This is a genomic window from Pseudomonas sp. MCal1 (assembly GCF_026341415.1).
Classification (GTDB): Bacteria; Pseudomonadota; Gammaproteobacteria; order Pseudomonadales; family Pseudomonadaceae; genus Aquipseudomonas.
Genome location: NZ_JAKUMP010000014.1, coordinates 1 through 113,082 on the forward strand (window position 1 = coordinate 1; position 113,082 = coordinate 113,082).

A 113,082-nucleotide genomic window follows, 5' to 3' on the forward strand; every position below is an offset into this window, starting at 1 on the left:
GGGGCAGAGCGAATACCAGCCGAAAGCAAGTTGAGGGTTTCCCCTAAACCATAGAATCTCCCACAGGGACGGTGTTTCAGCAGTGGTACTCGGTTTCCTGTGGGAGCGGGCTTGCCCGCGAAGGCGATATCACTGGCGCTGCAAAAACGCCTGATGCAGCTCCGCCAGCGTCTCGAAGTGATAAGCCGGCGCTTCGGCACTCAGCTCCTCATGGCTGCCAAAACCGTAACCCACGGCCGCCGCATCCAACCCGTTACTGCGAGCACCGATCAGGTCGTGCTTGCGGTCACCGATCATCAATGTATTGACCGGATCCAGCCCTTCCTCGGCCATCAGGTGGGCAATCAGTTCGACCTTGTTGGTGCGGGTGCCGTCCAGTTCGCTGCCGTAGATCACCTTGAAGTGTTTGGCGAAATCGAAGTGCCGGGCGATTTCCCGGGCGAACACCCACGGCTTCGACGTCGCTATATAAAGCTGCCGGCCCTGGCCGCTCAGGGTTTCCAGCAACGGCGTGACGCCGTCGAACACCCGGTTCTCGTACAGACCGGTAACCTTGAAACGCTCGCGATAGAAATTCACCGCCTCCCACGCCTTTGCTTCATCAAAACCATAGAACTGCATGAATGCCTGCAACAGCGGCGGGCCGATGAAGTGTTCCAGTTTGGTCAGGTCGGGCTCGTCGATGCCGAGTTTGCTCAAGGCGAACTGGATAGAACGGGTGATGCCCTCACGCGGGTCGGTGAGAGTGCCATCGAGGTCGAACAGTACGGTCTGGTAATGCATGAAAAATCCCGGGCAATAGAGAGAAAAGTCAGAGCTGGTCGTAGCCTTCAGCCAGATGCAGGTCCTTGAGCTTCACGTAGTTCGCCGCACTGTAAGTGAAAAAGGCGTTTTCCTTGTCGGTCAACTGGCGAACCTGCTTCACCGGACTCCCCACGTACAGAAAACCGCTTTCCAGACGCTTGCCCGGTGGCACCAGGCTGCCGGCGCCGATGATCACTTCGTCCTCGACCACCGCGCCGTCCATGACGATGCTGCCCATACCGATCAGCACGCGGCTGCCGACGGTACAGCCATGCAGCATGACCTTGTGGGCGATGGTCACGTCATCACCGATCAGCAGCGGGAAGCCGTCCGGGTTGAACGGGCCGGCGTGGGTGATGTGCAACACGCAGCCATCCTGCACGCTGGTACGCGCGCCGATGCGGATACGATGCATGTCGCCGCGGATCACGGTCAGCGGCCACACGGAGCTGTCTTCGCCGATTTCGACGTCGCCGATCACCACCGCCGAGCCGTCGACAAAAGCGCCTTGGCTCAGGCGTGGGGTGTGATTCTGGTACTTGCGAAGGGACACTATTAGTTCTCTCTCTGTCGCCGATAGCTGCGGTGGGTGTCGATTGTAATTAAGATGGGCGCATGTTTCTTCCAGCCAAGGTGCCAACCGTGAGCGTGAACAACCCTCTTCTGCAGTCCTACGACCTGCCGCCGTTCTCCGCGATCCGTGCCGAACACGTGCAGCCGGCCATCGAAACCATCCTGGCCGACAACCGCGCCGCCATCGCCGAAATCCTCAAGACCCAGGGCCAGAACCCGACCTGGGCCGGGCTGGTGCTGGCGATGGACGAACTCAATGATCGCCTGGGCGCTGCCTGGAGTCCGGTCAGCCACCTCAATGCCGTGTGCAACAGCGCCGAACTGCGTGAAGCCTACGAGTCGTGCCTGCCGGCATTGAGCGCCTATTCCACCGAGATGGGCCAGAACCGCGAACTGTTCCAGGCCTATGAAGCCTTGGCCAACAGCCCGGAAGCCGCCGGTTTCGACGTGGCACAAAAAACCATTCTGGAACACGCCCTGCGCGATTTCCGTCTGTCGGGCATCGACCTGCCGGAAGCCGAACAGAAGCGTTACGCCGAAGTGCAGAGCAAGCTGTCCGAGCTGGGCAGCCGCTTCTCCAACCAGTTGCTCGACGCCACCCAGGCCTGGACCAAGCACCTGACCGACGAAGCCGCCCTCGCCGGCCTGACCGATTCGGCCAAGGCGCAAATGGCTGCTGCCGCACAGGCCAAAGGCCTCGATGGCTGGCTGATCACCCTGGAATTCCCGAGCTACTACGCGGTGATGACTTACGCCCAGGACCGTGCGCTGCGTGAAGAAGTCTACGCCGCCTACTGCACCCGTGCGTCGGATCAAGGCCCGAACGCCGGCCAGAACGACAACGGCCCGGTGATGGGCGAAATCCTCGACCTGCGTCAGGAACTGGCCAAACTGCTCGGTTTCTCCAGCTTCTCCGAGCTGAGCCTGGCGACCAAAATGGCCGAGTCCAGCGATCAGGTGCTGAGCTTCCTGCGCGACCTGGCCAAGCGCAGCAAACCGTTTGCCGCCCAGGATCTGCAACAGCTCAAGGCTTACGCCGCCGAGCAGGGCTGCGCCGATCTGCAAAGCTGGGACAGCGGTTTCTACGGTGAAAAACTCCGTGAACAACGCTACAGCGTCGCCCAGGAAACCCTGCGCGCCTACTTCCCGATCGACAAGGTACTGGGCGGTCTGTTCGCTATCGTTCAGCGCCTGTACGGCATCGAAATCGCCGAACTGAAAGGCTTCGACACCTGGCACCCGGACGTGCGCCTGTTCGAGATCAAGGAAAACGGTCAGCACGTTGGTCGCTTCTTCTTCGACCTCTACGCCCGCGCCAACAAGCGCGGCGGTGCCTGGATGGACGGCGCGCGCGACCGTCGCCGCACCATCGACGGCGTGCTGCAAAGCCCGGTGGCCAACCTGGTGTGCAACTTCACCCCGGCCGACAGCGGCAAGCCTGCGCTGCTGACCCACGATGAAGTGACCACCCTGTTCCACGAATTCGGCCACGGCTTGCATCACCTGTTGACCCGCGTCGAGCATGCCGGCGTGTCCGGTATCAATGGCGTGGCGTGGGACGCGGTCGAGCTGCCGAGCCAGTTCATGGAAAACTGGTGCTGGGAGCCGGAAGGCCTCGCGCTGATTTCCGGCCACTACGAAACCGGCGAGCCGCTGCCGCAGGATCTGCTGGAGAAAATGCTCGCGGCGAAGAACTTCCAGTCAGGCCTGATGATGGTGCGTCAGCTGGAGTTTTCGCTGTTCGACTTCGAACTGCACGCCACCCACGGTGACGGCCGCAGCGTCGCCCAAGTGCTGGAAGGCGTGCGCAACGAAGTCTCGGTGATGCGTCCTCCGGCCTACAACCGCTTCCCGAACAGCTTCGCGCACATCTTCGCCGGCGGTTACGCGGCGGGTTACTACAGCTACAAGTGGGCGGAAGTGCTATCGGCGGATGCCTTCTCGAAGTTCGAAGAAGACGGCGTGCTCAATGCGGACACCGGTCGCGCCTTCCGCGAAGCGATCCTGGCCCGTGGCGGCTCGCAGGAGCCGATGGTGCTGTTCGTCGACTTCCGTGGCCGTGAGCCGTCGATTGACGCACTCTTGCGCCACAGCGGCCTGAGTGAGGACGCGGCAGCATGAGTGAGGCACCTGTGAAGACCAAAAAACGCTTTATCGCCGGGGCGGTCTGCCCGGCGTGCAGCGAGCCGGACAAGCTGATGATGTGGAGCGAGGACGACGTCCCGCACCGCGAATGCGTGGCGTGCGGCTACAGCGATACGCTCAATGCCCAAGGGCTTTCGGTACCGAAAGAGCTGGGCACGCGGGTCAACACCAGCGCGCTCAAGCCTGCACCGGACAAGACGGTTCAGGCGGTGCAGTTCTTCCCGAATCCGAAGCTGAAGAAAAAGCCCGACGAGCAGCACTGATCCACAACCACCTTCTGCCAGATCACGGCGGAAGGTGGTATTGGCTTAACACCGGTCCCCCGCACTTGCTTCGTAGGCTGGCCCTTTGCGCCACGCCTCGAAGGAAGCTGCCATGCCCGACACCAATCCCCTCCTGCAACACTGGATCCTGCCACCCTGGCCAGCGATTCGCGCCGAGCACCTGCTGCCGGCCGTCAACCGAATCATTGCCGACAATCGACAAATCATCGCCCAGGTTATCGCCAGTCAGGCCGAACACCCCGGCTGGGACGATCTGGTAGTGAGTATCGATGAGGCCGATGCCCGCCTCGATGAAGTCCGCTCGATTCTCGAAACGTTGTCGATAGTCAGGTCCGACGATGCGGTCTGGCTTGTAGAAAGCGCCAAGGCATATCTGGCGATCAATCAGTACCATGCTGAAAATGCCCTCAATCGCCCGTTGTACGAGACCTATCAGCGTCTGGCGCAAAGTTCGATCGCCGGGAGTTTCGATGAATCGCGCACTATCGCTCTGGCGGGGATCGTGCGCCGATTCAAGCAGTCGGGCATTGAGCTTGCGGCTCAACAGCAACAGGAACTGGCGCGGTTGAACCTCGAGATCGGCGGGTTGGAGTTCGCGTTTCTGGAAAATCTCGAACGCTGGGCCGAGGCGTGGAGCAAACGTGTCGACGATATTGCGCTGCTCGCGGGCCTCTCGCAGGCGATGAAGGATCGTCTGGCTCTCACCGCACGCCAGGCCGGCCATGACGGCTGGCTGATCCGACTGGACCAGAACACTTGCCAGCACATCCTCAAGTACGCCGAGAACCGCGCGTTGCGACAGGAATGCTACGTTGCCTACATGACCCGTGCCTCTGATCGGGGCCCGCTGGCCGGGCGCTTCGATAACGGCCCGGTGCTCGCGGGGCTGCTCGCCTTGCGCCAGCAGAAAGCCCGTTTGCTCGGCCATGAAAACGCCGCGCAATTGAGCCTGGCAAATAACAGCGCCGGGACCACGGCGTGGGTCAGTGATTTTCTCCAGCGTCAGGCGATGCATCTGGTACCGATCCTCGCGCAGGATGCAGAACAACTGGCAGCCTTTGCGCAGCAACGCGGGATCGACCGGGTCCAGCCGTGGGATGAAGATTTCCTCGCCGAACAATGGCGCCAGCAGCAGTTTCCCGGCGCACTGGAAAACCTGCGTGATTACTTTCCGCTCGAGGGCACCCTGCGCAGGCTTTTTCTGTTCTGCGAGCGGATGTTCGGGATCCGCATCGTCGAACAGTCCGGCGGCGGGCGCTGGCATGCCAATGTGCGTCTGCTGGAAGTCAGCGAGCATGAGCAAGTGGTCGGCTACATCTACCTCGATCCGTTTCATCGCGAAAACGCAGTGGACTTCCCCGGCACCTCCACATTGCGCAATCGTCGGATCAACGCCGAAGGCCGTCCGGCGCTACCGATTGCCCTGCTCTACAGCAATTTCACACCGGCCACTGCCTCCCATCCATGCCGGCTCGAAATCGACGATCTGCAGGTGCTGTTTCATGAGTTTGGCCACTGCCTCCAGCACGTGCTGACGCGCTCGCCCCATCACAGCCTGTCCGGCATCCTGCAACTGGGCCATGAAGCGGCGGAGTTTTCCGGGAAACTGTTCGAGCAATGGTGTCTATCGCGGGAGTTTGTGCTGTGGCTCGGCGCGCACTTTCAGACCGGCGAGCGCTTGAGCGCCGCGCGGGTTGACGCGGCGCTGTCAGCCAGTCAGGCCCATTCCAGCCGGCAACAGGCCTTGTTGCTGATGGGGGCGATGATCGATTTCGAGCTGCACCTGACCCACGGCGACGGCCGCTCGACCGAGGAGGTGTGCACTGAAGCGCAACGCCGCCTCGGCCATCTGCAACTGCCGGACGATCACCGGTTCGCCAATGGATTCGATTACATGGTGACCCAGTACGACGCTTCGGTTTACGCCTACATCTGGTCGGACGTACTGGCCAAGGAAGCGTTCAAGCGTTTCAGCCGCGACTGGGTGTTCAACGCGCAAACCGGTCGAGAGTTTCGTACAACGTTCTTTTCGCCGGGTGCGGGGCGCCCGTTACTGGACGCGGTGGAAGCGTTCATCGGCCGGCCAGTTACCGGCCTCGTTGACGGAGAAGCCGGGCGAGTTACTTCAGATTGACCGTCTGAAACCAGCTCTTCATCGAGCACGTGGCAAACGCGCTGGTGCTGCAATCACCATTGGCCAGCGCAGTGCGCAATTTGTCGACATCGGCCTGCATCACGTAGCGCACGCCGTCCTTGAAGTGGCCGCTTTCGCCAAAACCGCCCTGGGTCATTTCGTTCAGGGCGTCTTCCTTGCTCCAGCCCTGCACGACGATCCGGTACATCGCCGCCATCAGGCCGGTGCGATCGGAGCCGTGCTTGCAGTGCATCAACACCGGGCCGTCGGCTTCGGCGGACTGGATTGCACGCAGAGTCTTGAGCACATCACTGTCGTCCACGTGATTGGTGCGATAGGGCAATTGCACCTGATGGATACCGGGAGCCTTGAGCCAGTTGGAATCCGCTTCCGGCAGGAAGTTGATGACCGTGGCCACCTTCAGCTTGTTCAGCAACGGTACCGCGCCGTCGTCGGGAAGCGCACTGCGGTACAGCGTGGGCGACATCTGGAACAGGTTGTATTGCACCTCTACCGGCTGCGCCCATTCGACGGGACGAGAAGCCGGGGTTTGCGCAGCCTGAGCAGGAATCCAGCTGAACAGCGCAAGGAGCGACAAACAAAATGCGGAGGAATAACGCGTCAGGAACATGCTTTGCGGCGACCGTGTGGGTTTCGTCAGAGAGGGCCTCAGCTTGCGAGCCACGCAGTCAAATCCCTGTGAGGCGCTTGTAAAAGAATCGTGAAGACACCGGGTTCCCTGGTCGAAATGCGCTCTTTTTTGGCTTGATCGGTTCATCTCGTTGCTTAGCCTGCTACCATTTGTCACATGATGTTGCAGACGCGTCCCCTCTTTCCCTGTCATTCCGGCCACGTCGCAGCCAGAAAATTCTTGAGTCGTTCGCAGAAACGGCTGACAACCATCAATGCCTGATGAGGTGCATCCCCCATGTCTGATGAAGATCGAGACAACCCGCGGCGTGACTTTTTGCGCAAATCCCTGACCCTGATTCCGGTCGTCACCCTCGCCGGCAGCGGTCTGGGCAGCACGGTGCTGCAAGCCGCGCCTGAAAGCGCGCCTGCCCCGGCAAAAGCGGCCGCCGTTGAAGCCAGCCCTTATCAGCCGAGCTACTTCACTGCCGAAGAGTGGGCGTTCATCAATGCCGCTGTCGCGCAATTGATCCCCAACGATGCGCAGGGTCCGGGTGCACTCGAAGCCGGCGTGCCGGAATACATCGACCGTCAGATGAACACGCCGTACGCCGCCGGTGCCCTTTGGTACATGCAGGGCCCGTTCAATGCCGACGCTGCGCCGGAGATGGGCTGGCAGAGCAAACTGGTGCCGAAAGAGATCTATCGCCTTGGCATCGCCGCCACGGATCAGTGGGCAAAATCCATCAACGGTAAAACATTTGCCGAGCAAGACAGCGCTACCCGAGACGATATGCTCAAGCAGCTTGAAGCTGGAAAACCGCAATTCGACGCTGTTCCGGCGAAGATTTTCTTCAGTCTTTTGCTGCAAAACACCAAGGAAGGGTTCTTCTGCGACCCGATCCACGGCGGCAATAAAGGCATGGTCGGCTGGACCATGATCGGCTTCCCCGGCGCCCGCGCCGATTTCATGGATTGGGTGGAACGCAACGAGCAGTACCCCTTCCCGGCAGTTTCGATTCGCGGCGAGAGGGCGTGAGCATGGCAACGGTAATGAAGAAGGTCGACGCAGTGATCGTCGGTTTCGGCTGGACAGGCGCGATCATGGCCAAGGAGCTGACCGAGGCAGGCCTCAACGTGCTGGCGCTGGAACGCGGGCCGATGCAGGACACCTACCCGGACGGCAACTATCCCCAGGTGATCGACGAACTCACCTACAGCGTGCGCAAAAAACTCTTTCAGGACATCTCCAAGGAAACCGTCACCATCCGCCACAGCGTCAACGACATCGCCCTGCCGAACCGCCAGTTGGGCGCGTTCCTGCCGGGCAATGGCGTGGGCGGCGCCGGGCTGCACTGGTCGGGCGTGCACTTTCGCGTCGACCCGATCGAGCTGCGCATGCGCAGCCACTACGAAGAGCGCTACGGCAAAAGCTTCATCCCCAAGGACATGACCATCCAGGACTTCGGTGTCAGCTATGAAGAGCTGGAGCCGTTCTTCGACTTCGCCGAAAAAGTCTTCGGCACCTCCGGCCAGGCCTGGACCGTCAAAGGCCAGTTGGTCGGTCAAGGCAAGGGCGGCAACCCGTACGCCCCGGATCGTTCGAACCCGTTTCCGCTGGAAGCGCAGAAGAACACGGTTTCCGCACAGCTGTTCGGCAAAGCGGCTACGGAGGTGGGTTACAAACCCTACAACCTGCCTTCCGCCAATACGTCGGGTCCGTACACCAATCCTTACGGCGCACAAATGGGTCCGTGCAACTTCTGCGGTTTCTGCAGCGGTTACGTCTGCTACATGTATTCCAAAGCGTCGCCGAACGTGAATATTCTGCCGGCGCTGAAGCCGCTGCCGAACTTCGAACTGCGGCCCAACGCCCACGTTCTGCGGGTCAACCTCGACAGCACGAAAACCAAAGCCACCGGCGTCACCTACATCGACGGCCAGGGCCGCGAGATCGAGCAACCGGCCGATCTGGTAATCCTCGGCGCGTTCCAGTTGCACAACGTGCGCCTGATGCTGCTCTCCGGCATCGGCAAACCGTACGACCCGGTCAGCGGTGAAGGCGTAGTCGGGCGCAACTTCGCTTACCAGAACATGGCCACCATCAAGGCGTTCTTCGACAAGGACACCCACACCAACAACTTCATCGGTGCCGGCGGCAACGGTGTGGCGGTGGATGACTTCAACGCCGACAACTTCGATCACGGACCACATGGTTTCGTCGGTGGTTCGCCGATGTGGGTCAACCAGGCCGGCAGCCGACCGATCGCCGGCACCTCCAACCCGCCGGGCACGCCGGCCTGGGGCAGCGCGTGGAAACGCGCGACCGCCGATTACTACACCCACCAGGTGTCGATGGACGCCCACGGTGCGCATCAATCCTACCGTGGCAACTACCTCGATCTGGATCCGGTGTACCGCGATGCCTACGGCATGCCGCTGCTGCGGATGACGTTCGACTGGCAGGAAAACGACATCAAGATGAACCGCTTCATGGTCGAGAAAATGGGCAAGATCGCCGAGGCCATGGGCCCGAAGGCCATCGCCGTGATTGGCAAGAAGGTCGGCGACCACTTCAACACTGCGTCGTACCAGACCACCCACCTCAACGGTGGCGCGATCATGGGCACCGATCCGAAGACCAGCGCGCTCAATCGCTATCTGCAGAGCTGGGACGTGCACAACGTGTTCGTTCCGGGCGCCTCGGCGTTCCCGCAAGGCCTGGGTTACAACCCGACTGGCCTGGTCGCCGCGCTGACCTACTGGTCGGCGAAAGCGATTCGCGAGCAATACCTGAAAAACCCCGGCCCGCTGGTTCAGGCTTAAGGAGCGATGACCATGAAAACTCTCGTTATCGCGACCCTGGCCCTGCTCGGCAGCACGGCCGCTCATGGCGCCGAAGTTGATCAATCCCTGATCAAACAAGGCGAATACCTCGCCCGTGCCGGCGACTGTGTGGCTTGCCACACGGCCAAGGACGGCAAGCCGTTCGCCGGTGGCCTGCCGATGGAAACCCCGATCGGCACAATCTACTCGACCAACATCACCCCGGACAAAACCGGCGTCGGTGGCTACAGCTTCGAGGAATTCGACCAGGCCGTGCGGCATGGCGTGGCCAAAAACGGCAGTACCTTGTACCCGGCGATGCCGTACCCGTCCTACGCCCGCGTCAGCGAAACCGATATGCAGGCGCTCTACGCCTACTTCATGCACGGCGTTGCCCCAGTGGCACAGGAAAACAAAGCCAGCGATATTCCGTGGCCACTGAGCATGCGCTGGCCGCTGACGGGCTGGCGCTGGCTGTTCGCGCCGAAAGTCGAGGATTACAAAGCCGCGTCGGACGATGCCGTGGTCAGCCGTGGGGCGTATCTGGTGGAAGGCCTCGGACATTGCGGCGCCTGCCATACGCCACGAGCCCTGACCATGCAGGAAAAATCCCTGAGCGCGGCCGAAGGCAACAGTTTTCTGTCAGGCAGTGCGCCGTTGGAAGGCTGGATCGCCAAGAGCCTGCGCGGCGACCACAAGGACGGTCTCGGCAGCTGGAGCGAAGAGCAACTGGTGCAGTTCCTCAAGACCGGTCGCAGCGACCGCAGCGCGGTGTTCGGCGGCATGAGCGACGTGGTCACCCACAGCATGCAGTACATGACCGACGCCGACCTGACCGCGATTGCCCGTTACCTGAAATCGCTGCCGGCCAATGACCCTGCCGACCAGCCGCACCAGTACGACGAGAAAGCTGCCAAGGCCTTGTGGAACGGGGATGACAGCCAACGTGGCGCGTCGGTGTACATCGATAACTGCGCGGCATGCCACCGTACTGACGGCCACGGCTACACCCGGGTGTTCCCGGCGCTGGCGGGCAACCCGGTGCTGCAATCGGATGACCCGACGTCGCTGATCCACATCGTGCTCAAGGGCGGTACCCTGCCTGCAACGCACACGGCGCCGTCCACCTTCACCATGCCTGGCTTCGCCTGGCGCCTGTCGGATCAGGAAGTGGCGGATGTGGTGAGCTTTATTCGTGGAAGTTGGGGTAACAAGGCTTCGGCCGTTACAGCCAAAGATGTTGCAAAGTTACGCACGGACGACATGACCACCACATCAACCGGCGATCTTGGACAAGTCACCAGTCATAACTAAATAAAACAACCCCTGCATGAATAAACATGCAGGGGTTATATATTCAACCGCTGTTACGGATTGGTAATGCTGACGTAGGCTTTAGCCAGGGCAATCAGTTTGGCTCGATCCTGCTCACCCACTTCTCCATCCCGATCCACATCGTGATTCAAACGGTCAAGACTGAAGGTACGCCCGCCGTCGCTGGACGTAGCGGTAACAAAAATCGGGTCCACCAGCATTTCAGTCTGCTGGCGAGCCTCGGCATCCCAGCCCAGTTCCTTGCGCGCCAGTTGCATGGAAACCAGTGTATTGGGCTCCGAAGGACCGGGTTGCATCATTTGCAGAAAAATTCCACGAGAATTAAAAAACGACATTATCAAATCCCTTTGTCTTTCATTTGATCAAGTGTTGTAAAGCGAAGTGGATGCTAGGGATATCAACAACAAACCACCAGCCAACTTGTGTTTCTTTAATTTGCACTCGAATAAAATTCGTTATTTAAATAGGTAAGTAACTAACCCTGTCAATTATCAATCGACGCCGAACGGTAGTGGATCATCCGGCCTTCGACGGATACTGTATGCATATACAGATCAAGGAAACCCGTCATGACCACCCCCTTGCCCCCGCGCGGTCGCGGCACCGCCACCAACCCGCACAACCGCTTTGCGCCGAGTCGTTCGGTGGCCGAGGATGACGGCTGGTATCAGGAAGTACCCGTGACCCAGGGCACCGAAGTCAGTTTTGAAACCGCGAAGACCATCATCACCCGCAACACCTCGCCAGACCTGCCCTTCGACCGTTCGATCAATCCCTATCGCGGCTGCGAGCATGGCTGTATTTATTGCTACGCACGGCCCAGCCACGCCTATTGGGACATGTCGCCGGGGCTGGATTTCGAAACGAAGCTGATCGCCAAGACCAACGCCGCCCAGGTGCTGGAAGAACAGCTGGGGAAAAAAGGCTACCAATGCGCGCCGATCAACCTTGGTTCCAACACCGATCCCTATCAGCCGATCGAACGTGAACACCGGATCACCCGCCAGACCCTCGAAGTACTGCTGCGCTACCGGCATCCGGTGACCATCGTCACCAAGGGTTCGCTGATCCTGCGCGATCTCGACCTGCTCACCGAACTGGCGCAACAGCGGTTGGTGGCAGTGATGATCAGCCTCACGACCCTGGACGATGAACTCAAACGCATCCTCGAACCCCGCGCCGCCGCGCCCAAGGCCCGGCTGCGGGCGATCCGGGTCATGCGCGAGGCAGGGATTGCGGTGGGTGTGCTGTGTTCCCCGATGATTCCGATGATCAACGACAGCGAAATCGAAAGCCTGCTGACCGAAGCCCATGCCGCCGGCGCCCAGAGCGCCGCCTACATGATGTTGCGGCTGCCGCTGGAAGTGGCGCCGCTGTTCGAGGAGTGGCTTGAGGCTCACTACCCGCAGCGCGCTGCCCATGTACTGAGCCTGATTCGCCAGAGCCGTGGCGGCGAGCTGTACAACAGCCGTTTCGGTGCCAGGATGCGCGGTGAAGGGCCGTTTGCCGACCTGCTCGCCCAGCGTTTCGCCAAAGCATTGAAACGCCTTGGGCTCAATCATCGCGAAGGCTTCAACCTCGATTGCACGGCCTTCTGTCCGCCGGGGCGCCAGATGGCGCTGATTTAGAAATTATTGGCCCTCTGATTGAGAGGACGGAAGGCCAGGCCCGGTTTACGTCAGTCACGTTTTTTGTGACCTGGAACACACGTTCTAGAGCGCTTCATTCAGTTTGAGTTAAGTTTCGGCGGTTACCTTGTTCATCGAGTGACTGATGGGTCGGGATGGCCCGGATGTTCTGAACAGCCACTGGCTTCACACCGGAATACACGGGAACGACTCCCCGAATCCGCCAATGAGGATGAATCATGAGTGACAAGGATAATCAGCCGTTGGCTGCGTCGGCGCCAGCCGCCTCCGTGGCGGAATCCGCCGATGCAGCGTTGAAGCATATCGTTGACGGCTTTTTGCATTTTCATCATGAGGTCTTTCCGCAGCAGGAAGAACTCTTCAAGAAACTCGCCACGGCCCAGTCGCCAAGGGCGATGTTCATCACCTGCGCCGACTCGCGCATCGTGCCCGAACTGATTACCCAGAGTTCGCCCGGCGATCTGTTCGTGACCCGTAACGTCGGCAACGTCGTGCCACCCTACGGCCAGATGAACGGCGGCGTTTCCACCGCCATCGAATACGCGGTACTGGCCCTTGGCGTGCAGCACATCATCATTTGCGGCCATTCCGATTGCGGCGCCATGCGCGCAGTGCTCAATCCGGGCAGCCTGGAAAAAATGCCGACGGTCAAAGCCTGGCTGCGCCACGCCGAAGTGGCGAAAACCATGGTGCATGACAACTGCAACTGCACCGACGAAAAAGAAAGCATGCCGATCCTCACCGAGGAGAACGTCATCGCCCAACTGCAGCACTTGCGTACCCATCCTTCGGTAGCCTCGCGAATGGCGAACGGTCATCTGTTCATCCATGGCTGGGTCTACAACATCGAAACCAGCGAAATCAAGGCTTACGACGCGGATCAGGGTTGCTTCCTGCCGCTCGACGGCAGCCATCCGATCCCGGTGGCGACGCCCAAAGCGCGCTTCTGAATCCTCCTAAAAATCTGTGTGGTTTGACGCCGGCCGCTGTTTCAGCGGCCCCGGCATCGCCACGCCTGAAGAAAACTTCGGGAGTATCGCCATGCGTGCGGCTCAATTGAAAGCTGTGTTGCCACGGGAGCTGCTCGCTTCAGTGGTTGTGTTTCTGGTCGCCCTGCCACTGTGCATGGGCATTGCCATTGCGTCAGGGCTGCCGCCGGCCAAAGGCCTGATCACCGGGATCATCGGCGGTCTGGTGGTGGGCTGGCTGGCGGGTTCGCCGTTGCAGGTCAGCGGGCCGGCGGCGGGTCTGGCGGTGCTGGTGTTCGAGCTGGTGCGCCAGCACGGCATCGAAATGCTCGGGCCAATCCTGCTGCTCGCCGGTTTCCTGCAACTGGTAGCGGGACGCCTGAAACTCGGTTGCTGGTTCCGGGTCACGGCGCCAGCGGTGGTATACGGCATGCTTGCCGGGATTGGCGTACTGATCGTGCTCTCGCAGGTGCATGTGATGCTCGACGCTTCGCCCAAACCCTCCGGCCTCGACAACCTCACGGCCTTCCCCGGCGCGGTGGCGCAGGCCTTGCCGTCCGTTGGCTGGCAGGCCGGGTTGCTCGGGCTGTCGACCATCGCCGTGATGTGGCTGTGGGAGAAATTCCGCCCGCATTCGCTGCGTTTCATTCCGGGTGCATTGCTCGGTGTCGGCCTGGCGACAGGTGCCAGTCTGCTGCTGGCGTTGCAGGTCAAACGTGTTGAAGTGCCGGCGAATCTGGCCGAAGCCATCGACTGGCTGAAACCGGCGGATCTGCTCAGTCTGGCTGACCCGACGCTGCTGATCGCCGCGTTCGCCGTGGCCTTCATTGCCAGCGCCGAAACCCTGCTGTCCGCCGCCGCAGTGGATCGCATGCACAGCGGCCCGCGTTCGGATTTCGATCGTGAACTGTCGGCGCAAGGCGTCGGCAATATGCTCTGTGGTCTGGTCGGCGCACTGCCGATGACCGGGGTGATCGTACGCAGTTCGGCCAACGTCCAGGCCGGTGCCACCACGCGTTACTCGACGATTTTTCATGGCCTGTGGCTGCTGGCCTTCGTGCTGTTGCTGTCGAGCCTGTTGCAGAGCATTCCGGTGGCGAGTCTGGCGGGCGTCCTGGTCTACACCGGCTTCAAACTGGTGGATCTCAAGGCGTTCCGTGGTCTGGGCCGCTATGGCCGGATGCCGATGTTTACCTACGCCGCCACGGCGCTGGCGATCATCTTCACTGACCTGTTGACCGGCGTGCTGATCGGTTTCGGCCTGACCCTGGTGAAACTGGCGTTCAAGGCCTCGCGCCTGAAAATCAGCCTGATCGATCTGCCGCAGGAAGGTGAAATGGAGTTGCGTCTGGTGGGCGCGGCAACGTTCCTCAAAGTGCCGGCACTGACTCAGGTGCTGGGCAGCATTCCGCCGGGCACGACGGTGCATGTGCCGCTCAACAATCTGAGCTACATCGACCATTCGTGTCTGGAACTGCTCGAAGAGTGGGGCCGGGCGAATGCGGCCAAGGGGGCGAAACTGTTGATCGAGTCGCGCGGGTTGAAACGCAGGCTTGAGGGACGGATCCGCACCACCACCGGGATCGGTGCGGCGGGCTGAAAACATTTGGGGGAACAGAGCAATCTGTTCCCCCAATCGTTTGCGCAGAGATCAAGCCGCAGGCTGATCCAGCTCCAGGCCCACGCCCAGACGGCGGCTCATGCACGGCCAGCGTTTCCACGCCGCGCCGGTGTCCGGGCTGCTGAGTTTCTCGCGGTAGGCTTCCACCGACTCCAGCGCAAAGCTGTCGTCGTCGAGCATGCTGTCCACTGCGTGATGCACCACTTCGTCGAGTTGGTTGGCAAACTCCTCACCGATCAACTGGTGAGCAATCAGATTGGCGACCGTCATGTCCAATGGGATCAGTGGCTGGCCGAAATGCTTGATGTACAGGTCGTTGACCTCTTCGACAAAGCGGTGCGCCAGATAGGCCTCGTCCAGCAGACTGTCCAGGCCCACGGGCGGCTGGATGAAGTACTGTTCGGCGATTTTCAGCACCGGTTTGATCTGCGACTCGATTCCCGCTTCCCTGGCGACTTCATTGGCTGCATCCAGCAGGTCTGGCACTTCGTCGATGTAGGCGGCGACAAAACGCGTCAGCACGCCGTTGGCGTCGGTTTCCGGCAACTGGATGGCCGGGTGCAGGTGTTGCAGTTGGGCTTCCAGCTGACGGGTCAGCTTTCCGGTTTCAATCTCGTGTTGTCGGGCTATATGTATTTGCTCGCGCAATGCGGCGGTGTTCATGAAAACTCCAGGAAACAAGGCAATGAAATAGGGAAGACATAACTTAGCTGGCTTACGAAAAATGCTAAGACGCATTTGTCATAATTATTTCATCCTTGATACACCGGCGTTATATCGGTTTGCCACCACTCGTCTGCATCCTTCTCCATCCGTGCCCTTGAACGCAAGTGCCAGCTGTTTCATTCGATTTACGTCCACACATTGCATTTTTCAGCGGCTGTCTATACTCGCCAATGAATGGAGTTAGCTGATGACGCCCGACTGCCCACGCAGCAAGGCCCGGCGATTCAAGTTCGTAGTCTGATGCAGCCGCTCCCTTGCCTCTGGTGAAAGCCGGCGGGATAACAAGAACGATAAGGGGAACCCGCAATGATGCGACATCCACACGTCTGGATGGGCCTCCTGTTGTGGTCGATTTTCAGCCCGGCGCAAGCTGCCTGGACTGTGAATATGGCGCCTGGAGCGACTGAAATCAGTCACGCAGTATTCGACCTGCACATGACCATTTTCTGGATCTGTGTGGTAATCGGGATCATCGTCTTCGGCGCCATGTTCTGGTCGATGATGGTGCACCGCCGTTCTACCGGGCAGGTCGCCGCAAAATTCCACGAAAGCACCACCGTCGAAATTCTCTGGACCGTCGTCCCGCTGCTGATCCTGGTGGCGATGGCCGTTCCGGCGACCGCGACCCTGATCAAGATGTACGACACCAGTGAGCCGGATATCGATATCCAGATCACCGGCTATCAGTGGAAGTGGCACTACAAATACCTGGGCCAGGACGTCGAGTTCTTCAGCAACCTGGCCACGCCCGCCGAACAGATCCACAACAAGGAAGCCAAGGGCGAGCATTACCTGCTCGAGGTCGACAAGCCGCTGGTGCTGCCGACTGGCGCCAAGGTGCGCTTCCTCGTGACCTCCGCTGACGTGATCCACTCCTGGTGGGTGCCGGCCTTCGCGGTCAAGCGCGATGCGATTCCCGGGTTCGTCAACGAAGCCTGGACCCGCATCGACAAGCCCGGCATTTACCGAGGCCAGTGCGCCGAGCTGTGCGGCAAGGATCACGGCTTCATGCCGATCGTGGTCGACGTCAAAGACAAGGCCGATTACGACAAATGGCTCGCCGAACGCAAGGCCGAAGCGATGCAGCTCAAGGAGCTGACCAGCAAGGAATGGACCCTCGACGAGCTCAAGGAACGTGGCGACAAGATCTACCACACCACCTGCGTCGCCTGTCACCAGGCTGAAGGCCAGGGCCTGCCTCCGATGTTCCCTGCGCTCAAGGGCTCGAAAATCGCCACCGGTCCGAAAGAGGCGCACCTGAGCATTGTCTTCCACGGCAAGCCCGGCACCGCCATGGCGGCGTTCGGCAAGCAACTCTCGGAAGTCGATATCGCAGCGGTCGTGACCTACGAACGTAACGCCTGGGGCAACAACAAGGGCGACATGGTCACGCCAAAAGAAGTGCTGGAGCTGAAACAGGCGGAAAGCAAATGAGCCGGTCTATTGCGTACTTCGTGAACCGGTCGGAGCCCTGCGCCCCGGCCTGCCCAGTCCACTCACATGAAGGAGACCGGCCATGAGCGCTGTCATCGATGACCACGGTCATGCCGACCACGACCACGCACACGGCCCCGCCAAAGGCCTGATGCGCTGGGTGCTGACCACCAACCACAAGGACATCGGCACGCTGTACCTGTGGTTTGCGTTCTGCATGTTCCTGCTCGGCGGCTCGTTCGCCATGGTGATCCGCGCCGAGCTGTTCCAGCCCGGCCTGCAGATCGTCGAGCCGGCGTTCTTCAACCAGATGACCACCATGCATGGCCTGGTCATGGTGTTCGGTGCGGTGATGCCGGCGTTCGTCGGTCTCGCCAACTGGATGATCCCGTTGATGATCGGCGCGCCGGACATGGCCCTGCCGCGGATGAACAACTTCAGCTTCTGGCTGCTGCCGGCCGCGTTCCTGCTGCTGGTCTCGACCCTGTTCACCCCCGGTGGCGGGCCGAACTTCGGCTGGACGTTCTATGCCCCGCTTTCCACCACCTACGCGCCGGAGAGCGTGACGTTCTTCATCTTCGCCATCCACCTGATGGGGATCAGTTCGATCATGGGCGCGATCAACGTGATCGCCACCATCCTCAACCTGCGCGCCCCCGGCATGACCCTGATGAAAATGCCGCTGTTCGTCTGGACCTGGCTGATCACCGCGTTCCTGCTGATCGCGGTGATGCCGGTGCTGGCCGGGTGCGTGACGATGATGCTGATGGACATCCACTTCGGCACCAGCTTCTTCAGTGCCGCCGGTGGCGGTGATCCGGTGCTGTTCCAGCATGTGTTCTGGTTCTTCGGCCACCCCGAGGTGTACATCATGATCCTGCCGGCCTTCGGCGCCGTCAGCCAGATCATCCCGACTTTCTCGCGCAAGCCGCTGTTCGGCTACACCTCGATGGTCTACGCCACGGCGAGCATCGCGTTTCTGTCGTTCATCGTCTGGGCGCACCACATGTTCGTGGTGGGCATCCCGCTGGTGGGCGAGTTGTTCTTCATGTACGCGACGATGCTGATTGCGGTGCCGACCGGGGTGAAGGTGTTCAACTGGGCCAGCACCATGTGGCAGGGTTCGATGACCTTCGAGACACCGATGCTGTTCGCCGTGGCGTTCGTGATCCTGTTCTCCATCGGCGGTTTCTCCGGGCTGATGCTGGCCATCGCCCCGGCGGACTTCCAGTACCAGGACACCTACTTCGTGGTGGCGCACTTCCACTACGTACTGGTGCCGGGAGCGATCTTCGGGATCTTCGCCTCCGCCTATTACTGGCTGCCGAAATGGACCGGCCACATGTACGACGAAACCCTGGGCAAGCTGCACTTCTGGCTGTCCTTTGTCGGCATGAACCTGACGTTTTTCCCGATGCACTTCGTCGGCCTGGCGGGCATGCCCCGGCGGATTCCGGACTACAACCTGCAGTTCGCCGACTTCAACATGGTCTCGTCGATCGGCGCGTTCATGTTCGGCGCCACGCAGATCTTCTTCCTGTTCATCGTGATCAAAACCATCCGTGGCGGCGAACCGGCTCCGGCCAAACCGTGGGATGGCGCCGAAGGTCTGGAATGGAGCGTGCCGTCACCAGCGCCGTATCACACCTTCACCACGCCGCCGGAAGTGAAATGAATACTTTCTGCCTTGTGGAAACGCCTGTGGGAGCGGGCTTGCCCACGATGACGGCCTGCCTGAAACACCGCGTCGGCTGCATCGCTGGCAAGCCCGCTCCCACAGGGTTCTCGGCCGAGGGCAAGGATCATGGCTGACTCGATCTCGATGAAAAAGCTGGTCACCCGACTGCTCGGCGTGGTGGTGGCGATGTTCGTCTTCGGTTTTGCCCTGGTGCCGATCTACGACGTGATGTGCAAGGCCTTCGGCATCAATGGCAAGACCGCCGGGCAGTACGAAGGCGAACAGGTTGTGGATAAGTCACGGCAGGTGCGGGTGCAGTTTTTGTCGACCAACAATATCGACATGCCATGGGAGTTTTATCCCAAGCATGACGAACTCACAGCCAACCCCGGCGCGGTGAACGAGATGATCTTCATCGCCCGCAACCCCACCGACAAACCGATGAGCGCGCAAGCGGTGCCGAGCATCGCGCCGAGCAATGCAGCGGCGTATTTCCACAAGACCGAATGCTTCTGTTTTACCCAGCAGGTGCTGCAGCCCGGTCAGCAGATCGAGATGCCGGTGCGTTTCATCGTTGACCGCGACATGCCCAAGGACGTGAAGCACCTGACGCTGTCCTACACGCTGTTCGATATCACCGCCCGACATCCTCCGGTGGCTGCAAACACTGGCGGTTAAGCGTGCCCGATAAGGAGAACAATAAATGGCAACTCATGAGCACTATTACGTCCCGGCCCAGAGCAAGTGGCCGATCGTGGCCACGGTGGGGATGTTCGTCACCGTGTACGGTCTGGCGACCTGGTTCAACGATCTGAAGGCAGCGCGTCCGGAATCCCACGGCCCGCTGATCTTTTTCGTCGGTGGGCTATTGCTGGCGTACATGCTGTTCGGCTGGTTCGGCGCGGTGATCAAGGAAAGCCGAGCGGGGTTGTACAGCCCGCAGCTGGACCGCTCGTTCCGCTGGGGCATGAGCTGGTTCATCTTCTCCGAGGTGATGTTCTTCATCGCCTTCTTCGGCGCGCTGTTCTATGTGCGGCACGTCTCCGGCCCGGCACTGGGCGGCGAAGGCACCAAAGGCATCGCCCACATGCTCTGGCCGAACTTCCAGTTCACCTGGCCGCTGCTGCACACGCCGGATCCGAAACTGTTCCCGCCGCCCAAGGAAGTCATCAGCCCCTGGGGCCTGCCGCTGATCAACACCATTCTGCTGGTGAGCTCCAGCGTGACCATCACCATCGCCCACCACGCGCTGAAGAAAGGTCATCGCGGCGCGCTGAAACTGTGGCTGGCGATCACCGTGCTGCTGGGTTGCGCGTTCCTTGGCTTCCAGGCCGAGGAATATATCCACGCCTACCACGAACTGGGGCTGACGCTCGGCTCGGGCATCTACGGCGCGACGTTCTTCATGCTCACCGGTTTCCACGGCGCCCACGTGACCATCGGCACGATCATTCTGTTCGTGATGCTGATGCGCATCATGAAGGGCCACTTCGACAACGAACATCAGTTCGGCTTTGAAGCAGCGAGCTGGTATTGGCACTTCGTCGATGTGGTGTGGATCGGCTTGTTCATCTTCGTTTACGTGCTCTGAGGATCACTTACCAAGGCGCGTGCGACACCAGTTGGCCGCTGTAGAAACCCCAGGCAATCAAGCCGACGGTGACGGCGGCCAACGTCACCCGAACACTCAAGGCGATCACCAGGCGATTCGAGCTGCTGTCGTCCTTGACCAGGAAAAACAGGCCGCTGAACAGGCTGACCACCGTGGCAATCAGCATCAGGACGATGGCTGCTTTGAGCATGGGAAGAACTCCGGGGGAACAAGCGATGCACTTGAGTATAGCGATCGCACTCACTGATTTTCCGGCGCAACCATGAAGCGCTTCCGGCCGGGCGTGGTGCCGACACTGGTGGTCGGCCTGCTGCTGCCGTTGCTGGTTTCGCTGGGCTTCTGGCAACTGGGCCGGGGCGCGGAAAAAACCGCCCTGCTCGCCAGCTACGCCGAACGCCGCGCCGCCGAACCGATGGCCAGCACCGAGTTGCTGCACAGCGCCGATCCGGCCTTTCGCCGGGTGCATCTGCACGGCCAGTTCGATGCCGCCCACAGCCTGTTGCTGGATAACCGTCAGCGCAACGGCAAGGTCGGCGTCGAACTGCTGCAACCGTTCCAGGATCAACGCAGCGGCCAGTGGCTGCTGGTCAATCGCGGCTGGCTGCCGTGGCCGGACCGGCGCACGGCCCCGCAATTCAACACGCCGGCTGACGCCGTGAATGTCGATGCCTGGGTGTATGTCGCCCCCGGCGCCACCTTCCAGCTGCATGCCGATCCGGTCAGCAGCATCTGGCCGCAAACCGTCACCGCCATCGAACCCGCCAAGCTGTGGAAAACCCTCGAACGCGACGGCTTCGCCTACGAATTACGTGCCGAACCCGGCCCGGCCAGCTATCAGGCTGACTGGCCGGTGGTCGCAATGGGCCCGGAAAAACACCTTGGTTACGCCGTGCAGTGGTTCGCCATGGCCACCGCCCTGCTCGGTCTCTACCTCTATCTCGGCTGGCACAACGCAAAGGAGAAACACCATGGGAGCGGCCATGAATCCACCCAGCATGTCTGAAACGAAAGCCCCGGCCAGTCGCCGTCGCGGACGCATCCAGCTGCTGCTGATCGTGCTCGGTGTGGTCGGTCCGATGATCCTCGCCACCGGCATGTACAAGCTGCAGTTCTGGGTGCCGGAAGGTCGCAGCTATCACGGCGAACTGATCGGCAACGGCCAGACCCGCGCCGACCTCGGCATCCAGTCCGACGAAACGCGCTGGCAGATGCTGGTCACCGCGCCGAAGGATTGCGCGGTGGACTGTCAGCAACTGGTGTACCTGGCGCGCCAGATCCAGATCGGCCTGGGCCGCGAAGCCGGGCGCGCCAGCCATGCACTCGCTGCTGCGCAACCGCTGGGCGCCGACTATGAAGCCAAGCTGACCCGCGAATACCCGCAGCTGCAACGTTACCCGCTGGACGCAGCGACTTTCAGCAAGGCCACGGGCGACAAGGCCACGCCGCAACTGTGGATCATCGATCCCCACGGCAACCTCGTGCTGCGCTACGACCCGAGCGTCAAAGGCAAGGATCTGCTCAACGACCTGCGCCACCTGCTGAAACTGTCGAACATCGGATAAGGGCATCGTCATGGCCAAACCTGGATTTCGCCTCGCGCTGTTTGCCACGCTGCTGGCACTGATCGTGGTGCTGCTCGGCGCCTACACCCGCCTGACTCATGCCGGCCTCGGCTGCCCTGACTGGCCGGGCTGCTACGGCTTCATCAGCGTGCCGAAGAGCGAAGCCCAACTGGCCCATGCCGAACTGCATTACCCCGACTCACCGGTGGAGGCGCACAAGGGCTGGAACGAGATGATCCACCGCTATTTCGCCGGCACCCTCGGCATGTTGATCTCGATTCTGGCCGGGCGGGCGTGGGTCAATCGTCGTCATCCGGGACAACCGCTGAAACTGCCGCTGTTTCTGCTGGCGGTGGTGTTCGCCCAGGCGGCGTTCGGCATGTGGACGGTGACGCTCAAGCTCTGGCCGCAGGTGGTGACCGGGCATTTGCTGGGCGGTTTCGCGACCTTGAGCCTGCTGTTTCTGCTGACCTTGCGACTGTCCGGTGTGCTGCCGGCGCTGACCGTGCCCAAGCGTTTGCAATACTGGGCTACCGCCGGACTGTTATTGGTGATCGGCCAGATCGCCCTCGGTGGCTGGGTCAGTTCCAACTACGCGGCAGTGGCCTGCATCGACTTCCCGACCTGTCACGGCCAATGGCTGCCGCCGGCGGATTTCGCCAACGGCTTTCACCTGACCCAACACATCGGCCCCAATTACCTCGGCGGGCAACTCGACAGCGATGCACGCACGGCGATTCACCTGACCCACCGCATCGGCGCGTTGCTGGTGACAGTCGTGCTGCTCGGTCTGGCCTGGCAGCTGAAAGTGGTCGGCATGACGCGACTGGCCGGGCTGGTACTGATCGCCCTCGCCGCGCAGATCACCCTCGGCATCAGCAACGTGCTGTTCCATCTGCCGCTGCCGGTGGCCGTGGCGCATAACGCCGGCGGTGCAGCGTTGCTGCTGACGATGGTGCTGGTCAACTATCACGCGCGGACCAGCCTGGTTCGTGTCAAGCAGCCGATGATCGCGCGCTGGCGCCTGAGCCCGCGCAAACACTCGGCGGCGCCCATCACTATTAAAGGAGAGACGCCATGGCGATTCTGATCGGCGAACGTCCGGCGCAGGCGCTGTGGCGCGATTACCTGGAGCTGACCAAACCGAAAGTCGTGGTGCTGATGCTGATCACCTCACTGGTGGGCATGTTCCTCGCGACCCGCGCCGGGGTGCCGTGGACGGTGCTGGTGTTCGGCAACCTGGGGATCGCGTTGTGTGCCGGGGGCGCGGCGGCGGTCAATCATGTGGTGGATCGGCGCATCGATGCCGTCATGGCGCGCACCCATAAACGCCCATTGGCAGAAGGCAGGGTTTCGCCCACCGCGGCACTGACTTTTGCGCTGGTGCTGGCGTTGCTCGGTCAGGCCTTGCTACTGACCTTCACCAATCCGTTGACCGCCTGGCTGACCCTGGCCTCGCTGCTCGGTTACGCGGTGATCTACACCGGTTTCCTCAAACGCGCGACGCCGCAGAACATCGTCATCGGCGGCCTCGCCGGTGCCGCCCCGCCGCTGCTCGGCTGGACCGCTGCCACCGGCCACATCGGTGCCGAACCGTTGCTGCTGGTGCTGATCATCTTCGCCTGGACCCCGCCGCACTTCTGGGCGCTGGCCATCCACCGCAAGGAGGAATACGCCAAGGCCGACATTCCAATGTTGCCGGTCACCCACGGCGAGCACTACACCAAGGTGCACATTCTGCTGTACACCTTCGCCCTGCTGGCGGTGAGCCTGCTGCCATATGTGATCCACATGAGCGGCCTGCTGTACCTGATCTGTGCGCTCGGTCTGGGCGCGAGGTTTCTGCAATGGGCCGTGGTGCTGTACCGTGGCACTCGGCCGCACGCGGCGATCAACACCTTCAAGTACTCTATCTGGTACCTGTTTCTGCTGTTCATCGCCCTGCTCGTAGACCACTACCTACTGTTGAACCTATGACTCGAACCCAGAAAACCGTCTTCATCCTCGTCGCCGTGATCGCGCTGATCCTCGGCCTGACCGTCAACAAAGTGCTGAGCGGCAAGGGCCAGGGCGACCCGACCGCACTGATCGACGCCGGCATCATCCTGCTGCCGCAGAGCCGCAACCTGCCGGACGTGACGATGACCAATCAGGACGGCCAACCGGTCACGGTCAACGAGCTCAAAGGCAAGTGGAGCCTGTTGTTCTTCGGCTACACCTTCTGCCCGGACATCTGCCCGACCACCCTCGCCCAACTGCGCCAGATCAAGAGCGAACTGCCGAAGGATGCGGTGGATAAATTGCAGATCGTGCTGGTCAGCGTCGACCCGAACCGCGACAACCCTGCGCAGTTGAAGCAATACCTGGGCTACTTCGATCCCCAGTTCGTCGGCCTGACGCCGAAGTCGATCGACGAGCTGCAGAAGGTGGCGAATGCGGTGAGCATTCCGTTCATTCCGGCCGATACCAGCAAACCGAATTACACGGTGGATCACAGCGGGAATCTGGCGGTGATCGGGCCGGACGGTACGCAGCGCGGGTTCATTCGTGCGCCGTTGAACAATGCCAAGCTGGTGGCGCAGTTGCCGGTGATGCTGAACCGCAAGTAAAAATGAACGCACAAAAAAGGGGACGCCACTGGCGTCCCCTTTTTCGTTTTTGATCGTTCCCACGCTCTGCGTGGGAATGCAGCAAGGGACGCTCTGCGTCCCAGCGGACGCGAAGCGCCCGGGATGCATGCCCACGCAAAGCATGGGCACGATCAGATCAGAAGGCCGGCAGCACCGCGCCTTTGTACTTCTCGGTAATGAATTTCTTCACTTCCGGGCTGTGCAGCGCAGCGGCCAGTTTCTTCATGGCGTCGCTGTCCTTGTTGTCCGCGCGGGACACCAGGATGTTCACGTAAGGCGAGTCGCTGCCTTCGATGACCAGCGCATCCTTGGACGGATCAAGCTTGGCTTCCAGCGCATAGTTGGTGTTGATCAGCGCCAGATCGACCTGGGTCAGCACGCGCGGGATGGTCGCGGCTTCCAGTTCACGGATCTTCAGGTCTTTCGGGTTCTGGGCGATGTCCTTGACGGTCGACAGGATGTTGGTCGGATCCTTCAGGGTGATCACACCGGCCTTGGCCAGCAGCAACAGCGCACGGCCGCCGTTGGTGGCGTCGTTCGGGATGACCACGTTGGCGCCGCTTGGCAGCTCTTCGATTTTCTTGATCTTGCTGGAGTAGGCGCCCAGTGGTTCCAGGTGCACGCCGGTCACGGACACCAGGCTGGTGCCCTTGGCCTTGTTGAACTCATCGAGGTACGGCTGGTGCTGGAAGAAGTTGGCGTCCAGACGCTTTTCGGCCACCTGGACGTTCGGCTGAACGTAGTCGGTGAAGACCTTGACCTTCAGATCCACGCCTTCTTTGGCCAGTACCGGCTTCACGAATTCGAGGATTTCCGCGTGCGGCACCGGGGTGGCGGCAACGGTCAGGGTTTCCTCGGCATGGGCCGAGAACGCTGCGACGGCAGCCAGGGCAACGATCAGTTTTTTCATTCAGCTAACTCCTTTTTACGGCGCCCGTCTGGCGCCTGCCAGCGAATGGCCGGCTCATGTCATTACAAAACCGGTTATTTGCGCGAGAAGTGCACGACCAGTCGGTCGCCTACCATTTGCAGCACTTGCACCAGAATCAGCAGCAATACCACGGTGACAATCATCACGTCGGTCTGGAACCGCTGGTAGCCGAAACGGATCGCCAGGTCACCCAGGCCACCGGCACCGACCACACCGGCCATCGCCGTGTAGGAAACCAGTGTAATCGCCGTCACCGTAATCGCTGCGAAGATGCCCGGACGGGCCTCCGGCAGCAAGGCGTTCATGATGATCTGGCGAGTGGTCGCGCCCATCGACTGGGTCGCTTCGATGATGCCGCGATCGACTTCACGCAACGCGGTTTCCACCAGCCGCGCGAAGAACGGCGTCGCACCCACCACCAGCGGCGGAATCGCACCGGCCACGCCCAGCGAGGTGCCGGTGATCAGCACGGTGAACGGGATCATCACGATCAGCAGAATAATGAACGGCAGCGAACGCAGGATGTTCACCACCAGCGACAGCAAGGCGTACACGCCTTTGGCTTCGAGCAACTGACGTGGGCTGCACAGAAACAGCAACACGCCCAGCGGCAAGCCGAGCAGCACGGTGAACAGCAGCGAACCGCCGAGCATCATCATGGTGTCGCCGGTGGCGAGCCAGATTTCGTACCAGTCGATATTGGTGAAGAAACTCATCAGGTCTTCCATTAGCGCAACACCTCCATGTGAACGTCAGCGGCGGTGAAGCGGGCGAACGCCGCTTCCATGTCGCCACCGGTGACGGCGAGGGTCAATTGCCCGTAGGGAATGTCTTTGATGCGGTCGATGCGACCGGCCAGGATGCTGTAGTCCACACCGGTTTCCCGGGCGACGGTACCGAGCAACGGCGCGTAGGTCGCTTCGCCCTGGAAGGTCAGACGCACGATGCGGCCCGGCACATGAGCGAAGTCATCGCGTTGCTCGCTTTCGTCGATCTGTTCGTCTTCCTGCACGAAACGCTTGGTGGTCGGGTGCTTCGGATGCAGGAACACATCGGCCACCGAACCTTGCTCGACAATCACACCGGCATCCATCACGCCGACCTGATCGCACACGCGGCGGATCACATCCATCTCGTGGGTGATCAGGACGATGGTCAGCTTCAGCTCGCGGTTGATCTCGGCCAGCAGTTGCAGGACCGACGCCGTGGTCTGCGGGTCAAGAGCGCTGGTGGCTTCGTCGCACAGCAGGATCTTCGGTTTGGTCGCGAGCGCGCGTGCGATGCCGACGCGCTGCTTCTGGCCACCGGAAAGCTGCGCCGGGTATTTTTTGGCGTGATCGGACAGACCGACCCGCGCCAGCAACTCGGCCACACGCAGATCGATCTCGGCACGGGACAGTTCACCGGCCAGGGTCAGCGGCAGCGCGACGTTGTCGGCCACGGTCTTGGACGCCAGCAGGTTGAAGTGCTGGAAGATCATCCCGACCTGCTGACGGAAACGGCGCAGGCCTTTGGCGTCCAGCGCGGTGACTTCTTCGCCGTCGACGATGATCTTGCCGCCACTGGATTGCTCCAGGCGATTGATCAGACGCAGCAGGGTACTTTTTCCCGCACCGGAATGGCCAATCAGGCCGAAAACCTGACCGTTCTCGATGGAGAAGCTGGTCGGGTGCAGCGCGGTGATGTCCTTACCGGCGACGCGGTAAGTTTTATGGACGTTTTGAAACTCGATCACGTAGCGAACCTTGTGGGGCGCGTTGGAAAAGGATCAGCGGTTAGCCGGGCGCGCATTTTAGCCTGTCCGTATAGAGGTTATTAGCATTTATTCCGCATTCAACCTGTCATTTGGCAATAACGCGATCAAAGGTCATAAAAAAGGAACGCCCAAAAACCTCATCAGTCACTAGTTAAGCGACTTGAAACTCCGGGCGCCGTGTCCGGAAACCACTCAAGAGCCTCGGCAGCACCGGGGTCAAACGAGGAGTTTACGTCTGATGAGCAGCAAAAAACCTGTCCCTTCCAAAAGTGAGCTGGCCGGAACCGATACTCTGGATCGCGCCAACACCAACGCCAAACTCGACAGTCTTGAAAAATTTCGCTCCGACGCCACCGGCCAGGCCCTGCGCACCAATCAGGGCGTGAAGGTCGCAGACAACCAGAACACGCTGAAGGCCGGCGCTCGCGGGCCGTCGCTGCTGGAAGACTTCATCATGCGTGAAAAGATCACGCACTTTGACCATGAGCGGATTCCCGAGCGCATCGTCCACGCCCGCGGCACCGGCGCCCATGGTTTCTTTCAGAGCTACGAGAACCATTCGGCGCTGACCAAGGCCGGTTTCCTGCAGGATCCGGGAAAGAAAACCCCGGTGTTCGTGCGTTTTTCCACGGTGCAGGGGCCACGCGGTTCCGGCGACACCGTCCGTGACGTGCGTGGTTTTGCCGTGAAGTTCTTCACCGACGAAGGCAACTTCGATCTGGTCGGCAACAACATGCCGGTATTTTTCATTCAGGACGCGATCAAGTTTCCCGACTTCGTCCACGCGGTAAAACCCGAACCGCACAACGAAATACCCACCGGCGGCTCCGCGCACGACACCTTTTGGGATTTCGTGTCGCTGGTGCCGGAATCCGCGCACATGGTCATCTGGGCCATGTCCGACCGCGCCATCCCGAAAAGCCTGCGCAGCATGCAGGGCTTCGGTGTGCACACCTTCCGCCTGATCAACGCCGAGGGCAAATCGCGCTTCGTCAAATTCCACTGGCGCCCTACCGCCGGTACCTGTTCGCTGGTGTGGGACGAGGCGCAAAAGCTTGCGGGTAAAGACACCGACTACCACCGGCGCGATCTCTGGGAAGCCATCGAGATGGGCGATTACCCGGAATGGGAACTTGGCGTACAGATCATCGAGGAGGAAAACGAACACGACTTCGATTTCGACATCCTCGATCCGACCAAACTGATCCCCGAGGAAATCGTCCCGATCACGCCGCTGGGCAAGATGACCCTCAATCGCAACCCGGACAACTTCTTCGCCGAGACTGAACAGGTCGCGTTCTGCCCCGGCCATATCGTGCCGGGGATCGACTTCTCCAATGACCCGCTGCTGCAAGGTCGGCTGTTTTCCTACACCGATACGCAAATCAGCCGACTTGGCGGGCCGAACTTTCATGAGCTGCCGATCAATCGCCCGGTCGCGCCATTCCACAACGGCCAACGCGATGCCCAGCACCGTACGGTGATCGACAAGGGCCGCGCCTCTTACGAACCGAACTCCATCGATGGTGGCTGGCCGAAAGAAACGCCACCGGCGGCGCAGGACGGCGGGTTCGAAAGCTATCCGGAGCGGATCGACGCGCACAAGATCCGTCAGCGCAGCGAGTCGTTCAGCGATCACTTCTCCCAGGCTCGGCTGTTCTTCAACAGCATGAGCCCGCACGAGAAAGAGCACATCATCGCTGCCTACAGTTTCGAACTGGGCAAGGTTGAGCGTGAATTCATCCGGGCGCGGGAAGTGAACGAGATTCTCGCCAACATCGATCTGGAACTGGCCAAACGCGTGGCGGCCAACCTGGGTCTGCCGGCGCCAGGCAAAGGTACCGTGGACGTGCCGAAAACTTCACTGGATCGCTCGCCAGCGTTGAGTCAGGCCAACCTGTTGCCGGAAAACATCAAGACACGGAAAGTCGCGATCCTTGCGGCCAACGGTGTCGATGGTGCGGCGATTGATGCGATGAAGAAAGCGCTGGCGGCAGAGGGTGCGCACGCCAAACTGCTTGGCCCGACTTCGGCGCCAGTGAAGACCGCTGATGGCAAAACCCTGGCGGTGGATGCATCGATGGAAGGCATGCCATCAATTGCGTTCGACGCGGTATTCGTGCCGGGTGGCGCGGCGTCGGTCAAGGCGTTGAGCGGTGACGGCGTGGCGTTGCACTACCTGCTGGAGGCGTACAAACACTTGAAGGCAATCGCGCTGCATAGCGAGGCCAAACAGTTGCTGGACGTGCTGAAGCTGGAGGCGGATGCCGGATTGCTGGAGGGCAAGGATGTTGGCGCGCTGACCAAGCCATTCTTTGCGGCGATCGGGCAGCATCGGGTTTGGGACCGGGAGCCCAAGGCCAAGGCCATTCCTGCTTAAGGCTGTTGGTTGGCTGAAAGGACGCCTTCGCGAGCAAGCCCGCTACCACATTGGTTCTCACATGAACTCAATGCGGGAGCGGGCTTGCTCGCGTGGCGTTCCGACGAAGCTTTTCAGGGTTTGCGCGGGCTCAGAACCATCTGTGCCGGCACGCTGCGCAGAATCTGTTTCTCGATTTTCAGATCGAAATCCGGATCAAGCTTCTTCACGCGCTTGGTGATCAACGTCGCCAGCCACGGGTAATCATTGGTGCGCGGGGCCTGAATGCTTACCGCACAGTCGTAATTCACCACATCGGCGGCGATCGCATCCAGTTGGCGACGAAGTTTGCGGCTGTCGGTGATATTCAGCGCGACCGTAGTGCTTTGCGCAGTCGGATCGATCACCTTGGCTTTCGGCTTGGCTTCAGCGGCTTGCAGCGCCGCTTCGGCTTTCTCCAGTTCAGCCTTGCGCGCTTCAGTGATCGCGCCGTTGACGCCACCCGTCAGCGCCGGGGCCTTGGGCATCAGCACGCGGGCACGGGCCAGCGCAGTCGCCGCCGCATTCACATCGCCCTTTTGCAGGACGATCTGGCTGCGACGCAGATAGGCCTCGGCCAACTGGCGCTGGTATTGCTCAAGGGATTGATCGTTGGGTGTTTCGGCCTGCAAGGCTGCCAATTGGTCTTCGGCAGTGGCCAGTTCGCTGCTGGCCAGACTTTGCTCCAGCTGTGCGATGGCCGTGGCCCGCGCATCGGGGACTTCGGCCACCGGCGGCGTGCTTTGGCAGGCGCCCAGCAGCACTGAAAAGGCCACAAGGAGCAGATAACGGGAGGCGAACGGCTTCATTCCTGCGACTCTCTATTTGCGCAAAAAACGAGCAAGTCTACACCCCTCGACGGGGCAGAACAAAACTCAGCAGAAACAGTGCGGCCGCCGTCACAACGATGGACGGGCCGGCCGGGGTGTCCTTGAACCAGGACAGCGCCAGCCCGCCACACACGGCGAGCATGCCCAGCACGCTCGCGCCCAGTGCCATCTGCTCCGGCGAACGGGCGTGACGTTGTGCCGCAGCCGCCGGGATGATCAACAGCGATGTAATGAGCAACACACCGACGATTTTCATCGCCACCGCGATCACCACCGCAATCAACAACATCAGCGCCATGCGCAATCCGGCCACCGGCAGGCCTTCGACCCGCGCCAGTTCTTCGTGCACGGTGATCGCCAGCAGCGGGCGCCACAAGGTCACCAGCAACACCAGCACCGCCGCGCTGCCGCCGAGGATCCACGCCAGATCGGTCGGGCTGATCGCCAGCAGGTCGCCGAACAGATAGGCCATCAGGTCGATCCGCACTTCATGCATGAAGCTTAGTACGACCAGCCCGAGAGAGAGCGTGCTCGGCGCAAGAATGCCCAACAGCGTGTCGGACGCCAGTGGCTGGCGCTGCTGCAAGGTCACCAGCAGCACCGCCAGCAGCAGGCAGCCCACGGTCACCGCGACAGTCGGGCTGACATCCAGCAGAAAGCCCAGCGCCACGCCGAGCAGTGCGGCGTGGGACAGGGTGTCACCAAAATAGGCCATGCGCCGCCAGACCACGAACGAGCCCAGCGGCCCCGCGACCACCGCCAGCGCCAGACCTGCAAGCAGGGCGTAGAACAGAAAATCAGCCATGCTTGCAGCTATCTCCGTGAACGTGAGGTTGAGCCGACAGGGGCCCTTTGACCACCGACCCATGCAGGTCGTGGGCGTGATCATGATGGTGGTGATAGATCGCCAGGCTCGGCGCATTGTTGCCAAACAGCTCGACGAAGGCCGGATCGCCGCTGACCTGCTCGGGATGCCCGGAGCAGCAGACGTGACGGTTGAGACACACCACCTGATCGGTGGTGCTCATCACCAGATGCAGATCGTGGGAAACCATCAATACGCCGCAGCCGTGACGGTCGCGCAGTCGGGTGATGAGGCTGTACAGCTCGGCTTGTCCGGCGACATCGACGCCCTGAACCGGCTCGTCGAGCACCAGCAGCTCCGGCTCGCGCAACAAGGCACGGGCCAGCAATACCCGCTGCATTTCACCGCCGGAAACGCTTTGCACCGGGCTGTCGATGACGTGTTCGGCGCCGACTTCCTTGAGTGCCGCCAGCGCACGCGGGCGATCGACCCCCGGCACCAGCCGCAGGAAGCGCAGCACCGACAGCGGCAAGGTCGGATCGACGTGAAGTTTTTGCGGCATGTAACCGACGCGCAGTTTCGGCTTGCGCCAGACGCTGCCGCTGTCGGGTTTCAGCAGCCCGAGCACGGCACGCACCAGGGTGGTCTTGCCGGCGCCGTTGGGGCCGATCAGAGTGACGATCTGCCCCGGCTCGACGCTCAGGTGAATGTTGTCCAGCACGTTCTGCCCGGCAAACCGGACCGCCACCTGCTCCAGACGGATCAGCGCATCGCTCATCAAGCCCCCCGACAACCGGAGCAGAGGCCGACCACTTCGACGGTCTGGGCTTCGACGATGAAGCCGACGTCCTTGGCACTGTGAACGATGGCGTCGCTGATGCTTTTTTGTTCAAGTTCGATGGCGGCGTGGCATTCGCGGCAGATCAGGAACTGGCCCTGGTGCGAATGCTCCGGGTGAACGCAACCGACGAAGGCGTTGAGCGAGGAAATGCGGTGCACCAGGCCGTTTTCCAGCAGGAAGTCCAGCGCCCGATACACGGTTGGCGGAGCAGCGCGGCGGCCGTCCTGCTCGCTGAGCACCGCCAGAATGTCGTAGGCACCCAGCGGCTTGTGGCTCTGCCAGACCAGCTCCAGCACTCGCCGGCGCAGCGCGGTCAGGCGCAAGCCTTTCTGTGCACACAGGGCATCGGCCTCGGACAGCGCGCTGTGAACGCAGTGCGAGTGGTCGTGGGGACGGCTGGCAATCGGGGTAATAGGCATGAGCGGCGACGAGTTTGGTTAGAGACGTTATTATGTTACCCGTTCTCGCCTCATTGAGTGGTCATCGTGTCCCGACTTTTTTCTGTTTTTGTCGTATTCATCACCGGTTTTCTGCTGATCGGTCCGGCTCAGGCCGAGGTCAGAGTCCTCACCAGCATCAAGCCCCTGCAATTGATCGCCGCTGCAGTGCAGGACGGTGTATCGATTCCGGAAGTGCTGCTACCGCCGGGGGCTTCGCCGCACAACTACGCATTGCGTCCGTCCGATGTGCGCAAAGTGCAATCGGTGGACCTGCTGTACTGGATCGGCCCGGACATGGAAGGTTTCCTGCCTCGCGTGCTGAACGGTCGTACGCTGCCGAGCGTCGCGGTACAGGATCTTTCAGGCATGAAGCTGCGTCGTTTCGCTGCGGACAGCCACTCCCACGCTGAAGAAGCCGACGAACACGATCACGATCATCGCCCGGGCAGCCTCGATGCGCATTTGTGGCTATCGCCGGTGAACGCGCGGGTTATTGCCGACAAAATGGCTGCTGACCTGAGCGCCGCAGACCCGGCCAATGCCGAGCGCTACCAGAGCAACGCCAAGGCGTTCGATGAGCGTCTGGATGCACTCGACCAGCGCTTGAAGAAACGCCTGGCCGGTATTGAAGGCAAACCCTACTTCGTCTTCCACGAAGCCTTCGACTACTTCGAAGACGCCTACGGCCTGAAACACACCGGCGTATTCAGCGTCGCGGCGGAAGTGCAGCCGGGCGCCCAGCATGTGGCGGCGATGCGCGCGCGATTGCAGGAGGTCGGCAAGACCTGCGTGTTCAGTGAGCCGCCGCTGCGTCCACGCCTGGCCGAAACGCTGGTGGCGGGCCTGCCGGTGAAGCTGGCGGAGCTGGATGCGTTGGGCGGGTACACGCCAGCGACGGCTCAGGGTTACGAGCAAGTGCTGGAGAAGCTGGGGAATGACCTGGCGGGCTGTCTCGAATCGCTCTGATACAAAAAACCGCAGCCTGCAAACAGGCTGCGGTTTTTCTTTTACAGGGCGAAAGGTAGCGGCGTATTGACCGCCTGACGCTGCGCCAGCCGCTGCTCGAACTCTTTCGGATCATGGATCAGCACGTCCTGCCCGGCGAACGATTCCGCCGCGATCAACCGCGAAAGCCAGAACCGCACGCACGCCACTCGCAACATGGTCGGCCACAGCTCGGCTTCGGCAGCCGTGAACGGTCGCAGTGCCGCGTAGGCACCCAGGAACGCACGCGCACGCGGGCCGTCGATCAGACCGTCATCGTCAGAGCACCAGTCGTTCAGAGCAATCGCCACGTCATAGAGCATCGGACCGGAGCAGGCGTTGTAGAAGTCGATCAGCCCGGTCAGGTGAGTGCCTTCGAACATCGCGTTGTCGCGGAACAGATCGGCGTGGATGTTCGCTCGTGGCAGCGCGAGAATTTTCTCTTTCTGTTGAGAGATTTCATCGAGCGCGGTTTGCAGCAGTGCGCGCGGTTCATCGCTCAGGTGCGAAAGGAACTGAGTACCCTCCTCCAGCATCCAGTCCAGGCCACGATCGGTCTTGCGCTTGATCATGTTGTCGCCCTGGGTCGCCAGGTGCAGATGCGCCTGTAGGTCACCGACCTGCGCGCAATGCTGGGCGTTGGCCTGCTTGATGTGCTTGCCCGCCAGACGCGGCTGCAGCAGTGCCGGTTTGCCTTTCAGCTCGCGCAAGGCCACGCCGTCAGTGGTGCGCAGTGCATAAGGCACCGGCAGATCGGCTTCGTGCAACACGTCGAGCAGGTCGATGAAGAACGGCATTTCCTGGACCGGCCCGCGCTCGACCAGGGTCAGGACGAACTCGCCCTTTTCCATGCTGATGAAGAAGTTGGTGTTTTCGCTGCCGGCGGCGATCCCCTGGAAATCGAGCAGACGGCCGAGCCCGTAAGGGGCGAGAAAGGTTTCCAGCTCGGGCCGAGCCAGGGGGGTGAACACAGACATGGTTAAAAACTGCTCAGTTCTGGCGCCGCCATCAGACGGCGCCGATTAAAAGTCAGGAAACTTACTTCCAGGTAAAGATTTCCCACGACGGAATCAGCATATCCGGCTGGTCGGACCGGATGTAGTTCGCGTCCGTACCATCGGCGCGCACCAGGAAATAGGGTTTGCCGCCCTTCGGTGTGACCTTGATCGCATACACGAATCCACTCCGGCTGTATTCCTGAATGACCTTATCGCCTTCCGTGTGCGTGCTAATGGTAACTTCCGGCTCCGAGGATGGCGCATCATCCGCCGCCATCGCGGCCAGCGGTGAGACAGCAATCAGACTGACCAGCAGCAAGCGATTTAACGTACGCATGATAACCTTGTCCCTTTGTCGTCAATGGTCCCGCTATTCTAGCGCCGGGCCCGCCGAAAAGGTTGATTCTGCTCATGAGCCAAGCCCCCCTCGTCCTGGTGGACGGTTCGTCTTACCTGTACCGCGCCTTTCACGCGCTGCCACCGCTGACCACCTCCAAAGGCATGCCGACCGGTGCGGTCAAAGGCGTGTTGAACATGCTCAAGAGCCTGCGCAAGCAGTATCCGGACAGCCCGTTCGCCGTGGTGTTCGACGCCAAGGGTGAGACATTTCGCGATGAGATGTACGCCGAATACAAGGCCAACCGCCCAAGCATGCCGGACGACATGCGCGTGCAGATCGAGCCGCTGCACCAGAGCGTGATCGCCCTCGGTTTCCCGCTGCTGTGCGTCGAAGGCGTCGAGGCCGATGACGTGATCGGCACCCTGGCTCGCAGCAGCGCGGCTGCCGATCGCCCGGTGATCATCTCCACCGGCGACAAGGACATGGCGCAACTGGTCGACGGCCACATTACCTTGGTCAACACCATGTCCGGTAGTTCGATGGACGTGGAGGGCGTGAAGGAGAAATTCGGCGTCGCTCCCGAGCAGATCATCGATTATCTGGCCCTGATGGGCGACTCTTCCGACAATATCCCCGGCGTTCCGGGTATCGGTCCGAAGACTGCTTCCGGCCTGCTGGTGGGCGTCAACGGCGGCCTGACCGAGCTGTATGCGCAGCTCGACATCGTGCCGACCCTGCCGATTCGCGGCGCCAAGACCCTGCCGGCCAAGCTCGAAGAGCACAAGGAGATGGCGTTCCTCTCTTATCAACTGGCGACCATCAAGGTTGACGTGCCGCTGGATATCGGCCTCGACGACCTGCAAATGGGCCCGGAAGATCCGGCCAAACTGCTTGAGCTTTACACCCTGCTGGAGTTCAAGAGCTGGATCAACGATCTGCAGCGGGACGCCAAGCGTCTGGAACTGAGCGTTGCCACCGAGCCTGCGCCGGCCGGCGATCTGTTCAGCGCGCCTGTCGTAGAAGAAGCGCCCGCCGCTCCGACTGAAGCCGCGTATGAAACGATCCTCGATCAGGCGCGCTTCGACGTCTGGCTGGAAAAGCTGAAGAACGCCAAGCTGTTCGCCTTCGACACCGAAACCACCGGGATCGACGCCCAACAGGCACAACTGGTCGGTCTGTCCTTCGCGGTGCAGGCCAACGAAGCAGCCTACATCCCGCTGACCCACTCCTACATCGGCGTACCGGAGCAACTGGATCGCGACACCGTGCTGCGCGCGCTCAAGCCGATCCTGGAAGACCCGAACAAGCTCAAGGTCGGCCAGCACGCCAAGTTCGACATGAACATCCTGGCCAACTGCGCCATCGGTGGCGACCAGAACGAAGGCATCACCGTACGCGGGGTTGCCTTCGACACGATGCTTGAGTCCTACGTGCTCAACTCCACCGCCACTCGTCACGACATGGACAGCCTGGCGCAGAAGTACCTCGATCACACCACCGTGAGTTTCCAGGACATCGCCGGCAAAGGCGCCAAGCAGCTGACCTTCGACCAGATCGCCCTGGAACAGGCCGGGCCGTATGCCGCCGAAGATGCCGACGTGACCCTGCGCCTGCACCAGACGCTGTTCGAGAAGCTGAGCGCCATCCCGAGCCTGGCCAGCGTACTGACGGATATCGAGATCCCGCTGGTGCCGGTGCTCGCTCGCATCGAACGCCAGGGCGCGTTCGTCGACGCTGAACTGCTCGGCATCCAGAGCATTGAGCTGGGCAACAAGATGGTCGCGCTGGAGCGCGAAGCCTTCGAAATCGCCGGTGAAGAATTCAACCTCGGCTCGCCGAAGCAACTGGGCGTGATCCTCTACGAAAAACTCGGCCTGCCGGTGCTGAAGAAGACCGCCAAGGGCCAGCCATCCACCGCCGAAGAAGTGCTGGCGAAACTGGCCGAAGACGATCACCGCTTGCCGAAAGTGCTGATGGAACACCGTTCCATGAGCAAGTTGAAGAGTACCTACACCGATCGCCTGCCGGAGCAGATCAACCCGCGCACCGGACGTATCCACACCTCATATCATCAGGCCGTTGCGTCGACCGGTCGCCTGTCGTCGAGCGATCCGAACCTGCAGAACATCCCGGTGCGCACCGCCGAAGGCCGGCGCATCCGCCAGGCGTTCGTCGCGCCGAAAGGCTACAAACTGCTGGCGGCGGACTACTCGCAGATTGAACTGCGGATCATGGCGCACCTGTCCCGCGACGAGGGCTTGATGAACGCCTTCCGCAACAATCTGGACGTGCACACAGCAACGGCAGCGGAAGTATTCAAGGTCGAGCTGAACGAAGTGACCTCCGACCAGCGCCGTGGCGCCAAGGCGATCAACTTCGGCCTGATTTACGGCATGGGCGCGCAGAAGCTGGGCAAGGACATCGGCGTCGACACCAAGACCGCCAAGGCCTACATCGACACCTATTTCGCGCGCTACCCGGGCGTTCGCGAGTACATGGACCGCACCCGCGCGCAGGCAGCAGATCAGGGTTTCGTGGAAACGATTTTCGGTCGTCGTCTGTATCTGCCGGACATCAACTCCAACAAGCCGCAGGAACGTGCCGCCGCCGAGCGCACCGCTATCAACGCGCCGATGCAGGGCACCGCAGCGGACATTATCAAGAAAGCCATGGTGGCGGTGGATAACTGGCTGAGCGCTTCCGGGCTGGACGCCAAAGTCATCCTGCAGGTGCACGATGAACTGGTGCTGGAGGTACGCGAGGATCTGGTCGATCAGGTTCGCGAAGAAATACGCGTGCACATGAGCGAAGCGGCAAAACTGGACGTGCCGTTACTGGTGGAAGTCGGGGTTGGCAACAACTGGGACGAGGCGCACTGAGGTTTCTGAGACGGGGTTTTGCCGCGACAGAGCGTCGCGGCAAAGGCATCGAAAACCGCTTAGGCCTGATCGTTCTTGAGCTTATTCCAAAGTTCTTTGAAAAAATTCTGAACTAATCTTGCGACAAGGCACTCAGAGATACTGAATGGCTGGTGAAGCCCTTCGATGCTCCTATGTTGTGTTAAGTGTTGGCAGATATCTGAACCCCGCCCTAGCGGTTCGGAGCTTAAACCCCGGAACTTCTCCCTCCCCATATGAAGTCCGGGGCTTTTTTTGCCTCAAAACTGCCTGTGCCTTGCCTGGCGGCACCACAGACAGTTTTGAAATCCCCTTATTCTGCCTCGGTCGCCGCTTCGGCACCTTTATCCGCCAGTTCCATCCAGCCTGCCAACACAGTGTAGGCCTCTTCCAGGCCCATGCGTTTCGGGGCCGAGAAAAGCTGGATCGTCACTTGATCGCCCCAACCCTTGCGGATTTCCGACTGCACCTTGAGCAGGGTGTTCTTGGCTGCGCCATAGGTCAGCTTGTCGGCCTTGGTCAGGAGGATGTGCATCGGCATGCCGGCGGCAACAGCCCAGTCGAGCATCAGCAGGTCGAAATCGGTCATTGGATGACGGATGTCCATCATCAGAATCAAACCCTTCAAACTCTCGCGGCCACCGAGATAAGCCTCCAGGTGACGCTGCCAGTGTTGCTTGAGCGGGATCGGTACTTTTGCATAACCGTAGCCCGGGAGGTCGACCAGACGCCGTTCATCGTCTAGCTTGAAGAAGTTCAACAGCTGTGTGCGACCCGGGGTTTTCGAGGTGCGCGCCAGGCTGGCGTGAGTCAGAGTGTTCAGCGCGCTGGATTTACCGGCGTTGGAGCGACCGGCGAACGCCACTTCAAAGCCTTCGTCGTCGGGGCACTGATCGACTTTGGCGGCACTGAGCATGAACGTGGACTGTTGGCACAGGCCGAGGATGGGATTCTTGAGTTGCATGGGATTTCCGATGTGGGCGGCGCCGGGATTAGGCGCGGAACGCGGTGTCGCTTCCGTTTCAGTGGCGCCAGTATATAATGCCGCAGATTTTGTGTGTGCTTTGTCCCAGCGAAGGATGAAGTTCACGAGAGCGACAGACTTTGATTGCGCATTAGAACGCAGAACGCTCTCAACCCTGAAAAGGTCGTTTTATGACGAAATGGCTGCTGGCTGCCGGAGTCTTGATGCCGCTGTACAGCGCACAGGCTACACAGGATCCGGAAGCCGTGTACAACCGTGTATGTGGAGCCTGTCATTCCGGCCAACTACCCATGGCGCCCAAAAGAGGCGATCAGGAAGCTTGGACGCCGAGGTTGGCGAAAGGTATGGAGACGCTGGTGCAACACGTGACCCAGGGTTTCAAGGCGATGCCGCCGCGTGGTTTGTGCATGGACTGCAGTGCCGAGGATTACCAGGCCATCATCCTATGGATGAGCGAGAGTAAGCCCGGTCCATAACTCTTAACCCTTAGCCGTAGTTGGATTAGCTGATGAACAAACTGATCGTGAGTCTGCTGTTGACCGTGGGAATCTCAGGTTTCGCCCATGCTGCAGGCGATGCCGCCGCAGGCCAGGCGAAGGCTGCCGTTTGCGGGGCCTGCCATGGCCCGGATGGCAACAGCATGGCGCCAAACTTTCCAAAGCTGGCCGGACAGGGTGAACGTTACCTGACCAAGCAATTGCACGACATCAAGTCGGGCAAGCGCACCGTTCTGGAAATGACCGGCCTGCTGACCAACCTGAGCGATCAGGACCTGGCCGATATCGCTGCCTACTTCGCCAGCCAGAAAGGCAGCGTCGGTGCCGCCGATCCGAAGATCGTCGCTCGCGGCGAAGCCCTGTTCCGTGGCGGCAACCTCGAGAAAGGCCTGCCAGCCTGCACCGGTTGCCACTCGCCGAACGGCGCCGGCAACGCAGCCGCCGGCTTCCCGCACCTGGGTGGCCAACACGCTCAGTACATCGCCAAGCAGCTGACCGATTTCCGCAAAGAAGAAGCCGGCCGCAACAACGACGGCGACGCGATGACCATGCGCACCATCGCCCGCAAGCTGAGCGATGAAGACATCGCGGCAGTCTCCAGCTACATTCAGGGCCTGCATTAACACGCGCGATTCGAGCGTTGCGTGCAATGGCCAACGCCTGTCACGTTAACGCTCGATTAATCCGTCGCAGCAAGTATAAAAAGGGTGGCTTTGGCCGCCCTTTTTTGTGGCCGCTGCCGTTACACTACAGAACTCATGCCCGCCAGGACCTGTCTGAAAACAGGTCGCGCGAGGCGACCAAAATTGTCCAGGAGTAAAGCATGCGTAACCTGATCATCAGCGCCGCCCTCGTCGCTGCCAGCCTGTTCGGCGTGACCGCCCAGGCCGCCGAAGCCCCTGCTGCCCCTTACGTCGAGCTGAGCAACCCGGTGCCGGTCGCCGTGCCTGGCAAGATCGAAGTGGTCGAGCTGTTCTGGTATGGCTGCCCGCACTGCTACGCGTTCGAGCCGGTGATCAATCCATGGGTTGAGAAACTGCCGTCCGACGTCAACTTCGTGCGCATTCCTGCGATGTTCGGCGGTCCTTGGGACGCTCACGGTCAAATGTTCCTGACCCTGGAAGCCATGGGCGTCGAGCACAACGTGCACGCTGCCGTATTCAACGCGATCCAGAAAGAACACAAGAAACTGACCGACAAGAACGACATGGCCGACTTCCTCGCCACTCAAGGCGTGGACAAGGACAAGTTCCTGGCGACCTTCGATTCGTTCGCCATCAAAGGGCAGATCGTAAAAGCCCGCGAGCTGGCCAAGAAGTATGAAATCTCCGGCGTTCCAACCATGATCGTCAACGGTAAATACCGCTTCGACATCGGCTCTGCCGGCGGCGCCGAACAAGCGCTGAAACTGGCTGACCAACTGGTGGCCAAAGAGCGAGCGGCCAGCAAGGCAGCCGCCAACTAAGCGCGGCAATCGCCATGCGCCGCTGGGGAACCGGACGCGTCGTTGGCCTGCATGATCCGCAGGTCAACGAGCATCACCTGGAATCGACGGGCCTGCCCGCAGACAGCCGTCTGCGCTTGCTCAGCTTCAATATTCAGGTCGGCATCAGCACCGAGCGCTATCGGCACTACCTGACCCGCAGCTGGCAGCATCTGCTGCCGCACCCCGGGCGCTCCAGCAATCTGCAAAAGATCGGCAATCTGCTCGGCGACTTCGATCTCGTCGCCCTGCAGGAAGCCGATGGCGGCAGCCTTCGTTCAGGCTACGTCAATCAGGTCGAACACCTGGCCCAACTGGGCGCCTTCCCTTACTGGTATCAACAACTCAATCGCAACCTTGGCCGACTGGCCCAGCACAGCAATGGCGTGCTCAGTCGCCTGCGACCGTGGGCAATCGAGGACCATCCGCTGCCGGGTCCGAAAGGGCGCGGTGCAATTCTGGTGCGTTTTGGCGAGGGCCCGGAAGCGCTGGTAGTGGTGATGATGCATCTGGCACTGGGCGCGCGCGTGCGCAGCATGCAACTGGCCTACATCCGCGAGCTGATCGGCGGCTACAAGCATCAGGTGCTGATGGGCGACATGAATACCCACGCCAGCGATCTGCTGCAACACTCGCCGTTGCGCGACCTCGGCCTGTTGGCCCCGCAACTCGAAGCGACATTCCCCAGCTGGCGCCCACAGCGTTGCCTGGACCATATTCTGCTCAGCCCGACCCTGGCCCTGGAAAAGGTCGAAGTGCTGGCACAACCGATTTCCGATCACCTGCCGGTCGCGGTAGAGATTCGTCTGCCGGGTTCGCTCACGGCCGATGCATTGCCCGCGTTGAGCACTGCCCTTCGCGGAACCCCTGAATGAGCGACGAAGCCCAGCGCTGGAAAGAGAAATACCTCAAAAGCATCGAACAACAGGAAAAGCTCGAACGTCGATGGGACGCCCGGCTCGACTTGCTGCGCCGTGGTCTGGTGCGCAGCACCCTGGCGGCGGAAGGCACCGACCGCGTAGTCGATCAGTGCATGAAAGAAATGCGCGACGTGGTGCGCACCGATGACATGGACGCCGGCCTCGCCGCCCTGTTGCCACGCCTGGAAAAAGCCGTGCTCGATTCCGAGCAGCGCCGGGAAACCCGGATCGAACAGGTCAGCACCGCACTGACTGCGCTGGTTACTCAGTTGCAATCCCTCCCGCTGCCCCGCGATGTGGCCCAGCCGCTGAAGAAATTCGCCAAGCAACTGGACGGCCGGGTCAGTCAGGCAAGGGAAATGCCGCTGTTGCTCAGCGAGCTCAGCGGCTTGCAGGGCAAGGCCTTGAGCCGGCTGGAGACGCCAGCGGAACCCGGGCGCCCGGGGCTGTTGCAGCGCCTGTTCGGCAGCCGCGACAGCGAGGAAACGCATGCCGCAGTGACTCAGCCTGGCGTGGTCGCGCCTCCAGCACAGCCAGACCAAACGCCCGTCACGCATGAAATTGCGCCCTTGCAGGAAGCACCTGTCACGACCAGCGAAACGCTCGCCCCTGCGCCCGCCAGCCAAGCACCGGTCGCCGAAACCGTGGCAGAACCAGCGAAAACTCCCGCGCCGCTGCCTGAGTACCATTCTGAGCCGGAGGTGGTTGCCTTTGAGCCTTCCAGAATCCTCACCGAAGCCCCCACGGCCCCCGGCGAACCAGAACCCACCGAACCAGAACCCACTAAGCCTGAGCCGGAGCCGCAGGCCTTCACGCCTCCTCCGGTTTTCGCGCCCGCAGCGCCGAAAGCCATTAATCCGGACGAACTGATCCACCCCGGCGATACCCCGCCACCCGTGATCCTCGACAGCCTCCCCCTGCCCGAACCCATCGCTCAGGCACTGGCAGCCATCGATCCGGAGCAATCCGAGCACGACATTCTCTATGCCCTGCCCGACTCGCCGGAACCGTCCTACAGCTCGGTCGCCAAACATATCGAAGACACGCTGATCGGATTACTGGATGACCTGACCCTGCCGGAGCGCCACCGCCCGCAAGCCGAAGCCATGCGCGACCGCCTGAAAAACGGTCTGAACTGGTACGAACTGCTGCCGATCCTCGACGATCTGGCGACCTTGATGCTGGCCATTACCGACAGCGGCCAGCACGAATTCGAAGCCTACCTGCAGCAACTCAATGAACGCCTCGAAGCATTTCAGAGCAACTTGCAGGCCGCCAGCGAAGGCCACGCCGACAACAGCTCCGCGTCGCGGGCGATGGACACGCAGATCCGCGAACAGGTCGACGGCTTGCAGAACAGCGTGCAGGAAGCGGCTGATCTGGATGATCTGAAGCAAGTGCTGGAAAACCACCTCGAAGGCCTGCTCGGCACCATGGATCAGCACCAGAAGCAGCGAGACGCCCGGGAACAGGAAGTCGCCGGACGCCTGAAAAGCCTGGCCGAGCGCGTGGCGCACATGGAGCAGGAAGCGCTGGGCTATCGCGAACACCTTGAAGAGCAGCGCCAGAAAGCCCTGATCGATCCACTCACCGGCCTGCCCAACCGCGCCGCCTGGACCGAACGGCTCGAACATGAAATCGCTCAATGGCGGCAACACGGCAACACCCTTAGCCTGGCCATGCTCGACCTCGATCATTTCAAACGGATCAACGATAACTATGGCCATCTGGCCGGCGACAAGGTGTTGAAGATCATCGCGACGGTGCTGCGCAAGCGCCTGCGTGGCAGCGACTTCATCGCTCGTTTCGGCGGCGAAGAATTTGTCCTGCTGCTGCCAGCCACTACGCCGGCCGTCGGCGCCAAATTCCTGGAAACCCTGCGAGCGGCCATCGAAGCCTGCCCGTTTCACTTCAAGGGTGAGCGCGTCACGATCACGGTTTCCATGGGACTGGCGTCGTTCCGGCCAGGAGAACACAGCGATCTGGTGCTCAAAAGAGCCGATCAGGCGCTTTACCGGGCGAAAAACGCAGGGCGTAACCGGGTGGAGCTGGGCTGAGGCAATTGTTCCATATTGTTTAAATCAGCCCTTCAAGCGTCGAAGCGCAAGGCGATACGTTACACTGTTGCATTATCGTCTTGCGTGTACTGCCCTCTGCCATGAAATTTTTTACCCTCCTCGTGTCGCTGATCCTCCTGGCCGGTTGTGCCAGCGGCCCGCGTTTTGACACCAGCCATCCTTCGCTCAATCACGACAGTCGCGTGCAGTTTGTGATCGTGCACTACACGTCCGCCTCGCTCGAACACTCACTGCAATTGCTGACCCACGGCGAAGTCAGCAGCCATTACCTGATCGGCGACGACAAGAACGCCACCATCTACAAGCTGATGGACGAGAACCTCCGTGCCTGGCATGCCGGCGAAAGCGAATGGCAAGGCCGCACCTGGCTCAACTCCAGCTCGATCGGCATCGAAATCGTCAATCCGGGCTTCAAGGACACACCGACCGGTCGCCTCTGGTATCCCTACAGCGAAGCCCAGGTGCAATCGCTGATCGTTCTGCTCAAGGACATCAGCAAACGCCAGGGCATCAGCCCGCGCCACATCATTGGCCACAGCGACATCGCCCCGCTGCGCAAGCTCGACCCGGGGCCACTGTTCCCATGGAAGCGCCTGGCCGCCGAAGGGCTGGGGCTCTGGCCCAACGAACAAGCGGTGGCACGCCAACAGGCGCAGTTCGATGCCGAACTGCCGAGCATCACCTGGTTCCAGAGCCAACTGGCGCGCCTGGGCTACTCGACGCCGCAGACCGGCGAGCTTGATGTAGCGACCCGTCATGTGCTCGCGGCCTTCCAGATGCACTACCGCCCGACGCGCTTTGACGGCACGCCGGATGCACAAACGGCAGCGTTGCTGCTGGTGTTGAATCAGACAAAATAATGACGCCCGCCCGACGGTCAGGGCGAAAACGCAATCAGCAGCTATAACTCATTGGTAATTCTTCGGATATCCATGATGGTTGCTACCCGAGAGACGCTGCGTAGCTGGTTTTATCGCCCCTGGTTTCTGGCGATGATCGCGGCTGTCCTCAGTGCGAGCCTGCTGATCACCGGCGGGCTGTTCGTGGCCGTGCGCCAGGTCGAGCAAAGCGAAAGCCAGGAAATGAATGCCCAGGGCGAGCGGTTCCTGGCGCGTCTGGAGCAACTGTTCGGCCAGTTGCGCGAAAGCCTCGACGACCTCGAAGCCCAACCCTTGCGCAGCTGCGACGACGAGATGATCGCCACGTTGCAGCAAGTGACGTTCAACTATCGCTTCGTCTACGAAGCCGCCTACATGGACGCCACGCGGATCTGTTCCAACCGTCCGCGCCAGGATGGCCTGTCGGTGATCCGTCCTCCGGACATCAAAGGTCCGACCTACAGTTACTGGCTGAACACCACCACCGAACCCGATGAAAACCGCGCGGCGCTGATGCTCGGGCGCGGCAATTTTCGCGTTGCCACCTCACGCGGGCACCTGACCGACATGGTCGACCTGTCGCCCGGCAGCAGTCTGTTGGTGGTGCTGGATCACGGCACCCGGGCGATTCCGGTACTCGGCGTTCCACAGACCTGGCCACCCGCGCAACCCTGGCCGCCGAAAACCCGGGATGCGCTGCAAGTCACCCAGTCGCGCCTGATCTACCGCATGCCCACCGACAACCCGGAATATCAACTGGTGCTGATCAGCCCACGCACGGGCATGCACATTCCGCAGCTCTGGTGGTGGATGGTGCCGTTCTGTCTGGTGCTCGGTGCGGTGGTGGGCGTTCTGGTGTTCTGGATCGTACGCCAGCGCCAGTCGCTGGACGCCGAGTTGCACGGCGCGATTCGTCGGGGTGAATTGCAGGTGCTTTATCAGCCGATTTTCGATCTCGACAGCCGCAACTGCGTCGGCGCCGAAGCGCTGCTGCGCTGGCGCCGACCGGACGGCACGCTGACCAGTCCCGACCTGTTCATCCCGATGGCCGAAAACACCGGGCAGATTCGCCAGATGACCGACTTCGTCCTGCAGCGCTTGCTCGAACAGTTGGGCCAGTTGCTGCGGGCCAACCCGCAGCTGTATATCTCGGTGAACCTGGCCGCCTGCGACGTGATGGTGCCGCGCATCGGCCAGGTCATGGCGCGGCTGCTGACCCTGCACCGGGTCGCGGCGCGGCAGATTGCGTTCGAGGTGACCGAACGCGGTCTGATCGATGTGGTGGTGGCCAGGGAAAACCTGCAAGCGCTGCGTGATGTCGGCCATCAGGTGCTGATCGACGATTTCGGCACCGGCTATTGCAGCCTCGCCTATCTGCAAACCTTGCCCGTGGACTGCCTGAAGATCGACAAGGCGTTCATCGACGCCCTCGGGCATGATGCTGCCAGCAGTGGTGTTGCGCCGCACATTATCCACATGGCCCAGGCACTGGACCTGAAGGTGATCGCCGAAGGCATCGAATATGAATCCCAGGCCGAGCTGCTGAGCAGTGAAGGGGTGAAATTCGGCCAGGGCTGGCTGTTCGCCCACGCCTTGAGCGCGGTGCAGTTCATCGAATTGATCACCCGTGGCCGACGACTCGCCGGACGCCGACTCGACGACGAAGCCTAGACGGCCAGCGCCATGTAGAACTGCGTGCCCTGCCCCGGCCGCGAGTAAACGCCCATCCGTCCACCGTGCAGCTGGACGATTTCCTTGCACAGCGCCAGTCCCAGCCCGGCACCGCCCTTCTTCCTGCCGACCTGGACGAAGGGTTCGAAAATCCGCCCTTGCTGACCGTAAGCAATCCCTTCGCCGTTGTCTTCGACGCTGATGATTACCCGCTCGCCATGGCGCCGGGCCTGCAAGCGGATCAGCCCGTCACGCGCGGTGTGGCGCAACGCGTTGTCGATCAGGTTGTCGAGGACTCGATCGAGCTGCGCCTGATCCGCTTGCAGGCGTGGCAGCGGACCTTGCGCTTCGACCTGCAGGGCAACGCCCTTCTCGGCCGCTGGATCGGCGAAACGCAAACGCGCCTGTTCCAGCAAGTCTTCGATGGAACACGGCGCCAGCGTGAGCTTCTGCAACCCACTCTGATACCGCGAGAAATTCAGCAGATCGTTGATCAACTGCATCAGGCGCTGCATTTCTTCGTTGACCGTGTCGAGCAGGTCGGACTCGCGAGACTCCGGTGGAAACTTCGCCCGCTCGCGGAACAGGCCGAACGCCATGTGCATGCCCGTGACCGGTGTGCGCAATTCGTGGGACGCACGCAGCACGAACTCGCTGCGCACCCGCTCGAAGGCGCGCTGCTCGGTGACGTCATGCAACACCATCACGGCGCCGAGGATGTGCCCCTGGGTATGGCTGACCGGCGTAAGACTGTAGGTCAGCAGACGCGATTCGCCATCGACTTCGATGCTCAAATCATCCGGCGCTCGCTCCAGCGTGCCACCGCGCAACACCAGTTGCAGTTGTGCATCCAGTTCCGGACGCTGAAGCGCCGTACCCAGGCCCTCGCCGAAACGGTCGCTGTCCCAGCCCAGTTGTCGCTGGGCCACAGGGTTCAAGTGTTCCAGACGTCCCTGACGATCGATCATCAGCAAGCCGTCATCGATGCTGTCGAGTACCGCCTGCAGTCGCTGCTGGCCGGCAAGCAATTCGTCGACATTGGTCGCCTGGTGTTCGCGCAAAGCTTCGGCCATCAGCCCGAAGCGGCGGGTCAACAGGTTGATCTCCATCGCCGAAGATACCGGCAGCATCACTTCGAAATTGCCTTGGCCGATATTGTCCGCCGCTTTGGCCAGCGCCTCGATCGGCGCACCAAAACGCCGGGCAATGCCTTGGGCGGTGATGAAGCCGATGATCAGCACTGCCAGCCCAACCAGCCCAAGCAGGCCGGAAATCAGCAACGCGCGGTCGCGGGCGGCGTGCTGGACCGAATTGATGTTGTCCAGTGCGTGTTTGTGCTCGGTGATCAATCCGTTGCGTAGCGTATTGAAGCGCTCACGCAAATCGCCACCGCCACTCAGGGCAGCTGCCGGGTCGCGTGAAATGTCGAACGCCTGGAGGAAGTTCAGGTAATCGGCTTTTGCCTGGCTGAAACCGTATGGACGGTCGTCGTCTTTCTGTTCCTGGGCGATGCCCTCGTCGAGCAATTCGAAATAACGCCGTTTGGACGCCTCGAACGCCACGGGGTCGGGCTTCTCGGCAAGCATCATGATCAGCTGATCGCCGAGGGTCTGGCGCAGTTTGAGTCCGAGATCGAGGGTGACGAAGTTGTTGCGGATCAACGCCTCCTGGGTCCCGGCCATCTGCATCACGCTGACCAGCCCGAGCAACAGCCCGAGCAAGGCCACGGTGATCAGTGCGGATATGCTCAGGAACAAGCGGGTCCGCAACTTCATCGCCAGTTTCATCGGCGGATGCTCACAGGTTGTACTGCTTGCGCTTGCGATACAGTGTCGAAGCGTCAATCCCCAAGGTCTTGGCGGCCTGATCGAGGGTCCCGGCAGTCGCCAATACCGCGCCGATGTGGGCTTTCTCCAACTCATCGAGGCTCAACGCAGCGCCAACCCGTGGCGCATTGTTCGCCGGTTGTTCGGCCATGCCGAGGTGGCTGATTTCCACGCGCTCCTGCGGGCAGATGATGCTCGCTCGCTCGACCACGTTACGCAGCTCGCGAATGTTGCCCGGCCAGCGGTAGCCGAGCAGCGCTTCGCGGGCCTCGTCACTGAAGCCCCGCGCAGGACGCGCATATTCCTTCACAAAGCGTGCAAGGAACCGGTCGGCCAGGGTCAGGATGTCTTCGGCGCGTTCGCGCAACGGCGGCAAATGCAGGGTAATGACGTTCAGGCGATAGAGCAGGTCTTCACGGAAACGGCCGTCGCGCACCATGTCTTCAAGATTGAGGTTGGTGGCGGCGAGAATGCGCACATCGGCCCGGCGGGTGACCGGATCCCCCACCCGCTCGTATTCCTTGTCCTGAATGAAACGCAGCAACTTGGGTTGCAACGTCAACGGAAAATCGCCGATCTCGTCGAGAAACAGCGTGCCGCCATCAGCCTGATTGACCCGTCCCAAGGTACTTTCACTGGCCCCGGTAAACGCGCCGCGACTGTGACCGAACAGCTCGCTTTCCATCAGTTCGGCGGTCAGCGACGGGCAATTGATGGTGACGCAGGATTTCTTCTCGCGCTTGCTCCAGCCGTGAATGGCTCGGGCCAATTCACCTTTACCGGTGCCGGACTCGCCGAGAATCAGGATGTTGGCGTCAGTACTCGCCACTTGCCGCGCCGTTTCGAGTACGACTTTCATCGCCGGGCTGTGGGAATCGAGACCGTCCTTGGGTTTGCGGATCTCGCCTTCCAGGGCTTCCAGGCGCGCCGAAAGCTGACGTACCTCAAGCTGCTTGGCAGTCGCCAGGCGCAGTTGATCCGGACTGCACGGCTTGACCAGATAATCGGCGGCGCCAGCCTGGATCGCATCCACCGCAGTGTCGACGGCCGAATGGGCGGTGACGATCACTACCCGCATCCACGGCGCCTGGATGCGCATTTGCGCCAGCACATCTAAACCGTTGTCTTCGCCGAGGCGCAAATCAAGGAAGCAAAGATCGAACACCTGACGTTGCAACAGCGCGTCAGCCTGGGCCGCGCTGTTGGCGGTGGCGACTGTATAACCTTCGTCTTCGAGGCAATAACGGAAGGTTCGCAGGATGGCGGATTCATCGTCCACCAGCAGAATGCGGCCTTGGTGCTCAGTGGCTGATTCCATTTTTCCTACGCTCCATAAGTAAATGTCTTGGGTTAGTCCCGGAAAAATCGGGCAAGTTGCATGGTTGATTCTGATCGATTCCAGCCATTGCAGGGTAGCTCTCTCCTGCCATAACGGCTAATCCTCTGATTTTGTTGATTTTTTAAACATCGCACCGTTTCAAGTCGGTTTCCTGCCTACTTTTCTGACATCTGCACCCTGCACTCAATTCAAAAAGAATGATTTTTCCTACGAAATAATCGTGCATTACGCACGAGCCTGCGGGGGTCATCGTGCAGGATGCGTCGTCAGGAATTTTCACTACATCTGTAACCAACTGATTTTATTGATTTTTTTAAAACAAAAAAGCTGGCATGCAGGCTGCAATACCTCTCTCAGCCCGGGCAGAAATGCACTGCCCCAACCGAACAAGAGTGAGGAACCCAGGATGACTCGCCCACGTGCCGCCCAAATGCGTATTTCGCCACTGCACTTGCAGCAGGCCTTGTTTGGCGCACTTGCGCTGCTGATTACGCTGATCGCTTGCCAGCAATACCTGCGCTGGGAGCAGAGTCAGCATCCTGAGCCCCTGATTTACATGCAACACGCGACACAGACCCACTTCAGCGCCGTCAGCAGCAGCCAGGCAGACAACGGCGCAATGCGCATGATGGACGTCGACCAACCACAGCCGCTGGGCGACATGCCCCGTGAAGAACGCTGGGTTTTCTAATCAACGAATCTGGGCGCCCCCGCGCCAAGACCGGCAACACCCTTAAATAGAAGCAAGGAGAATCACCATGTTGAGCTGGGCAATTACTTTCCTGATCATTGCCATCATCGCTGCAGTACTGGGCTTCGGTGGTATCGCGGGCACCGCCACGGGTATCGCCAAGATTCTATTTGTCGTTTTCCTGGTGATGTTCATCGCTTCTTTCTTCTTTGGCCGTCGCGGTCGAGGCTGAACATGAAGGGTTTAAAGACGCTGGCAGCCGCCCTGCTCCTGGGCGGTAGTGCCATGGCGATGGCGGCCAATGACGGCCAGACGCGGGTCAACGAGCTGTTGAGTTCCGACCCGCAATACAGGGAAACCTGGGAAGGCGTGGTGAAGAAGGAAGAACGCCTGCCGGAATGGGTGATGAACCTGTCCGGCGCGCCGGACCAACAGATGAATGCCGTCACCGAAGATGGCGATCAATATCTGGTGGGGCCGCTCTGCGAATCGCAGGACAAATGCCTTAACCACCGCCTGATCGTCGCCTTCAGCTTCGACAAGAAAGACGCCTACGCCATGCTGGTCGATGTGCCCGAAGGATTGCCGGCCGACAAGTCGCCAACGCGACATGCCACCTACCGCTTCCTCGGCAAGCCCGACCAGGGCATGCAGGATCTGTTGATGGAAACACTGAAGAAAGATCCGAACTGGTATTGAACATGAGGGCAGCCGAGAGGCTGTCCTCTATTGCACCCGCCCGAGGAAGGCCGGTGCATGACCAGGGGGCCGGGACGTTCTGACTGTTGCAGGGTCGGAGTGACCTACGGGTACAGGGAGTGCCTGCGATGAGGGCCGGGTCAGGGTAAAAGCTGCGACGCAAGTCCGCCAACCGGAGCGGTTCGACGGACTTGCGCTGGGCTTGCAACGTGACAAAACGTTGATCCAGAGCGTTCTGCTCGTCTTTTTATCGCCCACACTGCATGCGAAAGCATTTCGCGGTGTTTCGTTGCGACCGTATATCGAGAAAGAGTCGATCAAGTAAGTCGGACATTTAGAGTCCGAACGTAGGCTTTTTCCTGAATTTTTTGTCGAAATCACTCGTTCAAAAAACAACCAACCTACGCTGTAATGGCCGGTTCACGGCACTTATGCCTGCCGAAATGTCGTATTCGAACCGGTTGGGACGCCAGTTTCATTTGAAAAAGCTCATGCCGATTCGGCATAGGGTAGGCGTTTACGGCATTAGACGGCGCAACCTTGCATCGGAATAGTTGCGCCTTTTTTCGCCTGCCGGAGAGCCGTAAACACGCGCTTCGGGGCACCTTATACGGAGGCAGATGCACAGACTTTTCCGCTGATGAGCGTTCCAGTTCCTGCATGTGCCTGAGTCAAACGCAAGTAAGGGTAAAGATAATGAAGAAGGCAAAGCTTAGCCTCGCCTGGCAGATCCTCATCGGTCTGGTATTGGGGATTGCAATCGGTGCGTTGCTCAACCATTTCAGTGCCGAGAAGGCCTGGTGGATCAGCAACGTCCTGCAACCGGCAGGCGATATCTTTATCCGTCTGATCAAGATGATCGTGATCCCGATCGTCATCTCTTCCCTGATCGTCGGCATCGCCGGCGTGGGCGACGCCAAGAAGCTCGGGCGCATCGGCCTGAAGACCATCATCTACTTCGAAATCGTCACCACCATCGCCATCGTCGTCGGCCTGCTGCTGGCCAACCTGTTCCATCCGGGTGCGGGCATCGACATGAGCACCCTGGGCACCGTGGACATCTCCAAGTACCAGGCGACCGCCGCTGAAGTGCAGCATGAACACGCGTTCATCGAGACCATCCTCAACCTGATCCCGTCGAACATCTTCGCGGCCATGGCCCGCGGCGAGATGCTGCCGATCATCTTCTTCTCCGTGCTGTTCGGCCTCGGTCTGTCGAGCCTGCAGTCGGACCTGCGCGAGCCGCTGGTGAAGATGTTCCAGGGCGTCTCGGAAAGCATGTTCAAAGTCACCCACATGATCATGAATTACGCGCCAATCGGTGTGTTCGCCCTGATCGCGGTGACCGTGGCCAACTTCGGTTTCGCCTCGCTGCTGCCGCTGGCCAAACTGGTGATCCTGGTTTACGTCGCCATCGCCTTCTTCGCCTTCGTGGTTCTGGGCCTGATCGCCAAGATGTTCGGTTTCTCGGTGATCAAGCTGATGCGCATCTTCAAGGATGAACTGGTGCTGGCTTACTCCACCGCCTCCTCGGAAACCGTGCTGCCACGCGTGATCGAGAAGATGGAAGCCTACGGCGCACCGAAAGCCATCTGCAGCTTCGTGGTACCGACCGGCTACTCGTTCAACCTCGACGGTTCGACCCTGTACCAGTCCATCGCGGCGATCTTCATTGCCCAGCTGTACGGCATCGACCTGTCGATCAGCCAGCAACTGCTGCTGGTCCTGACCCTGATGGTCACCTCCAAAGGCATCGCCGGTGTACCGGGCGTGTCCTTCGTGGTGCTGCTGGCCACCCTGGGCAGCGTCGGCATCCCGCTGGAAGGCCTGGCTTTCATCGCCGGTGTCGACCGTGTGATGGACATGGCGCGTACCGCCCTGAACGTCATCGGCAACGCCCTCGCCGTACTGGTCATCGCACGTTGGGAAGGCATGTACGACGACGCGAAAGGCCAGCGCTACTGGAACTCGCTGCCGCACTGGCGCAGCAAAGAAAAACTGCCGGCCGGTGACGTTTCGAAAAACTGATCCCCGCCGCAAGGCACCCCGACAAACCCCGGAGAAATCCGGGGTTTGTCGTTTCTGGCGACCCCGCTATCATTCGCCGCATCTTCCGGGGGATTTGACTGATGCTTAATGGCCTGTGGCTTGGCTTCTTCATCGTGGCAGCCGTTTCGGCACTGGGACAATGGCTGATCGGCGGTAACGCCGGAATCTTCGCGGCGATGGTGGAAAGCATTTTTGCCATGGCCAAGCTGTCGGTCGAAGTCATGGTGCTGCTGTTCGGCACGCTGACCCTGTGGCTGGGTTTTCTGCGCATCGCCGAGAAGGCCGGCATCGTCGAATGGCTGGCCAAGGTGCTCGGGCCACTGTTCCTGCGGCTGATGCCGGAGGTGCCGGCAGGTCACCCGGCGCTGGGCCTGATCACCCTGAACTTTGCCGCCAACGGCCTTGGCCTGGACAACGCCGCCACGCCGATCGGCCTCAAGGCCATGAAGGCGCTGCAGGAGCTCAACCCCAGCTCGACCATCGCCAGCAACGCGCAGATCCTGTTCCTGGTGCTCAACGCCTCGTCCCTGACCCTGCTGCCGGTGACGATTTTCATGTACCGCGCCCAGCAAGGCGCGCCGGACCCGACGCTGGTGTTCCTGCCGATCCTGCTGGCCACCAGTTGCTCGACCATTGTCGGCTTCCTGTCGGTGGCGTTCATGCAGCGCCTGCGTGTGTGGGACCCGGTGGTGCTGGCTTACCTGATTCCCGGTGCGCTGATTCTCGGCGGCTTCATGGCGCTGCTCGCGACAATGTCGGCCACCGCGCTGGCGGGGCTGTCATCGATTCTCGGCAACCTGACGCTGTTCGGCCTGATCATGCTGTTCCTGGTGATCGGCGCATTGCGCAAGGTGAAGGTCTACGAGGCCTTTGTCGAAGGGGCGAAGGAAGGTTTCGACGTTGCCAAGAGCCTGCTGCCGTATCTGGTGGCGATGCTGTGCGCGATCGGCGTATTGCGTGCCTCAGGTGCGCTGGATTTCGGTCTCGACGGCATTCGCCATCTGGTGGAGTGGGCAGGGTGGGACACGCGTTTCGTCGATGCGCTGCCGACTGCCATGGTCAAACCGTTCTCCGGCAGCGCCGCCCGGGCGATGCTGATCGAAACCATGAAGACCTCGGGCGTGGACAGTTTCCCGGCGCTGGTGGCGGCGACAATCCAGGGCAGCACCGAGACCACGTTCTACGTGCTGGCGGTGTACTTCGGCGCGGTGGGCATCCAGCGGGCACGGCATGCCGTGGGATGCGCGCTGCTGGCCGAGCTGGCGGGCGTGCTCGGCGCTATCGGCGTCTGCTACTGGTTCTTCGGTTAAACACAAATCTCGAATATGGAGCCTCAAGGTCTGGGTTGTTGCGCAAACTGCTGGCCTTGCTGAACGGTCCATGCCACAACCTTCGCGGTGAGGCGATCACTGGCCTGTCCAAACCCGGCCACCACCGCCGGCACCTGCACATCACTCAGCGGCTGGCGCTCTTCAAAGCGCTGGCTGGCGAGAATCTTCTGGTCATAACCGCGCACCAGCAACGCATCGACCCGCACCACGACGCTGGCCTGATTGCCCTGGTACTCGGTCTGAAACGCTTGCAGGCTGCCGCCCAGCTCCAGGTCCGCAGCAAAATTGCTGTCATCGGTACTGAGCAACGTCACCCGGCCATCACGCGCAAAGCCATCAAGCAATCGATTACGCACCAGCACCGGTGCCGGATCGCTCCAGCGCGAGGCCTTGTAGCTGCTGATCACATCCCCTTGGGGAATCACCGCGATGCTCGGCCGATTCAGCGCTTCGCTGGCCTGCAGTTTGTTCAGACGCAGCGACCAGTGCCGAGCCGCCGCCGAACCGGCCGAGGCGGGCGCCTGTGCGGCTGGCAAACGGTAGACGTCCAGCGGTTCGGACTTGGGCAGGATCGAGCACGCACTGATCAGCGTGAAGCCGGCGAGGAGGGCGAGGCGAGTCAGCTTCATGGCGTGAACTCCTTGTTCTTGTCACTGCCCAGCAGGTAACCGCTGGGGTTGGCCTCCAGGCGTTGGGAAATGGCGCGCAGCGAGTTCAGGGTTTCACGCAGTTCGCGGATCGCCGGGGCCAGACCGTTAAGGCCCTGCATGCCGCTGTCGAGGGAATTCTGATTCTTGCTGAGCAAGCCGTTGATGGTGGCGCTGCTTTGCTCCAGGGATTTCATCGCCTGTTCGGCACTGCCCAGCGCCTGCTTGCCCTGATCGTTGAGCAAACCGTTGGCGTTACGCATCAGCGCAGACGTCTGTTCAAGCATGTTGCCGGCCTGTTTGCCGACCGTCGCCAGTTGTTGCATGGCCTGGCGCAGATCGCCGCGCTGATCGTTGATCGAACCGGTGGTCTGCTCCAGATGCTCGAGGGTTTTGCTCACGCGCTCGATGTTGTCGGCGGAGAACATCTGATTGGCGTTGCTCAGCAGCGTGCTGACCCCGCTCATCAGGTCATTGCTGTCATTGAGCAGCCGCGAAATGGGCGAGGGCGATGCGACGATGGTCGGCAGGTTGCCGTCGTGGCCCTTGAGTTTCGGGCTCTCTGGCGTGCCTCCGCTGAGCTGGATGATCGAGGTGCCGGTGATCCCGGCCAGAGCCAGTTTGGCCTGAGTGTCTTCCTTGACCGGCGTGTCACCCGCCAGACGAATCCGTGCCAGCACCCGGCGCGGGTCCTTCGGGTCGAGGCGCAGGCTGACCACATCGCCGACCTTGATCCCGCTGTACTGCACCGGACTGCCCCGGGACAGGCCGCTGACCGCTTCGTTGAAGACGATTTCGTAATCCTTGAACTCGGTGTCGACGCTGGACTTGGCCAGCCACAGACCGAAGAGCAGGGCGCCCGCCACCACAATCACCGTGAACAGGCCGATCAACACATGATGGGCTCGGGTTTCCATGTCAGACCTCGTTGAGCTGTTTGGCGGCGTCCAGCGCCGAGCGGCCGCGAGGGCCGTGGAAGTATTCGTGAATCCACGCGTCGTCGGTTTCCGAGACCACATCGATGGGACCGGCCACCAGCACCTTCTTCTGCGCGAGTACCGCGACGCGGTCGGTGATGGTGTAGAGCGTGTCGAGGTCGTGGGTCACCAGAAACACGCTCAGGCCGAGCGCGTCGCGCAGGGTCAGGATCAATTGGTCGAACTGCGCCGCGCCAATCGGATCGAGGCCGGCGGTGGGTTCGTCGAGAAACAGGATGTCCGGGTCCAGCGCCAGCGCCCGGGCCAGTGCCGCACGCTTGATCATGCCGCCGGACAGCGAGGCGGGGTATTTGTCCGCCGCCGACAGCGGCAGCCCGGCCAGCGCCAGCTTCACCGCCGCCAGATGCTCGGCGTCATCGCGGCTCAGACCGGCGTGTTCAATAAGCGGCAGGGCGACGTTCTCGGTCACCGTCAACGACGAGAACAGCGCGCCTTTCTGGAACAGCACACCGAAACGCCGTTCAATCAAGGAACGCTCATGCTCCGCCAGGCTCGGCAGGTTCTGACCGAACACCTTGACCGCGCCCTCGCTCGGTTGGCGCAAGCCGACGATGCTGCGCAGCAGCACCGATTTACCGCTGCCGGAGCCGCCGACCACGGCCAGGATCTCGCCCTTGTATAAGTCGAGGTCGAGATTCTCGTGCACGCTCTGGCGGCCGAAGCGATTGCACAGGCCACGGACTTCGATCACCGCCTCGGAGGGCGCGCGGGGTAGACGACTCACCAGCCCATCTCCATGAAAAACAGCGCGGCGACCGCGTCGAGCACGATCACCACGAAAATCGATTGCACCACGCTCGAAGTGGTGTGGGCGCCGACCGATTCGGCGCTGCCGCTGACCTTGAAGCCCTCCAGACAACCGATGGCGGCAATCAGGAAGGCAAAGATCGGGGCTTTGACCAGGCCCACCAGGAAATGTTGAATCCCTATGTCGCTTTGCAGCAGCGACAGGAACATCGCCGGCGAAATATCCAGCGACACCGCGCAGACCACCGCGCCGCCGACGATCCCGCAGATCATCGCCAGAAAGGTCAGCATCGGCAGCGCCACCAGCAGCGCCAGCACCCGCGGCACCACCAGCAATTCCATGGGGTCGAGGCCGAGTGTGCGGATCGCGTCGATTTCTTCGTTGGCCTTCATCGAGCCGATCTGCGCGGTAAAGGCACTGGCGGTACGGCCGGCCATCAGGATCGCCGTAAGCAACACGCCGAATTCCCGCAGGAAGGCGAAACCCACCAGATCCACGGTGAACACGCTGGCACCGAAACTGGCCAGCACCGTCGCCCCGAGAAACGCCACCACGGCGCCCACCAGAAAGGTCAGCAACGCGACGATGGGCGCGGCGTCGAGGCCGGTCTGTTCGATATGGGCGATCATCGGCGTAATCCGCCAGCGCCTGGGCCGGAACAGACTGCGAGTGATGGTTTCGAGGATCAGGCCGACGAACCCGAGCAGTTGCAGCGTGTCTTGCCAGACCGCGTCGACAGCCCGGCCGATGCGCGTCAGCAATTGCACGCTGACGCTGATTTCCGGTTCCTTGATCGGCACGCAGAAGTCGGTCAGCGAGCGATACACGGTTTGCAGCAAGGCGCGGTCGGCGCTGGAAAGCGTGCAATCGGGGTGTTCGGCGGACTTGCCCAGCCGCTCCGAGCCGAGCAGTTCCACCAGCAGCGACGCGCCGGCGGTGTCGAGGGCGCCGAGACCGTTGAGATCGATGGGCGTGTTGGCGTCGTACTGGCCGTGGAGCGTTTCGCTCAGTTGCTTGAGGTCGGCGTAATGGGCAAGCGTCCAGTCCCCGGTAACCCGCAGGCGGGCAGGGGTGATCGAGGTGTCCAGGCGGGCACTGCCGGTCATTGGGCTGCTGGTCATAAGCTCCGGGCTTGTTCGGCTGAATACGCTGGCATACGTAATAGCACGAACCCGGTTACTTTTCTTTGGTCGGTGTGCTGTCCTTGACCTCGAAGCGCAGCACGCCGATCACCTGACCGTCTTCGGTCAACACCCGCACCTGCCATTTGCCCGCCGGGTTGCCGGGGAAATTCTGTTTGTGGGTCCAGGCCCGATAGCCTTCCTTGCGCCCGCCGTGGATATCGAGAGCGATGCGGTCGACCTCTTTACCGTTGAACTGCCACACGTGATAAATCCGCTCATCGAGCCCGCGCGGCGCGTTGATTGCGGTGTAGGCATATAGCCCGCCGCCACGGATCTGCTCGGCGCTGACTTCCTTGAGGCTGTCGCCCGGAACCCGGTCCTGCACCTGAGTGCTGATCGCCACGTCAGTCATCCACAGCGTTGCCGGTGGCACCCACGAACGCAGGACCCAGCCCACACCGCCGATCCCGATGGTGATGCTGAGGATCGCCAGCGCATTGCGCACAGTGCGGATCGGGAAGATCGACGCCAGGCTCGGGAACGACAGCACCACCGCAATCCCCAGCGCCCATTTGAAACTCTGCGAGGTAGTCAGGTGCATGATCACCGGCAGCGCCGTGAGCAGGGCGGCGAAAAGGGTCAGGGTGTGCAGCGCGAGAAACGCCCAGCGCCTTGGCGCCAGCCACTTGTAGTAGAGCGGGTCGATGATCGAAATCAGCGCCGCGATGCACAGCAGCCCGGTGAAAAACAGCTGGCCGCTGTTCCACGTGGTGGTGATGAAGAAGAACGGCAGGACGAAAAACAGGCTTTCCTGGTGGATCATCTGCGTCGCGTAACGCAGCAGCGGCTGGGGGATTTCCCGTTTGAAGATCCGCGTGAACAGCTGGGTCAGGCTGTTTTCCAGCATCAGCCAGATCCAGCTCAGCAGCATGATCGTGGTGATCCAGCTCGCCAGCCCCTGTTGCCGGTCGACCAGAATGAAACTGCCGACCCCGGAGATGAATCCGCCGAGCGCAATAACCCCGGGGTAGCGCTTCATCAGTTCGAGAATGCGCTGGATCAGGAGGGTCAATTTAGACATGTGGGCGGTTCACGACTGGATAGGAAAAAAACCTCGACAGAGTAGCGCCCGCCGGGCCGCGTGGCGAGGCTGCCGGTCAATCCGGATGCACGGACTTGCGCCGATGCAGGCGCCAGCCGAGCAGAATCAGCACCAGCACGCCCAATCCGCCCGCCAGCAGCCACAACACCTGATCGTCGCTGAGCAGCGGTTTCTCGATGCGCAGATAACCCGGTTGCAGCAGCAACTCGCGCATGGCCTTGTTCGCCGCCTCCAGCGTCACGCCTTGCAGCTCCCGCGCAGGATCGGCGAAGCGACCATCCTCGTAGTCGCCCAGGGCGCTCCAGTAATAGTCGGCCAAGGCGCTGGTGCCTTGCACGGCCCAGGCCTGATGGGCGATGGCGGCTTGTTTCAAGCGATTGAAGGTGTCGGCATCGAGGCCGTTTTTCAGCAGGTCGGCCTTGAGGTCTTCCAGCACTTGTTCGGCTTCGGCAATGTCAGCGCGATCCAGATCGGCGTTCAGGCTCATGAAACCGACACCGCCAAACACTTCGCGCTCGGCCCACGGCCCGTAGGACAAACCGTGGTTCAGGCGCAATTGGCGGTACAGCGCCCACTCCAGGTATTCCTTGAGCAGATCGAAGGTTTCGTCGTACTGATCGTCCAGCACCGGCTCCGGCACCAGCCAGTGCAGCTTGGCGCTGTTGCCGATGAAGCCGCGAGTGATCGTGCGTTCGTGAGCGGCACTGGCGCGGATGTCCGGCAACGGACGGTGTTCGCTCGGTTCGACCGCTTCCAGCGCGCCCCACGCGCGTTCCAGATAGGCCGGCAGCAACTTGTCGAGGTCACCGACGACGATCAGGGTCATGTTGTTCGGCGCGTACCAGGCCTTGCGTACTTTCTCCAGCTGCTCGCGGGTCAGGCCATCGACTTCGGCCCGCTGCGGGCATTTGAGGCCCAGTTCGACCGCCAGTTGATTGCTGGCGGTGTGGCCCAGATCCTGCCGATCGAGAAAGCGTTGCAGCCGGGTGTAATGACCGCCGTCCTCGCGCTCGACCACCCGTTTGGCGGCGTTGATCGCGTTGTCGTCGAAGCGGGTCTGGGTCAGCAGGTCCAGCAGCAGATCGAGGACCTTGCGCTGGTTTTTCGCCGGGGCTTCGATGACGAAGGTGGTGTCGGCGTTGCTGGTGAAGGCGTTCCAGTCACCGCCGAGGGCCTGCATGCGCTCTTCGAGGCCACCTTCGCCGGTGGCGTCGATGCCGCTGAACAGCAAGTGTTCGAGCAGGTGCGGCAGCTCCTTTTCATTGCAATCGAAGTCGTCGAGCCCGACACCGATCACCAAGCGGATCGCCACGTGCCCACGCTCGGTGCCGGGCTTGAGCAGCAACTGCAAACCATTGGGCAACGCATAGCCTTCGACCTGAAAACGATCCAGGGCGAAGGCGGGCAGGGAACCGAGCAACAGACAGGCGAACAACAGGCAACGCATAACGAGCTTCCATACGGCTGAATTGGAGATCCGTGTCGTCAGTCAGATCGCTTTCGCGAGCAAGCTCGCTCCCACATTTGAAATGCATTCCTTTGTGGGAGCGAGCTTGCTCGCGAAGGCGCCCTGGAGACTGAACTCTGAGTTACTGACTGACCACAACCCCAGACGTTCAAGGCGAATGCGTGATGTCTGCCATATCGTCCGCCGCCAACGCGCCGGTATCGGAAGTTTCCAGCACCACGTAGGCACTGCTGCAGAACAGCGAGTTCAGGCGTTTCATGTCGGCAATCAACTCCAGGTGCAACGAACTGGTCTCGATACTCTGCACGACCTTACGTTGCAACCGGCTGACATGGGCGTGGGCCAGACGCCGTTCCTGTGCGCGAAAACGACGTTTCTCGCGCAGCAACTGACGGGCGCTTTCCTTGTCGCCGCTGAGGAACACGGACAATCCCAGCCGCAGATTGGCGATCAATTGCTGCTGCAGACCGGCCAGTTCTTCCAGCCCGTCCTCGGAAAACGACCGGCGTTGCGAAGTCTTCTGCTGCTGCACTTTGCGCAGCATGCGTTCAATCAGGTCGCTGGCGAGTTTGAGGTTGATCGCAAGCTCAATGATCTCAGCCCAGCGCCGACTGTCCTGTTCGCCGAGATCTTCGCGGGGCATCTGCGCCAGATACAGCTTGATCGCGCTGTACAGCGCTTCGACGTCATCGGTCAGCTTGCGCATTTCCTGGGTGACGGCGGTCTGCTTGCCGCGCAACACGTCGAGGGTCGCGTCGAGCATGTTGTCGATCAGGTCGCCAATGCGCAGGGTTTCCCGGGCAGCGTTGGCCAGCGCCAGGCTCGGCGTGACCAATGCCGTCGCATCCAGATGACGCGGCTTGGCGGTACCGTTGACCTCCGGGCGCTCCGGGAGCAGCCAGGCGCACAGCCGCGCCATCGGCCCGACGCTCGGCAGCAGGATCAGGCAGCGCGCGGTGTTGTAGAGCAGATGGAAGCCGATGACCATTTCCTGCGGGCTGAAATCCAGGCTGTCGATCCAGTGCACCAGCGGGTCGAGTACCGGAATGATCAACAGCAACCCGATCAGTTTGTACAGCAGACTGCCCAGCGCCACTTGCCGGCCGGCGGCGTTCTGCATGCTGGTGCTCATGAACGCCAGCACGCCGCTGCCGATGTTGGCGCCGATCACCAGACCGATCGCCACCGGCAGACTGATCACCGCAGCGCCGGCGAGCGTGGCGGTCAGCAGCACGGCGGCGAGGCTTGAGTAGGAAATCATCGCGAACAGCGCGCCGACCAGGGCGTCGAGCAGGATATCGCCGGTCAGCGAGGCGAAAATCACCTTCACCCCTTGGGCATGGGTGATCGGCGCGGCGGCCTCGACGATCAATTGCAGCGCCAGAATGATCAGCCCCAACCCGATGGCCACGCGGCCCATCTGCCCGAGCCGCGTCTGTTTGCGCGACAGAAAGAAAATCACCCCGAGGAAAATCAGCAGCGGCGACAGCCACGACAGATCGAACGTCAGCACCCGCGCCATCAGCGCCGTACCGACGTCGGCACCCAGCATGGTCGCCAGGGCCGGGGTCAACGCCATCAGGCCCTGACCGACGAAAGACGTCACGAGCATGGCGGTGGCGTTACTGCTCTGCACCATCGCGGTGACGACAATGCCGGCGACAAAGGCCAGCCAGCGCCTGGACATGTTCTGGCCGATCACGTGGCGCAGGTTGGTGCCGTACACCCGCAGGATGCCGGTTCGAACGATGTGCGTGCCCCAGATCAACAGGGCCACGGCAGAGAGCAGATTGAGCAGGGTGAGCATGCAGACCCCCCGTAATAGCAGCGCCCCAGAGGGGCAAGTTGACGGTACCGCGCAATTTCTACGTTCTGATACTTAAGCTGTAGTTGGCTAACGGTCTGGGCGCCAGCATTGCACAGCTAAAGCGGGGATTGAAACAAAAGTGTCATGAAAACAGATTCACGCGGCCATGAAAAAAGGGCCCGAAGGCCCTTTGATCTTTCGTGCAATGTTCGGGTTACTGACCCGGAATATCCTTGCGCAGTTTCACCGGATCCTGCTGTTTCTTCTTGCGGGCAATCGCGGTACGCATCTTGATGTTGATCGCTTCGACCGCCAGCGAGAACGCCATGGCGAAGTAGACGTAGCCTTTCGGTACGTGCACGTCGAACGACTCGGCGATCAGCACGGTGCCGACCACCAGCAGGAACGACAGCGCGAGCATTTTCAGCGACGGGTGCTTGTCGATGAATTCGCTGATCTTGCCCGAGGCCGCCATCATCACCAGTACCGCAACGATAATCGCCGCGACCATCACCGGCACATGAGACACCATGCCAACCGCCGTGATGACCGAGTCCAGCGAAAACACGATGTCGATGATCGCGATCTGGATGATGGTGTAGAGGAAGTTGCCGCCCTTGCCCGAAGGCTCGTCGCCGGCTTCGTCTTCACCTTCCAGCGCGTGGTACATCTCCTGGGAGCTTTTCCACAGCAGGAACAGGCCACCGAAGAACAGGATCAGGTCGCGACCGGAAATGCCCTGGCCGAACACTTCGAACAGGTCGGCGGTGAGGCGCATGACCCAGGTGATCGACAGCAGCAGCAGGATCCGCGTGATCATGGCCAGGCCAAGACCGAAGATCCGGGTGCGCTGCTGCATGTGTTTGGGCATGCGGCTGACCAGGATCGAAATCATGATGATGTTATCGATGCCCAGGACGATCTCCAGGGCGGTCAGGGTGAAGAAGGCAACCCAGATCTCAGGGTTGGTCAGCCATTCCATGTGTATTCCTTTGAGCGAGTGTTAAACCAGGACGCCAGCAATCAGCTGGCGTCCTGGTGAGTTTGGTGCCGTTACAACGTGCTGAACAGCGGGAAAGTCCCCAACAGCAAGGCGGCGACCAGTATGCACAGGCAGACCAGCACTGCCCACTTCAGGGTGAAACGCTGGTGATCGCCGAACTCGATGCCCGCCAGTGCGACCAGCAGGTACGTTGACGGCACCAGTGGGCTCAGCAGGTGAACCGGTTGACCGACGATCGAGGCACGGGCCATTTCCACTGCGGTGATGCCGTAATGGCTGGCCGCTTCCGACAGCACCGGCAGCACACCGTAGTAGAACGCGTCGTTCGACATGAAGAACGTGAACGGCATGCTCACCAGCGCCGTGATCACCGCCAGGTAAGGGCCGAGGAAATCAGGGATCACCGCCAGCAGGCTTTTCGACATCGCGTCGACCATGCCGGTGCCCGACAGGATACCGGTGAAAATGCCCGCCGCGAAGATCAGACTGACCACCGACAGCACGCTGCCGGCGTGGGCCGCGACGCGATCTTTCTGCATTTGCAGGCAAGGGTAGTTGACGATCATGGCAATACTGAACGCCACCATGAACAGCACCGGCAGCGGCAGCAGGCCGGCGATCAGGGTGCACATCAGGGCCAGGGTCAGCAGACCGTTGAACCAGATCAGTTTCGGACGGCGGGCATCCGGGAATTGCGAGACGCTGATTTCGCTGTGATCGATTTCGTCGCCGATCAGGTGCAGCTCACCCAGACGCGCACGCTCACGTTTGCCATAGAAGTAGGCAATGATCAGGATCGCCACCACACCGGCAGCCATCGCCGGGATCATCGGCACGAAAATGTCCGACGGGTCCACATGCAGCGCACTCGCGGCACGGGCGGTCGGGCCACCCCATGGCGTCATGTTCATCACGCCGCCGGCGAGGATGATCAGGCCGGCCATGATCCGCGGGCTCATGCCGATGCGGCTGTACAGCGGCAGCATGGCGGCCACGCAGATCATGTAAGTGGTCGCGCCGTCACCATCGAGGGAAACGACGAGCGCCAGTACGGCGGTGCCGACCGAAACTTTCAGCGGGTCGCCCTTGACCAGTTTGAGGATCTTGCGCACGGCCGGGTCGAACAGGCCGGAGTCGATCATCAGGGCGAAATACAGAATCGCGAACATCAGCATCACGCCGGTCGGCGCAAGCTTGGTAATACCTTCGAGCATCATCGGGCCGATCTTCGGGGCGAAACCACCGAACAAGGCGAACAGGATCGGGATGATGATCAGAGCGATCAGCGCAGACAGGCGCTTGGTCATGATCAGGAACATGAACGTGATGACCATGGCGAAGCCAAGGAAAGTCAGCATGGGAATACTCCAGGCGTAGCGCGGCTAGGTAAGTGAGCGGATCGGGCGGGATCAGCGCAGAACGGGAAGCACGAGACGTACGGGCGGAGTTGCAGCGAGGAGGCGGGTTGCAGAGAACATCAGAATCACCATTGTTGTTGTTAATTGGGCCTGTCGTGCGAGCAATCACACGCATTGGCCAACCGGTCTGTTGCCGGTAGTGGCGGCGATCCTAATGGGGCAACCTTTCAGCCAGCTTTCGCAGCTGAAAGCTTCGATGCGAACGACCAACCGGCCGTCGGATGCGACTGGAGTCAATGAACACGGGAAGCGGAGGGCAGGTCGATGACTGAATTACACAGCGGTGCCTGCCATTGCGGACATATCCGCTATCAGTTCAGCGGAGCGTTTCACGACATCGCCGACTGTCATTGTTCGATCAGTAAAGAAACCATCTGATCAAAAAACAGACAGGTCCAGCGGCCGCATTGCGCCCATCCAGATCGCGTGTTCGGTGTGATCGAGCAAGTCATCGCCGGTGTCCGGGTGCAGGAACACCACCAACCCCTTGCGATTGAGCGCCAGCCACGGCAGCACATCGCCGATCAACTCCGGGCCGAAGGCCAACTGGCAGCTCCAGTCCGGGTGCGGGCCGACCGGACGTTCATGCACGCGGCCCATCTTCAATGGAAACAGCGTTGCCGCCTGCTCACACAGCGCTCGCGCCTGTTCGATCGTGCTGGCGTCGTAATAAACGTGGGCGTGATAACCCTTGATCGTCTGCATCGCAAACCCTCTGTATCGATTCGAACCCTTGGCGTTGGCTGTATGTCACACGCCATACAAGGGAAAACAAAAGGGATCTCAGCCATGAAAAATGCCGAAACCCCGGTGGTAAAAGTGGTGCTCTATGGTGCCATGAGTAGCCTGGGCAGCGCGTTGATGGCTGAACTGCTGCGCCGCCAGCACGAAGTCATCGCGATCCTCGACGATCTGACGGCGCTCGCGCCACGACCGGGGCTGCGCACCAAAAGCGGCGACCTGCTGGACGCCGAACGGGTCCATCAGAGCGTGGCCGGCAGCTCGGTGGTGATCTGCCTGCTCAATGCGCCGGGCCTGCCGTTGAGCAGCGATCATGTCGAGAAATCCGTGGTGCTGGGACCGGTGGAACAGGTCCTGGCGGTGGATGCGTTGATCGACGGGTTGCAGGCGGCGAACGTCTCGCGGCTGTTTGTCATTGGCGAATTCGAAGCACTGGACGATCCGGAAAACGCCGAGCCGTTGCAACGCCACGCCGCCAAGGAAATACGCGAAGCCCTGCAAAGCAGCCCGCTGCACTGGACGCTGGTCAATGCACCGCGCAGTGTCGCCGGGCTGACAATCGAGCATTTCAGTCAGGTCGGCCGCGCGCTTGAACCGGGTCTCGCCGAGCCGTTGGAGCGCCTGAACCGGGTGGCTGTGGGGATTTCCGATGAGCTGCGGTTGAATCTGAATCTGCGTCAGCACGTGGATTTTGTTGCGGCTTCCTGATCCGTTACACAGCAATCGAGGGCAACGGCAGTCCAGCCAGGGACTCGGCGCTGCTGGCCTGTTCGGCCATCAGCCAATCCACGAACGTCTGGATCAATGCTCCCCGGCGTTTGCGCTGCGGCAACACCACGTAATAACCGAGGCGCGACAGGGTGGTCTCGGCGATCGGCCGGCACAACAGCCCTTGGGTTAATAAGTTATCCACAAGGTGCCGCCAGCCGATCGCCACGCCCTGACCGCCAATCGCCGCTTGGATCAGCAAGGTGTAATTGTCGAAGCGCAGCTGGCCCGGGGCCGGCGGTGTAATGATGTTCAGCGCGCGGAACAGGCCACTCCAGTTGAACCAGTTGCTGCTGTTTTCTCCGCGCAGGTGCAGCAGCGGAAACTCCATCAATGCTTGGGCCGGCAAGGGCAGGGCGCGATCCCTGAGCAACTGCGGGCTGCACACGGGAAACACTTCTTCGCTGAACAGCCAGTGACTTTCGCCCTGTTTGAAGCGACCGTCGCCGAACAGCACGGCAACATCGATATCCGGGCGCAGCATATTGTGATTGCGTTCGCTGGTGACCAGGCTCACATCCACCTGTGGATAAGCCTCATGGAAACGGTGCAGACGTGGCATCAGCCAGTACGCGGCGAAGGCGAAATCGGTGGCGACCTGCAGCACTTCATGTTGCTGCTGCGTGCTGATTGCACTTAATCCTGCGTCGATATTCTGCAAACCGAGGGTAACCTGCTCGAACAGGATCGAGCCGACCTCGGTCAGTTCGATGCCTCGGTAGATGCGATCGAACAGCCGCGTTCCGAGCTGTTCCTCCAGGCGTTTGATTTGCTGACTGATAGCCGGTTGGGTGGTCCCAAGTTCCACCGCAGCAGCGGTAAAACTGCGATGACGGGCCGCCACCTCGAAGGCGCGCAGCAGATCCAGCGACAAATCACCGAGGGCTTCATACATAAGCTGTGCTTATCCTAGTCATTGTCCGGCGCGGGCTTTACCGGATATTGCGTGGAATCCATGCTCAATCGCAGCAATGTCGCATAAATATTCACTATGGAATGCCGCGATCACATGAAGCGCAAGAACATTCTTTTCATCATGGCCGATCAAATGGCCGCGCCAATGTTGCCGTTCTACGGCCAGTCGCCCATCAAACTGCCGAATCTCAGCCGCCTCGCCGAACAAGGCGTGGTGTTCGATGCCGCGTACTGCAACAGCCCGCTGTGCGCGCCGTCGCGTTTCACCCTGGTCAGTGGCCAGTTGCCGAGCAAGATCGGCGCCTACGACAACGCCGCCGATTTCCCCGCCGATATCCCCACCTACGCCCATTACCTGCGCCGCCTCGGTTACCGCACCGCGCTGTCGGGCAAGATGCACTTCTGCGGCCCCGATCAACTGCACGGTTACGAAGAGCGCCTGACCAGCGATATCTACCCCGCCGACTACGGCTGGGCGGTGAACTGGGACGAGCCCGACGTGCGGCCGAGCTGGTATCACAACATGTCGTCGGTGCTGCAGGCCGGGCCGTGCGTGCGCACCAATCAGCTCGACTTCGACGAAGAGGTGGTGTTCAAGGCGCAGCAATACCTGTTCGATCACATCCGCGAGGACGGCGACCAGCCGTTCTGCCTGACCGTGTCGATGACTCACCCCCACGACCCGTACACGATTCCCAAGGCGTTCTGGGATTTGTACGACGATGCGGATATCCCGCTTCCGACGACGCCGGATCAGCATTCTCTTGATCCGCACTCCCGGCGCCTGCTCAAAGTCTACGACCTGTGGGACAAGCCGCTGCCTGTGGATAAAATCCGCGACGCACGCCGTGCATACTTCGGTGCTTGCAGCTATATCGACGCCAACGTCGGCAAACTCCTGCAAACCCTTGAAGATTGTGGGCTGATGGACGACACCGTCATCGTGTTCTCCGGTGACCACGGCGACATGCTGGGAGAGAAAGGCCTCTGGTACAAAATGCACTGGTTCGAAATGGCCGCGCGCGTGCCCCTGTTGATCAGTGCACCCGGACAGTTCAAATCCGGCCGTATCAGCGCCGCGGTGTCCACCGCCGATCTGCTGCCGACTTTCGTAGAACTGGCGGGCGGCAGCCTGGAACCGAACCTGCCGCTGGACGGCCGTTCGCTGGTGCCGCACCTGCAAGGGCGGGGCGGTCACGACGAAGTGTTTGGCGAATACATGGCCGAGGGTACCGTCAGTCCACTGATGATGATTCGTCGTGGCGCTTTCAAATTTATCTACAGCGAAACCGACCCTTGCCTACTCTTCGATGTGGATAACGATCCACGCGAACAGGAAGAACTCAGCCAATCACCGCAACATCGCCAGCTGTTCGACGATTTTCTTGCCGAAGCGCGGGCCAAGTGGGACATCCCGGCGATTCACCGCGATGTACTTGCAAGCCAGCGGCGTCGGCGTTTCGTTGCCGAGGCACTGACGATCGGCAAGCTGAAGAGCTGGGATCACCAGCCGCTGGTAGACGCCAGTCAGCAGTACATGCGCAACCACATCGACCTCGATGACCTGGAGCGCAAGGCCCGTTATCCACAACCCTGCCAAAACCAATAACGTTAAGGGGAAGTCCATGGTCAAGTTATCCACAGTCGTGACGGTCAGTCTGCTGGCACTGGGCAGCGCATCCGCGTTCGCCGAGAGCTGCGACACGGTGAAAATGGCCGATCCCGGCTGGAGCGACATCGCTGCGACCAACGCCATCACCGGGTTTCTGCTGGATGGCATGGGCTACAAGGCCAAGGTCGACACCCTCGCGGTGCCGATCACCTTCGGTGGTTTGAAGGACGGTCAGGTCGACGTGTTCCTCGGCAACTGGATGCCGGCGCAGCAGGGTTTCTACGACAAGTTCGTCGCCACCGGCGACGTCACGCAACTGGCGAAGAACCTTGACGGCACCGAATTCACCCTGGCCGTGCCGGATTATGTGTGGGATGCGGGTGTGCATAACTTTGCCGACCTGAACAAATTCGCCGACAAGTTCGAGCGCAAGATCTACGGCATCGGCTCCGGCGCGCCGGCGAACATCTCGCTGCAAGAGATCATCAAGAAGAACGACTTCGACATGGGTCAGTGGAAGCTGATCGAGTCCAGCGAGCAGGCGATGCTGGCCGAAGTCTCGCGGGCGGTGAAGAAACAGAAATTCGTCACCTTCCTGGGCTGGACCCCGCATCCGATGAACGTGCAGCTGAAAATGCATTACCTCAAGGGCGGCGAGAAATACTTCGGCGACACGGGGAGCGTCTACACCCTGACCCGCAAGGGCTACGCCGAGGCGTGCCCGAATGTGGGTAAATTGCTGACCAATCTTTCGTTCACTCAGGAGATGGAGAACAGCATCATGGCTGAAGTGGTGAACAAGAAGGTCAGCAATGCCGATGCGGCGAAGGCCTGGATCAAGGCAAATCCGGGGGTGTTGGATAAGTGGCTTGATGGTGTGAAAACCGTGGACGGCAAAGATGCGTTGCCAGCCGTAAAAGCCAAATTGTAACTACGCGGCCGACCGTTCCCACGCTCTGCGTGGGAACGCCGCAATGGACGCTCGGCGTCCCGGACTGCGTACAATGCGCAAAATTTCACCCGAGAGGATCCATGGCCCTCCCCAGCCTTCGCTCACTTTTCCCCTTCCTGACCTGGCTGCCCCGGCAGACCCGCGCCAGCGTCGGGCGGGACCTGGTCGTCGGCCTCACCGGAGCGATTCTCGCGCTGCCCCAGTCGATTGCCTACGCCCTGATCGCCGGTCTCCCACCGGAATACGGGCTCTACGCCGCCATCGTTCCGGTATTGATCGCTTGTCTGTGGGGCTCGTCATGGCACCTGATCTGCGGGCCGACGGCAGCCATTTCGATTGTGCTGTTTGCCAGCGTCAGCCCACTGGCGGTGCCCGCGTCACAGGACTACATCACCCTGATCCTGCTGCTGACCTTCCTTGCCGGGATTTTCCAGTGGCTGCTCGGCCTGTTGCGCTTCGGTGCGCTGGTGAATTTCGTCTCGCACTCCGTGGTGCTGGGTTTCACCCTCGGCGCGGCGGTGGTGATCGCCATCGGTCAATTGCCGAACCTGCTGGGGCTGGATCTGCCGGCCAGGGCAACGGCGCTGGACAGCCTGATGGATCTGCTGCGCCATCTGGGGGCTGTGGATAAACCGTCGCTGCTCCTCGGTGTCGCCACGGTGGTGGTCGGTGCGTTGCTCAAACAATGGCTACCGCGCTGGCCGACGTTGTTGATGACCCTGGTGCTCGGCAGTCTGGTGGTGTGGCTGTGGCCGGCGATGTTCGGCCATGTTCAATTGGTCAGCGCGTTTGCCGGGCGCCTGCCGCCGTTCAGTGGATTGCCGCTGGATATGGATCTGATCCTGCGCCTGCTGCCCAGTGCCGTGGCGGTGGGCATGCTCGGGCTGGTCACCAGCCTGTCGATTGCCCGTTCGATATCCGCGCGCTCGCAACAGTTGCTCGATGCCAATCAGGAAGTCCGCGCGCAGGGCCTTTCGAACATTATCGGTGCGTTTTTTTCCGGCTCGTTGTCCGCCGGCTCGTTCACCCGTTCCGGGCTGAGCTATGAGGCCGGGGCCTGTTCGCCATTGGCCGGAGTGTTTTCGGCGTTGTGGGTGGCGTTGTTCGCGATTTTCGGTGCCGGGCTGATCGCGCACATTCCGATCCCGGCCATGGCCGGCAGCATTCTGCTGATCGCCTGGGGACTGGTGGATCATCGTGGCATTCGTGCGTTGTTGCGGGTCAGTCGAGCCGAGTTCGTGGTGATGAGCCTGACCTGCATCGCCACGTTGCTGCTGGAACTGCAGACGGCGATCTATGCCGGTGTGCTGGCCTCGCTGTTTTTCTACCTCAAGCGCACCTCCCAACCCCGGGTGCAGCATTGGCGCGATGGCGAAGACGATGTGCTGCGGGTCGGCGGTTCGATCTTTTTCGGCGCCAGCCACTACCTGCAAGTGCGCTTGCAACGAATGCACGGCGCACGGGTGGTGATCGAGGCGCAGCAGATCAACTTCATCGACTATTCAGGCGTGGAAATGCTCCATCAGGAAGCCCGGCGCCTGCTGCGCCAGGATCGCAGCCTGACCTTGCGTCAGGCGCGCCCCCAGGTGGTGGAGGAATTACGCAAGCTCGAAGGGCCGGAGAAGTGCCCGATCCGCTTCGAGGACTGAGGGCGCCTTACAGCGCCAACTGCCGACGCAATTGCGCCAGAACCGGCGCCGTGTCGGGACGCACGCCACGCCACAGGAAAAAGGCTTCGGCAGCCTGTTCGGCCAGCATGCCCAACCCGTCCATCACCACGCCCGCGCCATGCTCGCTGGCCCAACGGCAGAACGCGGTCGGTTCCTTGCCGTACATCATGTCGTAGCACAGCGTTTTGCCGGGTTCGATCAGGCTTGGGGCAATCGGCGGCACATCGCCGGTGAGGCTGGCGGAGGTGGCGTTGATGATCACGTCCACTGGTTCACGCAACCAGTCGTAACCACTGGCCGACACCGGCCCCAGATCACAAAACAGTTCAGCCAGCAGCTCGGCCTTGTCCACTGTGCGGTTGGCGATGATCACCGAGGCCGGTTTTTCTGCCAGCAACGGCTCCAGCGCACCGCGCACCGCGCCACCGGCGCCGAGCAGCAGAATGCGTTTGCCGGTAAGGCTGAACCCGGCGTTGACCGTCAAATCCCGCACCAGCCCGGCGCCGTCGGTGTTATCGCCGAGCAGGCTGCCATCGGCCAGTTTGCTCAAAGTGTTCACCGCACCCGCGCGTTCGGCGCGGGCGGTCAGGCTGTTGGCCAGGCGATAGGCATCTTCCTTGAACGGCACGGTCACGTTGGCGCCGCGACCTTCCTGGAAAAACGCCGTGGCGCAGCCGGAAAAATCGTCGAGCGGCGCCAGCAGCGTGCTGTAGTCGAGGCTCTGCCCGGTCTGTTCGGCGAACAGTTTGTGAATCATCGGCGACTTGCTGTGGCCGATCGGGTTACCGAAAACGACATAACGATCCATCAGAAGTCCTCAGGCCTGAGCCAGCCAGTCGCGGTCTTGCAGGAAGTACTCGGTCAGGCGCGCTTCTTCGCTGCCCGGCTCGGCTTTCCAGTCGTAGGCCCAGCGCACTTGCGGCGGCAGCGACATCAGGATCGATTCGGTGCGCCCGCCCGATTGCAGGCCGAACAGGGTGCCACGGTCGTAAACCAGGTTGAACTCGACGTAGCGGCCGCGACGGAATTCCTGGAACTCGCGCTGCTTGGCGGTGAAGGCGTCGTTCTTGCGGCGCTGCACGATCGGCAGGTAAGCGTCGATGTACGCATCGCCGATGGCGCGCATGAAGGCGAAACTGGTGTCGAAGTCCCACTCGTTCAGGTCGTCGAAGAACAGGCCGCCGATGCCACGCGGCTCGTGGCGATGCCTGATGTGGAAATAGGTGTCGCACCAGGCCTTGTAGCGCGGGTAGACGTCCGGACCGAACGGCGCGCAGGCCTGTTCGGCGACGCGGTGCCAGTGGATGCAGTCTTCTTCGTTGCCGTAGTAAGGGGTCAGGTCGAAGCCACCGCCGAACCACCAGACCGGTTCTTCACCTTCCTTCTCGGCGATGAAAAAGCGCACGTTGGCGTGGGACGTCGGCACATGCGGGTTGTGCGGGTGGATCACCAGCGACACGCCGAGGGCTTCGAAACCACGCCCGGCAAGTTCCGGACGATGGGCGCTGGCAGACGGTGGCAGGCCACTGCCGAATACGTGGGAAAAGTTGACGCCGCCCTTTTCGATCACCGTACCGTTCTCGATCACTCGGGTTCGACCGCCACCGCCGGCCGGACGGGTCCAGGCGTCTTCGACGAAGCGCGTGCCGCCGTCTTCAGTTTCCAGCGCGGCGCAGATGCGGTCTTGCAGGTCGAGCAGATAGGCCTTTACGGCGTCGGTGCGGGTCGTCATGGCTTCACCTTGGATCGGGCGGAACTGCGCGGCCCCCCGCGCAAATGGGCGCGTAGCATACCATCGCAAACCGGCACGCCGCAGTTGACGAAGATCAAGCATGAGCGTTCGATAGGGGCCTTCCCGAATCACCCAAGGAGTAGGCAGATGGCCAAGCGAATCCAGTTCCGCGCCCACGGCGGCCCCGAAGTGCTCGAGTACGTTGACTATCAACCCGCCGAACCCGGTCCGCAGCAGGTTCGCGTGAGCAACAAGGCCATCGGCCTGAACTTCATCGATACCTACTACCGCAGCGGTCTGTACACGCCACCGGCCTTGCCGTCGGGCGTAGGTGCGGAAGGCGCCGGCATCGTCGAGGCGGTGGGCAGCGAGGTCACCCGGTTCAAGGTCGGTGATCGTGTGGCTTATGGCAGCGGCCCGCTGGGCGCGTACAGCGATGTCCACGTCCTGCCGGAAGCTAATCTGGTGCACCTGCCGGACGCCATCAGCTTCGAAACCGCCGCTGGCGTGATGCTCAAGGGCCTGACCGTGCAATACCTGCTGCGCCAGACCTATGAACTCAAGGGTGGCGAAACCATTTTGTTCCACGCAGCGGCCGGCGGCGTCGGCTTGCTCGCCTGCCAATGGGCCAAGGCCCTGGGCGTGAAGCTGATCGGCACCGTCAGCTCGCAAGCCAAAGCCGATCTGGCCAAGGCCCATGGCGCCTGGGAAACCATCGACTACAGCCACGAAAACGTTGCCCAACGGGTGCTGGAATTGACCGACGGGAAAAAAGTCCCGGTCGTCTACGACGGCGTCGGCAAGGACACCTGGCTGGCCTCGCTGGACAGCGTGGCGCCCCGTGGCTTGCTGGTGAGCTTCGGCAATGCGTCGGGCGCGGTGGACGGCGTGAATCTGGGGATTCTGGCGGCGAAAGGCTCGTTGTACGTCACCCGGCCGACCCTGGCGACCTACGCCAACAACGCCGAGAACCTGCAGCGCATGGCCGACGAGCTGTTCGGGATGATCGCCAGCGGCAAGCTGAAAGTGGATATCAGCCAGCGTTATCCGCTGGCTGACGCGGCGAAAGCGCAAACCGAGCTGTCCGCGCGGCGCACCACGGGCTCCACTGTCCTGCTGCCCTGACCGCCGATGGCCTCTGCATATCGTCATGACAGTGCCGGGGTCTGTTCCAGCGTCACAAAAAACGGCGTCTTGCCGGCCAGGGTGGTTTCGAATTCCTGACGGGCAAGACGCTTCACCTCCAGCCCCAACACCCCGGGCAGCCTGAGCAATGCGCCGGCCTGCCCTTCGACCTGCAACGCACCTTCAATGACGCTTCGGGTGTCGGCTGTCAGTGTGTCCTCAGCGAGGACCAGACGCATGCGTGCGCCCTCGGGCTGTCGATCAATCTGCACCTGGACATCGGTGGCCTGCAACTGCGGTAAAAGTTGCCGGAGTACGTGCAATACCTGTGACTGAGTGACGAGCGCGCCACCCAGTTTGATCGAAGTCTCGACCCGCCCCTCCAGCGCCAGCACCGGCAGGGAGCTGCCACAGGCACACGTCGTCCCTGTGCGCAGGATTCGCCCACGATCCCCGATCCGGTAGCGCAACAGCGGCACGTGATCGGGCAGCAGTGGCGTCAGCAGAAACTCACCGGTTTGCTCTTCAGCCATAGCGTTCAGGGTCAGAGGATCAACCACTTCGAGCAGCATGGCGTCGGCATGCAGATGATAAAAGCCATGCTCCAGATGGGCACACTGAAAACCGATGGGGCCGGTCTCCGTCGAGCTGTAGCCCAACGAGCGAATATTGAGCATCGGCCAGTCCCGGGCCAACTGGTCGCGCAGCGTTTTACTGCAGGGTTCTCCGATGTAATAAAGCCACTTCAGGGTGCCCAACCGGGCTGCGTCATGATTGAACAACGCGGCGGCGAAGGAGGGAGTGCATATCAACGCATCGGCCTTGTGTGCCTCAATCAGCTCGGCGATGCGTTCCACGCCCATTTGTGAACCGGCAGGCAACAAGCGTGCGCCAATGTGCTGGACGATGGCTGACGCGTATTGGAACGCTCCCTGCATTTCTCCGGCAGTCAGGCAGTTGATGACCACCTCAGGGCGTTCGTCCATCGCACCGAACATCCGTGCCCCCAAGTGCACGATTGCAGCGTTGAACGCCCAGGAATGGGTGATCTGTTTGCGACTGCCGGTACTGCCTCCCGAGGTCAGGGTCAGTCCACCGCCCGGTGCTCGATGAGAAGCGTCACCGAGCGCGGAAAACAGGGCCCCGCCGAACTCGTCTTCCACCGCCAGAACCGGCAACCGATGCTGATCGGCCAATCCCTGCACTTCCAGGATTCGCGGGTACAACGCAAGGAACCAAGGCAGCGAACGCGCGTGAGCCAATTTGCGAGCGAAGGCCTCGGCCGATATATCCGTTATCGATTCATTGCTCATTGCCGCGCCTTCCCTGACGAATACCCAGCTCATCGAATCCGCTACGGACGGCGTTCGCCAGACATTCCAGCTGGCGCTGACTGTGGCTCGCGCTGATGGCCAGACGCAAAATTGCCTCGCCCTTCGCCACCACCGGAAACAGCGCGGTAGTAACCGCCATGCCCTGCCGACGCAAATGCTGCGCCAGGCTGATCGCATCTCTCTCGGCCCCGACGCGGACGAATCGAATGGGGGACGCGACGTGATGATTACCCAACACTGGCCCCAGCAAACGGTCGATCGTGGCGATATTTTTCCACAACGCCACCTGCAATTGCCCCAACTCCGGCGACAAATGAATTTTCCCCGAGGCAACTGCCGCGCCCACTCCGCCAACAGACAGTGGCCCGCCAAACGTATAGGTCGACGCATGGCGCCGAATTATTTCGGCATCGGCTTCGGTGCGCACAGTGATTGCCCCGCCGGTTGCACCGAACGCCTTGGACAGCGATGACAGGAGTATCAACCGGCCACGATATCGGTCACCCGCCGCGTCCAGCGCGTAACCACCTCCGGCGAAACCATGGATCGAGGTACCGTGGGCGTCATCCGCATAGAGATAACCGTCGAAACGCTCCGCCAGTTGCAGCAGGCGACTGACCGGGTACACACCGCGCATCGAGCCGATGCTGTCCGTCAGAATGATAGGCGTATTACCCGCTGCGACGGCCGTTGAACACGCTTCCTCCACCTGTTCTATATCGCTGCAGTCACGGCGCTGGATCGGCCCGAACTGCCAGAGAATGCCTTGCAGCACTTGCATCGAAGCGTGAGCGGCACGGTCAACAATCCAGCAAGGGCCTCGACGCATGGGATACGAGGGCATCTCGCCGGAGCCGAGCAGCGGCAAACAGCCAAGATGCGCACTGCCCACCGAGTTGAAGGTGACTGTATGTCCCTGAAATATCCGGTTCAGCAGTTCATCCAGTTCACGCATGGGCGGCAACAGCGCTCGGGTTCGTGCGGCGGCGAACTGCACGCCGAAGGACTCCGAGGCGCTCACCGCCCCTTGAATCAAGCGGGGGTCACACTCCAGTCCCAGATAAGAGCAGGAAAGAAACTCGGTCAGCCGTTCGCCACTCTCGAGTTCGATCTCTTTGCCTTCACGTTTGGCCAATTTCAGGCCATTGAGTCCGGCATCGAACAATTGCTGCTGATCGTCACGCGCTTGCCGGACACGGTTTTTGACCCAATTGACGGTCGGTTGAAAAGTGTTCATCGGGATACCTGCAAAGAGGGAGTACGGCGATAGACCTGGACTCGCCAGAGCTGGGTTTTTTCTCGCGCAATGTCTGCCTGGTACTGCTGGGTGATATCGCAGAAACCTGCGCAATCGGGTCGCACCACATGCAAATGCCCCCGCATGACCACCTGTGCGTTTTCCGACAGGGACGGTGCCAGGCGCTGTAAAACGTTCTTGCCGGCCGCTGCGGACATGAAGGAAGGCACGTCCGACAGCGATACGAAATCGATGGCTGTTTCCCCGGCGGCACAGTCGAGGATGTCGGCCTGCACCACGCGTAACTCGCACTGCTGAAGTCCCTCGCGGGCCCGCTGGAAAATTGCCGGATCGCACTCCAGCGGAAAGCCTTGTGGATAACGCAGCTCACCGAAAAACAGCATTTGCAGGAAAAAGCTTTCGCGGACCACCTGAGTGGTGAACAACGTATGAAAAATTTCCAGATACGCCGCGCGTGAACTGATCCCCAGGTTGTTGGGTGGAAACGCGCCCTTGTACAGCAGCGAATTGAGCACTGCTGCGTTCCCCAGCAAAGCGACCACGGCTTTCCAGCGCTTGAGTGGAAAGCGGTTTCGGTAATATTCCGTCTGTTCGTCAAGCCGGCTTGAATGAAAAATGCCTCGGCCAGCCTTGCCGGTAAACAGTCCGGTGATCCTCGCCAACCGCTTCAAGGTTTGCTCGAATGCACCCATGTAAATCGGCGCTTCCCAGTGCCGGGACTGGAACAGCGCGGACAACCAGCGACGATCCGCCGGCAGTAATACCAGTTGCTGGAAAATGGATTGGCGTTGCGACCTCAGACTTTCCATTCGATAGCCCATGAACGCCATGAACGACTCGTGATCGGTCTGTTCCAGCAGGGCAAAACGCAACCGGCTGAACGCCAGTTGCGGCGCACTGATGTCGGTACAGGTCATGCGTGACGGAGCGGCGGCCAGCAACGGCAACATCCGGCCGCCGCATCCGGCAATACCCAGCACGTGCCCGGCATGTCTGGGCAGGATCGCGTACTCGAGTGCAGTGTCTTCATCCCCCAGCGTGTAGTTGAGCCGGTCGAAATAATCAGCCATGTCTGCCTCCAGCCGTCTGATTGGAACAAGGGCGGCCAGACTTCATTGGTTGTCCACGGCGTGAAGAAAGTCATAGCGAGGCGCCAGCCCGTTTTGCCAGGCCTCGAACTGCTCATAAACCGCCTCGAGCATGTTGCCGGTCAGACGCAGGCTGGTTTCCATGACAGTGCTGATCGCATCCCAGTCTTCCTGTCGCTTGCAGGTGCGTTGCAGCATGAGTTTGATTTCATTGAAGTGCTCGACATCAATGTCGGAATGCGCAATGAAGAACGTCAGCTGAGCGGGCTTCAGTTCCAGAACTTCACTCAGGCTGTTAATCAACGGAGTAATGAACTGGTAAGCGTTCTCTGCCCAATAACTATAACCAAGCCGTTGTAGCGGATTACCGGTAAAGGAAATCCAGTATAAGTAGGCGATCAATACATCCGTAGCTGGAAGTGCAGGCGGAATATCGAACACCTCATTCTTCAAACCAAGACTCATGACATCATGCAGCGCCATTTTTTCATGGCCGACTTCTTGTGCCGCATGTTCAAAGCAAAACTTGGCATACACCGGATTATCCGCATGTCGGACTCCGACCAATCCCTGATTTCGTGCATTGTGTGCCGTGTAGTGAAAAGTCTGGATCATGTAGATCGCGTACAAGGCTTTTGAAACACTGCCGTCACGTATGGCTTTTATCAGTCGCGAACTTTCCAGAATATCGGCCCATGTCTTTTCGATTCGCTCATCGAGCAGGCTTAGTTGTTGTTCAAAACTGAGAGGCGAGTTCATCAACCGGGTTCTCCAATGGGTTGGCGAGCAGGTGGGCAGACTGTTGAAGTGCTGTGAGGATTTGCGGCCATTGAGCCGAGAGCAGCCAGTAATCGCCGCGCTGGCGCTGTTCGATGCGCAGGGCGTCGGTGGTAATGGGCGTCAGGCCGAAACGCTGGAACAATCGCCGTTGCGGTGATCGGCAGAGCGCGGTGACCCCTTCATAACCCCGCTTGATCGCCCATTCCGTGGCAGCCGCCAGCAGGCCGTTGATCGACACGGGGAACTGCGTTTGCGAGTGGCTGATCAAGCGGCTGAACTCGACATGGCGCGACAGCGTCGTGGCAGGGGATAGTTGCTGCTGCGTCAGTGAAGCCCATTCGAACGGCCCGGGGGTCACGCGCAATACCGCCGTGGGCCTGTCGTGCTGATACAACAAAAAGTGGGTACTGCGCGAGATAATCGCCAGACGTGTTTCAAGTAATCTGGCTTTGGGTGTCAGCATGTAGTGTTGCAATCGCAACCTGAAATGACGGGAAACAAACCGTTCAAACTCTCGTGTATCCGATCCTGCTTCAAGAATAACGATGCGATAGTTTTCATGACGCCTTTTAAAGGTCGTCTGAATCTCCTGAAAATAATCCGTTAATTGCGAATCCCTGATATCCATTTCTTCTCCGCAGCCGTTAACTTTTCGAAGTTTTCTGAGCGCATTGAAATAATGAATGGTTTTAGAAAAATCGCCACTGTGTGGCTTCTGAGAATAACGTCGGAAAAATTACAACAATTGAATACTTACGGATTCATCTGACGTAGAAGGGAAAAAATCGAACAAAAAACCGGACTATAACTACAGCTACATGAGGGAAAAATCGCGGGCAAGCGTAGTACCCCTCGCCATTAAAGCCGAGGAGTACTCACGAAATTAATCAGGGGTGATATCAGCCCGGGCGCACGATATTGCCAGTGGCCAGATCCCGAATCAGGCTCGGGTTCTTGCGACCGCCCAGCGCTCCGCCGAGCACCAGATCGACCTGACCACGGAAATACTGCTCGACCCGCAAGCGACTTTTCGCTGCCGGCCGCCCCTGCGGATTCGCCGACGTCGAAATCAACGGCCCCACCAGCGAGCACAGATCCCGCACCTGCGGATGATCGCTGACTCGCAATGCCACGGTGTCATGCACTCCGGTCACCCATTCCGGCAGCAGGTTCTGGTGCGGCACCAGCCAGGTGTTCGGGCCCGGCCAAGTGCTGGCCATGCGATCGATCCAGTCCTGGGGGAAATCCTCGAACAGAAAATCGAACTGACGAATGTTGTCGGCGACCAGGATCAAGCCCTTGTCCACCGAACGGTTCTTGATCGCCAACAGACGATCCACCGCTTCTTCATTCCAAGGATCGCACCCCAGCCCCCAGACGGCTTCGGTTGGATAGGCAATCACCGCCCCGGCGCGAATCTCTCGTGCGGCTTGTTGCACCCGCCAACTGTTGACCATGAAAAACTCTCCGCAAACAGGTTTCGCGCAGTTTACCGATCTTCAATGTAAAACCTAGCTTATGCGCGCAAACCAGCGGCCGTTTTCGCACACGGCGCTACCATCCATCTCCAGTTCGGTCAGCGCCGCCAGCACTTTCGGAAGCGCCCAGCCAATGCTGTCAGCCAGGCTCTCGCTGGTGTGCGGGGCGGCGTGCAACAGACGCAGCAACGGGTTCTGCGGATTCGCTGCGGCGGTGGATACCGGCAGATGTTGCCAGCCGCGCAAGGCTTCGAGAATGTGCTCGATGGTTTCCACCAGCACCGCCCCGTCACGGATCAGTTGATGACAGCCCCGGGCGCCGGGATGGTGGATCGAACCCGGAATGGCGTACACCTCGCGCCCCTGTTCCGCGGCCAGCCGCGCGGTGATTAAAGAACCGCTGGCGACACTGGCCTCGACCACCAGCACGCCGAGGGACAAACCGCTGATGATCCGGTTGCGTCTGGGGAAGTTGCCCGGCGTTGGCCCGACGTCCAGAGGAAATTCCGAAAGCACTGCACTGCCGGACGCAATCATCGCGTCCGCCAACCGACGGTTGCGCTGTGGATAAAAGTTTTCCAGCCCCGTACCAAGCACACCGACCGTTTGCCCGCCGACGTCGACGGCGGCTTGATGCGCGGCCGCATCAATGCCCAGCGCCAGGCCACTGGTGATGACAAAACCGGCGCCGGCCAGGCTGCGGGAAAATGCAGCGGCAGTGTCCATGCCCGGACGGGAAGCGCGGCGACTGCCGACCATCGCCAGTTGCGGTTTTTCCAGAATCCGGGGGTCGCCAGCGACGAACAGCAAGGGTGGCGGGTCGGGAATCTGCGCCAGCAAGGCTGGGTAATCCGGGTGATCCCACATCAGCAAATGTTGATCCGGACGCTCTAGCCAGCGCAATGCATGACTGGCACCGTCGCGAACGTCAGGGCAGCGTCGGGCCTCGGCGCAAGCCATCGGCAAACCCAACGAGCGCCAGGCGCTGGCGGGCGCACTGATCGCCTTCGAGGCCGAGCCGAAAGCTTCGAGCAGTTTGGTAAAACGCTTGGGACCGATTTCCGGCAAGCGGTGCAGGCGCAGGCGCGCTTCCAGTTCCGCCGGGGAAACCGGCGACGAATCAGGCATCATCATGGATCATCCTTGATCGTTATAAGGCCCGAACCTTTCGGAACAAGCTGTGGATAACTCTGTTGGTAACTTGTGAAGCCAGCTAAGGATTTCGCACCTTGTCCAGCACCGCCAGCGAGCGCGATGCGTTCAGCACGAGGCCGTAACTGAGTTTGTCGTAGGTGCGGAACACCATCAGCAATCCGGCGCGTTCATCGGGGATTTTCAGCGGCTGGCCGGTGATGCGGTCACGTACGGTTTCCCCGGTTTTCATCACCACCAGGACGTTGCCCTCCGCCAGGCCGTCGCGTTTGCCTTTGTTCAGGGTCACCACGTCCATCGCGCCGATCTGCGTGACGCCGCGCGGCACATCGATGATCAGGCCGTTGATGTCGGCGGCGGGCGCGCTGGGCATGAAGGTCGAGTTGATCGAACGCTCTTCGCCGCTGAACAAACGGTCGCCGAGGCGTACTTCCTGGGTCGTGCGTTGCAGAGCGAGGGTGGCGACATCGCCTTCAGTGGCAACGATTTCACCGCCGCCGATGTCGTCGGCGTTGATCCCCAGAAACTCCTTGCTCTGCGGATCGGTATAGACCTTGCCCTGACGGAAGATGCCGTAGACCGACTGGCTCGGGTCGAAATGGCCACGGGCGAAGATCCGGTCGCCAGTGCCGCTGAGCACCCGTTCGGCATCGCCGGCGACGATGTACGGCGCCTTGTCGAAGTCCTCGACCTTGTCGACGATGCGGTTGCTCAGCAGAAAGCTGTTGATCGATTTGAGCGGAATGCTCGGAATCGCCTCCGCGACCGGACTGGTGCGGATGCGCGGCGACAACTTGATGGTGCCGCGCGACTCGCCGCGATTGACGGTCAGACGCGGCTGGCCGTTGACGTAGCTGAGCGTCAGCGTGTCGCCGGGATAGATCAGATTGGGGTTTTCGATCTGCGGATTGGCCTGCCACAGTTGCGGCCACTGCCAGGGTTCGCGCAAATATTTACCGGAGATGTCCCAGAGCGTATCCCCCGAAACCACCGTGTATTGCTGTGGAAAACCTTCCTTGAGTTGCACTTGCCCGTGCGCGGCGCCGGCCGAGGCCAGAAACAGCAGGGCGAGTAGTGATTTCCTCATGCGGTGAATCCCTTTATTATGTGCGTTCGCGTGAAACGCCAGAGCCCCCGTGGCTCGCTCCCTGCTCTATGCTGAAAATCAGGGAGCTACGTTTCACAACGGTAGCCTGCATCTTCGGACCCGCCAGGCCATCGCCCGACTTTACCTCACACGTGCAGCAATCAAGCTTATGGCCATTTTGAACATCCTCGAATTTCCGGACCCGCGTCTGCGCACTATCGCCAAACCTGTGGCTGTAGTGGACGACGAAGTGCGTCAGCTGGTCGATGACATGTTTGAAACAATGTATGAAGCGCCGGGCATCGGCCTTGCCGCGACCCAGGTCAACGTGCACAAACGTATCGTCGTGATGGACCTTTCCGAAGACCGCACCGAACCCCGGGTGTTCATCAACCCCGAGTTCGAATCGCTGACCGACGAAATGGAGCAATACCAGGAAGGCTGCCTCTCGGTGCCGGGTTTCTACGAAAACGTCGACCGCCCGCAGAAGGTCAGGATCAAGGCTCTGGACCGTGACGGCCAGCCTTACGAACTGATCGCCGAAGGTCTGCTCGCGGTGTGCATCCAGCACGAATGCGACCACCTCAACGGCAAGTTGTTCGTCGATTACCTGTCCACGCTCAAACGCGACCGGATCAAGAAGAAACTGGAAAAGCAGCACCGCCAGAACGCTTGATGCCCCTCTCCAAAGGCTTGCTGCGGCAAGCCTTTTTCTTTTTATGAGACTCCCCCATGACTGAGCCACTGCGCATCGTTTTTGCCGGCACCCCGGAATTCGCCGCCGAACACCTCAAGGCCCTGCTGGACAGCCCTTACGAGATCGTTGCGGTCTACACCCAACCGGATCGCCCGGCCGGTCGTGGGCAAAAACTGATGCCGAGCCCGGTCAAACAGCTCGCCCTGGAAAACAATATCCAGGTGTTGCAGCCGCCGACCCTGCGCAACGCCGACGCTCAGGCCGAGCTCGCGGCGCTGAAACCGGATTTGATGGTGGTGGTCGCCTACGGCCTGATCCTGCCGCAAGCGGTGCTGGATATTCCGCGTCTGGGTTGCATCAACAGTCACGCCTCGCTGCTGCCGCGCTGGCGCGGTGCGGCGCCGATCCAGCGTGCCGTCGAAGCAGGCGACGCTGAAAGCGGCGTGACCGTGATGCGCATGGAAGCCGGCCTCGATACCGGGCCGATGCTGCTCAAGGTCGTCACCCCGATCAGCGCCGAAGACACTGGCGGCAGCCTCCACGATCGCCTCGCCGAAATGGGCCCGCCCGCCGTGGTGCAGGCGATTGCCGGTCTGGCCGCTGGCACCCTGGAAGGCGAAGTGCAGAACGACGACCTCGCCACCTACGCGCACAAACTGAACAAGGACGAAGCGCGCATCGACTGGAGCCGTCCGGCCGTCGAGCTGGAACGTCTGGTCCGCGCCTTCAATCCATGGCCGATCACCCACAGCACGCTCAACGGCGAAGCACTTAAAGTGCTGGCGGCGACACTGGCCGAAGGCAAAGGCGCACCGGGCACCATCCTCGGCGCCAGCAAGGACGGTCTGCTCGTCGCCTGTGGCGAACAGGCGCTGTGCCTGACCCGCCTGCAATTGCCCGGCGGCAAGGCGCTGAACTTCAGCGATCTGTTCAACAGCCGTCGTGAGAAATTCGCCACCGGCACCGTGCTGGGCGCAACGGTGGACGCGCCATGAACCCGCGTCTGGCCGCCGCCAAGGCACTCGCCGCCGTCCTGAGCGGCAAGGCTTCGCTCAACAGTTCTCTGCCGACGCAGCTGGACAAGGTCGAAGATCGCGATCGCGGTTTCACCCAGGACCTGGCGTTCGGCACCGCCCGCTGGCAGCCACGTTTGTCGGCGCTGGCGGAAAAACTGCTGCAGAAACCGTTCAAGACTGCGGACGCCGATGTCGAGGCGCTGCTGCTGGTCGGTCTCTATCAACTGCTTTACACCCGCGTCCCGCCGCACGCCGCCATCGGCGAAACCGTCGGTTGCGCCGACAAGCTGAAAAAGCCGTGGGCCAAAGGTCTGCTCAACGCCGTGCTGCGCAATGCCCAGCGCGAACATGAGGCGATCTTCGCCGAACTGGAACGCGATCCGGTGGTTCGCACCGCTCATCCGCGCTGGCTGCAAAAATCCCTCAAGGCCTTCTGGCCTGAACAATGGGAAGCCATTTGCGAGGCGAACAACGCGCATCCGCCGATGATCCTGCGGGTCAACCGCCGTCATCACAGCCGTGACACGTACCTCGGATTGCTGACTGAAGCAGGTATCGCCGCGCAGCCGTGCACCTTCAGCCGCGACGGCATCGTTCTCGACGCCGCCGCTGATGTACGCAGCCTGCCGGGCTTCGCCGAAGGCTGGATCAGCGTGCAGGACGAAGCCGCGCAACTGGCTGCCGATCTGCTCGACCTCGCGCCAGGCCAGCGAGTACTGGACGCTTGCTGCGCGCCGGGCGGCAAGACGTGCCACATCCTCGAAGCCGAACCGGCACTGACCGGCGTGGTGGCAGTGGACCTGGAAGCCAAACGGCTGGTGCGAGTGAAGGAAAACCTCGAGCGCCTCGGTCTGAACGCCGAACTGATCGCCGCCGACGGTCGCGACACGGCAGCGTGGTGGGACGGCAAACCGTTCCAGCGCATCCTGCTCGACGCGCCGTGCTCGGCCACCGGCGTGATCCGCCGCCATCCGGACATCAAGTTGACCCGTCAGGCCGACGACATCGCCGCCCTCGCACAACTGCAAGGCGAGTTGCTCGACGCGATGTGGAAAACCCTCGAAGTGGGCGGCATCCTGCTCTACGCCACCTGCTCGACCTTGCCGACCGAGAACACCGAGGTGATCGGCGCTTTCCTTGAGCGTACGCCGGGCGCACGGGAGCTGGATCTGGCCACCGCCGCCGGGATCAAGCAGCCCCATGGTCGCCAATTGCTGGCCCAGCAGGGCGGGCATGACGGGTTCTACTACGCCAAGCTGATCAAGATCGCTGCCGCGCGCGGCTAAACGGATTCAATGGAGTGACTGGATGAAAATCATCATCCTCGGTGCGGGACAGGTCGGCGGTTCGCTGGCTGAACATCTGGCCAGCGAGGCCAACGACATCACGGTGGTCGACACAGACGGCGACCGTCTGCGCGATCTTGGCGACCGCCTCGATATCCGCACCGTGCAGGGCCGTGGCTCGCTGCCGACCGTGTTGCGTCAGGCCGGTGCCGACGACGCCGACATGCTGGTGGCGGTGACCAACAGCGACGAAACCAACATGGTCGCGTGCCAGGTTGCCCACACCCTGTTCCATACCCCGACCAAGATTGCCCGGGTGCGCGAAGCGTCGTACCTGACCCGCGAGGAGCAACTGTTCCAGAACGAGGCGATTCCGGTCGACGTGCTGATCAGTCCCGAGCAAGTGGTCACCAACTACATCAAGCGGTTGATCCAGCACCCCGGTGCCTTGCAGGTGATCGATTTCGCCGAAGGCCAGGCGCAACTGGTGGCGGTGCGCGCCTACTACGGCGGGCCGCTGGTGGGTCAGCAACTGCGCCAGTTGCGCGAGCACATGCCGAATGTGGAAACCCGAGTGGCCGCGATTTTCCGTCGTGACCGACCGATTCTTCCCCAGGGCGATACGGTGATCGAGGCGGACGACGAAGTCTTCTTCATCGCCGCCCGTGCGAACATTCGCGCGGTGATGAGCGAAATGCGCCGCCTAGACGAAAGCTACAAACGCATCGTGATTGCCGGCGGCGGGCAGATCGGCGAGCGGCTGGCCGAGGCCATCGAAAGTCGCTATCAGGTGAAGATCATCGAGATGAACCCGGCGCGCTGCCGCTACCTCTCCGACACCCTCGACAGCACCGTGGTACTGCAGGGCAGCGCGTCGGATCGCGACCTGCTGCTGGAAGAGAACATCGCCGACGCGGACATCTTCCTCGCGCTGACCAACGATGACGAAGCCAACATCATGTCGTCGCTGCTGGCCAAACGTCTGGGCGCGAAGAAGGTGATGACGATCATCAACAACCCGGCCTACGTCGACCTGATCCAGGGCGGTGACATCGACATCGCCATCAGCCCGCAACTGGCGACCATCGGCACCTTGCTGGCCCACGTGCGGCGCGGCGATATCGTCAGCGTGCACTCGTTGCGCCGGGGCGCGGCAGAGGCCATTGAAGCGGTGGCCCATGGCGATTCGAAGTCGAGCAAGGTCATCGGCAAGGCGATCGAAAACATCGCACTGCCTCCGGGCACGACTATCGGCGCGATCATCCGTGATGAGGAAGTGATCATCGCCCACGGCGATACGGTCATCGCCGCCGGTGACCATGTGATTCTGTTCCTTGTGGATAAAAAACATATTCGCGATGTGGAGAAACTGTTCCACGTGGGCCTGAGTTTCTTCTGACCACCAGGAGCCGAACCGATGATTGAATCGCTGGAGAAAATGCTCGCCAAGGGTGTGGATAACTCGCTGCTGCGCTTCGGCCTGGGCAAGGGTTATCTGGATCTGGGGGAGAACGCGAAGGCTGCCGAACATTTGCAGCGTTGCGTCGGCTTCGATCCGAAATACTCGGCGGCCTGGAAACTGTTGGGCAAGGCGCAGCTGGCGCAAGGTGATCACGCGGCAGCGCGGCAGGCATGGGAACAAGGGCTGGAGGCGGCCCGAGCCCATGGCGACAAGCAGGCCGAGAAAGAAATGACGGTGTTCCTGAAGAAGCTCGAACGGCAGAAGCCGTGACAGCTGTGGATAACCCGCCTGGTCAGGTTATCCACAATCTCCCATCGCCGATCAGTACCAGCGCGCCTCGCCCGGCGGACGCTTCTTGAAGCGTTTCATGCTCCACATGTACTGGCTCGGATAAGCCGCCACATAACGCTCGACCACCTTGCTCATCGCCGCGCAGGACGTTTCGGTGTCGGTGCTGTACATGGCTTGCGGCGCGGCTTCGAGGATCACCTTGTAGCCAGAACCGTCCGGCAGACGCAGGGCATGCAGGAACACCCCGACAGCCTTGCCACCGGCAAGCATGTTCGGCACGAACTTGCTGGTCAGGGCCTGGGTAGCGAAGAACGGCACGAAGATCCCGGCGGATTCGGCCGGCTCCGGGTCCGCAGGAATCCCCACCTGACCGCCCTTGCGCACTTCCTTGATGACACTGAGGATGCCTTCCTTGGTCGACGCGGCGACCTTGTTGCCCAGTTGCACGCGCTGTTTGCGCAGCAATTCATCCACAGCCTTGAGCTTCGGCGGACGATAGAAAATGATCGGTTTGCACTGGCTGCAATAGAAGTGGTTGAGCACTTCCCAGTTGCCCAGGTGGCTGGTAATGCCGACCACGCCTTTGCCCGACGCCAGCGCATCCTTGAGGATGTCGAGGCCTTCGACTTCGCGCACCAGGTCGATGGAGCGCTGGGCCGGCCAGATCCAGGCGCAGGCGCTTTCGGTCAGAGACTTGCCGATGTCTTTCAGGGTCTGGCCGACCAGACGCTCGCGTTCGGCCGGATCCATCTGTGGAAAACATTTGGCCAGGTTGATCCGCACCACGTCCCGGGAGCGGTTGGGGGTTTTCCACATGATCCAGCCGATCGCCGAACCCACGGCCTGCACGGCCCGCCACGGAAGCAGGGCAAACAGCCGCAGAGCGCCAACCAGCATGGCGCCTTTAAACTTTTCCACAGGTCACTCCTGATCTTGTGCTGTGCGCGAGGCGGCCATTCTAACCGCCGTTGACGAGCTGCGCGTAGCGGTCGCAGTCCTGCGTGTGATCCATGACCATGCCCGAGGCCTGCATCAGCGCGTAGCAGATGGTCGGACCGACGAAGGTGAAACCGGCCTTTTTCAGGCCCTTGCTCATGGCCACGGCTTGCGGGGTAATGGCCGGGACTTCACTGCGATCCTTGAAATGATTGATGATCGGGCGGTTATCCACAAACGACCAGAGGAACGCCACCGGGTCTTCCAGCTCCAGCCACGCCTGGGCATTGCGCCGGGCGGCATTGAGCTTGAGACGGTTGCGGATGATCCCCGGATCGAGCATCAAATCGTCGATTTCCGCGTCGCTCATCTGCGCCACGCGTTGTACGTCGAAGCCGTACAACACCTCGCGATATCGCTCGCGCTTGCGCAGCACGGTGATCCACGAAAGCCCGGCCTGGAACCCTTCGAGCAAAAGCAACTCGAACAAACCCTGCGCATCGCGTAGCGGCGTACCCCACTCCTGATCGTGGTAAGCCATGTACAGCGGATCTTCGTTGCACCAAAAGCAGCGTGGCATAAGGCTCCAGGGGGTGGAGGTGCGACTGAATCGGGTATACTCCCGCTCTTTAAATCGCAGCCCAAGAAACAGGTGAATTTCGTGAGCCAGCCTACGCCAGCCGTGCGTACCTTCCAAGACTTGATCCTCGCGCTCCAGCAATACTGGGCCGAGCAAGGTTGTGTGGTACTTCAGCCCTACGATATGGAAGTAGGCGCCGGCACTTTCCACACCGCGACATTCCTGCGTGCCATCGGCCCGGAAACCTGGAACGCCGCCTACGTGCAGCCAAGCCGCCGTCCGACTGACGGCCGTTACGGCGAAAACCCGAACCGTCTGCAGCACTACTACCAGTTCCAGGTAGTCCTGAAGCCGAACCCGGACAACTTCCAGGAGCTGTACCTGGGCTCCCTCAAGCATGTCGGCCTGGACCCGCTGGTCCACGACATCCGCTTCGTCGAAGACAACTGGGAATCGCCGACCCTCGGCGCCTGGGGTCTGGGCTGGGAAGTCTGGCTGAATGGCATGGAAGTGACCCAGTTCACTTACTTCCAGCAGGCAGGTGGCATCGAGTGCTACCCGGTGACCGGCGAGATCACCTATGGTCTGGAGCGTCTGGCCATGTACCTGCAGGGCGTGGATTCGGTCTATGACCTGGTCTGGGCTGACGGTCCGTTCGGCAGAGTCACCTACGGCGACGTGTTCCACCAGAACGAAGTGGAGCAGTCCACTTACAACTTCGAACACGCCAACGTCGACAAGCTGTTCGAACTGTTCGATTTCTACGAAAGCGAAGCCAAGCGCCTGATCGAACTCGACCAGCCGCTGCCGTTGCCAAGCTATGAAATGGTCCTGAAGGCCTCGCACACCTTCAACCTGCTGGACGCACGCCGGGCGATCTCGGTGACTGCGCGTCAGCAATACATTCTGCGCGTACGCACCCTGGCGCGTTCCGTCGCCCAAGCCTACCTGCTGGCCCGCGCCAAGCTGGGCTTCCCGATGGCAACCCCGGACCTGCGTGACGAAGTACTGGCCAAGCTGGAGGCTGCACAATGAGTGCTCAAGATTTTCTGGTTGAACTGGGCACCGAAGAACTGCCACCCAAAGCCCTGAACACCCTGGCCGAAGCGTTTCTGGCCGGTATCGACAAGGGCCTGCAGGCCGCTGGCCTGAACTACGAGACCAAAACCGTCTACGCCGCCCCGCGTCGTCTGGCCGTGCTGATCACTGCGCTGGCGACCCAGCAGCCGGATCGCAGCATCAACCTCGACGGCCCGCCACGTCAGGCCGCATTCGACGCTGAAGGCAACCCGACTCAAGCGGCACTGGGTTTTGCCAAGAAGTGCGGGGTCGAGCTGAGCGAAATCGACCAGAGCGGTCCGAAACTGCGCTACAGCCAGAACATCGCCGGCAAACCAACCGCCAGCCTGCTGCCGACCATCGTCGAAGACTCGCTGAACGACCTGCCGATCCCGAAACGCATGCGCTGGGGTGCGCGCAAGGAAGAGTTCGTGCGTCCGACCCAGTGGCTGGTGATGCTGCTCGGCGACCAGGTCATCGACTGCACGATCCTCGCGCAGAAGGCTGGCCGTGAGTCCCGTGGCCACCGTTTCCACCACCCGCAAAGTGTGCGCATCGGTTCGCCGTCGAGCTACCTGGCCGACCTGCGTGCCGCTTACGTGCTGGCCGACGCCAACGAGCGTCGCGAAATCATCAGCAAACGCACCGAAGAACTGGCGACCCGTCAGGAAGGCACTGCCATCGTGCCGCCGGCGCTGCTCGACGAAGTGACCGCGCTGGTCGAGTGGCCGGTGCCGCTGGTGTGCTCGTTCGAGGAACGTTTCCTCGACGTGCCGCAGGAAGCGCTGATCACCACCATGCAGGACAACCAGAAGTACTTCTGCCTGCTGGATGCCGACGGCAAGTTGCTGCCACGTTTCATTACCGTGGCCAACATCGAATCCAAAGACCCGCAGCAGATCATCGCCGGTAACGAGAAAGTGGTTCGCCCACGTCTGACCGACGCCGAGTTCTTCTTCAAGCAAGACAAGAAGCAGAAGCTCGAAGCATTCAACGATCGCCTGCAGAACGTAGTGTTCCAGGAAAAACTCGGCAGCGTCTACGACAAGGCCGAGCGCGTGTCGAAACTGGCCGCGTACATCGCCGCACGCATCGGCGGCAACGCTTCGTGGGCTGCCCGCGCAGGCTTGCTGTCCAAGTGCGACCTGGCGACCGAAATGGTCGGCGAGTTCCCTGAGATGCAAGGTGTCGCCGGCTACTACTACGCCCTCAATGACGGCGAGCCGGAAGACGTCGCCCTGGCGCTGAACGAGCAGTACATGCCACGCGGTGCCGGCGCTGAGTTGCCAGCCACCCTGACCGGTGCAGCAGTGGCCATCGCCGACAAGCTCGACACTCTGGTCGGCATCTTCGGCATCGGCATGCTGCCTACCGGCAGCAAAGACCCGTATGCCCTGCGCCGTGCGGCACTGGGCGTGTTGCGGATCCTGATCGAAAAACAACTGGATCTAGATCTGAACGATGCCGTGGCGTTCGCTGTGAATTCCTTCGGCGCGAAGGTCAAGGCTGCCGGCCTGAACGACGCAGTGCTGGAATTCATCTTCGACCGTCTGCGTGCGCGTTACGAAGACGAAGGCGTGGACGTTGCCACCTACCTGTCGGTACGTGCCCTGAAGCCGGGTTCGGCGCTGGACTTCGACCAGCGTGTGCAGGCGGTCCAGGCCTTCCGCAAACTGCCGGAAGCGGCAGCGCTGGCGGCGGTGAACAAGCGTGTGTCGAACCTGCTGAGCAAGGTGGAAGGCTCGGTGCCGACCGAAGTCCAGGCCAAGTACTTCGACAATGCCAACGAGTTCTCGCTGTACTCGGCGATCCAGCAGGCGGACCAGGCTGTACAGCCAATGGCCGCGGCGCGTCAGTACAACGAATCGCTGGCACGCCTGGCCGCCCTGCGCGAGCCGGTGGACGCGTTCTTCGACGCGGTGATGGTCAATGCCGAAGACGCCAACGTGCGGGCCAACCGTTACGCGCTGCTGGCGCGTCTGCGTGGTCTGTTCCTGGGCGTTGCCGACATTTCGCTGCTGGGTTGAGGGATTGCTGTTGAAACTGCTGATTCTCGATCGGGACGGAGTGATCAATTACGACTCCGACGCTTACATCAAGTCGGTGGAGGAGTGGATTCCGCTGCCCGGCTCGATCGAAGCGATTGCGCAGTTGAGCAAAGCCGGCTGGACGGTGGCGGTCGCCACCAACCAGTCGGGCATTGCTCGCGGCTACTATGACCTCGCCACCCTCGATGCCATGCACGCGCGTCTGCGCGAACTGGTGGCAGAGCAGGGCGGTGAAGTCGGGCTGATCGTGTATTGCCCGCATGGCCCGGACGAAGGTTGCGATTGCCGCAAGCCGAAACCGGGGATGTTGAAAACCATCGCGCAGCATTACAACATCGCGCTGACAAATGTCTGGTTTGTCGGCGACAGCCTTGGTGACCTGGAGGCCGCCAAAGCCGTCGATTCACAGCCCGTTTTGGTAAAGACCGGGAAAGGCGAAAAGACTCAGGCCAAGACCTTGCCGGTGGGCACCCTGATTTTTGACGATCTCGCGGCGATTGCCGCAGAACTTATCCACAACTAGAGTACTTCTGAAGTTCCTGACCAGGGATTGATCGGGAGTGCGCTTGAACAGTCGGGCATCGCCCGTAATGGTAAACGTCGCCATGTCGATACTGCAGGCCATCAGAATCTTCCTCTTTTACCTGCTGCTGGGCACCACTGCTCTGCTGTGGTGCAGCCTGAGCTTTTTTATCGCGCCCTTTCTGCCGTTCAAGGCGCGCTATCGTTTCATCAACGTGTACTGGTGCCGTTGCGCCTTGTGGTTAACCAAGGTGTTCCTCGACATCCGCTACGAAGTCAAAGGCGCAGAAAACGTGCCTGACCGGCCCTGCGTGATTCAATCGAACCACCAGAGCACCTGGGAGACGTTCTTTCTCTCCGCTTATTTCTCGCCCTTGAGCCAGGTGCTCAAGCGCGAATTGCTGTACGTGCCGTTCTTCGGCTGGGCGATGGCCATGCTACGGCCGATCGCAATTGACCGGGAAAACCCGAAAGCCGCCCTCAAGCAGGTCGCGGCGAAGGGTGACGAGTTGCTCAAGGACAATGTCTGGGTGCTGATCTTCCCTGAAGGCACTCGCGTTCCCCACGGCACCATCGGCAAGTTCTCCCGCAGTGGCAGCGCATTGGCAGTGAATGCGGCGCTTCCGGTGCTGCCAATTGCGCACAATGCCGGCAAGTTCTGGCCGAAAATCGGTTGGGGCAAAAAGTCCGGCGTGATCACTGTGGTGATTGGTGAGCCGATGTACGCCGAGGGCAACGGCCCTCGCGCCATTGCCGATCTGAATGACCGGGTACAGGCGTGGAACGAGAAGACACAACGGGAAATGGGCTCGCTGCCTCCGGCCCCTGAAGCTCCGGCTGCGAACGATCAGATCGCTGTCTGAGATTTGTGGATAACCTGTGTACGGTTTGTTCGCAAAGTGCTTGATTACCATATTAAGTGACTGATTTATTTATATATTTCTGAAGCTGATAAAACGCCGTAAAAGGTGCATAAGTTTTTTTGGGAAGTAAGGAAACCGGCTGATATAGCCGGTTTTTTTATGCCTGCTCTTCGGCGATCAGCGGCAGTTCCACACGGAACGTCGTGCCTTGATCGACCACGCTCAGGCACTCGATCCGACCGCCATGGTGATCCACCACGGCTTTGACCATCGACAGCCCCAACCCCACGCCGTCGATGCCTTGTGCAGAAGAAAAGCGTCGGTATTGGCTGAACAGATCAGGCAGTTCCTCTGCCGCGATGCCTTTGCCTTGATCGGTCAGTTCACAACGCAACCAGTCGTCATGGCAGCTGACACGCATGACGATCGTGGATCCGGCCGGGCTGTACTTGATTGCGTTTTCCAGCAGGTTGAACAGTGCTCGGGTCAACAAGCCTTGATCGGCCAGGATCAAACGCTCCTGAGAGTGTTCGTCCATGTCGTTCAACAGCTGGATGCGCTTTTGCTGGGCGATGGGCAGTGCCTGATCCAGCACGTCCATGACCAGCATTCCGAACAAGCTCGGCTGAAACCGGTACGCCTCGGATTCCGCCCGGGCCAGCAGGACGAAGCCGTCGGTGAGTTCCAGCGCCCGGCGTACCTGGCGCTCAATCTGTTCGAGCAGTGGCGAATCCGTTCCTGCCTGATGCCGGTGTACATCGAGCAGGGCGAGAATCGCCGAATGGGGCGCGCGCAGGTCATGGGACAGAAAGCGCAGCAATACACCGCGCTGTTCCTCGGCGGCGCGTTCGGCGCTCAGGTCAGTGAGACTCAGGAGCCAGCCGATTGGCAGGTCGCCATCGACGGGCAACAACGCAGCACGCTCCAGGCGCAGGCTGCGTTCCTTGTGATCACGAAACTCCAGCAGAGGCAGCTCGGAGAGCGGCGGGCGCGGATCTGTGGACAACTCCGGATAACCCAGGCTCGCCAGTTGATCGAGCACATCCTCGCCCACCAGATTGTGATCGAACAGGCTCCGTGCCTTGCGGTTGCCCAACAAGACTTGCCCCCGTGGATCGCTGATCAGGGTCGCGACCGGGAGATATTCCAGCCCGTCGGCAATGAACCGGCGGGTATCGCGGGTGCGGCTCATGGCTTGCTCAAGCGCCATGATCTGCCCCTGCAAGCGGTCGGCGCCGGGAAACTGCGCCCGACGCCGTTCGGGGAAGACTTTCGGTTCACTGTCCAGCCGCGCAAGCTCCCAACCGAAGTAGGTCAGCACCACGCTCAGGCGTCGCCAGTTCCAGATCAGATAACCGAACAACATACCCAGCACTGCCGGCGTCGGTGACCACCAACGCCGCATCTCAGCCAGGCCTGCACTGGTCAACAGCACGCAGGCCATCCCGCCCAATGTGAGCCAGAGCGCCAGACGCGGGCGCCACAGCAGCAACCCAAGTACGCACGCGACCATGGCTACCGAAAGTCCTGCGCCCATCAATGGCGACGGGTCATGCAAATTGATCTGCGCACGCCAGGAAAGCAGTGCAGTCAGCGGCAACAGCACTAGACTTATCCACACCCACTCGCGCACCAGTTGCCGGAACAAACGCTGAACCTGGCTGGGTACGCGACTTTCGTGTCGGCGCTGGTTATTCATGGGAAACAGGGCAGGGCGGGTTGAATGGATTCATAGACGGCCGGTCTGAGGACGTAGACCCGAAGAATCATAGCGGCTCACCCCACGGCGTGCCGCTTACTTTCACTGCATGGAGAGAGCCGATCCGGTCGGCACCCATTGCCCGAGCGACAAGGAACCACCGCGTATGCGCGTTGCGATACTGGACGATGAACCCGCCGAACTGCGCCGGGTCGAGCAGACCCTGCAACAAATCGCCGAGGCTGGAGGACAGCCGTGGTCACTTCACAGCTTCGAAAGCGGTGAAGACCTCCTGCGCCAGTTGCGCCGGGAAACCTTCGACCTGTTGATCCTCGACTGGCAATTGCCCGACCTCACCGGCCTGGCACTGCTGCGCTGGACCCGCGAACACATGGAAGCCCCGCCGGCCGCCATAATGCTCACCAGCCGCGACGGCGAGAGCGATATCGTCCAGGCGTTGAATGCGGGAGCCGACGATTACGTGAGCAAACCGTTTCGACCCAATGAATTGAAGGCCCGCGTGGCAGCGGTCTTGCGTCGGCATAGCCTGCAACGTAGCGCACCCGCCGAAGTCCTGCGTTTTAACGATCTGGTGTTCGACGACGCCGAACTGACCGTTACCCGCGACGGGAAACCGATCGTCATGACCGAACGCGAATATCGTCTCGCCCACTGCCTGTTCAGCAACCTGGGGCGGCCGCTGTCACGGGATTACCTGTACGAGAGATTCTGGCCCCACGAAGAGATGTCCACGTCGCGACCACTGGACACCCATATTTATCGCCTACGCAACAAACTCGGACTGACGGCGGATCGGGGTTGGCAGCTGCTGACGATTTATGGGTATGGGTATCGGTTGGAGAGTGTGGCGGCGGTGTCTGAGTAAGACTGCGTATTTTGATCTGCCAATAAAAAGGCCAACGCAATGCGTTGGCCTTTTTTTGACGACGACCGGGATCAGAAGTCCAGGTTGGACACCGCCAGAGCGTTGCTCTCGATGAAGTCACGGCGAGGTTCGACCGCATCACCCATCAGGGTGTTGAAGATCTGGTCTGCGCCAATGGCGTCTTCGATGGTGACTTTCAGCATGCGGCGCACGCTTGGGTCCATGGTGGTTTCCCACAGCTGATCCGGGTTCATTTCACCCAGACCTTTGTATCGCTGGATGGTGTGGCGCTTGGTGCTTTCGGCCATCAGCCAGTCCAGGGCTTCCTTGAACTCGGTGACCGCTTTCTTGCGTTCGCCACGCTGGATGTACGCGCCTTCGTCGAGCAGGGTGCTCAATTGAGCGCCGAGGGTGACGACGGTCTTGTAGTCGTTGCTGCCGAAGAAGTCGCGGTTGAAGGTGACGTAGTTCGACAGGCCGTGGGAGATCAGCTCGACCTCTGGCAGCCATACGCCACGCTCGCGGTCTTCACGCAGACTGGCCTTGTAGACCAGACCCGACTTCTCGACGGTGCGCAGACGGACTTCGTATTGGGCCAGCCAATCTTGCATCTTGGCGTGGTCGCCGAGCATTTCCAGGCTGACGGCCGGCAGGTAGATGAAGTGCTCGGTCAGCTCCTGCGGGTACAGGCGCGACAGACGCTTGAGGGTCTTCATCACCATGCGGAAGTCATTCACCAGACGTTCCAGCGCTTCACCCGAAATGCCCGGGGCGTCTTCGTTCAGGTGCAGGCTCGCATCTTCCAGGGCCGACTGCGTCATGTACTCTTCCATGGCGTCGTCGTCTTTGATGTATTGCTCTTGCTTGCCTTTCTTGACCTTGTACAGCGGCGGCTGGGCGATGTAGATGTAGCCGCGCTCGATCAGCTCAGGCAACTGGCGGAAGAAGAACGTCAGCAGCAGGGTACGGATGTGCGAACCGTCGACGTCAGCATCGGTCATGATGATGATGTTGTGATAGCGCAGCTTGTCGATGTTGTACTCTTCGCGACCGATACCGCAGCCCAGCGCGGTAATCAGGGTGCCCACTTCCTGGGACGAGATCATCTTGTCGAAACGGGCTTTCTCGACGTTGAGGATCTTGCCCTTCAGCGGCAGGATGGCCTGGGTCTTGCGGTTACGTCCCTGCTTGGCAGAGCCGCCCGCGGAGTCACCTTCCACGAGGTACAGTTCGGACAGCGCCGGGTCTTTTTCCTGGCAGTCAGCGAGCTTGCCCGGCAGACCGGCGATGTCCAGCGCGCCTTTGCGACGGGTCATCTCACGGGCCTTGCGCGCCGCTTCACGGGCACGGGCTGCGTCGATCATCTTGCCGACAACCAGTTTGGCTTCGTTCGGGTTTTCCAGCAGGAAATCGGAGAAGTACTTGCCCATTTCCTGTTCGACCGCGGTCTTCACTTCGGAAGAAACCAGCTTGTCTTTGGTCTGGGAGCTGAACTTCGGATCCGGCACCTTCACCGAAATGATTGCGGTCAGGCCTTCACGGGCATCGTCACCGGTGGTGGCGACTTTGTGCTTCTTCGCCAGACCTTCCTGCTCGATGTAGTTGTTCAGGTTACGCGTCAGTGCGGAACGGAAGCCCACCAGGTGTGTGCCGCCGTCGCGCTGCGGAATGTTGTTGGTGAAACACAACAGGTTCTCGTTGAAGCTGTCGTTCCACTGCAGGGCGATTTCCACGCCGATGCCGTCTTCACGCTGGATGTTGAAGTGGAACACCTGGTTGACCGCAGTCTTGTTGGTGTTCAGGTATTCAACGAACGCACGCAGGCCACCTTCGTACTTGAACAGCTCTTCCTTGCCGCTGCGCTCGTCCTTCAGGACGATACCGACACCGGAGTTGAGGAAGGATAGTTCACGAATACGCTTGGCCAGGATGTCCCAGCTGAAGTGAATGTTCTTGAAGGTTTCCTTGGAAGCCTTGAAGTGAATCTGGGTACCGGTGGTTTCGCTGTCACCAACGATCGCCATCGGCGCCTGAGGTACGCCATGGACGTAGGTCTGTTCCCAGATTTTGCCGCTGCGGCGAACGGTCAGGACCAGCTCTTCGGACAGCGCGTTCACTACCGAAACACCTACACCGTGCAGACCGCCGGATACCTTGTAGGAGTTGTCGTCGAACTTACCGCCGGCGTGGAGGACGGTCATGATGACCTCGGCGGCGGAAACGCCTTCCTCTTTGTGCACGTCTACCGGGATGCCACGACCGTTGTCTTTGACGGTGATGGACTCATCCGGGTGGATGATGATGCTGATGTCGTCGCAGTGGCCGGCGAGGGCTTCGTCGATCGAGTTGTCGACCACCTCGAACACCATGTGGTGCAGACCGCTGCCATCGTCGGTGTCACCAATGTACATACCGGGACGTTTGCGCACGGCATCCAGGCCTTTCAGCACTTTAATGCTCGATGAGTCGTACGTATTTTCTTCGCTCAATGCCTTCACTCCCGATGGTCGTGGGTCTGGGTGATACGGCCCTGTTCCACGTGGAACAGAGCGACTGGCGTTTCCGTCTGCCAGCCTTCCCTCAATAATTCGTGATCTACACAGGTAATAAAAACCTGGCAGCGTAAGTCTTCCAGCAAGCGGCACAGCGCGCGACGGTGACTCTCATCCAGCTCGGACGGCAAGTCATCCACCAGATAAATACACTGGCCGCGTCGGGCCTGGCTCACCAAATGCCCCTGGGCAATCCGCAACGCACAGACCACCAACTTTTGCTGACCCCGGGACAAGATGTCCGCAGCGTTGTGAGCGCCCAATCTAAGACGCAAGTCAGCCCGTTGTGGCCCAGCCTGGGTATGACCCATTTGCTGGTCCCGTTGCACGGATCCGGCGAGTACAGCGCTCAGTTCCCGGTCCTTGTCCCAGCCTCGGTAATAGCTGAGCGTCAAACCTTCGAGCTCAACCAGTTCGCTCAAGGTTTGTTCAAAGACTGGTTTCAAGGCTTTGATGTAAGCGCGGCGGTATTCATCGATTTCAGCGCTGGCCTGGCACAGTTCCCTGTCCCAAACCGCTTGCGAAACGGCGTCAAGTGTACCATGCCGCAGCCAGGAGTTTCTCTGGCGCAAGGCCTTCTGCAAACGCTGCCAGGTGGCCATGAACCGCGGCTCGACGTGGAACACGCCCCAGTCGAGGAACTGCCGGCGAATCTTCGGCGCGCCTTCCAGCAGGCGAAAGCTGTCGGGATTGATCAACTGCAGCGGCAAGATTTCCGCCAGTTGCGCAGCGCTGCGGGCATTCTGACCGTCGATACGGATCTGGAACTCGCCCTGACGATCGCGAGATATCCCCAATGCGCTGTGGCCACCCTCGGCGAGTTCGACCTGACCGAAAACGGTGCAGGCAAGCTGCTCGTACTGGATGACCGGCAACAGCCGCGTGCTACGAAACGAACGGGCAAGCCCCAGCAGGTGAATGGCTTCCAGAACACTGGTTTTGCCGCTGCCGTTGGCACCGTAAAGAATGTTGATTCGGGGGGAGGGGGAGAAGGTCACCGGGTGCAGATTGCGCACCGCGGTGACCGAGACGCGACTTAGCGACATCCAGAGTCAGCTGATTACAGACGCATCGGCATGACAACGTAAGCCGAATCGTCGTTGTCGGACTCTTGCACCAGCGCACTGCTGTTGGAGTCGGACAGGATCAGACGAACCTGCTCGGTGGTCATCACGCCCAGCACGTCGAGCAGATAGCTGACGTTGAAGCCGATTTCCAGGGAGCCGCCGTTGTATTCCACACCTACTTCTTCTTCCGCTTCTTCCTGCTCCGGGTTGTTGGCCTGGATCTTCAACTGACCGCTGGCCAGTTGCAGACGGATACCACGGTATTTCTCGTTGGACAGAATCGCGGTACGGCTGAAAGCTTCACGCAACGCCTGACGATCGCCCAGCACCAGCTTGTCGCCGCCCTTCGGCAGAACGCGCTCGTAATCCGGGAACTTGCCGTCGACCAGTTTCGAGGTAAAGGTGAACTCGCCGGTGGTCGCACGGATGTGATGCTGACCCAGGACGATGCTGACGTTGCCGTCCGGCTCGGTGAGCAGACGTGCCAGTTCGAGAATACCTTTACGCGGCACGATTACCTGGTGGCGTTCCTGCTGACCGATGTCGGCCTGCATCGAACACATGGCCAGACGGTGACCGTCGGTAGCGACGGCACGGATCACACCGGTCGAGACTTCCAGCAACATGCCGTTGAGGTAGTAACGCACGTCCTGCTGGGCCATCGCGAAACTGGTGCGTTCGATCAGGCGACGCAGCTTGCTCTGTTCCAGGCTGGTGGTCAGCGAACCCGGGCCTTCTTCCACAGTCGGGAAGTCATTGGCCGGCAGGGTCGACAGGGTGAAGCGGCTACGGCCGGCTTTCACCACCAGCTTCTGCTCGTCGACCTTGATGTCGATCAGCGCATCGTTCGGCAGGCTCTTGCAGATGTCCATCAGCTTGCGCGCCGGCACGGTGATGGAACCTGTTTCAGCCGGCTCCTCAAGTTGCACGCGACCGACCAGCTCGACTTCCAGGTCGGTACCGGTCAGCGACAGTTGCTGGCCATCGACAACCAGCAGCACGTTGGACAGTACCGGCAAGGTCTGTCGGCGCTCGACGACGCCTGCGACCAGTTGCAGGGGTTTCAACAGGGCTTCGCGTTGAATGGTGAAATGCATGGTCTAGTCCCTTGCCTTAATAAGCTGCGCTGGTGTTCATCAAGTGGTCAGTGTACGCAGCAGGTTCTTGTAGTCCTCGCGGATGTCCGCGTCGGATTCCTTAAGTTCGTTGATCTTGCGGCAGGCGTGCAACACCGTCGTGTGGTCGCGGCCGCCAAACACATCGCCGATTTCCGGCAGGCTGTGGTTGGTCAGTTCCTTGGACAGGGCCATGGCCACCTGACGCGGACGAGCGACCGAACGCGAACGGCGTTTGGACAGCAAGTCGGAGATCTTGATCTTGTAGTACTCGGCGACGGTACGCTGAATGTTATCCACAGAGACCAGTTTGTCCTGCAGCGCCAACAGGTCTTTCAGGGATTCGCGAATCAACTCGATGGTGATGTCGCGGCCCATGAAGTGCGAGTGGGCGATCACGCGTTTCAGCGCACCTTCCAGCTCGCGGACGTTGGAGCGAATACGCTGGGCAATGAAGAACGCCGCGTCATGAGGCAACTCGACTTTGGCCTGGTCGGCCTTCTTCATCAAAATCGCGACGCGGGTTTCCAGTTCCGGTGGCTCGACGGCAACCGTCAGGCCCCAGCCGAAGCGGGATTTGAGGCGCTCTTCAAGGCCTTCGATTTCTTTCGGGTAGCGGTCACTGGTAAGGATGACCTGCTGGCCACCTTCAAGCAGGGCGTTGAAGGTGTGGAAAAACTCTTCCTGGGAACGTTCCTTGCGGGCGAAGAACTGAATGTCGTCGATCAGCAGGGCGTCCACCGAACGGTAGAAACGCTTGAACTCGTTGATCGCGTTCAATTGCAGCGCCTTGACCATGTCGGCCACGAAACGCTCGGAATGCAGGTACACGACCTTGGCATTCGGGTTCTTCTTTAATAGATGGTTGCCCACCGCGTGCATCAAGTGCGTCTTACCCAGACCTACACCGCCATAAAGGAACAGCGGGTTGTAGCCGTGCTTGGGATTGTCTGCCACTTGCCAGGCCGCCGCACGGGCGAGTTGGTTGGACTTACCTTCGACGAAGTTTTCGAAGGTGAAGGTGCGGTTCAGGTAGCTGGTGTGCTTGAGCGCGCCTTCAACCTGCACGGTGCGCTGTTCGGCGCGAACCGGTGCCTGTTGCGAAGCGGCGCCGGCCATCGGATCAAAGCTGTCGCGGGACGGCTCTTCACTGATCTCTTCGGTTTTCTGAGGCGAACGCTTGGTCGGTGCAGGTGTCGGGACTGGTGCTGGTGCGCTGGCCGGTACCGCATTGGCCTGAGCCTGGGCCACTTGAGCAGCAGCCAATGGCGCATTCGGGGCGGCACGCGGGGCCGAACTGCGTTTGCTGCCTATTAATAAGGAAAGCGACGGTGCCAGACCATTGCCATGCTCATCCAGCAGTTCAAGGACGCGCCCCAGGTACTTCTCGTTGACCCAGTCCAGAACAAAACGATTCGGTGCATAGACGCGCAACTCGTCGCCTTCGGCTTCGACCTGTAGTGGACGGATCCAGGTGTTGAATTGTTGGGCAGGCAGCTCTTCGCGCAAAAGCTCCACGCACTGCTGCCAAAGTTCCACTGACACGGATATCCCCTAAGTTGAAAGCCGGTGAGGCAAAAACAAGCGGCCATTGTAGCGGCCAGTCGTCCACTTATCCACATGCAGGTTGCCCGGTGCACATGATTTATCAATGCGTTAAACGAGAAAAAGGCGACCAACGGTGTGTGCATAAGCTTTGTGGATAACCCTATCTGAGCACACTGGACAACTGGGGGCGAAAGTCGGTGGATAACCGGCCTGTGGATAACCGCCCTTTCCACACACAGGTTATCCGACAGTGCAACACAGGCTTAACACGGTTTTCCACTGTAGTTGTCATTCTCTGTACATCGCTTGAAACAAGGCCTTGAGCCAGTTATCCACAGACGGGGACGTGCCTAGCTTTTACAAGCTTTACAGAAAAGCTTTAAATAATTCCCTTCTTTATTTTTATCTCTGGCAAACGGTTAATCAGGTCCCCCACGCTCCGAAGATCTATTTATAAGGAAACGTTGGTTGGAAATTGACCTATGGACTTGCTTTCTCTAGAATCCCCGGTCTCTTAAAACGGGGGCCATTCCGGCCCGTTGTGGACGAACCAGGTAACACGACATGAAACGTACTTTCCAACCAAGCACTATCAAACGCGCTCGTACCCACGGTTTCCGTGCTCGCATGGCTACCAAGAACGGTCGTGCCGTACTGTCGCGTCGTCGCGCCAAAGGCCGCGCACGTCTGGCAGTTTGATAATCCGGCACTGGAGGTGAGTCAGGACTTCAGTCGGGAAAAGCGTCTGCTTACTCCCCGGCACTTCAAGGCGGTCTTTGACTCCCCTACCGGCAAGGTTCCGGGGAAAAATCTCCTGCTCCTTGCGCGCAACAACGATCTCGATCACCCCCGTCTCGGGCTGGTTATCGGGAAAAAGAGTGTAAAACTCTCCGTCGAGCGCAATCGCCTCAAACGTCTGATGCGCGAATCGTTTCGCCTGCACCAGGATTCACTGGTCGGCTGGGACATCGTTATCGTCGCGCGCAAAGGTTTGGGTGACGTAGAAAACCCCGAATTGATTCAGCATTTCGGCAAACTCTGGAAGCGTCTGGCACGCAACAAGCCGGTACCAGCAGTCAAAACCGAAACTGTAGGGGTAGACAGTCCCGATGCGTAAACTGGCACTCGTTCCGATCCAGTTTTATCGCTATGCCATTAGTCCCTTGATGGCCAGTCACTGTCGTTTCTACCCCAGCTGTTCCTGCTACGCGTATGAAGCCATCGAAAATCATGGCCTTCTGCGCGGTGGCTGGCTGACCTTTCGTCGTTTAGGTCGCTGTCATCCGTGGAATCCCGGTGGTTATGACCCGGTTCCACCTATCCCTACCTCCCGTTCTTCTTCGATGGCCGAGTAATCATGGATATCAAACGCACGATCCTGATCGTCGCCCTGGCAATCGTGTCCTACGTCATGGTCCTTAAATGGAACCAGGACTATGGCCAGGCTGCCCTGCCGACTCAGAATGTTGCTTCCAGTACGACTACATCCGGTTTGCCGGACACCGCCACTGGCAATAATGCTGCCGCCAGTGACGATATTCCGCGCGCCGCAAGTGATACCAGCGCACCTGCCGAAACGCCGGTCGCCGTCAGCAAGGATCTGATCCAGATCAAGACCGACGTGCTCGATCTCGCGATCGATCCACAAGGTGGCGATGTTGCCCAGCTGACCTTGCCGCTGTATCCACGCCGTCAGGATCGTCCGGACGTACCGTTCCAGCTGTTCGACAACGGCGGCGAACGTACTTATCTGGCACAGAGCGGTCTGATCGGCACCAACGGTCCGGATGCAAATCCGGCCGGTCGTCCGATCTACTCCTCGGAGAAGAAGACTTATCAACTGGCTGACGGTCAGGACCAACTGGTCGTTGACCTGAAGTTCAGCAAGGACGGCGTCAATTACATCAAGCGTTTCACTCTGAAACGTGGCCTGTATGACGTGACCGTGACTTATCTGATCGACAACCAGAGCGCTCAGCCTTGGTCCGGTTCGATGTTTGCCCAGCTGAAACGCGATGCAAGTGCCGATCCTTCGTCGACTACTGCTACCGGTACCGCGACTTACCTGGGCGCTGCCCTGTGGACAAGTTCCGAGCCGTACAAGAAAGTGTCCATGAAGGACATGGACAAAGGTCAGCTCAAGGAAACCGTCACCGGTGGCTGGGTAGCCTGGCTGCAACACTACTTCGTGACGGCATGGGTTGCTCCGAAGGGCGAAAACAACATCGTCCAGACCCGTAAAGACAGCAAAGGCAATTACATCATCGGTTACACCGGTCCTTCGCTGACCGCTGCACCGGGTGCGAAAGTCGAAACCAGCGCTGTTCTGTACGCCGGTCCGAAAAGCCAGGCTGTGCTGAAAGAGTTGTCCCCAGGTCTGGAACTGACCGTCGACTACGGCATTCTGTGGTTCATTGCCCAGCCAATCTTCTGGCTCCTGCAACATATCCACAGCATCGTCGGCAACTGGGGCTGGTCGATCATCTTCCTGACCATGCTGATCAAAGGGATTTTCTTCCCTCTGTCGGCCGCCAGCTACAAGTCGATGGCCCGCATGCGCGCCGTGGCTCCGAAACTGGCTGCACTGAAAGAGCAACATGGCGATGACCGGCAGAAAATGTCGCAAGCCATGATGGAGCTGTACAAGAAAGAGAAGATCAATCCGCTGGGCGGCTGCTTGCCGATCCTCGTGCAGATGCCGGTTTTCCTTTCTCTGTACTGGGTTCTGCTGGAAAGCGTGGAAATGCGCCAGGCGCCGTTCATGCTGTGGATTACCGACCTGTCGATCAAGGATCCGTTCTTCATCCTGCCGATCATCATGGGCGCGACCATGTTCATCCAGCAGCGTCTGAACCCTACACCTCCGGATCCGATGCAGGCCAAGGTGATGAAAATGATGCCAATTATCTTCACCTTCTTCTTCCTGTGGTTCCCGGCAGGTCTGGTGCTGTACTGGGTTGTGAACAACTGCCTGTCGATTGCCCAACAGTGGTACATCACGCGTAAGATCGAAGCGGCGACGAAAAAAGCCGAGGCGTAACTTACTCTGTGGATAACACCACTCAAAACGCCCCCTAGTGGGGCGTTTTGCTATCTGCCATTTTTGTCTGGATACCGGTTTATGAGCGCACCTCGTGAAACCATCGCAGCCGTCGCTACCGCCCAGGGCCGTGGCGGCGTGGGCATCGTTCGAATTTCCGGGCCGCTGGCCAGCGTTGCAGCCAAAGCCATCAGCGGCCGTGAACTGAAACCACGGTTTGCCCACTACGGCCCGTTCTTCAGTGACGATCAACAGGTGCTGGATGAAGGTCTGGCGCTGTATTTCCCAGGGCCGAACTCGTTCACTGGCGAAGACGTACTGGAACTGCAGGGCCACGGTGGCCCGATCGTCCTCGACATGTTGCTCAAGCGTTGTCTGGAACTGGGTTGCCGTCTGGCGCGGCCCGGTGAGTTCAGCGAAAGAGCATTCCTCAATGACAAACTCGACCTGGCCCAGGCCGAGGCCATTGCCGACCTGATCGAAGCCAGTTCTGCACAGGCCGCACGAAACGCTCTGCGTTCGTTGCAGGGTGCATTTTCCCAACGTGTGCATAACCTCACCGAACAGCTGATCGGTTTGCGGATTTATGTCGAAGCCGCGATCGACTTCCCGGAAGAAGAAATCGACTTCCTCGCCGATGGCCATGTCCTGAGCATGCTCGACAAGGTTCGTAACGAGTTATCCACCGTATTGCGCGAAGCCGGGCAGGGCGCATTGCTACGTGACGGCATGACCGTGGTGATTGCCGGTCGTCCGAATGCCGGCAAATCCAGTCTGCTGAATGCATTGGCCGGACGAGAAGCCGCCATCGTGACGGAGATCGCCGGCACGACTCGGGATATCCTGCGCGAACATATCCACATCGACGGCATGCCGCTGCACGTAGTGGACACCGCCGGTCTGCGCGACACCGATGATCATGTGGAAAAGATCGGCGTTGAACGAGCATTGAAAGCCATCGGCGAAGCTGATCGAGTGCTGCTGGTTGTCGATGCCATGGCGCCCGAGGCCGCCGATCCGTTTGCGCTGTGGCCGGAATTCCTTGAAACCCGGCCGGATCCGGCGAAGGTCACGCTGATTCGCAACAAGGCTGATCTCACCGGTGAACCCATTGCTCTGGAAGTCAGCGACGACGGCCATGTAACGATCAGTCTGAGCGCAAAATCCGCCGGTGAAGGGCTGGATCTGCTACGTGATCACCTCAAGGCCTGCATGGGCTACGAACAGACGTCGGAAAGCAGCTTCAGCGCACGCCGCCGGCACCTGGAAGCCCTGCGTCACGCCAGTGATGCCCTGGAACATGGACGTGCCCAACTGACGTTGGCGGGAGCGGGTGAGTTGCTGGCCGAAGACCTGCGTCAGGCCCAGCAGTCCCTTGGGGAAATCACCGGCGCCTTCAGCTCCGATGATCTGCTGGGACGGATCTTTTCCAGCTTCTGCATCGGTAAATAATCCATCCGCTGTCCACAGACAGGTCCATACGCGACCTGTCTGTTCCCTCTTCCTCGTATTTCCTTGCCCCAGTGCCGGACAGGTTTTCTGATCCTGGGCGGATTTTCTGCGTCCGCGATCCCTTCATTCATCAGATTTCTGTGAATTAAGCCCTGTGAATAACCGCCGCTGAGGGCAGTTGATAACAGGGCCTGAAAACTGAACATAACTGCCTCTGTGGATAACCACCGCATTAATCCACAGGCTTAAACCGGTTATCCAAGGGCCTCATGACGACATGGCCACAGGGTTTTTAATCTCTGTACACATTGAAAATAGAGGGCTGTAGAGATCTATCCACAGAAATGACCGGCAGTAAGAATAAGCTTTAAAACAAAGGTTTTATAAATTTCTCTCTTTTTTATTCTTTTAACCGCGAGTTCTCCACAGCTGGTTAAATTTTGTGCAAAGGGTTCTTTAGGAAGGGCGAAGTCCCTATACTTGCCGACCAGGTCCAGAAACCTGATCTCAAACTATTCCTGAATTACCTACTTAAGCAGGCACGAGGTGCGTGGTGGATTTCCCTTCCCGTTTTGAAGTGATCGTCATCGGCGGCGGTCATGCCGGTACCGAGGCAGCACTGGCCTCAGCACGCATGGGTGCAAAAACCCTTCTGCTGACGCACAACGTGGAAACCCTCGGTGCCATGAGTTGCAACCCGGCCATCGGAGGCATTGGCAAAAGCCATCTGGTCAAGGAAATCGACGCCCTCGGCGGCGCGATGGCCATGGCCACCGATCTGGGCGGTATCCAGTTTCGCGTGTTGAACAGCCGCAAAGGCCCGGCCGTACGTGCAACCCGTGCGCAAGCCGACCGTATTCTTTACAAGGCCGCTGTCCGCGAAATTCTGGAAAACCAGCCGAACCTGTGGATATTTCAACAAGCCGCTGACGACCTGATCGTCGAGCAGGAACAAGTACGCGGTGTTGTCACGCAAATGGGTCTGCGTTTCTTCGCCGATTCCGTGGTGTTGACCACCGGCACGTTCCTCGGCGGACTTATCCACATCGGTTTGCAGAATTTTTCCGGCGGTCGTGCCGGTGATCCACCGTCGATCGCCCTCGCGCATCGCCTGCGTGAATTGCCGCTGCGCGTTGGACGCCTGAAAACCGGCACGCCACCGCGTATCGACGGCAAGTCTGTGGATTTCTCGGTGATGACCGAGCAGCCAGGTGATACGCCGATTCCGGTGATGTCGTTCATGGGCAACAAAGAACAACATCCACGGCAGGTCAGTTGCTGGATTACTCACACCAACGCCCGTACCCACGAAATCATTGCCGCGAACCTCGACCGTTCGCCGATGTATTCCGCTGCCGGCGAGATCGAAGGCATTGGCCCGCGTTATTGCCCGTCGATCGAAGACAAGATTCATCGCTTCGCCGACAAGGAAAGCCATCAGGTGTTCATCGAGCCGGAAGGCCTGACCACCCATGAGCTGTATCCGAACGGGATATCCACAAGCCTGCCGTTCGACGTGCAATTGCAGATCGTGCAATCGATTCGCGGCATGGAAAACGCGCACATCGTGCGTCCGGGTTATGCGATCGAGTACGACTACTTCGATCCGCGCGACCTGAAGTACAGCCTGGAAACCAAAGTCATCGGCGGTCTGTTCTTCGCTGGTCAAATCAACGGCACCACCGGTTATGAAGAAGCCGGCGCCCAGGGTTTGCTCGCAGGAGCCAACGCCGCGCTGCGTGCGAAAGGCAAAGAAGCCTGGTGCCCGCGTCGCGATGAAGCGTACATCGGGGTATTGGTCGACGACCTGATCACCCTCGGTACTCAAGAGCCGTACCGCATGTTCACTTCCCGTGCCGAGTACCGCCTCATCCTGCGTGAGGATAACGCGGACTTGCGTCTGACCGAAAAAGGTCGCGAACTGGGTCTGGTCGATGACGCGCGCTGGGCGGCTTTCTGCAAGAAGCGCGAAAACATCGAGCTGGAAGAGCAGCGTCTGAAAAGCACCTGGGTTCGCCCGGGCACCCAGCAGGGCGATGCAATTGCAGAAAAATTCGGCACTCCGCTGACTCACGAATACAACCTGCTCAATCTCTTGAGCCGTCCGGAAATCGACTACGCTGGTCTGGTCGAAGTGACCGGGCAGGGCGCTGAAGATCCACAGGTCGCCGAACAGGTCGAGATCAAGACCAAGTACGCCGGTTACATCGATCGCCAACAGGACGAAATCGCCCGTCTGCGCGCCAGTGAAGACACGAAACTGCCTGTGGATATCGATTACACCAACATTTCCGGTCTTTCCAAGGAGATCCAGAGCAAGTTGGGCGCCACGCGTCCCGAGACGCTGGGCCAGGCTTCGCGGATACCGGGTGTGACCCCGGCAGCAATTTCGCTGTTGATGATTCATTTGAAAAAACGCGGCGCGGGCCGTCAGTTGGAGCAAAGCGCTTGAGTTCTAAGGTCACTTCGCAACACGCCGAAGAGTTATCCACAGGAGCCCGCGAGCTCGGTGTCAATCTCACTGAAACCCAGCACGAATTGCTGCTGGGTTATCTGGCCCTGTTGATCAAATGGAACCAGGCCTACAACCTGACCGCCGTTCGCGACCCGGACGAAATGGTGTCCCGTCACTTGCTCGATAGCCTCAGCGTGATGTCGTTCATCGAAAACGGTCGCTGGCTGGATGTCGGCAGCGGCGGCGGCATGCCGGGGATCCCTCTGGCGATCCTGTATCCGGACTCGCAAGTGACGTGCCTGGACAGCAACGGCAAGAAAACCCGTTTTCTGACTCAGGTCAAACTCGAACTCAAACTGGATAACCTGCAAGTTATCCACAGTCGCGTCGAAGCGTTCCAGCCTGCAAAGCCATTCAACGGGATTATTTCCCGGGCATTCAGCAGCATGGAGAACTTCACCAACTGGACTCGCCACCTCGGCGACGCCGATACGCGCTGGCTGGCAATGAAGGGCGTCCATCCGGCCGATGAGCTGGTAGCATTGCCGGCAGACTTCAAACTCGATAGCGAACACGCCCTGGCCGTACCCGGTTGCCAAGGCCAACGCCATCTGCTGATACTGCGCCGCACGGCATGATTGGGAACACAAGCAAGAATGGCTAAGGTATTCGCGATAGCGAACCAGAAGGGTGGTGTGGGCAAGACCACCACCTGCATCAACCTCGCAGCATCCCTGGTCGCGACCAAGCGCCGGGTGCTGTTGATCGATCTCGATCCACAGGGCAACGCCACCATGGGCAGCGGTGTGGATAAACATGGCCTGGAAAATTCGGTCTACGACCTGCTGATCGGCGAATGCGATCTGGCCCAGGCCATGCACTATTCGGAACACGGCGGTTATCAACTGCTACCGGCCAACCGCGACCTGACGGCGGCCGAGGTGGTGCTGCTGGAAATGCAGATGAAGGAAAGCCGTCTGCGCAGCGCGTTGGCGCCGATCCGTGAAAACTACGATTACATTCTGATCGACTGCCCGCCGTCGCTGTCGATGCTCACGCTGAACGCACTGGTTGCCGCCGACGGGGTCATTATCCCCATGCAGTGCGAGTATTTTGCGCTCGAAGGTCTGAGCGACCTTGTGGATAACATCAAACGCATCGCCGAGCTGCTGAACCCGAACCTGAAAGTCGAAGGCCTGCTGCGGACCATGTATGACCCGCGCCTGAGCCTGATGAACGATGTATCGGCCCAGCTCAAGGAACACTTCGGCGATCAGCTTTACGACACGGTGATCCCGCGCAACATCCGTCTCGCCGAAGCCCCGAGCTACGGCATGCCGGCGCTGGCGTACGACAAGCAATCGCGTGGCGCGCTGGCCTATCTGGCCCTGGCGGGCGAGATGGTTCGCCGTCAGCGCAAAAATTCACGCACCGCCGCTGCCCAGCCAACTTAAGGAATTCCCATGGCCGTCAAGAAACGAGGTCTCGGACGAGGACTGGATGCACTGCTGAGCGGTCCGACTGTCAGCGCGCTGGAAGAACAGGCAGCGCAGGCGGACAGCCGTGAGTTGCAGCACCTGCCGTTGGACCTGCTGCAGCGCGGCAAGTATCAGCCACGCCGGGACATGGATCCGCAGGCGCTGGAAGAGCTGGCGCAGTCGATCAAGGCCCAGGGCGTGATGCAGCCGATCGTGGTTCGCCCGATTGGCGGTGGTCGTTTCGAAATCATCGCCGGCGAACGTCGCTGGCGCGCAAGTCAGCAAGCCGGGCAGGAAACCATTCCTGCGATGGTTCGCGACGTGCCGGATGAAACCGCGATCGCCATCGCGCTGATCGAGAACATCCAGCGCGAAGACCTGAATCCGATCGAGGAAGCGGTGGCCCTGCAGCGCTTGCAGCAGGAATTCCAGCTCACTCAGCAACAGGTCGCCGAGGCTGTGGGTAAGTCCCGCGTCACGGTAGCCAACCTGTTGCGCCTGATTGCGCTGCCGGAAGTCATCAAGACCATGCTGTCCCATGGCGACCTGGAAATGGGTCATGCCCGTGCATTGCTCGGTCTGCCGGACAATCAGCAGGTGGAAGGGGCGCGACATGTTGTCGCACGCGGCCTCACTGTGCGCCAAACTGAGGCACTGGTTCGTCAGTGGCTGAGCGGCAAACCGGAGCCGGTCGAGCCTGCCAAACCCGACCCGGATATCGCCCGGCTTGAACAGCGTCTGGCCGAGCGGCTGGGCTCTGCGGTGCAGATCCGCCACGGCAAGAAGGGCAAAGGCCAGTTGGTGATTGGTTACAACTCCCTCGATGAGCTTCAAGGTGTGCTCGCACACATCCGCTGAAACAATTCCCCTTGTAGCGCGCAGTCGGAAATCACTACCTGACAGTTGAATAGGGGCAGAACCGCCCCTATACTCTGCGCGCATTTTGTCGGCACAAATTATGCCAAGTTATTGAATTTTGGCAGCCGACCATTGGAGAGCAATAGTGATGGAAACCCGCAAGCCAAACCGCCTGCCGTTCCATCGCCTGGCGGTTTTTCCGGTGTTGATGGCTCAATTTGTCATTTTGCTCATTGCCGCTTTGGCGCTCTGGCAATGGCACGGAGTCGTTGCCGGATACTCGGGACTTTGCGGAGGCCTGATAGCCTTGCTGCCCAATGTTTATTTCGCTCACAAGGCATTTCGGTTTTCCGGCGCCCGAGCAGCCCAGTCCATCGTCCGGTCTTTCTATGCCGGCGAGGCAGGCAAACTGATTTTGACGGCAGTGCTGTTTGCACTGGTGTTTGCAGGTGTGAAGCCACTGGCGCCGATTGCTGTATTCGGCGCGTTCGTGCTGACTCAGTCGGTCAGCTGGTTCGCTCCCCTGCTGATGAGAACAAGACTTTCGAGACCTTAGGGCGTTTGAGGCAACCATGGCAGAAACAACCGCTTCGGGCTATATCCAGCACCACTTGCAGAACCTGACCTTCGGTCAGCTACCCAACGGCGGCTGGGGCTTTGCCCACACCGCAGCAGAAGCCAAGGAAATGGGCTTCTGGGCTTTCCACGTCGATACCCTCGGCTGGTCGGTCGCGCTGGGTCTGATCTTCGTCATTCTTTTCCGCATGGCGGCCAAGAAGGCGACTTCCGGTCAGCCGGGTGCACTGCAGAACTTCGTTGAAGTCCTGGTCGAATTCGTCGATGGCAGCGTGAAAGACAGCTTCCATGGCCGTAGCCCGGTGATCGCACCGCTGGCACTGACCATCTTCGTCTGGGTGTTCCTGATGAACGCCGTCGACCTGGTACCGGTCGACTGGATTCCTCAGCTGGCCGTCCTGATCTCCGGCGACCACCACATCCCGTTCCGCGCCGTGTCGACTACTGACCCGAACGCGACCCTGGGCATGGCGTTCTCGGTTTTCGCACTGATCATTTTCTACAGCATCAAGGTCAAGGGCCTCGGCGGCTTCATCGGCGAGCTGACCCTGCATCCGTTCGGCAGCAAGAACATCTTCGTTCAGGCCCTGCTGATTCCGGTGAACTTCCTGCTGGAGTTCGTGACCCTGATCGCCAAACCGATCTCTCTCGCTCTGCGTCTGTTCGGCAACATGTATGCCGGCGAGCTGGTGTTCATCCTGATCGCTGTGATGTTCGGCAGCGGCCTGCTCTGGCTGAGCGGCCTGGGCGTTGTCCTGCAGTGGGCGTGGGCTGTGTTCCACATCCTGATCATCACCCTGCAGGCGTTCATCTTCATGATGCTGACCATCGTCTACCTGTCGATGGCGCACGAAGAAAACCATTAAGACCAGTCTCGACTAGTCTGATGTCCTTCCCGGTCAAACGGGAAGGGGCTCCTCACGGGGCACCATGAAACGATTTGTTTTACCGCTTTAATCTAAAAAACCTAAACCATACGACGTAAAAGTCGGGAGGAAAGATGGAAACTGTAGTTGGTCTAACCGCTATCGCTGTTGCACTGTTGATCGGCCTGGGCGCACTGGGTACCGCAATTGGTTTCGGCCTGCTGGGCGGCAAGTTCCTGGAAGGCGCAGCGCGTCAGCCAGAAATGGTTCCAATGCTGCAAGTTAAAATGTTCATCGTTGCCGGTCTGCTCGACGCCGTAACCATGATCGGTGTTGGTATCGCTCTGTTCTTCACCTTTGCGAACCCGTTCGTTGGTCAGATCGCTGGCTAATCATTCGGATTTTCCGAGTGATTTGGTGTGATGGACAACGTAACTGCGAGGTG

The 113,082-nt window shown here is 60.4% G+C and carries 106 protein-coding genes and 1 pseudogene; 61 read left to right on the top strand and 46 right to left on the bottom strand.

The genetic code is table 11. The features are described 5' to 3' along the window. Positions 1–129: 129 nt before the first annotated feature. Positions 130–783, bottom strand: a complete 654-nt coding sequence (locus MKZ87_RS22030; protein ID WP_234206212.1) for an HAD family hydrolase — start codon at positions 781–783, stop codon at positions 130–132. A 28-nt stretch (positions 784–811) separates the two neighbouring features. Continuing rightward, positions 812–1,357, bottom strand: a complete 546-nt coding sequence (locus MKZ87_RS22035; RefSeq protein WP_234206210.1) for a gamma carbonic anhydrase family protein — start codon at positions 1,355–1,357, stop codon at positions 812–814. Between the two features lie 62 nt (positions 1,358–1,419). Between MKZ87_RS22035 and prlC the strand changes: the two genes are divergently transcribed. From prlC to MKZ87_RS22050, 3 genes are all read left to right on the top strand, one after another. Beyond that, complete coding sequence (prlC, locus tag MKZ87_RS22040; RefSeq protein WP_234206208.1) at positions 1,420–3,498, top strand: oligopeptidase A; 2,079 nt, start codon at positions 1,420–1,422, stop codon at positions 3,496–3,498. Next, a complete protein-coding gene (locus MKZ87_RS22045) occupies positions 3,495–3,785 on the top strand; it encodes a YheV family putative zinc ribbon protein (protein ID WP_007953955.1) in 291 nt (96 codons plus the stop codon). Before prlC ends, MKZ87_RS22045 begins: the two co-directional genes overlap by 4 nt. Positions 3,786–3,897: 112 nt before the next feature. Continuing rightward, on the top strand, positions 3,898–5,940 hold the full coding sequence (locus MKZ87_RS22050) for a M3 family metallopeptidase (protein ID WP_234206206.1): 2,043 nt from the start codon (positions 3,898–3,900) through the stop codon (positions 5,938–5,940). On the opposite strand, the gene MKZ87_RS22055 is transcribed toward MKZ87_RS22050, so the two are convergent. Then, positions 5,927–6,571 carry a dual specificity protein phosphatase family protein gene (locus MKZ87_RS22055; RefSeq protein ID WP_085702212.1) on the bottom strand — a complete coding sequence of 215 codons (645 nt, stop codon included), beginning with the start codon at positions 6,569–6,571 and terminating at the stop codon, positions 5,927–5,929. The genes MKZ87_RS22050 and MKZ87_RS22055 overlap by 14 nt on opposite strands. 297 nt (positions 6,572–6,868) lie before the next feature. On the opposite strand from MKZ87_RS22055, the gene MKZ87_RS22060 reads away from it, so the two are divergent. Genes MKZ87_RS22060 through MKZ87_RS22070 form a run of 3 tightly spaced genes read left to right on the top strand, consistent with a single transcriptional unit; the run spans position 6,869 to position 10,710 of the window. Beyond that, positions 6,869–7,609, top strand: a complete 741-nt coding sequence (locus MKZ87_RS22060; protein ID WP_085702213.1) for a gluconate 2-dehydrogenase subunit 3 family protein — start codon at positions 6,869–6,871, stop codon at positions 7,607–7,609. 2 nt (positions 7,610–7,611) lie between these two features. Next, positions 7,612–9,396: a GMC family oxidoreductase gene (locus MKZ87_RS22065; protein WP_085696522.1), complete on the top strand. Its 1,785-nt coding sequence runs from the start codon at positions 7,612–7,614 to the stop codon at positions 9,394–9,396. 12 nt (positions 9,397–9,408) lie between these two features. Then, positions 9,409–10,710 carry a c-type cytochrome gene (locus tag MKZ87_RS22070; protein ID WP_266201988.1) on the top strand — a complete coding sequence of 434 codons (1,302 nt, stop codon included), beginning with the start codon at positions 9,409–9,411 and terminating at the stop codon, positions 10,708–10,710. Between the two features lie 53 nt (positions 10,711–10,763). Here MKZ87_RS22070 and MKZ87_RS22075 read toward each other — a convergent pair whose 3' ends face one another. Then, entirely contained in the window at positions 10,764–11,066 is a 303-nt protein-coding gene (locus tag MKZ87_RS22075; protein ID WP_085702215.1) for a hypothetical protein, read from the bottom strand. A 234-nt stretch (positions 11,067–11,300) separates the two neighbouring features. Between MKZ87_RS22075 and MKZ87_RS22080 the strand changes: the two genes are divergently transcribed. The 3 genes from MKZ87_RS22080 to MKZ87_RS22090 all read left to right on the top strand — a co-directional run bounded on the left by MKZ87_RS22080 (position 11,301) and on the right by MKZ87_RS22090 (position 14,948). Next, positions 11,301–12,359, top strand: coding sequence for a PA0069 family radical SAM protein (locus MKZ87_RS22080; protein WP_266201989.1), 1,059 nt, complete (start codon positions 11,301–11,303; stop codon positions 12,357–12,359). 239 nt (positions 12,360–12,598) lie between these two features. After that, the gene (locus tag MKZ87_RS22085) at positions 12,599–13,330 is read left to right on the top strand and encodes a carbonic anhydrase (RefSeq protein WP_085696528.1); all 732 of its coding nucleotides are present in this window, start codon (positions 12,599–12,601) and stop codon (positions 13,328–13,330) included. 91 nt (positions 13,331–13,421) lie between these two features. Further along, a complete protein-coding gene (locus tag MKZ87_RS22090) occupies positions 13,422–14,948 on the top strand; it encodes a SulP family inorganic anion transporter (RefSeq protein ID WP_085702217.1) in 1,527 nt (508 codons plus the stop codon). Positions 14,949–14,999: 51 nt separating this feature from the next. Here the strand turns inward: MKZ87_RS22090 and MKZ87_RS22095 are convergent, their stop codons facing one another. Next, positions 15,000–15,632: a hypothetical protein gene (locus MKZ87_RS22095; RefSeq protein WP_007953981.1), complete on the bottom strand. Its 633-nt coding sequence runs from the start codon at positions 15,630–15,632 to the stop codon at positions 15,000–15,002. A gap of 369 nt (positions 15,633–16,001) precedes the next feature. On the opposite strand from MKZ87_RS22095, the gene coxB reads away from it, so the two are divergent. The 4 genes from coxB to MKZ87_RS22115 all read left to right on the top strand — a co-directional run bounded on the left by coxB (position 16,002) and on the right by MKZ87_RS22115 (position 20,398). Then, positions 16,002–17,129, top strand: a complete 1,128-nt coding sequence (gene coxB / locus MKZ87_RS22100; protein WP_085696530.1) for a cytochrome c oxidase subunit II — start codon at positions 16,002–16,004, stop codon at positions 17,127–17,129. Between the two features lie 82 nt (positions 17,130–17,211). Further along, positions 17,212–18,804 carry a cytochrome c oxidase subunit I gene (gene ctaD, locus MKZ87_RS22105; RefSeq protein WP_085696532.1) on the top strand — a complete coding sequence of 531 codons (1,593 nt, stop codon included), beginning with the start codon at positions 17,212–17,214 and terminating at the stop codon, positions 18,802–18,804. 129 nt (positions 18,805–18,933) lie between these two features. Continuing rightward, entirely contained in the window at positions 18,934–19,485 is a 552-nt protein-coding gene (locus MKZ87_RS22110) for a cytochrome c oxidase assembly protein (RefSeq protein ID WP_085702218.1), read from the top strand. Between the two features lie 25 nt (positions 19,486–19,510). Next, the gene (locus MKZ87_RS22115; protein ID WP_085690430.1) at positions 19,511–20,398 is read left to right on the top strand and encodes a cytochrome c oxidase subunit 3; all 888 of its coding nucleotides are present in this window, start codon (positions 19,511–19,513) and stop codon (positions 20,396–20,398) included. A gap of 7 nt (positions 20,399–20,405) precedes the next feature. On the opposite strand, the gene MKZ87_RS22120 is transcribed toward MKZ87_RS22115, so the two are convergent. After that, entirely contained in the window at positions 20,406–20,609 is a 204-nt protein-coding gene (locus tag MKZ87_RS22120) for a twin transmembrane helix small protein (RefSeq protein ID WP_064592503.1), read from the bottom strand. A 72-nt stretch (positions 20,610–20,681) separates the two neighbouring features. On the opposite strand from MKZ87_RS22120, the gene MKZ87_RS22125 reads away from it, so the two are divergent. Genes MKZ87_RS22125 through MKZ87_RS22145 form a run of 5 tightly spaced genes read left to right on the top strand, consistent with a single transcriptional unit; the run spans position 20,682 to position 24,590 of the window. Beyond that, complete coding sequence (locus MKZ87_RS22125) at positions 20,682–21,422, top strand: SURF1 family protein (protein WP_085696534.1); 741 nt, start codon at positions 20,682–20,684, stop codon at positions 21,420–21,422. Next, positions 21,388–21,981 (top strand): hypothetical protein, encoded by a 594-nt coding sequence (locus MKZ87_RS22130; RefSeq protein WP_085696939.1) that lies wholly within the window; start codon positions 21,388–21,390, stop codon positions 21,979–21,981. The genes MKZ87_RS22125 and MKZ87_RS22130 overlap by 35 nt, the downstream gene beginning before the upstream one ends. A gap of 10 nt (positions 21,982–21,991) precedes the next feature. Continuing rightward, entirely contained in the window at positions 21,992–23,071 is a 1,080-nt protein-coding gene (locus tag MKZ87_RS22135; protein WP_085696535.1) for a COX15/CtaA family protein, read from the top strand. Continuing rightward, a complete protein-coding gene (cyoE, locus tag MKZ87_RS22140; protein ID WP_085696537.1) occupies positions 23,059–23,958 on the top strand; it encodes a heme o synthase in 900 nt (299 codons plus the stop codon). Before MKZ87_RS22135 ends, cyoE begins: the two co-directional genes overlap by 13 nt. Beyond that, positions 23,955–24,590 (top strand): SCO family protein, encoded by a 636-nt coding sequence (locus MKZ87_RS22145; protein ID WP_085696539.1) that lies wholly within the window; start codon positions 23,955–23,957, stop codon positions 24,588–24,590. Before cyoE ends, MKZ87_RS22145 begins: the two co-directional genes overlap by 4 nt. 157 nt (positions 24,591–24,747) lie before the next feature. Here MKZ87_RS22145 and MKZ87_RS22150 read toward each other — a convergent pair whose 3' ends face one another. The 3 genes from MKZ87_RS22150 to MKZ87_RS22160 form a co-directional block, all read right to left on the bottom strand. Further along, positions 24,748–25,521 (bottom strand): MetQ/NlpA family ABC transporter substrate-binding protein, encoded by a 774-nt coding sequence (locus tag MKZ87_RS22150; protein ID WP_085702221.1) that lies wholly within the window; start codon positions 25,519–25,521, stop codon positions 24,748–24,750. 74 nt (positions 25,522–25,595) lie between these two features. Next, positions 25,596–26,270, bottom strand: a complete 675-nt coding sequence (locus tag MKZ87_RS22155; RefSeq protein WP_007953997.1) for a methionine ABC transporter permease — start codon at positions 26,268–26,270, stop codon at positions 25,596–25,598. Continuing rightward, positions 26,270–27,277, bottom strand: a complete 1,008-nt coding sequence (locus tag MKZ87_RS22160; RefSeq protein ID WP_266201990.1) for a methionine ABC transporter ATP-binding protein — start codon at positions 27,275–27,277, stop codon at positions 26,270–26,272. The genes MKZ87_RS22155 and MKZ87_RS22160 overlap by 1 nt, the downstream gene beginning before the upstream one ends. 259 nt (positions 27,278–27,536) lie before the next feature. Here MKZ87_RS22160 and katE point away from each other — a divergent pair, with 259 nt between their 5' ends. Beyond that, positions 27,537–29,678 carry a catalase HPII gene (katE, locus tag MKZ87_RS22165; protein ID WP_266201991.1) on the top strand — a complete coding sequence of 714 codons (2,142 nt, stop codon included), beginning with the start codon at positions 27,537–27,539 and terminating at the stop codon, positions 29,676–29,678. A gap of 113 nt (positions 29,679–29,791) precedes the next feature. Here katE and MKZ87_RS22170 read toward each other — a convergent pair whose 3' ends face one another. Genes MKZ87_RS22170 through zur form a run of 4 tightly spaced genes read right to left on the bottom strand, consistent with a single transcriptional unit; the run spans position 29,792 to position 32,591 of the window. Next, positions 29,792–30,505, bottom strand: coding sequence for a PA5502 family lipoprotein (locus tag MKZ87_RS22170; protein ID WP_085696545.1), 714 nt, complete (start codon positions 30,503–30,505; stop codon positions 29,792–29,794). A gap of 37 nt (positions 30,506–30,542) precedes the next feature. Beyond that, a complete protein-coding gene (znuB, locus tag MKZ87_RS22175; protein WP_085647186.1) occupies positions 30,543–31,331 on the bottom strand; it encodes a zinc ABC transporter permease subunit ZnuB in 789 nt (262 codons plus the stop codon). After that, positions 31,324–32,109, bottom strand: coding sequence for a zinc ABC transporter ATP-binding protein ZnuC (gene znuC / locus MKZ87_RS22180; RefSeq protein ID WP_085690422.1), 786 nt, complete (start codon positions 32,107–32,109; stop codon positions 31,324–31,326). The genes znuB and znuC overlap by 8 nt, the downstream gene beginning before the upstream one ends. Next, positions 32,109–32,591, bottom strand: a complete 483-nt coding sequence (zur, locus tag MKZ87_RS22185) for a zinc uptake transcriptional repressor Zur (RefSeq protein WP_085696548.1) — start codon at positions 32,589–32,591, stop codon at positions 32,109–32,111. Before zur ends, znuC begins: the two co-directional genes overlap by 1 nt. A 66-nt stretch (positions 32,592–32,657) precedes the next feature. Here zur and MKZ87_RS22190 point away from each other — a divergent pair, with 66 nt between their 5' ends. Next, positions 32,658–33,578, top strand: coding sequence for a zinc ABC transporter substrate-binding protein (locus tag MKZ87_RS22190; RefSeq protein WP_085696550.1), 921 nt, complete (start codon positions 32,658–32,660; stop codon positions 33,576–33,578). Between the two features lie 41 nt (positions 33,579–33,619). On the opposite strand, the gene MKZ87_RS22195 is transcribed toward MKZ87_RS22190, so the two are convergent. Both MKZ87_RS22195 and MKZ87_RS22200 read right to left on the bottom strand, forming a co-directional pair. Further along, on the bottom strand, positions 33,620–34,573 hold the full coding sequence (locus MKZ87_RS22195; protein WP_266201992.1) for a homoserine kinase: 954 nt from the start codon (positions 34,571–34,573) through the stop codon (positions 33,620–33,622). A 61-nt stretch (positions 34,574–34,634) separates the two neighbouring features. Continuing rightward, positions 34,635–34,931 (bottom strand): DUF2782 domain-containing protein, encoded by a 297-nt coding sequence (locus MKZ87_RS22200; RefSeq protein ID WP_085696553.1) that lies wholly within the window; start codon positions 34,929–34,931, stop codon positions 34,635–34,637. A 74-nt stretch (positions 34,932–35,005) separates the two neighbouring features. Here MKZ87_RS22200 and polA point away from each other — a divergent pair, with 74 nt between their 5' ends. Next, positions 35,006–37,813 carry a DNA polymerase I gene (gene polA / locus MKZ87_RS22205; RefSeq protein WP_266201993.1) on the top strand — a complete coding sequence of 936 codons (2,808 nt, stop codon included), beginning with the start codon at positions 35,006–35,008 and terminating at the stop codon, positions 37,811–37,813. Positions 37,814–38,144: 331 nt separating this feature from the next. Here the strand turns inward: polA and yihA are convergent, their stop codons facing one another. After that, the gene (gene yihA, locus MKZ87_RS22210) at positions 38,145–38,795 is read right to left on the bottom strand and encodes a ribosome biogenesis GTP-binding protein YihA/YsxC (RefSeq protein WP_085696556.1); all 651 of its coding nucleotides are present in this window, start codon (positions 38,793–38,795) and stop codon (positions 38,145–38,147) included. Positions 38,796–38,986: 191 nt separating this feature from the next. Between yihA and MKZ87_RS22215 the strand changes: the two genes are divergently transcribed. The 7 genes from MKZ87_RS22215 to MKZ87_RS22245 all read left to right on the top strand — a co-directional run bounded on the left by MKZ87_RS22215 (position 38,987) and on the right by MKZ87_RS22245 (position 46,343). Further along, entirely contained in the window at positions 38,987–39,292 is a 306-nt protein-coding gene (locus MKZ87_RS22215; protein ID WP_085696557.1) for a c-type cytochrome, read from the top strand. Between the two features lie 32 nt (positions 39,293–39,324). Next, positions 39,325–39,936: a c-type cytochrome gene (locus tag MKZ87_RS22220; RefSeq protein ID WP_039764863.1), complete on the top strand. Its 612-nt coding sequence runs from the start codon at positions 39,325–39,327 to the stop codon at positions 39,934–39,936. A gap of 200 nt (positions 39,937–40,136) precedes the next feature. Further along, positions 40,137–40,778, top strand: coding sequence for a thiol:disulfide interchange protein DsbA/DsbL (locus tag MKZ87_RS22225; protein ID WP_085696558.1), 642 nt, complete (start codon positions 40,137–40,139; stop codon positions 40,776–40,778). A 14-nt stretch (positions 40,779–40,792) separates the two neighbouring features. Next, entirely contained in the window at positions 40,793–41,671 is an 879-nt protein-coding gene (locus tag MKZ87_RS22230) for an endonuclease/exonuclease/phosphatase family protein (protein WP_085696559.1), read from the top strand. Further along, entirely contained in the window at positions 41,668–43,773 is a 2,106-nt protein-coding gene (locus MKZ87_RS22235; protein ID WP_085696560.1) for a diguanylate cyclase, read from the top strand. The genes MKZ87_RS22230 and MKZ87_RS22235 overlap by 4 nt, the downstream gene beginning before the upstream one ends. A gap of 101 nt (positions 43,774–43,874) precedes the next feature. Beyond that, a complete protein-coding gene (locus MKZ87_RS22240) occupies positions 43,875–44,654 on the top strand; it encodes an N-acetylmuramoyl-L-alanine amidase (protein ID WP_085696561.1) in 780 nt (259 codons plus the stop codon). Between the two features lie 75 nt (positions 44,655–44,729). Beyond that, the gene (locus tag MKZ87_RS22245) at positions 44,730–46,343 is read left to right on the top strand and encodes an EAL domain-containing protein (protein ID WP_170929692.1); all 1,614 of its coding nucleotides are present in this window, start codon (positions 44,730–44,732) and stop codon (positions 46,341–46,343) included. Here MKZ87_RS22245 and MKZ87_RS22250 read toward each other — a convergent pair. After that, a complete protein-coding gene (locus MKZ87_RS22250) occupies positions 46,340–48,130 on the bottom strand; it encodes a KinB sensor domain-containing domain (protein WP_085702227.1) in 1,791 nt (596 codons plus the stop codon). The two genes, MKZ87_RS22245 and MKZ87_RS22250, sit on opposite strands and share 4 nt — an antisense overlap. A 10-nt stretch (positions 48,131–48,140) precedes the next feature. Continuing rightward, a complete protein-coding gene (algB, locus tag MKZ87_RS22255) occupies positions 48,141–49,487 on the bottom strand; it encodes a sigma-54-dependent response regulator transcription factor AlgB (RefSeq protein ID WP_025112294.1) in 1,347 nt (448 codons plus the stop codon). Positions 49,488–49,914: 427 nt separating this feature from the next. Here algB and MKZ87_RS22260 point away from each other — a divergent pair, with 427 nt between their 5' ends. The 5 genes from MKZ87_RS22260 to MKZ87_RS22280 all read left to right on the top strand — a co-directional run bounded on the left by MKZ87_RS22260 (position 49,915) and on the right by MKZ87_RS22280 (position 54,257). Continuing rightward, a complete protein-coding gene (locus MKZ87_RS22260) occupies positions 49,915–50,199 on the top strand; it encodes a hypothetical protein (protein ID WP_085696564.1) in 285 nt (94 codons plus the stop codon). Between the two features lie 67 nt (positions 50,200–50,266). Then, positions 50,267–50,431 (top strand): DUF1328 domain-containing protein, encoded by a 165-nt coding sequence (locus MKZ87_RS22265; RefSeq protein WP_003177151.1) that lies wholly within the window; start codon positions 50,267–50,269, stop codon positions 50,429–50,431. 2 nt (positions 50,432–50,433) lie between these two features. After that, positions 50,434–50,898, top strand: a complete 465-nt coding sequence (locus MKZ87_RS22270) for an inhibitor of vertebrate lysozyme family protein (RefSeq protein WP_085696565.1) — start codon at positions 50,434–50,436, stop codon at positions 50,896–50,898. 696 nt (positions 50,899–51,594) lie between these two features. Then, positions 51,595–52,926: a glutamate/aspartate:proton symporter GltP gene (gene gltP, locus MKZ87_RS22275; RefSeq protein ID WP_085612511.1), complete on the top strand. Its 1,332-nt coding sequence runs from the start codon at positions 51,595–51,597 to the stop codon at positions 52,924–52,926. A 101-nt stretch (positions 52,927–53,027) separates the two neighbouring features. Continuing rightward, complete coding sequence (locus tag MKZ87_RS22280) at positions 53,028–54,257, top strand: nucleoside recognition domain-containing protein (RefSeq protein WP_085696566.1); 1,230 nt, start codon at positions 53,028–53,030, stop codon at positions 54,255–54,257. A gap of 23 nt (positions 54,258–54,280) precedes the next feature. Here MKZ87_RS22280 and MKZ87_RS22285 read toward each other — a convergent pair whose 3' ends face one another. The 9 genes from MKZ87_RS22285 to MKZ87_RS22325 form a co-directional block, all read right to left on the bottom strand. Continuing rightward, complete coding sequence (locus tag MKZ87_RS22285; RefSeq protein ID WP_085702228.1) at positions 54,281–54,907, bottom strand: ABC-type transport auxiliary lipoprotein family protein; 627 nt, start codon at positions 54,905–54,907, stop codon at positions 54,281–54,283. After that, entirely contained in the window at positions 54,904–55,842 is a 939-nt protein-coding gene (locus MKZ87_RS22290) for an MlaD family protein (RefSeq protein WP_085696568.1), read from the bottom strand. The genes MKZ87_RS22285 and MKZ87_RS22290 overlap by 4 nt, the downstream gene beginning before the upstream one ends. Before the next feature lies 1 nt (position 55,843). Then, positions 55,844–56,647 carry an ABC transporter ATP-binding protein gene (locus tag MKZ87_RS22295; protein ID WP_266201994.1) on the bottom strand — a complete coding sequence of 268 codons (804 nt, stop codon included), beginning with the start codon at positions 56,645–56,647 and terminating at the stop codon, positions 55,844–55,846. Then, positions 56,644–57,792 carry an ABC transporter permease gene (locus MKZ87_RS22300; protein WP_266201995.1) on the bottom strand — a complete coding sequence of 383 codons (1,149 nt, stop codon included), beginning with the start codon at positions 57,790–57,792 and terminating at the stop codon, positions 56,644–56,646. Before MKZ87_RS22300 ends, MKZ87_RS22295 begins: the two co-directional genes overlap by 4 nt. A 55-nt stretch (positions 57,793–57,847) precedes the next feature. Further along, positions 57,848–58,876, bottom strand: a complete 1,029-nt coding sequence (locus MKZ87_RS22305; RefSeq protein WP_085696573.1) for a DUF5924 family protein — start codon at positions 58,874–58,876, stop codon at positions 57,848–57,850. A gap of 76 nt (positions 58,877–58,952) precedes the next feature. Then, entirely contained in the window at positions 58,953–60,344 is a 1,392-nt protein-coding gene (locus tag MKZ87_RS22310; RefSeq protein ID WP_085696574.1) for a M16 family metallopeptidase, read from the bottom strand. A gap of 169 nt (positions 60,345–60,513) precedes the next feature. Continuing rightward, positions 60,514–62,172 (bottom strand): Na/Pi cotransporter family protein, encoded by a 1,659-nt coding sequence (locus MKZ87_RS22315; RefSeq protein ID WP_085696576.1) that lies wholly within the window; start codon positions 62,170–62,172, stop codon positions 60,514–60,516. A 214-nt stretch (positions 62,173–62,386) separates the two neighbouring features. Continuing rightward, positions 62,387–63,154 carry a TerC family protein gene (locus MKZ87_RS22320; RefSeq protein ID WP_085696577.1) on the bottom strand — a complete coding sequence of 256 codons (768 nt, stop codon included), beginning with the start codon at positions 63,152–63,154 and terminating at the stop codon, positions 62,387–62,389. Between the two features lie 71 nt (positions 63,155–63,225). Further along, a complete protein-coding gene (locus MKZ87_RS22325; protein WP_007954069.1) occupies positions 63,226–64,533 on the bottom strand; it encodes a CitMHS family transporter in 1,308 nt (435 codons plus the stop codon). Between the two features lie 324 nt (positions 64,534–64,857). Here MKZ87_RS22325 and MKZ87_RS22330 point away from each other — a divergent pair. Then, a pseudogene (locus MKZ87_RS22330) lies at positions 64,858–64,959 on the top strand (GFA family protein); the annotation flags it as partial. A 12-nt stretch (positions 64,960–64,971) separates the two neighbouring features. On the opposite strand, the gene MKZ87_RS22335 reads toward MKZ87_RS22330, so the two are convergent. Then, complete coding sequence (locus tag MKZ87_RS22335) at positions 64,972–65,298, bottom strand: DOPA 4,5-dioxygenase family protein (protein ID WP_085696579.1); 327 nt, start codon at positions 65,296–65,298, stop codon at positions 64,972–64,974. Between the two features lie 84 nt (positions 65,299–65,382). On the opposite strand from MKZ87_RS22335, the gene MKZ87_RS22340 reads away from it, so the two are divergent. Then, positions 65,383–66,042, top strand: a complete 660-nt coding sequence (locus MKZ87_RS22340) for an NAD(P)-dependent oxidoreductase (protein WP_266201996.1) — start codon at positions 65,383–65,385, stop codon at positions 66,040–66,042. 4 nt (positions 66,043–66,046) lie between these two features. On the opposite strand, the gene MKZ87_RS22345 is transcribed toward MKZ87_RS22340, so the two are convergent. Then, entirely contained in the window at positions 66,047–66,997 is a 951-nt protein-coding gene (locus MKZ87_RS22345; RefSeq protein WP_227234018.1) for a choline sulfate utilization transcriptional regulator, read from the bottom strand. 114 nt (positions 66,998–67,111) lie between these two features. On the opposite strand from MKZ87_RS22345, the gene betC reads away from it, so the two are divergent. The 3 genes from betC to MKZ87_RS22360 all read left to right on the top strand — a co-directional run bounded on the left by betC (position 67,112) and on the right by MKZ87_RS22360 (position 71,230). Then, positions 67,112–68,626 carry a choline-sulfatase gene (gene betC / locus MKZ87_RS22350; RefSeq protein WP_085696584.1) on the top strand — a complete coding sequence of 505 codons (1,515 nt, stop codon included), beginning with the start codon at positions 67,112–67,114 and terminating at the stop codon, positions 68,624–68,626. A gap of 16 nt (positions 68,627–68,642) precedes the next feature. Further along, complete coding sequence (choX, locus tag MKZ87_RS22355) at positions 68,643–69,560, top strand: choline ABC transporter substrate-binding protein (RefSeq protein WP_085696585.1); 918 nt, start codon at positions 68,643–68,645, stop codon at positions 69,558–69,560. Positions 69,561–69,661: 101 nt separating this feature from the next. Continuing rightward, a complete protein-coding gene (locus MKZ87_RS22360) occupies positions 69,662–71,230 on the top strand; it encodes a SulP family inorganic anion transporter (protein WP_266201997.1) in 1,569 nt (522 codons plus the stop codon). A gap of 7 nt (positions 71,231–71,237) precedes the next feature. On the opposite strand, the gene aroE is transcribed toward MKZ87_RS22360, so the two are convergent. Beyond that, positions 71,238–72,059, bottom strand: a complete 822-nt coding sequence (gene aroE / locus MKZ87_RS22365; protein ID WP_085696589.1) for a shikimate dehydrogenase — start codon at positions 72,057–72,059, stop codon at positions 71,238–71,240. A 9-nt stretch (positions 72,060–72,068) separates the two neighbouring features. Beyond that, positions 72,069–72,983 (bottom strand): oxygen-dependent coproporphyrinogen oxidase, encoded by a 915-nt coding sequence (hemF, locus tag MKZ87_RS22370; RefSeq protein WP_266201998.1) that lies wholly within the window; start codon positions 72,981–72,983, stop codon positions 72,069–72,071. A gap of 147 nt (positions 72,984–73,130) precedes the next feature. Here hemF and MKZ87_RS22375 point away from each other — a divergent pair, with 147 nt between their 5' ends. Continuing rightward, complete coding sequence (locus tag MKZ87_RS22375) at positions 73,131–74,108, top strand: NADPH:quinone reductase (RefSeq protein WP_266201999.1); 978 nt, start codon at positions 73,131–73,133, stop codon at positions 74,106–74,108. 23 nt (positions 74,109–74,131) lie between these two features. On the opposite strand, the gene MKZ87_RS22380 is transcribed toward MKZ87_RS22375, so the two are convergent. From MKZ87_RS22380 to MKZ87_RS22415, 8 genes are all read right to left on the bottom strand, one after another. Then, the gene (locus MKZ87_RS22380) at positions 74,132–75,421 is read right to left on the bottom strand and encodes a phenylacetate--CoA ligase family protein (protein ID WP_266202000.1); all 1,290 of its coding nucleotides are present in this window, start codon (positions 75,419–75,421) and stop codon (positions 74,132–74,134) included. Then, positions 75,411–76,679 carry an aminotransferase class I/II-fold pyridoxal phosphate-dependent enzyme gene (locus MKZ87_RS22385; protein WP_085696594.1) on the bottom strand — a complete coding sequence of 423 codons (1,269 nt, stop codon included), beginning with the start codon at positions 76,677–76,679 and terminating at the stop codon, positions 75,411–75,413. The genes MKZ87_RS22380 and MKZ87_RS22385 overlap by 11 nt, the downstream gene beginning before the upstream one ends. Continuing rightward, the gene (locus MKZ87_RS22390; protein ID WP_266202001.1) at positions 76,676–77,770 is read right to left on the bottom strand and encodes a DUF3419 family protein; all 1,095 of its coding nucleotides are present in this window, start codon (positions 77,768–77,770) and stop codon (positions 76,676–76,678) included. Before MKZ87_RS22390 ends, MKZ87_RS22385 begins: the two co-directional genes overlap by 4 nt. A gap of 42 nt (positions 77,771–77,812) precedes the next feature. Beyond that, entirely contained in the window at positions 77,813–78,547 is a 735-nt protein-coding gene (locus MKZ87_RS22395) for an iron-containing redox enzyme family protein (protein WP_266202002.1), read from the bottom strand. Beyond that, on the bottom strand, positions 78,525–79,196 hold the full coding sequence (locus MKZ87_RS22400) for a hypothetical protein (RefSeq protein ID WP_085696599.1): 672 nt from the start codon (positions 79,194–79,196) through the stop codon (positions 78,525–78,527). Before MKZ87_RS22400 ends, MKZ87_RS22395 begins: the two co-directional genes overlap by 23 nt. 271 nt (positions 79,197–79,467) lie before the next feature. Continuing rightward, on the bottom strand, positions 79,468–80,025 hold the full coding sequence (locus tag MKZ87_RS22405; protein ID WP_085696600.1) for an L-threonylcarbamoyladenylate synthase: 558 nt from the start codon (positions 80,023–80,025) through the stop codon (positions 79,468–79,470). Positions 80,026–80,079: 54 nt separating this feature from the next. Next, the gene (dprA, locus tag MKZ87_RS22410) at positions 80,080–81,180 is read right to left on the bottom strand and encodes a DNA-processing protein DprA (RefSeq protein ID WP_266202003.1); all 1,101 of its coding nucleotides are present in this window, start codon (positions 81,178–81,180) and stop codon (positions 80,080–80,082) included. A 79-nt stretch (positions 81,181–81,259) separates the two neighbouring features. Further along, entirely contained in the window at positions 81,260–82,285 is a 1,026-nt protein-coding gene (locus MKZ87_RS22415; protein WP_085696603.1) for a LysM peptidoglycan-binding domain-containing protein, read from the bottom strand. 169 nt (positions 82,286–82,454) lie between these two features. On the opposite strand from MKZ87_RS22415, the gene def reads away from it, so the two are divergent. From def to MKZ87_RS22440, 5 genes are read left to right on the top strand one after another with little or no spacing between them, the layout of a single operon-like run. Continuing rightward, complete coding sequence (def, locus tag MKZ87_RS22420; RefSeq protein ID WP_266202004.1) at positions 82,455–82,961, top strand: peptide deformylase; 507 nt, start codon at positions 82,455–82,457, stop codon at positions 82,959–82,961. Positions 82,962–83,017: 56 nt separating this feature from the next. Further along, positions 83,018–83,977 carry a methionyl-tRNA formyltransferase gene (gene fmt, locus MKZ87_RS22425; protein WP_085702239.1) on the top strand — a complete coding sequence of 320 codons (960 nt, stop codon included), beginning with the start codon at positions 83,018–83,020 and terminating at the stop codon, positions 83,975–83,977. Beyond that, the gene (rsmB, locus tag MKZ87_RS22430) at positions 83,974–85,284 is read left to right on the top strand and encodes a 16S rRNA (cytosine(967)-C(5))-methyltransferase RsmB (RefSeq protein WP_234206188.1); all 1,311 of its coding nucleotides are present in this window, start codon (positions 83,974–83,976) and stop codon (positions 85,282–85,284) included. Before fmt ends, rsmB begins: the two co-directional genes overlap by 4 nt. 22 nt (positions 85,285–85,306) lie before the next feature. Next, positions 85,307–86,683, top strand: coding sequence for a Trk system potassium transporter TrkA (gene trkA / locus MKZ87_RS22435; RefSeq protein WP_085696610.1), 1,377 nt, complete (start codon positions 85,307–85,309; stop codon positions 86,681–86,683). A gap of 18 nt (positions 86,684–86,701) precedes the next feature. Then, complete coding sequence (locus tag MKZ87_RS22440) at positions 86,702–87,016, top strand: tetratricopeptide repeat protein (RefSeq protein ID WP_085696612.1); 315 nt, start codon at positions 86,702–86,704, stop codon at positions 87,014–87,016. A gap of 51 nt (positions 87,017–87,067) precedes the next feature. Here the strand turns inward: MKZ87_RS22440 and MKZ87_RS22445 are convergent, their stop codons facing one another. After that, positions 87,068–87,955, bottom strand: coding sequence for a lysophospholipid acyltransferase (locus MKZ87_RS22445; RefSeq protein ID WP_085702241.1), 888 nt, complete (start codon positions 87,953–87,955; stop codon positions 87,068–87,070). A gap of 40 nt (positions 87,956–87,995) precedes the next feature. Beyond that, positions 87,996–88,553 (bottom strand): DNA-3-methyladenine glycosylase I, encoded by a 558-nt coding sequence (gene tag, locus MKZ87_RS22450; protein ID WP_085696615.1) that lies wholly within the window; start codon positions 88,551–88,553, stop codon positions 87,996–87,998. Positions 88,554–88,634: 81 nt separating this feature from the next. On the opposite strand from tag, the gene glyQ reads away from it, so the two are divergent. The 4 genes from glyQ (at position 88,635) to MKZ87_RS22470 (ending at position 93,045) form a co-directional block, all read left to right on the top strand. Then, positions 88,635–89,588, top strand: coding sequence for a glycine--tRNA ligase subunit alpha (glyQ, locus tag MKZ87_RS22455; RefSeq protein ID WP_085696941.1), 954 nt, complete (start codon positions 88,635–88,637; stop codon positions 89,586–89,588). After that, positions 89,585–91,639, top strand: a complete 2,055-nt coding sequence (gene glyS, locus MKZ87_RS22460) for a glycine--tRNA ligase subunit beta (protein WP_085696617.1) — start codon at positions 89,585–89,587, stop codon at positions 91,637–91,639. The genes glyQ and glyS overlap by 4 nt, the downstream gene beginning before the upstream one ends. Before the next feature lie 4 nt (positions 91,640–91,643). Continuing rightward, positions 91,644–92,183: a D-glycero-beta-D-manno-heptose 1,7-bisphosphate 7-phosphatase gene (gene gmhB / locus MKZ87_RS22465; RefSeq protein WP_234206184.1), complete on the top strand. Its 540-nt coding sequence runs from the start codon at positions 91,644–91,646 to the stop codon at positions 92,181–92,183. An 82-nt stretch (positions 92,184–92,265) separates the two neighbouring features. Beyond that, positions 92,266–93,045 (top strand): lysophospholipid acyltransferase family protein, encoded by a 780-nt coding sequence (locus tag MKZ87_RS22470; RefSeq protein ID WP_085696942.1) that lies wholly within the window; start codon positions 92,266–92,268, stop codon positions 93,043–93,045. A 157-nt stretch (positions 93,046–93,202) separates the two neighbouring features. Here the strand turns inward: MKZ87_RS22470 and MKZ87_RS22475 are convergent, their stop codons facing one another. After that, the gene (locus tag MKZ87_RS22475) at positions 93,203–94,744 is read right to left on the bottom strand and encodes an ATP-binding protein (RefSeq protein WP_266202005.1); all 1,542 of its coding nucleotides are present in this window, start codon (positions 94,742–94,744) and stop codon (positions 93,203–93,205) included. A gap of 166 nt (positions 94,745–94,910) precedes the next feature. Here MKZ87_RS22475 and MKZ87_RS22480 point away from each other — a divergent pair, with 166 nt between their 5' ends. Further along, on the top strand, positions 94,911–95,630 hold the full coding sequence (locus tag MKZ87_RS22480; protein ID WP_085696622.1) for a response regulator transcription factor: 720 nt from the start codon (positions 94,911–94,913) through the stop codon (positions 95,628–95,630). A 71-nt stretch (positions 95,631–95,701) separates the two neighbouring features. Here the strand turns inward: MKZ87_RS22480 and gyrB are convergent, their stop codons facing one another. The 4 genes from gyrB to dnaA are packed head-to-tail and all read right to left on the bottom strand — an operon-like array spanning position 95,702 to position 101,909. Then, entirely contained in the window at positions 95,702–98,119 is a 2,418-nt protein-coding gene (gene gyrB, locus MKZ87_RS22485; protein ID WP_085686140.1) for a DNA topoisomerase (ATP-hydrolyzing) subunit B, read from the bottom strand. Between the two features lie 5 nt (positions 98,120–98,124). Beyond that, a complete protein-coding gene (gene recF / locus MKZ87_RS22490) occupies positions 98,125–99,228 on the bottom strand; it encodes a DNA replication/repair protein RecF (protein ID WP_003220208.1) in 1,104 nt (367 codons plus the stop codon). A gap of 14 nt (positions 99,229–99,242) precedes the next feature. Next, the gene (gene dnaN / locus MKZ87_RS22495; protein ID WP_007954131.1) at positions 99,243–100,346 is read right to left on the bottom strand and encodes a DNA polymerase III subunit beta; all 1,104 of its coding nucleotides are present in this window, start codon (positions 100,344–100,346) and stop codon (positions 99,243–99,245) included. 39 nt (positions 100,347–100,385) lie between these two features. Then, positions 100,386–101,909 (bottom strand): chromosomal replication initiator protein DnaA, encoded by a 1,524-nt coding sequence (gene dnaA / locus MKZ87_RS22500; RefSeq protein ID WP_266202006.1) that lies wholly within the window; start codon positions 101,907–101,909, stop codon positions 100,386–100,388. A gap of 567 nt (positions 101,910–102,476) precedes the next feature. On the opposite strand from dnaA, the gene rpmH reads away from it, so the two are divergent. The 12 genes from rpmH to atpE all read left to right on the top strand — a co-directional run bounded on the left by rpmH (position 102,477) and on the right by atpE (position 113,029). Further along, positions 102,477–102,611 carry a 50S ribosomal protein L34 gene (rpmH, locus tag MKZ87_RS22505; protein WP_003213577.1) on the top strand — a complete coding sequence of 45 codons (135 nt, stop codon included), beginning with the start codon at positions 102,477–102,479 and terminating at the stop codon, positions 102,609–102,611. A gap of 16 nt (positions 102,612–102,627) precedes the next feature. Beyond that, the gene (rnpA, locus tag MKZ87_RS22510; protein ID WP_011336726.1) at positions 102,628–103,029 is read left to right on the top strand and encodes a ribonuclease P protein component; all 402 of its coding nucleotides are present in this window, start codon (positions 102,628–102,630) and stop codon (positions 103,027–103,029) included. Beyond that, the gene (gene yidD, locus MKZ87_RS22515) at positions 103,022–103,267 is read left to right on the top strand and encodes a membrane protein insertion efficiency factor YidD (protein ID WP_010465488.1); all 246 of its coding nucleotides are present in this window, start codon (positions 103,022–103,024) and stop codon (positions 103,265–103,267) included. Before rnpA ends, yidD begins: the two co-directional genes overlap by 8 nt. A gap of 2 nt (positions 103,268–103,269) precedes the next feature. Continuing rightward, positions 103,270–104,952 (top strand): membrane protein insertase YidC, encoded by a 1,683-nt coding sequence (gene yidC / locus MKZ87_RS22520; RefSeq protein WP_007954136.1) that lies wholly within the window; start codon positions 103,270–103,272, stop codon positions 104,950–104,952. Positions 104,953–105,033: 81 nt separating this feature from the next. Then, a complete protein-coding gene (gene mnmE, locus MKZ87_RS22525; protein WP_085696625.1) occupies positions 105,034–106,404 on the top strand; it encodes a tRNA uridine-5-carboxymethylaminomethyl(34) synthesis GTPase MnmE in 1,371 nt (456 codons plus the stop codon). Between the two features lie 553 nt (positions 106,405–106,957). Further along, a complete protein-coding gene (mnmG, locus tag MKZ87_RS22530) occupies positions 106,958–108,856 on the top strand; it encodes a tRNA uridine-5-carboxymethylaminomethyl(34) synthesis enzyme MnmG (protein WP_085702244.1) in 1,899 nt (632 codons plus the stop codon). Continuing rightward, positions 108,853–109,497: a 16S rRNA (guanine(527)-N(7))-methyltransferase RsmG gene (gene rsmG, locus MKZ87_RS22535; protein ID WP_266202007.1), complete on the top strand. Its 645-nt coding sequence runs from the start codon at positions 108,853–108,855 to the stop codon at positions 109,495–109,497. The genes mnmG and rsmG overlap by 4 nt, the downstream gene beginning before the upstream one ends. A gap of 18 nt (positions 109,498–109,515) precedes the next feature. Continuing rightward, positions 109,516–110,313 (top strand): ParA family protein, encoded by a 798-nt coding sequence (locus MKZ87_RS22540; protein WP_039764974.1) that lies wholly within the window; start codon positions 109,516–109,518, stop codon positions 110,311–110,313. A 9-nt stretch (positions 110,314–110,322) separates the two neighbouring features. Then, positions 110,323–111,195 carry a ParB/RepB/Spo0J family partition protein gene (locus MKZ87_RS22545; protein WP_085686130.1) on the top strand — a complete coding sequence of 291 codons (873 nt, stop codon included), beginning with the start codon at positions 110,323–110,325 and terminating at the stop codon, positions 111,193–111,195. A gap of 148 nt (positions 111,196–111,343) precedes the next feature. Then, positions 111,344–111,751, top strand: a complete 408-nt coding sequence (locus tag MKZ87_RS22550; protein WP_003229783.1) for a F0F1 ATP synthase subunit I — start codon at positions 111,344–111,346, stop codon at positions 111,749–111,751. A 16-nt stretch (positions 111,752–111,767) separates the two neighbouring features. After that, complete coding sequence (gene atpB, locus MKZ87_RS22555) at positions 111,768–112,637, top strand: F0F1 ATP synthase subunit A (RefSeq protein ID WP_085696631.1); 870 nt, start codon at positions 111,768–111,770, stop codon at positions 112,635–112,637. Positions 112,638–112,771: 134 nt separating this feature from the next. Continuing rightward, a complete protein-coding gene (atpE, locus tag MKZ87_RS22560; RefSeq protein WP_003097235.1) occupies positions 112,772–113,029 on the top strand; it encodes a F0F1 ATP synthase subunit C in 258 nt (85 codons plus the stop codon). Positions 113,030–113,082: the final 53 nt, after the last annotated feature.

What these genes read in the sequence shown, in the direction of transcription:
- MKZ87_RS22095 (WP_007953981.1), bottom strand. Translation starts at nt 15,632, where the DNA reads ATGAACACCGCCGCATTGCGCGAGCAAATACATATAGCCCGACAACAC.
- coxB (WP_085696530.1), top strand. Translation starts at nt 16,002, where the DNA reads ATGATGCGACATCCACACGTCTGGATGGGCCTCCTGTTGTGGTCGATT.
- MKZ87_RS22195 (WP_266201992.1), bottom strand. Translation starts at nt 34,573, where the DNA reads ATGTCTGTGTTCACCCCCCTGGCTCGGCCCGAGCTGGAAACCTTTCTC.
- MKZ87_RS22240 (WP_085696561.1), top strand. Translation starts at nt 43,875, where the DNA reads ATGAAATTTTTTACCCTCCTCGTGTCGCTGATCCTCCTGGCCGGTTGT.
- dnaN (WP_007954131.1), bottom strand. Translation starts at nt 100,346, where the DNA reads ATGCATTTCACCATTCAACGCGAAGCCCTGTTGAAACCCCTGCAACTG.
- MKZ87_RS22050 (WP_234206206.1), top strand. Translation starts at nt 3,898, where the DNA reads ATGCCCGACACCAATCCCCTCCTGCAACACTGGATCCTGCCACCCTGG.
- MKZ87_RS22055 (WP_085702212.1), bottom strand. Translation starts at nt 6,571, where the DNA reads ATGTTCCTGACGCGTTATTCCTCCGCATTTTGTTTGTCGCTCCTTGCG.
- MKZ87_RS22545 (WP_085686130.1), top strand. Translation starts at nt 110,323, where the DNA reads ATGGCCGTCAAGAAACGAGGTCTCGGACGAGGACTGGATGCACTGCTG.
- MKZ87_RS22405 (WP_085696600.1), bottom strand. Translation starts at nt 80,025, where the DNA reads ATGGTCAACAGTTGGCGGGTGCAACAAGCCGCACGAGAGATTCGCGCC.
- MKZ87_RS22220 (WP_039764863.1), top strand. Translation starts at nt 39,325, where the DNA reads ATGAACAAACTGATCGTGAGTCTGCTGTTGACCGTGGGAATCTCAGGT.
- MKZ87_RS22305 (WP_085696573.1), bottom strand. Translation starts at nt 58,876, where the DNA reads ATGTCTAAATTGACCCTCCTGATCCAGCGCATTCTCGAACTGATGAAG.
- aroE (WP_085696589.1), bottom strand. Translation starts at nt 72,059, where the DNA reads ATGGATCGTTATGTCGTTTTCGGTAACCCGATCGGCCACAGCAAGTCG.
- betC (WP_085696584.1), top strand. Translation starts at nt 67,112, where the DNA reads ATGAAGCGCAAGAACATTCTTTTCATCATGGCCGATCAAATGGCCGCG.
- polA (WP_266201993.1), top strand. Translation starts at nt 35,006, where the DNA reads ATGAGCCAAGCCCCCCTCGTCCTGGTGGACGGTTCGTCTTACCTGTAC.
- rsmB (WP_234206188.1), top strand. Translation starts at nt 83,974, where the DNA reads ATGAACCCGCGTCTGGCCGCCGCCAAGGCACTCGCCGCCGTCCTGAGC.
- znuB (WP_085647186.1), bottom strand. Translation starts at nt 31,331, where the DNA reads ATGGCTGATTTTCTGTTCTACGCCCTGCTTGCAGGTCTGGCGCTGGCG.
- MKZ87_RS22335 (WP_085696579.1), bottom strand. Translation starts at nt 65,298, where the DNA reads ATGCAGACGATCAAGGGTTATCACGCCCACGTTTATTACGACGCCAGC.
- MKZ87_RS22030 (WP_234206212.1), bottom strand. Translation starts at nt 783, where the DNA reads ATGCATTACCAGACCGTACTGTTCGACCTCGATGGCACTCTCACCGAC.
- MKZ87_RS22045 (WP_007953955.1), top strand. Translation starts at nt 3,495, where the DNA reads ATGAGTGAGGCACCTGTGAAGACCAAAAAACGCTTTATCGCCGGGGCG.
- MKZ87_RS22270 (WP_085696565.1), top strand. Translation starts at nt 50,434, where the DNA reads ATGAAGGGTTTAAAGACGCTGGCAGCCGCCCTGCTCCTGGGCGGTAGT.
- MKZ87_RS22075 (WP_085702215.1), bottom strand. Translation starts at nt 11,066, where the DNA reads ATGTCGTTTTTTAATTCTCGTGGAATTTTTCTGCAAATGATGCAACCC.
- MKZ87_RS22260 (WP_085696564.1), top strand. Translation starts at nt 49,915, where the DNA reads ATGACTCGCCCACGTGCCGCCCAAATGCGTATTTCGCCACTGCACTTG.
- prlC (WP_234206208.1), top strand. Translation starts at nt 1,420, where the DNA reads ATGTTTCTTCCAGCCAAGGTGCCAACCGTGAGCGTGAACAACCCTCTT.
- MKZ87_RS22155 (WP_007953997.1), bottom strand. Translation starts at nt 26,270, where the DNA reads ATGGAAGACCTGATGAGTTTCTTCACCAATATCGACTGGTACGAAATC.
- MKZ87_RS22110 (WP_085702218.1), top strand. Translation starts at nt 18,934, where the DNA reads ATGGCTGACTCGATCTCGATGAAAAAGCTGGTCACCCGACTGCTCGGC.
- MKZ87_RS22285 (WP_085702228.1), bottom strand. Translation starts at nt 54,907, where the DNA reads ATGAAGCTGACTCGCCTCGCCCTCCTCGCCGGCTTCACGCTGATCAGT.
- MKZ87_RS22280 (WP_085696566.1), top strand. Translation starts at nt 53,028, where the DNA reads ATGCTTAATGGCCTGTGGCTTGGCTTCTTCATCGTGGCAGCCGTTTCG.
- MKZ87_RS22250 (WP_085702227.1), bottom strand. Translation starts at nt 48,130, where the DNA reads ATGAAACTGGCGATGAAGTTGCGGACCCGCTTGTTCCTGAGCATATCC.
- hemF (WP_266201998.1), bottom strand. Translation starts at nt 72,983, where the DNA reads ATGACGACCCGCACCGACGCCGTAAAGGCCTATCTGCTCGACCTGCAA.
- yidC (WP_007954136.1), top strand. Translation starts at nt 103,270, where the DNA reads ATGGATATCAAACGCACGATCCTGATCGTCGCCCTGGCAATCGTGTCC.
- MKZ87_RS22325 (WP_007954069.1), bottom strand. Translation starts at nt 64,533, where the DNA reads ATGCTGACTTTCCTTGGCTTCGCCATGGTCATCACGTTCATGTTCCTG.
- tag (WP_085696615.1), bottom strand. Translation starts at nt 88,553, where the DNA reads ATGCCACGCTGCTTTTGGTGCAACGAAGATCCGCTGTACATGGCTTAC.
- MKZ87_RS22115 (WP_085690430.1), top strand. Translation starts at nt 19,511, where the DNA reads ATGGCAACTCATGAGCACTATTACGTCCCGGCCCAGAGCAAGTGGCCG.
- rpmH (WP_003213577.1), top strand. Translation starts at nt 102,477, where the DNA reads ATGAAACGTACTTTCCAACCAAGCACTATCAAACGCGCTCGTACCCAC.
- yihA (WP_085696556.1), bottom strand. Translation starts at nt 38,795, where the DNA reads ATGCAACTCAAGAATCCCATCCTCGGCCTGTGCCAACAGTCCACGTTC.
- MKZ87_RS22310 (WP_085696574.1), bottom strand. Translation starts at nt 60,344, where the DNA reads ATGCGTTGCCTGTTGTTCGCCTGTCTGTTGCTCGGTTCCCTGCCCGCC.
- cyoE (WP_085696537.1), top strand. Translation starts at nt 23,059, where the DNA reads ATGGCGATTCTGATCGGCGAACGTCCGGCGCAGGCGCTGTGGCGCGAT.
- MKZ87_RS22390 (WP_266202001.1), bottom strand. Translation starts at nt 77,770, where the DNA reads ATGGCTGATTATTTCGACCGGCTCAACTACACGCTGGGGGATGAAGAC.
- MKZ87_RS22395 (WP_266202002.1), bottom strand. Translation starts at nt 78,547, where the DNA reads ATGAACTCGCCTCTCAGTTTTGAACAACAACTAAGCCTGCTCGATGAG.
- MKZ87_RS22080 (WP_266201989.1), top strand. Translation starts at nt 11,301, where the DNA reads ATGACCACCCCCTTGCCCCCGCGCGGTCGCGGCACCGCCACCAACCCG.
- MKZ87_RS22215 (WP_085696557.1), top strand. Translation starts at nt 38,987, where the DNA reads ATGACGAAATGGCTGCTGGCTGCCGGAGTCTTGATGCCGCTGTACAGC.
- dprA (WP_266202003.1), bottom strand. Translation starts at nt 81,180, where the DNA reads ATGATGATGCCTGATTCGTCGCCGGTTTCCCCGGCGGAACTGGAAGCG.
- atpB (WP_085696631.1), top strand. Translation starts at nt 111,768, where the DNA reads ATGGCAGAAACAACCGCTTCGGGCTATATCCAGCACCACTTGCAGAAC.
- katE (WP_266201991.1), top strand. Translation starts at nt 27,537, where the DNA reads ATGAGCAGCAAAAAACCTGTCCCTTCCAAAAGTGAGCTGGCCGGAACC.
- MKZ87_RS22385 (WP_085696594.1), bottom strand. Translation starts at nt 76,679, where the DNA reads ATGAACACTTTTCAACCGACCGTCAATTGGGTCAAAAACCGTGTCCGG.
- MKZ87_RS22145 (WP_085696539.1), top strand. Translation starts at nt 23,955, where the DNA reads ATGACTCGAACCCAGAAAACCGTCTTCATCCTCGTCGCCGTGATCGCG.
- def (WP_266202004.1), top strand. Translation starts at nt 82,455, where the DNA reads ATGGCCATTTTGAACATCCTCGAATTTCCGGACCCGCGTCTGCGCACT.
- MKZ87_RS22085 (WP_085696528.1), top strand. Translation starts at nt 12,599, where the DNA reads ATGAGTGACAAGGATAATCAGCCGTTGGCTGCGTCGGCGCCAGCCGCC.
- gltP (WP_085612511.1), top strand. Translation starts at nt 51,595, where the DNA reads ATGAAGAAGGCAAAGCTTAGCCTCGCCTGGCAGATCCTCATCGGTCTG.
- MKZ87_RS22235 (WP_085696560.1), top strand. Translation starts at nt 41,668, where the DNA reads ATGAGCGACGAAGCCCAGCGCTGGAAAGAGAAATACCTCAAAAGCATC.
- MKZ87_RS22230 (WP_085696559.1), top strand. Translation starts at nt 40,793, where the DNA reads ATGCGCCGCTGGGGAACCGGACGCGTCGTTGGCCTGCATGATCCGCAG.
- MKZ87_RS22315 (WP_085696576.1), bottom strand. Translation starts at nt 62,172, where the DNA reads ATGCTCACCCTGCTCAATCTGCTCTCTGCCGTGGCCCTGTTGATCTGG.
- MKZ87_RS22065 (WP_085696522.1), top strand. Translation starts at nt 7,612, where the DNA reads ATGGCAACGGTAATGAAGAAGGTCGACGCAGTGATCGTCGGTTTCGGC.
- MKZ87_RS22415 (WP_085696603.1), bottom strand. Translation starts at nt 82,285, where the DNA reads ATGAGGAAATCACTACTCGCCCTGCTGTTTCTGGCCTCGGCCGGCGCC.
- MKZ87_RS22400 (WP_085696599.1), bottom strand. Translation starts at nt 79,196, where the DNA reads ATGGATATCAGGGATTCGCAATTAACGGATTATTTTCAGGAGATTCAG.
- MKZ87_RS22300 (WP_266201995.1), bottom strand. Translation starts at nt 57,792, where the DNA reads ATGACCAGCAGCCCAATGACCGGCAGTGCCCGCCTGGACACCTCGATC.
- MKZ87_RS22475 (WP_266202005.1), bottom strand. Translation starts at nt 94,744, where the DNA reads ATGAATAACCAGCGCCGACACGAAAGTCGCGTACCCAGCCAGGTTCAG.
- MKZ87_RS22265 (WP_003177151.1), top strand. Translation starts at nt 50,267, where the DNA reads ATGTTGAGCTGGGCAATTACTTTCCTGATCATTGCCATCATCGCTGCA.
- MKZ87_RS22345 (WP_227234018.1), bottom strand. Translation starts at nt 66,997, where the DNA reads ATGTATGAAGCCCTCGGTGATTTGTCGCTGGATCTGCTGCGCGCCTTC.
- MKZ87_RS22360 (WP_266201997.1), top strand. Translation starts at nt 69,662, where the DNA reads ATGGCCCTCCCCAGCCTTCGCTCACTTTTCCCCTTCCTGACCTGGCTG.
- ctaD (WP_085696532.1), top strand. Translation starts at nt 17,212, where the DNA reads ATGAGCGCTGTCATCGATGACCACGGTCATGCCGACCACGACCACGCA.
- glyS (WP_085696617.1), top strand. Translation starts at nt 89,585, where the DNA reads ATGAGTGCTCAAGATTTTCTGGTTGAACTGGGCACCGAAGAACTGCCA.
- MKZ87_RS22090 (WP_085702217.1), top strand. Translation starts at nt 13,422, where the DNA reads ATGCGTGCGGCTCAATTGAAAGCTGTGTTGCCACGGGAGCTGCTCGCT.
- MKZ87_RS22135 (WP_085696535.1), top strand. Translation starts at nt 21,992, where the DNA reads ATGGCCAAACCTGGATTTCGCCTCGCGCTGTTTGCCACGCTGCTGGCA.
- MKZ87_RS22470 (WP_085696942.1), top strand. Translation starts at nt 92,266, where the DNA reads ATGTCGATACTGCAGGCCATCAGAATCTTCCTCTTTTACCTGCTGCTG.
- MKZ87_RS22170 (WP_085696545.1), bottom strand. Translation starts at nt 30,505, where the DNA reads ATGAAGCCGTTCGCCTCCCGTTATCTGCTCCTTGTGGCCTTTTCAGTG.
- zur (WP_085696548.1), bottom strand. Translation starts at nt 32,591, where the DNA reads ATGCCTATTACCCCGATTGCCAGCCGTCCCCACGACCACTCGCACTGC.
- MKZ87_RS22225 (WP_085696558.1), top strand. Translation starts at nt 40,137, where the DNA reads ATGCGTAACCTGATCATCAGCGCCGCCCTCGTCGCTGCCAGCCTGTTC.
- MKZ87_RS22150 (WP_085702221.1), bottom strand. Translation starts at nt 25,521, where the DNA reads ATGAAAAAACTGATCGTTGCCCTGGCTGCCGTCGCAGCGTTCTCGGCC.
- MKZ87_RS22320 (WP_085696577.1), bottom strand. Translation starts at nt 63,154, where the DNA reads ATGGAATGGCTGACCAACCCTGAGATCTGGGTTGCCTTCTTCACCCTG.
- MKZ87_RS22245 (WP_170929692.1), top strand. Translation starts at nt 44,730, where the DNA reads ATGGTTGCTACCCGAGAGACGCTGCGTAGCTGGTTTTATCGCCCCTGG.
- MKZ87_RS22200 (WP_085696553.1), bottom strand. Translation starts at nt 34,931, where the DNA reads ATGCGTACGTTAAATCGCTTGCTGCTGGTCAGTCTGATTGCTGTCTCA.
- MKZ87_RS22375 (WP_266201999.1), top strand. Translation starts at nt 73,131, where the DNA reads ATGGCCAAGCGAATCCAGTTCCGCGCCCACGGCGGCCCCGAAGTGCTC.
- MKZ87_RS22480 (WP_085696622.1), top strand. Translation starts at nt 94,911, where the DNA reads ATGCGCGTTGCGATACTGGACGATGAACCCGCCGAACTGCGCCGGGTC.
- recF (WP_003220208.1), bottom strand. Translation starts at nt 99,228, where the DNA reads ATGTCGCTAAGTCGCGTCTCGGTCACCGCGGTGCGCAATCTGCACCCG.
- MKZ87_RS22380 (WP_266202000.1), bottom strand. Translation starts at nt 75,421, where the DNA reads ATGAGCAATGAATCGATAACGGATATATCGGCCGAGGCCTTCGCTCGC.
- atpE (WP_003097235.1), top strand. Translation starts at nt 112,772, where the DNA reads ATGGAAACTGTAGTTGGTCTAACCGCTATCGCTGTTGCACTGTTGATC.
- znuC (WP_085690422.1), bottom strand. Translation starts at nt 32,109, where the DNA reads ATGAGCGATGCGCTGATCCGTCTGGAGCAGGTGGCGGTCCGGTTTGCC.
- MKZ87_RS22540 (WP_039764974.1), top strand. Translation starts at nt 109,516, where the DNA reads ATGGCTAAGGTATTCGCGATAGCGAACCAGAAGGGTGGTGTGGGCAAG.
- MKZ87_RS22290 (WP_085696568.1), bottom strand. Translation starts at nt 55,842, where the DNA reads ATGGAAACCCGAGCCCATCATGTGTTGATCGGCCTGTTCACGGTGATT.
- MKZ87_RS22120 (WP_064592503.1), bottom strand. Translation starts at nt 20,609, where the DNA reads ATGCTCAAAGCAGCCATCGTCCTGATGCTGATTGCCACGGTGGTCAGC.
- MKZ87_RS22060 (WP_085702213.1), top strand. Translation starts at nt 6,869, where the DNA reads ATGTCTGATGAAGATCGAGACAACCCGCGGCGTGACTTTTTGCGCAAA.
- trkA (WP_085696610.1), top strand. Translation starts at nt 85,307, where the DNA reads ATGAAAATCATCATCCTCGGTGCGGGACAGGTCGGCGGTTCGCTGGCT.
- fmt (WP_085702239.1), top strand. Translation starts at nt 83,018, where the DNA reads ATGACTGAGCCACTGCGCATCGTTTTTGCCGGCACCCCGGAATTCGCC.
- MKZ87_RS22070 (WP_266201988.1), top strand. Translation starts at nt 9,409, where the DNA reads ATGAAAACTCTCGTTATCGCGACCCTGGCCCTGCTCGGCAGCACGGCC.
- MKZ87_RS22340 (WP_266201996.1), top strand. Translation starts at nt 65,383, where the DNA reads ATGAAAAATGCCGAAACCCCGGTGGTAAAAGTGGTGCTCTATGGTGCC.
- algB (WP_025112294.1), bottom strand. Translation starts at nt 49,487, where the DNA reads ATGGAATCAGCCACTGAGCACCAAGGCCGCATTCTGCTGGTGGACGAT.
- mnmE (WP_085696625.1), top strand. Translation starts at nt 105,034, where the DNA reads ATGAGCGCACCTCGTGAAACCATCGCAGCCGTCGCTACCGCCCAGGGC.
- MKZ87_RS22440 (WP_085696612.1), top strand. Translation starts at nt 86,702, where the DNA reads ATGATTGAATCGCTGGAGAAAATGCTCGCCAAGGGTGTGGATAACTCG.
- MKZ87_RS22550 (WP_003229783.1), top strand. Translation starts at nt 111,344, where the DNA reads ATGGAAACCCGCAAGCCAAACCGCCTGCCGTTCCATCGCCTGGCGGTT.
- choX (WP_085696585.1), top strand. Translation starts at nt 68,643, where the DNA reads ATGGTCAAGTTATCCACAGTCGTGACGGTCAGTCTGCTGGCACTGGGC.
- MKZ87_RS22130 (WP_085696939.1), top strand. Translation starts at nt 21,388, where the DNA reads ATGGGAGCGGCCATGAATCCACCCAGCATGTCTGAAACGAAAGCCCCG.
- MKZ87_RS22125 (WP_085696534.1), top strand. Translation starts at nt 20,682, where the DNA reads ATGAAGCGCTTCCGGCCGGGCGTGGTGCCGACACTGGTGGTCGGCCTG.
- yidD (WP_010465488.1), top strand. Translation starts at nt 103,022, where the DNA reads ATGCGTAAACTGGCACTCGTTCCGATCCAGTTTTATCGCTATGCCATT.